The organism is Mycobacterium sp., assembly GCF_965229265.1.
GTDB lineage: Bacteria > Actinomycetota > Actinomycetes > Mycobacteriales > Mycobacteriaceae > Mycobacterium.
Genome location: NZ_CBDDIY010000009.1, coordinates 57182 through 172524, shown reverse-complemented (window position 1 = coordinate 172524; position 115343 = coordinate 57182). Strand labels below are relative to the sequence as shown.

The following is a 115343-nucleotide window of genomic DNA, read 5'->3' as shown; positions in this document are numbered from 1 at the left end:
GGGGCCCAATGCTTGTCGTTTCCAAGATGAAAGGGCATTTATGCATATCCGACGTTCCACATTGAATCGATCGGCGTTGGCTGCGACGAGCGTTCTGGTGACCGCGGGCCTGGTGCTGTCCGGCTGCGGCAGCAAGGCCACCGAAACCGACTCAGCAAAGTCCGAATCGTGCGTGGACACCTCGGGTTCCACCATCAAGGTGGGGTCGCTGAACTCCCTGTCGGGCACCATGGCGATTTCGGAAGTCACCGTGCGTGACTCCATCAAGCTCGCCGTCGACGAGATCAACTCCCAAGGCGGGGTCCTGGGCAAGCAGATCCAGATCGTCGGCGAGGACGGCGCATCCGATCCGGCGGTGTTCGCCCAGAAGGCCGAGAAGCTGATCAAGGACGACTGCGTCGCCGCGGTCTTCGGCGGGTGGACCTCGTCGAGCCGCAAGGCCATGCTGCCGGTCTTCGAGAGCAATAACTCGCTGCTCTACTACCCCGTGCAGTACGAAGGCCTCGAGTCGAGCAAGAACATCTTCTACACCGGCGCCACCACCAACCAGCAGATCGTGCCCGCGCTGGACTACCTCAAGGAAAAGGGCGTCACGTCGTTGTACCTGGTGGGCAGCGACTACGTCTTCCCGCAGACCGCCAACCGCATCATCAAGGCCTACGCCGGCGCCAACGGCATCGAGATCAAGGGTGAGGACTACACCCCGCTGGGCTCGACCGACTTCTCCACCATCGTCAACAAGGTGCGCTCCTCCAACGCGGGCGCGGTGTTCAACACCCTCAACGGCGACTCCAACGTCGCATTCTTCAAGGAGTACACCAACGCGGGCCTGACCCCGCAGAAGATGCCGGTGGTCTCGGTCTCGATCGCCGAGGAAGAGGTCCAGGGCATCGGCGCGCAGAACATCGAGGGTCAGCTCACCGCGTGGAATTACTACCAGACCCTCGACAACCCGGTGAACAAGGCGTTCGTCGCGGCGTTCAAGCAGAAGTACGGCGCCAACCGGGTTACCTCTGACCCGATGGAAGCCGCCTACGTGTCGGTCTACCTGTGGAAGAACACCGTCGAGAAGGCAAAGTCCTTCGAAGTCAAGGCCATTCAGGACAACGCCGGCGGAGTCACCTTCGACGCCCCCGAAGGCCTGGTCACCATCGACGGCGAGAACCACCACATCACCAAGACCGCGCGCATCGGTGAGATCCACCCCGACGGCCTGATCTACACCATCTGGCAGTCCCCCGGCCCGATCACGCCGGATCCCTACCTGAAGTCCTACCCCTGGGCCAAGGGCCTGTCGGGCTAGACCAGGCGAGCGAAGCGACGGGGAATTAACACAGTGGCGAGCGAAGCGACGGGGAATTAACACTGATGGAAGTCCTTGTCGGGCAGCTGGCGACGGGATTGAGCCTCGGCTCGATCCTGTTGCTGGCGGCACTGGGACTGGCGCTGACATTCGGCCAGATGGGCGTCATCAACATGGCGCACGGCGAGTTCATCATGGTCGGCTGCTACACCGCCTTCGTGGTCCAAAAAGTGGTTTCTAGCGCCGGTGTTTCCCTGCTGGTTTCGCTGGTCGTGGGATTCGTGGTCGGCGGGCTGCTCGGTGTGCTGCTGGAAGTGGCACTGATCCAACGGATGTATGACCGGCCACTGGACACGCTGCTGGTGACGTTCGGCGTCGGGCTGATCCTGCAGCAGGCCGCGCGCAGCATCTTCGGGGCGCCCGCGGTCAACGTCACCGCCCCGTCGTGGCTGTCGGGCGGGGTGGAGATCCTCGGCGCGGTGGTGCCCAAGACCCGCATCTTCATCCTGGTGCTGGCTGTGGTCTGCGTCGTCGTACTCGCCGCGGTTCTCAAGCTCAGTCCGATGGGCCGGCGCATCAGGGCCGTCGTGCAGAACCGGGATCTGGCTGAGACCAGCGGCATTTCGAGTCGTAAGACCGATATCACCACGTTCTTCATCGGCTCGGGGCTGGCCAGTGTGGCCGGTGTCGCGTTGACCCTCATCGGGTCCACCAGTTCCACGATCGGACAGAGTTATCTGATCGACGCGTTCCTGGTGGTGGTGGTCGGCGGGCTGGGCCAGATCAAGGGCACGGTCATCGCCGCGTTCGCGCTGGGCCTGCTGAACTCGTTCATCGAGTACAGCACCACCGCGTCGCTGGCCAAGGTCATCGTCTTCGTGATCATCGTGGTCTTCCTTCAGGTGCGTCCACAGGGGTTGTTCACCGTGCGGACAAGGAGTTTGGTATGAGGACCCTGGTGGGTCGCTGGCAGACCTGGGCCGGCTTCGCGCTCGCCGCGGCGGTGCTGTTCGGCGTGGCGCCAGCGCTGCTGTCCAGCTTCCGGCTCGGCCTTCTCGGCCAGTATCTGTGCTACGCGATCGTGGCCGCCGGCATCGGATTGGCCTGGGGCCGTGGCGGAATGCTTACCCTCGGTCAGGGTGTGTTCTTCGGCCTGGGCGCCTACATGATGGGCATGCACCTCAAGATCGCCGACGCCGAGATCCGCAAACAGGCGGTGCCGGACTTCATGCAGATCGCGGGAATCCCTGCGCTGCCGTCATATTGGCAGCCGTTCTCCTCGGCGGCCTTCACCCTGTTCGCCATCATCGTGATTCCGACAGCGATCGCGGCGTTGCTCGGACTCGGGGTCTTCAAGCGCCGGGTCAAAGGTGCGTACTTCGCTATCCTGTCGCAGGCACTGGCCGCCGCGCTGGCGATCCTGCTCGTCGGCCAGGCGACACTCGGTGGCAGCAACGGGCTCAACGGCTTTCGCACCTTCTTCGGATTCAAGCTCTCCGATCCGGTAAACCGTCAGATGCTCTACTTCATCGCCGCCGGGACCCTGCTGGTGGTCGTCGCCGTGGTGCGCCAGTTGATGCAGAGCCGCTACGGCGAGCTTCTCGTCGCGGTGCGCGACGGTGAGGAACGGGTGCGCTTCCTGGGCTATGACCCGGCCACCATCAAGGTCGTGGCCTACACGGTCGCCGCACTGTTCGCCAGCATCGCCGGTGCCCTGTTCGCCCCCATCATCGGCTTCATCACCCCGGCGCAGGTCGGCGTCGTCCCGTCGATCGCATTCCTGATCGGCGTGGCGATCGGCGGACGTACCACGCTGCTCGGGCCGGTACTGGGTGCCATCGGTGTGGCGTGGGCCCAAACCGCGTTCTCCGAGCGCTTCCCGTCCGGTTGGACCTACGCACAGGGCCTGCTGTTCATCGTCGTCGTCGGGTTCTTCCCCGCCGGGCTGGCCGGAATCGGCACCCTGCTGCGGCGTCGCCGACGCGCCACGTCGCGCCCCTCCGACGGCGAACCAGACCCCCGGCCCGAATCGGCGACGGTGGGAGCCGCGACATGACCGAGCTCGCTGAACCGGTCGCCGGCGGCAATGTCGGGATGGGCAGTCAATACCTCGAAGTGCGCGGCCTGACCGTCGACTTCGACGGATTCAAGGCCGTCAACTCCGTAGACCTGACCCTGTTCCAGGGTGACCTGCGTTTCCTCATCGGGCCCAACGGGGCGGGCAAGACCACCGTCATCGACGCAATCACCGGCCTAGTGCCCGCCACCGGATCGATCAGCAAATCCGGGGTGGACCTGCTGGGTAAGAAGGTGCATCAGATCGCCCGGCTCGGGGTCGGACGAACCTTCCAGACCGCCAGCGTGTTCGAGCAGCTGACCGTGTTGCAGAACCTGGACATCGCCGCCGGAGCCGGCAGGTCGTGGTTGACGCTGCTGCGCCGGCGCCGGACGGTGCTGCCGATCATCGAGGAGGCACTCGAGACCATCGGACTGAGCGAGCTGGCCGGCCGCCCGGCCGGGGTGCTGGCACACGGCCAGAAGCAATGGCTGGAGATTGGCATGCTGCTGGTGCAGAACGCCGACGTGCTGCTGCTCGACGAACCGGTCGCCGGGATGAGCGGCGAGGAGCGCGAAGAGACCGGAAACCTGTTGCGGCGCATCGGGTCGTCTCGCACCGTCGTCGTCGTCGAACACGACATGGACTTCATGCGGGCGTTCGCGACATCGGTGACGGTGCTGGCCCGCGGCCAGGTCATCGCCGAGGGGTCGGTCGCCGACGTGCAGGCCAACCCGAAGGTGCAAGAGGTCTATCTGGGCACCGCCGCGGCGGGCACTTCGGACTTGGAGGCTGGCGAATAGTGTTGCAGCTCATCGATGTCCGCACCGGATACGGCCGGTCTCAGGTCATCCACGGAGTCAGCGCCGAGGTGCCCTCCGACGGGGTGGCCGCGGTCATGGGGCACAACGGCGCGGGCAAGACCACCCTGCTGCGCGCGGCGGTCGGCCTGTTGAAGTGCAGCTCGGGCCAGGTGCTGCTACACGGCGAGGACGTGACCCGGCTGCGGCCCAGCGCCCGGGTGGCCCGCGGGCTGGCCTACGTGCCGCAGGGCCAGCAGTCCTTCGGCCAGCTGACCACCGCCGAGAACCTTCAAGTGGTGGCCGACGGGCGCAGAGGAGGCAAGCAGCTCATCGACGAACAGCTCGACCTGTTCCCCGCACTCAAGGAGCTGTTGACCCGCCGCGCCGGGCTGCTCTCCGGTGGCCAGCGCCAGCAGCTGGCCATCGCCAGGGCACTGATCACCACTCCGACGATCCTGATTCTGGACGAACCCACCGAGGGGATCCAGCCCTCGGTGGTCGCCGAGATCGAGGCGGCGATCACCGCGCTGACCCGGCGCGGGGACCTCGGCGTGCTGTTGGTCGAGCAACACATCGGTTTTGCCCTCGAATCGGCGCAGCAGTACTACATCCTGGAATCCGGCCGGGTCACCTCCAGCGGAGCCGGCGGATCGGCCTCGGAGGCCGACGTCCGGGCGGCGATGGCCATCTAGCCGAGTGTGACCTGCGTCACTACGGTGAACAAATCCGGGTTCGCCAGCGTCACCACTTAGGTGACCAACCGTCCACGCTGGGGAACACACGCCTCGGTGAGTCGCCGGTCGGTGCTGCTGGGATTGGGCGCCGTCGGCGCATTCCTCGCCGTCGACCTCGGCGCCCTCGCCTACGCCAACAAGTGGATCGGCCCGGGCATGACGCCCGCGACGTTCCTGGACGGGTTTCGCACCGTCTACGGCCGCCAGCCCGGCTTCCGGAAGAACCACGCCAAAGGCGTTGTCGCCAATGGGTTCTTCGACAGCAACGGGCACGGGCAGGAACTCAGCCGCGCCGCGGTCTTCCGGCCGGGGCGGGTCCCCGTCGTCGGTCGGTTCTCGCTGTCCGGCGGTGACGCGCACATCGCTGACACCGCCGGCGCGGCCCGTGGCCTCGGACTGGCTTTCGGCTTCCCCGACGGCTGGCAGTGGCGGACCGCCATGCTGAACCTGCCGGTATTCCCGGACAATTCGCCACGCGGCTTCTACGACCGGCTGCTGGCATCGAAGGTCGTTCCGGGCACCGGAAAGCCCGACCCCGCCGCGATGAAGGCCTTCCTCACTGCCCACCCCGAGACCGCGGCGGCGATGGCGCTGGTGAAGAAGCAGCCGCCCACGGTCGGTTTCGGTGACAGCACCTTTCGCGGCCTGAACACCTTCTATTTCGTCAATGACGCCGGGGCCCGGTCGGCGGTGCGATGGTCTTTCGTACCGCAGCAGAGCGCGGCCCAGGCGCGTGGCGGCGATGCCAACGGGCTGTTCGACGCACTCATCCGCCAGTTCCGGGACGGGCCGCTGCGCTGGCGCATGCTGGTGACCGTCGCCAACCCCGGCGACCCCGTCGACGACGCCACCCTGCCGTGGCCCGCCGACCGGCGGACCCTCGACGTCGGCGAGCTCACCCTGACGGGCATCGAGACGGAGGAACCCGGCAATGCCCGCGACATCAACTTCGATCCGCTGACGCTGCCCGACGGCATCGAAGCCTCCACGGACCCGTTGCTGTCCGCCCGCTCGGCCGTCTACGCGGCGTCCTACCGGCAGCGCACCGGGGAACCGAAGTCGCCGTCGGCGGTGCAGGTGCCCGAGGTCAGCCAATGAGCGGGGTCGAGCGCTACCCGGTGCGCACCCGGGTGTTGCACTGGCTTACCGCGGCCCTGGTGTTCACCGCGCTGTTCGTCGGTTTCGTGATGGTCAGCTGGTTGGGCAGTTACGCCACCCTGGTCGGGTTTCATATGACACTCGGGTTGCTGATCCTGGTCGTGGTGGTGATCCGGGCGACCAACCGCTTCACCCACCGCACGCCGACATTGCCCACGACCGTCGGCTCCGTCGAGCAGCTGCTGGTGGTCGGCTCCGAACTTGGGCTGTACGCGCTGATGCTGGCCCAGCCGCTGGTCGGGTGGGCGATGGTGTCGGCCGGTGGCCGGCCGGTCGTGGTGTTCGGTTCGCTGCGGCTGCCCCGGATCGCGCCGTTCGACGCCGACCTGTACTTCGTGCTGCGGCAGGCCCACTCGGTGCTGGCCTACCTGCTGGTGCTGGCGATCGCCGCCCACATCGCCGCGGTGCTGCTGCACACCCTGACCCTGCGGGACCGGATGCTGAGCCGGATGACGTTCGGCGCCCGGCGCGGTGCAGCTCCGCCAAATGCCGCACCCCGGCGTGATCCGAACGGCACGATGACTGTCGACTGACTGTCAGCCCGCGTCGAGCAGGCGCCCGCCGCCCGCGGCGGACCCGACCGAAGCCTTCATCCGGCCGAAGAGTTCGACCGCGGACTGAATCGTCTGGTCGGCGAAGACGCCGAACTCGATATCGCCGGTGCGGAAACGACTTTCGGCCACAACTCCGACCAGGCCCGGATCGGAGGACTCGAAGACCAGCGCGCCGGCCCGCGGATCGGTGCTGTTCCACTGCTCAGCCAGCGCCGCCACCCGCTCACGCTGGTCGATCGGGTAGTAGCGCTCGGCGGTGACACTGATCTTCACCGACTTGGCGGCCGGCCCGCATGGTTGCAGATGCACATGCAGCCGCCCGTGGTAGGTGCTGACGAGGAAGAAGAACTCGTCGTCGTGGTGGCCGCGGAAATACTGCACCTGCCGGGTACGCAGGTAACCCTCGATGAGTTCGGTGCCGATCGCGGTGGTCATGACAGTTCAACGCCTCGGGCAAATACCGGGTTCCGGTATCTGCCATGGTGATGCCAAGAATCTGGTGAGAATTGGCTAAGCGGCGACGGTCGACATCCGGCCGGTTCTCGGGCCGAAGCGATCGTGACAGACCATCGGCCGGTTCAGACCAGGCGTGAAAATACCTCGGCGACAACCGAATCCGCGGGAACGTCGACCTGTTCACCCGAGCTCAGATCCTTGACGCCGACGGTGCCGGCCTCGATGTCGCGGTCGCCGGCCACCAGCGCGATGCGTGCCCCCGAGCGATCGGCCGCGCGCATCGCACCCTTGAGTCCGCGATCGCCGTAGGCCAGGTCGACCCGCACGCCGCCGCCACGCAGGCCGGCGGCCACCTTGGCCAGCTCCAGCTTGGCCTGCTCACCCAGCGGTACGCAGAACACCTCGCACCGGGTGGTGCTCCCCGCCGTCTTGCCCTCGGCGCGCAGGGCCAGCATCGTGCGGTCCACGCCGAGGCCGAACCCGATACCCGACAGGTCTTGGCCGCCGAGTTGCGCCATCAGCCCGTCGTAGCGTCCGCCGCCGCCGATGCCCGACTGCGCCCCGAGCCCGTCGTGGACGAACTCGAAGGTCGTCTTGGTGTAGTAGTCCAGGCCGCGCACCATCCGCGGGTTGACGACGTAGGGCACCCCGAGCGCGTCGAGGTGGGCCAGCACCGTCTCGAAATGCTGCTTGGCGACGTCGGAGAGATGGTCGAGCATCACCGGCGCGTCGGCGGTCAGCTCCCGCATGTGCGGACGTTTGTCGTCGAGCACCCGCAACGGGTTGATCTCGGCGCGCCGACGGGTGTCGGGGTCCAGGTCGAGGTTAAACAGGAAGCTCTGCAGCAGCTCCCGGTATTGCGGCCGGCAGGTGTCGTCGCCCAGCGAGGTGATCTCCAGGCGGAAGCCGTCCAGCCCCAGCGAGCGGTAACCGGCGTCGGCGATCGCGATGACTTCGGCGTCCAGCGCCGGGTCGTCCACGCCGATCGCCTCGACCCCGACCTGCTGCAGCTGCCGGTACCGGCCGGCCTGGGGGCGTTCGTAGCGGAAGAACGGTCCGGCGTAACACAGCTTGACCGGAAGGCCGCCGCGGTCCAGCCCGTGCTCGATGACCGCGCGCATCACGCCCGCTGTCCCTTCGGGCCGAAGCGTCACCGAGCGATCGCCGCGGTCGGCGAAGGTGTACATCTCCTTGGACACCACGTCGGTGGACTCCCCCACGCCCCGGGCGAACAGCGAGGTGTCCTCGAAGATGGGCAGCTCGACGTCGCCGTACCCAGCCAGCCGGGCCGTCTTCAGCAGACCATCGCGGACCGCGACGAACTCGGCCGACTCGGGGGGCAGGTAATCGGGGACACCCTTGGGTGCCTGGAATTCGCTCACTTACGTCAGACCTTTGAGGAATGGGTTGGTTCGGCGTTCGAGGCCGATGGTGGTGGATTCACCGTGCCCCGGTAATACCAGGGTGTCGTCGTCGAGTGCCAGCAGCTTGTCGACAATAGAGCCCAGTAGGGCATTGCCGCTTCCGCCGGGCAGGTCGGTGCGACCCACCGACTGTTTGAACAGCGTGTCCCCGGTGAAGGCGAGCCGTTCGGCCTGCTGATCCACCCGGAACACCACCGAGCCGCGGGTGTGGCCGGGGGTGTGGTCGACGGTGACGGTGATGCCGCCGACGTCGATCTTGTCCCCGTCGCGATCCAGCTCGACGACCTGTTTCGGTTCACGGAACAACGCCCCGAGGGCGATCTGGCCGAGCCTCGGCCCGAACCCGCGGATCGGGTCGGCCAGCATGTGCCGGTCCTCGGGATGGATGAACGCCGGGCAACCGAAGGAGTCGGCCACCTTCTGCGCCGACCAGATGTGGTCGATGTGGCCGTGGGTGAGCAGCACCGCCGCCGGCGTCAGCCGGTTCTCGTCGAGAATGCGACGCAGGTTCCCCATCGCGCGCTGGCCCGGGTCGACTACGACGCAGTCGGCCCCAGCATGTGGGGCCAGCACGTAGCAGTTGCACGCCAACATGCCGGCCGGGAACCCGGTGAGCAACACGTGCTCCAGTTTCCCATCCCCTGTTCGCGTGGGTCGCGCCCCCTCGCCTCAGCATTAGCTGGCACACTCGGTGCCGACTCAACCGATCACCCATGGAGGACCACGGCGGTGCCCACCAACGAACAGCGACGTGCGACGGCCAAGCGCAAACTCGAGCGGCAGCTGGAGCGTCGCGCTCAACAGGCGAAACGTCGCCGCGTGCTCGCCGTCGTCGCCGGTGTCGTGGCGGTCGCCGCGGCCGTGGCGGTGGTCGTCACGTTCGTGCTGACCAACAAGGACGACAAGAACAGCGCCAGCGCGTCGTCGTCCACCACCAGCGCGCCGGCCGAATCCGGTGGTCCGACCACCGCGCCGCCGGCAACCGGGGGTCTGCCGGCATTCAAGGCCTCCGCAAATCTGGGCGCGAACTGCCAGTACCCGGCCTCGCCGGAACCGGCCAGCAAGCCGGTGGCGGCGCCCAACAGCGGCAAGGTCCCGACCGACCCGGCGACGGTGAGCGTCAGCATGGCCACCAATCAGGGCAACATCGGCCTGGTGCTGGACAACGCCAAGGCTCCGTGCACGGTCAACAGCTTCGCCAGCCTGGCCCAGAAGGGCTTTTTCAACGACACCCCGTGCCACCGGCTGACCACGTCTCCGTCGCTGTCGGTGCTGCAGTGTGGCGACCCCACCGGCAAGGGCACCGGCGGCCCGGGCTACCAGTTCGCCAATGAATACCCCACCGACCAGTACCCGAAGGATGATCCCGCGCTGCAGCAGCCGCTGACCTACCCGCGCGGCACGCTGGCCATGGCTAACGCCGGTGCCGACACCAACGGCAGCCAGTTCTTCCTGGTGTACAAGGACTCGCAGCTGCCGCCGAACTACACCGCTTTCGGCACCATCGACGCGACCGGTCTGGCGACGCTGGACAAGATCGCCGCTGCGGGTGTCGCCGGCGGCGGACAGGACGGTAAGCCGGCAACCGACGTCCAGATCAAGTCGGTGCTGCTTGACTAGGCGGCGATGACTCAGCCTCCGCCGTACTACCCACCTTCGCCGCCGTACGGGCCGGGGCCGTACCCCTATCCGGCGCCGGCCCAGACCAATGGGCTGGCGATCGCGTCACTGATCTGTGCGTTCCTGTTCGCGCCGCTGGGCATCGTGTTCGGGCACATCTCGCTGTCGCAGATCAAGAAGTCCGGCGAGGAGGGTCGCGGCCTGGCGATCGCCGGTCTGGTGATCAGTTACCTGGTGACGGTCCTGACGATCGTGGCGGTGATCGCCGGCGTGATGTTCTTCTCCTGGATGGCGCGGGAGTTGGAACGGTCCGGCGGCGCCGGGATCCCGGGGCGCACGACGTCGACCGGGCCTGGCAGCACTGAGCTGCCACCGTTCGCGCCCCCGATCGCGCTGGGCGCCAACTGCACCTACCCCGCCACCGCGACTCCGGCCGACAAGCCCAATAAGGCACCGCGGACGGGCAAGGTGCCGACCTCCCCGGCGACGGTTGACGCCACCATGGTGACCAACGCCGGGGTGATCGGCCTACAGCTGAACAACGCCGAAGCCCCCTGCACCGTCAACAGTTTCGTCAGCCTGGCGCAGCAGGGCTACTTCGACGACACCCCATGTCACCGGCTCGCCGACTCACCGTCGCTGTCAATGCTGCAGTGCGGTGATCCGACCGGGACCGGCCGCGGCGGGCCCGGCTACCGGTTCGCTAATGAATACCCGACCAACCAGTTCCGCCCGTTCGACCCGGCGCTCAAACAAGGAGTGCGCTACCCGCGCGGCAGTCTGGCGATGGCCAACTCCGGTCCCGACACCAACGGCAGCCAGTTCTTCATCGTCTACCGCGACTCGATGCTGCCGCCGACCTATACGGTCTTCGGCCAGGTTGACGAGAAAGGCTTGGAGACAGTCGAAGACATCGCCGTGGCCGGTATTGCCGGCGGTTCCGAGGACGGTCAGCCCAAGCGGCCGGTGACGATTCGGTCGGTTCGGCTGGACTGAGTTGTCCACCGGACCCGAGTGTGCGGTGTCATCCGCGACACGCCGGGCGAGGCGGATGACACGGCACACTCGCCGGCGCGGCGCTGGTTCAGCCGGGCAGTCCCTGCTCTTCCGGCGGAAGAGCTGCTGGCCCCCTGATAGCGGGCACCGCAACGGGGAGTTCGGCGCCGGTCGGGCCGGGCGACTGAGTGACGGTGACGCCGGTGGACATCTCCGAACTGGCGAATGGACCGCTGGGTGATTGCGGGTATGCCTCGACCGCGGCGAGCACACCCAATGCGACGAGGGCACCGGCCCCGGCGGTTGCAGATAACATGTGGCGCTTGTTCATAGCCGTTCTCCTTCCAAGAGGGTCTGGCGTCTATAAACAAGAACCATCTGCAGCGCGGATATTCCCCAACCGGTTGTGTTGGTACACAACTAAATTCGTCACGAATGTCAATAACCGCCGGAGTGCCAAGCGACGAAATAATCTGTGGCCCAATGTTGTTGACACCAGTGTTATGTCTATTGAAGCCCGAAGATTGCTCCAGGCTGTCCTCGGTGCGGTCGCGGCCGTCACCCTCCTCGTCACACCTACCGTCTTCTTGGACACACAAGCCGAACGGTCCCGCCCGGTCGCGCAGTGCTATGACGGGGTCATCCCGTGGAACCCGTACCTGCAGAGCTGCAGCTTGCCGTCCACTCAGCCGCGGGTGCGCGGTGCCGCTCCCGGCGCGGGCGCGATCATCGCCTGCCGGCACCACCCTGGCTGCCTGGCCTGGTACGTCAACGGCGGCCCCTGACGCCAAAACCCCACCGGAGCAAGCCGATCATTCGCGCCGGGCTCGCCCCTCGCCCGGCATCTCCCGTTGTCTCGCTCCTCCGCCGGGCTCGTCCCTCGCCCGGCATCGTCGACTCGACGGTCAGGCGGCGGAATCTGATTGCCGCCTTCCTCCTCCGGGCTCGTCCCTCGCCCGGCATCGTCAGGCGGCCGAAGTCACCCGGTAGACGTCGTACACGCCCTCCACATTGCGCACCGCATTGAGCACGTGGCCCAGGTGTTTGGGATCGCCCATCTCAAAGGTGAAGCGGCTGATGGCAACCCGGTCGTTCGACGTCGTCACCGACGCGGACAGGATGTTGACCCGCTCGTCGGCCAGCACCCGGGTGACGTCGGAGAGCAACCGGTGCCGATCAAGCGCCTCCACCTGGATCGCGACCAGGAACACCGAGGTCGGCGAGGGCGCCCAATGCACTTCGATGATCCGCTCCGACTGCTGCTGCAGCGAACCGGCGTTGGTGCAATCAGTGCGATGCACGCTGACCCCGCCCCCGCGAGTGACGAACCCCATGATGTTGTCGCCGGGCACCGGCGTGCAGCACTTGGCCAACTTCGTCAGTGTGCCCGGCGCTCCGGGCACGGCCACTCCGCTGTCGTCGGTGCTGCGCTGCCGCACCGGCATGGTGGCCGGCGTGGAACGTTCGGCCAGTTCGTCTTCGGCGCTGTCGGCGCCGCCGAGCTGAGCCAGGAGCCGCTGCACCACGTGCCGGGGCGAGACATGCCCCTCACCGACAGCGGTGTAGAGCGAGGAGACGTCGGCGTAACGCAGTTCCTGCGCCAGCGCGCCCATCGCCTCGGCGTTGACCAGCTTCTGCAACGGCAGCCCGCCCCGGCGCACCTCGCGGGCGATCGAGTCCTTGCCGGCCTCCAGCGCCTCCTCGCGACGCTCCTTGGCGAACCACTGGCGGATCTTGGCCTTGGCACGCGGGGACACCACGAAGGTCTGCCAGTCGCGTGACGGCCCGGCGTTGGGTGCCTTGGAGGTGAAAACCTCCACCACTTCCCCGTTTTCCAGCTTGCGTTCCAGCGCAACCAGCCGGCCGTTCACCCGCGCGCCGATACAGCGATGACCCACCTCGGTGTGCACCGCGTAAGCGAAGTCCACCGGGGTGGACCCGGCGGGCAGGGTGATCACATCACCCTTCGGGGTGAACACGAAGATCTCTTGCACCGCAAGGTCGTAGCGCAACGATTCCAGGAACTCGCCGGGGTCGGCGGCTTCACGCTGCCAGTCGAGCAGCTGGCGCATCCAGGCCATGTCATCGATCTCGGCGGCCGCTTGCGGATGCGGGAAGCCGTTGCGGCCCTTCACTTCCTTGTAACGCCAATGCGCGGCGATGCCGTATTCGGCGGTCCGGTGCATGTCGCGGGTGCGGATCTGAACCTCCAGAGGCTTACCCTCCGGGCCGACGACGGTGGTGTGTAGCGACTGGTACACCCCGAACCTGGGCTGAGCGATGTAGTCCTTGAACCGGCCGGGCATCGGCTGCCACAGCGAATGCACCACGCCCACAGCCGCATAGCAGTCGCGGATCTCGTCGCATAGGATGCGCACACCGACCAGGTCATGGATGTCGTCGAAGTCACGGCCCTTGACGATCATCTTCTGGTAGATCGACCAATAGTGCTTGGGCCTGCCTTCGACGGTGGCACTGATCTTCATCCCGCTCAGCGCGGCGTTGATCTCGGCGCGCACCTTGGCCAGATAGGTGTCGCGCGACGGCGCCCGGTCGGCGACCAGCCGCACGATCTCCTCGTACCGTTTGGGGTGCAGGATGGCGAACGACAGATCCTCAAGCTCCCACTTGACCGTGGCCATGCCGAGCCGATGGGCCAGCGGCGCAATCACTTCCAGCGTCTCGCGGGCCTTGCGGGCCTGCTTCTCCGGCGGCAGGAAGCGCATCGTGCGCATGTTGTGCAATCGGTCGGCGACCTTGATCACCAGCACCCGCGGATCGCGGGCCATCGCGATGATCATCTTGCGGATGGTCTCGCCCTCGGCGGCGGTGCCCAGCACCACCTTGTCCAGCTTGGTCACGCCGTCGACGAGATGGCCCACCTCCGCCCCGAAGTCGGCGGTCAGGGCCTCCAGCGTGTAGCCGGTGTCCTCGACGGTGTCGTGCAGCAGCGCGGCTACCAGCGTGGTGGTGTCCATGCCGAGTTCGGCCAGGATGTTGGCCACGGCCAGCGGGTGGGTGATGTAGGGATCCCCGGAGCGCCGCAGCTGGTCGGCGTGCTTGGCCTCGGCCACCTCGTAGGCGCGCTGCAACAGCGCGAGGTCGGCCTTGGGGTAGATCTCACGGTGCACCGCAACCAACGGCTCGAGCACCGGGTTCAGGGTGCTGCGCTGTGCGGTCATCCGGCGCGCCAGCCGGGCCCGAACCCGGCGGGAGGCGCTGCTGGTGGTCTTGGGTGTCTCGGCCCGCGCCTCGGCGGGCGCGATCTCGGCGGCGACCGGCACCGGCTGTACGGCCGCGCCGCTGCCCGGTTCCTCCGCCATGGTCACCTCCTAGCCCGTACGGCGAGGATATCGCCTCAGATGGTGTGCAAGCTGCGCACCGCCAGCGGCGCGACCTTCTCGCGTCCGGCCAGCGCCGTCAGTTCGAGCACCACCGCGGCCACCGGGACCTCCGCGCCGGCGTCGGCCAGCAGGTCCCGCGCCGCCGCGACCGTGCCACCGGTGGCCAGCACATCGTCGATGATGACAACGCGCCGACCGGCCAGGTCGATACCCTCGGCGGGGATTTCCAACGTCGCGGTGCCGTACTCGAGGGTGTAGGTCTGGCTGTACACCGGCGGGGGCAGTTTGCCGCCCTTGCGGATGGCCAGGACACCGATCCCGAGCCGGTGGGCCACCGCTCCGCCCAGCAGGAACCCGCGCGCGTCGATGCCGGCCACCAGGTCGGCGCCTTCGGCGATTTCGGCCAGCGCGCCGGTGACGACGGCCAGCCCGTGGCTGTCGGCCAGCACGGGGGTGAGGTCCTTGAACTGGATGCCGGGCTCGGGGAAGTTGGGCACCTCGCGGGTCAATGCCGTGATGACATCGGCGACGAACGTCTGATCTCCCGGTTCGGGCTGCCCCGCTGTCACTGTTCGAACACCCATCTGTCCATGTTCCAGCCGGCGCCCCACCGGGTCGGATTGCCTTCCACGGCATACATCTTCTTCGACGCCATCACCGTGCGCTGCTGACGGTACAGCGGCAGCGTGGGCATGTCGCCCCACAGGATCGGCGAACTGTCGCCGAGCAGCCGGGCCTGCTCCTTGGGATCGGCGGTCACCGCCAACGCGGAAATGATGCCGTCGACCTGCGGGTTGGAGTAGCCGGGCAGGTTGTTGCCGTTACCGGAGAACAACGCGTAGGCATCCAGGGCCGACGAGCCCGTCGAGCCGCTTCCGGTCGCTCCGCCGGTGCTGGCCAGCAGAACGTCGAGCTGGCCGTCGCGCAGCGTCTGCGGGCCGGTGGACTCCGACGTCGCATCGACGACGGTGATGCCCGCGGCCGCGCACGACTTGGTGATCGCGCCGACGGTAGCGGCCAGCCGCGGGTTGGGCGCCTGGTAGCCGATCCGGACCGTCAGCGTTTGACCGCCCAGGGCGTCGCGGGCGGCGTCGGGGTTGGCCGGCCCGAACTGGCCGGCGACCGCGATGCCCTCGATACCGCTGAACGCGTCGTCGCTGGCCGGGTTGAGCCGGGCGTTGGAGATCGGTATCCCGGCGTTCAGCGCGATCAGGTCGCGAGGTGTGCATAACGCCATCGCGCGCCGCGCCGGCGGCGCGGACAGCGGACCCTGCGGTGCGAAGATCAGCTGCTCGATGCCCCCGGAGGGGATCTCCTGGCGGTTGTAGTCGTCGGGGGTGGTCAGGGTTCCCGACGAGCCGGTGGCCACGTCGATCACCTGGAATGTGCCGTTGTTGATGCGGTCCTGGACGTCGACACCGCGCGGCCACACCGTGATCCGCTTGGTGATGGGCTTGGGGCCCCACCAGCGGTCGTTGGCGGTCAGTACCACCGCACCCTCGGGCAGCACCGAGTCGATCTTGTAGGGACCCGAGGACGGGAACCGTTTGAGGTCGACCCCGGGTTTGAGATCCCACATGGTGTTCCAGGCCGCGGCGATACGGTCGATCGCCGCGGGATCCCCGGACTGGATCGAGCGGGTCACGTCCAGCCCCAGCGCGTCGCCGATGACGTGCGACGGCATCAGCGAGGTCGCGGTGAACAGCTGCAGGTAGTCGGTGATGGCCCGGCCCGGCGCGTAGGTCACCCGGGCCTTCTTCTGGCCCGGCTGGCAGTCGACGCCGTCGACGTCGAGGTAACCGGCCCGGCTGGCGGCGGCGAAGGCCGGGAACCGCCCGGACTGAGCGGCCCATGTCAGCACCATGTCGTCACAGGTCACCGGCTTGCCGTCGGAGTACACGGCGTTGTCGGAGATCTGGTAGTCCAGCACCAGCGGGTCGCGACCCACCACCGACACCGAGCCGAAGTCGTGGTCGGCCAGTACCTGCCCGTCCGGTCCGTGGAAGTTGAACCCGGTGAGCACCCGGGCGAAGGCCTGCGGTCCGGCCGAGGCCGATCCGCTGACCGTATTGGTGTTGTAGCTGGTCAACAGGCCGTCCACAGCGTAGTTGATCTGCTCGGCGGGACTGCCCGAGCACGACGCCAACACCATGGGAGCGGCCATACCCAACACAGCCGCCACTGCGACAGCGGCGGCGCGCCGGCGCCTGGCAGTCATGGGTGGCTATTGCCCTCGGGGGCTGCGCTTGCCCGTCGGGCGGCCGGGGCGCGAACTCGACGGACGGACCGGACGGGCGCCTGGCGCGGGTTTGTTGCCCACCGCCGGGGTCCCGCCGATGGCCGCCTCGGCCGGCACCGCATCGGCGGCCTCGTCGAGGTCGGCCGCTCCCCCGGTGACGACGTCACTGGCCGACGCGGCCGGCTTGCGCCGATTGAGCACCCGCCGGGTGTGGGTGCGCACCAGGTCGGTGTGCTCACGGAGCGTGACCAGCAGCGGGGTGGCGAAGAAGATCGACGAGTAGGTACCCACGATCACGCCCACCAGCTGGACCAACGCCAGATCCATCAGCGTGCCCACCCCGAGGAGCCAGACCGCGACCACCATGAGGGCCAGGATCGGCAGCACCGAGATCAGGCTGGTGTTGATCGACCGCATGAAGGTCTGGTTGACGGCCAGGTTGGCTTGTTCGGCGAAGGTGCGCCGGGTGGTGTGTTCGAAGCCGTGGGTGTTCTCCTCGACCTTGTCGAACACGATGACCGTGTCGTACAGCGAGAAACCGAGGATCGTCAGAAGACCGATGACGGTCGCCGGGGTGACCTCGAAACCGACGATCGAATACACCCCCGCGGTGACAACCAGGTCGAACACCAACGTCGTCAGCGCCGAGACGGCCATGTACCGCTCATAGCGCAGTGTGATGTAGATGGCCGCCAGCACCAGGAACACCCCGAGCGCCAACAGCGCTTTCTTGGTGATCTGACCGCCCCAGGTCTCCGACACCGCCGAGTCGCTGATGGTCTGCTTGCTGGGCTGTCCGTCGGAACCCTTGGGTTTGAACGCGTCGAACAGGGCGTCGCGCAGCTGCTCGGTCTGCTGGTTGTCCAGGGCTTCCGAGCGGATCTGGACGGTGGCCGAGCCGCCGCTGCCGACGAGGACGACCGACTCCGGGCTCTTGCCCAGCGTCTTGCTGAAGACGTCCTCGACCTGCTGGGTGGTGACGGTGCCGTTCTGCCCCGCGGTGGGCATGGAGACCTTGGTGCCGCCCTCGAAGTCGATACCGAAGGTGAACCCCTTCAGCACGATGCTGGCGACACAGGCCGCGACGATCAGGCCACTGATCGCGTACCACATCTTGCGCCTGCCGATGACCTCGAAGGCGCCGGTGCCGGTGTAGAGCCGGACGAAGAAGCCGTGCTTGGGCGCAGCGGCCTCCAAGTCGGGCGCCTCGACGGCGCTGGATTCGATGTCGTCTGTGGTGTGCCGGGCCATGCCGTTATCCCCGTCCCGTCGAAGTGGCGGCGGCTCGACGTTCCCGGGCGATCTGTTGCACCGCACCGAGGCCGTTGAACGCCGGTTTCGCCATCGTCGGTGACTTCGACGCCAGGTACACCAGCGGCCAGGTCACCAGGAAGACCACGACGACGTCGAGGATCGTGGTCAGGCCCAGCGTGAACGCGAAGCCCTTCACCTGGCCGACGGCCAGGAAGTACAGCACCGCGGCGGCCAGGAATGTGACCGCGTTGCCGGACAGGATCGTCTTGCGGGCCCGAGCCCAACCGCGCGGGACCGCCGAACGGAACGACCGGCCTTCGCGGATCTCGTCCTTGATGCGTTCGAAGAACACCACGAACGAGTCGGCTGTCGTCCCGATACCGATGATCAGGCCCGCGATGCCGGCCAAGTCAAGGGTGTAGTTGATGTATCTGCCGAGCAGCACCAGGATGCCGAACACCATGGCACCGGAGGCCACCAGTGACAGCGCGGTGAGCAGCCCCAGCACCCGGTAGTAGAGCAGCGAGTAGACCAGCACCAGTCCCAAACCGATGGCGCCCGCGATCAGGCCAGCCCGCAACGACGCCAGGCCCAGTGTGGCCGACACGGTTTCAGCCTCGGAGGACTCGAACGACAGCGGCAGCGAACCGTATTTGAGGACGTTGGCCAGCTGCTTGGCGGTCTCGGCGGTGAACGGCGGGTTGCCACCGCTGATCTGGGTACGACCACCCGGGATCGCCTCCCGGATCTGCGGCGCACTGACCACCTGGGAGTCCAGCGTGAACGCCGTCTGGGTGCCGATGTTGGCGGCGGTGAAGTCCGCCCATGTGGTGGCGGCCTGGTCCTTGAAGGTCACGTCGACGACGTAGGCGCCACTCTGGTTGTCCATGCCGGAGGTCGCGTCCTTGATCTGGTCGCCGCTGATGATCGACTTGTCCAGCACGTAGATGTACTTGTGGTCCTGCGAGCAGGTGACCAGGGGCAGGTTCGGGTCGTCGTTGCCGGCCAGGATGTCGGGCTGGTCGCATTTACCCGCCATGTACTGCACCGCGATCAGCAGCAGATTCTGGTTGGTGCTCTGCCGCAGTTCCTTCTCGAACTTGATCCGCGCGGTGAGGTCCTTGCGCGGGTCCGGCGGGGCGGGCTGTCCGGGTTGGCCGGGCGCGGGAGCCGCGGGCTGCCCCGGGGCCGGGGCTGCGCTCGGCTGACCCGGCGCAGGTTCGGCCGGGCTCGGGGGTGGCGTGGGCGCCGGCTCGGCCGGGTAGGGACGCGGCTGCGGCGCGGGAGCTTCCGGGTTGGCCGGCGGTGGCACTGGCGCGGGCGGGGCGCCCGGTGCGGCACCGGGCGGGGGTGCGCCGGGCGCGGGTGCACCGCCCGGCGGGGCACCGCCACCCTGCTGGGCGTTGAGCTGCTGCTTGATGGCTTCCACCGGGATCGGTTGCCCGATCACGGGGCGGATGAACAGCCGCGCAGTCTGACCGAGGTTGCGTGCCTCGTTGCTGTCGTTGCCGGGCACCGTGATGACGAGGTTGTCGCCGTCGATGACGACCTCGGATCCCGACACGCCCAGGCCGTTGACGCGGGCGCCGATGATCTGCTGCGCCTGGTTGAGCGCCTCACGGGTCGGGCGGGAGCCGTCCGGGGTGCGGGCGGTCAGCGTGACCCGAGTCCCACCCTGCAGGTCGATCCCCAGCTTGGGCGAGGACTGCTTGTCACCGGTGAGGAAAACCAGCAGGTAAACCCCGATAAGCAGGACCAGGAACAGCGTCAGGTAGCGAAAAGGATGCACCGGCGCCGAAGACGATGCCACGTTGTTGTCTCTCCTAGGTTTGTGCCGCGATCCGCTCTGCGGTCCTCTGGGCTCCCGCTAGAGGGTACGGGGCGTCCCTGGCGATCAGTCTTTGGTCAGGCGGTCCGCGTCGGTGTCGGTGATTTCGGTGCCTCCCGACAGCGTCGATGCCTCGGCGTTTTCGACCTCCGGCGCCTCGGGCTCGATGCGGTCCCGGATCGCCAGCTTCATCCAGGTGGTCACCACACCGGGGGCGATCTCCAGGTCGACGGTGTCGTCGGTGATCGCGGTGATGGTGGCCTGCAGGCCCGAGGTGGTGTGGACGCGGTCACCGACCAGCAGCGACTCGTGCAGGTCGATGGTGGCCTGCATGGCCTTGCGCTGTCGTCGGGAGGCGAAGTACATGAAAGCGCCCATGATGACGATCAGGGGCAGGAAGACGAGCAGGTCCATGAGGGAACGATTCTTTCGTGTCGGGTGCGGGGCAAGGCGGCGCGACCGTTAGGTCGCGGGCTTCATAGCTGACCAGTCTGCCATTCACCGCGGCGCACTCTGACCGCACCGCCGGAGGAAGATGGCCGAATGGACCTGATCGACACGCTGCGCAGCACCGGGGCGGTGCGCGAGTTCACCGACGAGCCGGTCGACGACGCGGTGCTGGCACGCGTTCTCGACACCGCCAGATTCGCCCCGAGCGGGGCCAATGCCCAGGCCTGGCGGGTGGTGGTGGTCAAGGACCGCACCGTTCGGGCCCGGTTGCGCGATCTGTACCTGCCCGGCTGGGTCGAGTACCTGACGCTGACCGCGGCCGGGCTGCGTCCGTGGTCCCCGGTCAACGACCGGACCGCCGAGACGGCCGCCCTGGCCGCCGGGACCGAGCAGGCCCGCGACGCCGCGCAGCACGGACTGGCCGCGCACCTCGACGAGGTTCCGGTGCTGCTGGCGTTGTTCGCCGACCTGTCGCAGCTGGCCGCCGTGGACCGCGACCTCGACCGCTATTCGCTGGCCGGCGGCGCGTCGGTCTACCCGTTCGCGTGGAGCATTCTGCTCGCCGCCCGGGCCGAGGGCCTCGGCGGTGTGCTGACGACGATGCTGATCCGGCAGGAGGACGAGGTCAGGCGGTTACTGGGGGCGGACGGACCGCTGGTGCTGGCCGCGGTGATCGCGCTGGGGCACCCGGTGCGGCAGCCGCGGCGGCTGACCCGCCAGGCCGTCGACTCATTCACCACCGTCGACCGCGTCGACGGTGCGCCGTTCTCCGCGTGAGCTACCCCACTATTCAACCGATTACGTCGATTTTTTCGCTCCAAACGACGCAATCAGTTCTCAGCCGTGCTCCCGGACCGGGTTTTCAGTTGCGCCAGGCGCTCACCCGACTAGGCTCTGATCGCCGGCTTCGTGCAGAGCCGCCCTTCGTCTAGGAGAATTTAACGTGAGCACCGTCGAGCAGAGCCGCAAACTCGTCACCGACATCCCCGGCCCCGTGTCGATCGAACTGACCAAGCGCCGCGTGGCCGCGGTGTCGCGCGGAGTCGGCGTGACCATGCCGGTCTACGCGGCGCGCGCCGCCGGCGGGATCATCGAGGACGTCGACGGGAACCGGTTGATCGACCTCGGCTCCGGAATCGCGGTGACGACGATCGGCAACGCCTCGCCGCGGGTGGTCGACGCAGTTCGCGAACAGGTCGCCGACTTCACCCACACCTGCTTCATGGTGACGCCCTATGAGGAGTACATCGCCGTCGCCGAGCACCTCAACCGGCTCACCCCGGGCTCCTACGAGAAGCGCTCCGCACTGTTCAACTCCGGCGCCGAAGCGGTGGAGAACGCGGTGAAGATCGCCCGGTCCTACACCGGCAAGTCCGCGGTGGCCGCGTTCGACCACGCCTACCACGGCCGCACCAACCTGACCATGGCCCTGACCGCCAAGTCGATGCCCTACAAGAGCGGGTTCGGCCCGTTCGCACCGGAGATCTACCGCGCGCCGATGTCCTACCCCTACCGGGACGGCCTGATCGACAAGGAGTGGGGCACCAACGGCGAACTCGCCGCCGAGCGGGCGCTGACGGTGATCGACAAGCAGATCGGGGCGGCCAATCTAGCCGCGATCATCATCGAGCCGATCCAGGGTGAAGGCGGCTTCATCGTCCCGGCGCCCGGCTTCTTGCCGACGCTGCGGGCCTGGTGTACCGACCACAACGTGGTATTCATCGCCGACGAGGTGCAGTCCGGGTTTGCCCGCACCGGCGCGATGTTCGCCTGCGAGGACGAAGGCATCGAGCCCGACCTGATCGTGAGCGCCAAGGGCATCGCCGACGGTCTGCCGTTGGCCGCGGTGACCGGGCGCGCCGAGATCATGGACGCCCCGCATGTCAGCGGCCTGGGCGGCACCTACGGCGGCAACCCGGTCGCGTGCGCGGCGGCGCTGGCCACCATCGAGACCATCGAGCTCGACGGTCTGCTGGAGCGGGCCAAGCAGATCGAAGCGCTGATGAAGGACAAACTCGGCCGGCTCCAGGCCGACGATGACCGCATCGGTGACGTCCGCGGGCGCGGCGCCATGATCGCCGTCGAGCTGGTGAAGTCCGGGACCGGCGAACCGGATGCGGAACTGACCAAGGCGCTGACGAGCAAGGCTCATGCCCAGGGTGTTCTCGTGCTGAGCTGCGGCACCTTCGGCAACGTGCTGCGATTCCTGCCGCCGCTGACGATCAGCGACGAACTGCTTCTCGAAGGGCTTGACGTACTGGCCGGCATCCTCGCCGAAATCTAGGAAGCCGCGATGACAACCGTCAGGAATTTCATCAACGGTGAGCTGGTGGACTCGGTCAGCGGCGCCACCATGCCGCTGGTCGATCCCTCCACCGGCGAAAAGTACGGCACCGCACCGGTATCCAACGAGCAGGACATCGATGCCGCCTACGCGGCCGCCGACCGGGCATTCGCCGACTGGAAGCGCACCACCCCGTCACACCGGCAGAAGGCGCTGCTCGGTTTCGCCGACGACGTCGAAAAGCATGCCGCCGAATTGGTGGCCGCCGAGGGCCGCAACACCGGCAAGCCCAACCACGTGACACTGGCCGAAGAGATCCCGCCGATGGTCGACCAGATCCGGTTCTTCGCCGGAGCCGCGCGCATTCTGGAGGGGAAGTCGGCCGGGGAATACCTGGAGAATCACACCTCTTGGATCCGCCGCGAGCCGGTCGGAGTGATCGGGCAGGTCGCGCCGTGGAATTACCCGATGATGATGGCGATCTGGAAGTTCTGCCCGGCGATCGCCGCGGGTAACACGGTGGTGCTCAAGCCCAGCGACACCACCCCAGTGACCTCGGTGATGCTGGCCGAGATCGCCGCCAAGCACTTCGGCCCCGGCGTGCTCAACGTGGTCTGCGGGGACCGGGTAACCGGGGCGGCCGTCGTCGGACACCCGACCCCGCAGATGGTGTCGATCACCGGATCGGTCGCCGCCGGCCGCGCGGTCGCGGTCAGCGCCGGCGGCCACCTCAAACGCACCCACCTCGAACTGGGCGGCAAGGCACCGGTCATCGTGTTCGACGACGCCGACATCGCCACGGCCGCCGAGGGAATCGCGACGGCCGGCTACTTCAATGCCGGCCAGGACTGCACCGCGGCCACCCGCGTGCTGGCCCGGGCCGGCATCGCCGAGGACCTGACCGCCGCGCTGGCCGAGCAGGCCGCGGGCGCGGCCACCACGTTCGGGCGCGCGGTCGGCGATGAGGACGCCTGGGTGCCGCCGGTCAACAACGCCAACCAGCTCGACCGGGTGCTCGGCTTCCTCTCCGACGTACCGTCACACGCGACGGTGGCCGCCGGCGGAAACCGCCAGGGCGACAAGGGTTTCTACGTCGAGCCGACCGTCATCGGCGGACTGCTCCAAGACGACCGCCAGGTCCAGGAGGAGATCTTCGGCCCGGTGATCACCGTGCAGTCCTTCGCCGACGAGGACGAGGCGATCCGCTGGGCCAACGGCGTCGAATACGGTCTTGCCTCCTCGGTGTGGACCAGGGATGTGTCCCGCGCCATCCGGGTGTCCAATGCGCTGGACTTCGGCTGCGTGTGGATCAACACCCACATCCCGCTGGTCGCCGAGATGCCGCACGGCGGCTTCAAGTCCTCCGGGCACGGCAAGGACCTGTCGATGTACGGGTTCGAGGACTACACCCGCATCAAGCACGTGATGGTCTACACCGGGTAGTTCAGGGGTTGTAGGCGCGCAACAGGGCCCGGGTGCGGGCCCGGCCCTCCGGCGACGGGTCGAACGTCGCGGCGACGTATTCGTCGACCCCCGCGGCGCGCAGTTCGTCGAGCCGGCCGCGGACGGTGTCCTCGTCGCCGATGATCGCGGCATCTTCGGGCCCCGCATAGCCTTCGCGGTCGAGCATCGCGCGGTAGGACGGCAGCTGGCCGTACATGGCGAACTGTTCGGCCGCCTGCTTACGGGCGGCGTCGACGTCGTCGGTGACGCTGACCGGCAACGACGCGGCCACCCGCACCCCGCCGCCGCGCCCGGCGTCGGCGGCTGCCTGCCGCAGCGTTGGCCCGACATGCTCGGCCAGCGTCTTGGGCCCGGTCATCCAGGTGCAGGTGCCCGACGTGCGCCGTCCGGCGAGTTTGAGCAGTTGCGGCCCCAGCGCCGCGATGTAGACGTCGGGCCGCGGCGCACCCGGGATCATCAGCGCGCCACGGGTGGTGACCGTCTCCCCCGCCGCGTTGGCGGGTTCTCCGGCAAGCAGGGGTAGCAGGCCGTCGAGGTATTCGTTGAGCCGGCGCACCGGCTTGTCCCACGGGATGCCCCACATCCCCTCGGTGACCGCCTGGTGCGTCATGCCGAGCCCGAGGGTGAACCGGCCGCCGGATACCAGGCTCAGGGTCAGGACGCGCTGTGCCATCTGCATCGGATGCTGGTTCTGGATGGGCACCACACCACTGGCCACCTCGATGGTGTCGACCTCGCGCAGGGCGATCGCCAGAATCATGAGAAGGTCTGGCTCGTAAGGCAACTGGCTCATCCACACCCGTTGAAAGCCTTCGTCGCGCAGCATCGCGAGGTTGGCGATGGTGGCGTCGATGGGCGATTGGGTGCCCGATCCGCTCAGTTGACCGAACATACTGATCTGCATCCGCGCTCCTCTGCCCGGTCTCCCCACGATGGGAGGGCCGTCGTCCATCATGCCTGGCGATGGACGACCGCCGGTGGATCAGTGCGCGACGGGCGTGCGGCGCGAGCCGCCGAACCGGCTGCGCCAGCTGCGCGGCTGCTCGGGCACCGTCTCCCCCGCGCGGCGACCTCGGCCCGCGACGACGGGTTCGACAGCATCGGAGGACACCACCGGTTCGGACGCCATCGCGGCGGCGGTCATCACCGGGCGCTGCGCGTAGCGAATGTCGCGCTGGCTACGCACCGACAGCCGGCCCAGGGCCATCGCCCCGAAGAAGATGATCAACGCACCGAGCCCACTGAAGAAGGTCAGCTCCAGGGCGACCACACCGGCGACGGTGCCCGACACGGGGGCACCGAAATCCCCGAGTCCCCACGGCGCGGCGAACAGCCGTCCCACGACGAACCACGCGCCCGCGATGACGGAGAGCCACCCGCCGAGCATCGCGGTGGCCCGGTTGCGCGACATCAGCAGGAGCAGGCCGCCCAGCACCGTCACCGCGCCCGGCAGGACCTGCAGCCAGCCCCGACCCGACGTCCAGACCCACGGCTGGTCGGGGTCGTAGGCGAAGTCGAAGTAGGGCCCGACGAACGGGATCAACGCGCCCCACAATCCGAGCAGGACGAGCAGGAAACCACTGGCCGCACCGCGGCTGCGCGGAATCGCCATCCGGCCCGCGCGCCTACCGGGTGCGTTGTCTACGTCTCTCATGACGGCTCCTTGGCTCGAGCGGTGTCCCGCATTGACACCCGGGTACCCGTGCTGGTCGGAGGTCTAACGGAGTGGCCGCCGAGGCCGAGAGCAAGCTCACAGGCTCGTTTCGTAGTCTCGTGCAGTCCCGAGGAATAATGTTAGTTTTACTAACGTAGTTTCCCTTGGGTGCAACGGAGCGCCGTCTTACTTCTTCTTTGAATTGTCTGGAGTTCGTCATGCCGACTGACACTCGCGAAGTCCGATTTGAGCAGCGCATCGCCGATCTGTACGCGACCGATCCACAGTTCAGCGCGGCCGCACCCGACCGCGCCGTCACCGCAGCCGCCGAGAACCCCGCGCTGAGCCTGCCGCAGATCATCAAGACCGTGTTCGACGGTTACGCCGACCGTCCCGCGCTCGGCCAGCGGGCCGTCCGGTTCGTCGAGGATCCGCACACGCGTCGCACCACCGCGGAGTTGCTGCCCGCGTTCGAAACCATCACCTATCGGCAGGTGTGGGATCGAGTCGAGGCCCTGGCCGCCGCGTGGGCCGACCGCACGGTCTCCGCCGGCGACCGGGTGGCGGTCCTCGGCTTCACCAGCGTGGACTACACCACCGTCGACCTGGCGCTGACCCAGCTCGGCGCGGTGTCCGTACCACTGCAGACCAGCGCCGCGGTGAGCGCCTTGCAGCCCATCCTCGCCGAGACGGAACCCACGGTCATTGCGTCGAGCATCGACTATCTCGACGACGCCGTCGAACTGGCCCTGGGTGGTCCCGCGCCGAAACGGTTGGTGGTCTTCGATTTTCGCCCCGAGGTCGACGATCAGCGGGACGCCGTGGCCGCTGCCCGGGACCGGTTGGCCGCCATCGCCATGAGCGTGCACACCCTGAACGACGAAATATCGAGCACAGCAGCTCTTTTCGCGTCCCCCGAGCGTACCGGCGAGGACAATCCGCTGTCGCTGCTGATTTACACCTCCGGCAGCACGGGCGCCCCGAAGGGCGCCATGTACCCCGAGCACAAGGTGGCCGACATCTGGCGTGCAGCGGCCGCGCACTGGGATGAGAGCCATGGCGCCTATCCCGCCATCGTGCTCAGCTTCATGCCGATGAGCCACGTGATGGGCCGCGGATCCCTCTACGGCACGTTGGGTACCGGCGGCACCGTCTATTTCGCCGCGCGCCCCGACCTGTCGACGTTCCTGGAGGACCTGGCGCTGACCCGCCCGACCCAGCTGAATCTGGTGCCGCGGGTGTGGGACATGATCCACCAGGAAGTCCAGAGCGAAATCGATCGCCGCGCCGCCGACGGACCTGCCGCCCAGGCCCGGGTGATCGCCGAGGTGCGCCGCAATCTGCTGGGTGGCCGCTTCGTCAGCGCCATGACCGGCTCGGCGCCGATCGCACCTGAACTCAAGGCCTGGGTCGAGACCTTCCTCGATATGCACCTGGTCGAGGGGTACGGCTCCACCGAGGCGGGCGCAGTGTTCGTCGATGGAACCGTGCGCCGGCCCCCGGTCACCGACTACAAGCTGGTCGACGTGCCCGAGCTCGGTTACTTCAGCACCGACCTGCCACATCCTCGCGGCGAGCTGCTGGTCAAGTCCCAGCAGTTGTTCCCGGGGTACTACAAGCGCCCCGATGTCACCGCCGCGATGTTCGACCCGGACGGCTTCTACCGCACCGGTGACATCGTCGCCGAGACCGGCCCCGACCAGTTGCGCTACGTCGACCGGCGCAACAACGTGTTGAAGCTGTCGCAGGGTGAGTTCGTGACGGTGTCCAAGCTGGAGGCGGCCTTGGGTCGCAGCCCGCTGATCCAGCAGATCTATCTGTACGGCAACAGCGCGCGGCCCTACCTGCTATCCGTCGTCGTGCCGACCGCCGAAGCACGCGCCGATCACGACGCGGCCCAGCTCAAATCCCTCATCAGCGAGTCCCTGCAGGACGTGGCCCGGGCGGCCGGGCTGCAGTCCTACGAGATTCCGCGTGACTTCCTCATCGAGACAACACCTTTCACCGTCGAGAACGGCCTGCTGACCGGTATCCGCAAGCTGGCATGGCCGCGGCTCAAGGAACGCTACGGGCCGGCGCTGGAGCAGCTCTACATCGACCTGGCCGAGGGCCAAGCCGACGAATTGCGCGCGCTGCGCCGCAGCGGGTCCGACGCCCCGACGCTGCCGACCGTCACCCGTGCCGCCGGCGCGTTACTCGGGGCCGCCGCCGCGGACCTGCAGGCGAGTGCCCACTTCACCGATCTGGGCGGAGACTCGCTGTCGGCGCTGACGTTCGCCAACCTGCTGCAGGAGATCTTCGGTGTCGAGGTGCCGGTCGGCGTGATCGTCAGCCCGGCCAACGACCTGCACGCCATCGCCGCCTACATCGATGCCCAGCGCAGCTCGGCGGGGACGCGGCCGACCTTCGCCACCGTGCACGGCGCGGGTGCCACCGAAGTGCACGCCCGGGATCTGACCCTGGACAAGTTCGTCGACGAGGCGACCCTGGCCGCCGCCCCCGGCCTGCCGGGGCCGAGCAGCGAGATCCGCACCGTCCTGCTGACCGGGGCGACGGGGTTCCTGGGCCGCTATCTGGCACTGGAATGGCTGGAACGGATGAGCCTCGTCGACGGCACCGTGATCTGCCTGGTGCGGGCCCGCAACGACCAGGACGCACGGCAGCGCCTCGACGCCACGTTCGACAGTGGCGACCCGAAACTGCTGCAGCACTACCGCGAGCTAGCCGCCGAGCATCTTGTGGTGATCGCCGGCGACAAGGGCGAGCAGAATCTCGGCCTGGACGCGCAGACCTGGCAACGGCTGGCCGACACGGTCGACCTGATCGTCGACCCCGCCGCGCTGGTCAACCACGTGCTGCCCTACCGGGAGCTGTTCGGCCCGAATGCCGTCGGCACCGCCGAGCTGATCCGGATCGCGCTGACCACCAGGCTCAAGCCGTTCCTGTACGTCTCGACGATCGGTGTCGGGGCAGGTATCGCACCCGGCCAGTTCGTCGAGGACGGTGACATCCGCGTCATCAGCCCGACCCGCGCCGTCGATGACTCGTACGCCAACGGCTACGGCAACAGCAAGTGGGCTGGCGAGGTGCTGCTGCGCGAGGCCAACGACCTGTGCGGACTGCCGGTTTCGGTGTTCCGCTGCGACATGATCCTGGCCGACACCACCTACGGCGGTCAGCTCAACCTGCCCGACATGTTCACCCGGATGATGCTGAGCCTGGTGGCAACCGGTATCGCGCCTGCGTCGTTCTACGAGCTCGACGCCGACGGCAACCGCCAGCGCGCCCATTACGACGGGCTGCCAGTCGAATTCATCGCCGACGCCATCTCGACACTGGGCGCCAACGCCGGCGAGGTATTCCAGACCTACCACGTCATGAACCCCCATGACGACGGCATCGGGCTCGACGAGTTCGTCGACTGGCTGATCGATGCCGGCTACCCGATCCAGCGGATCGCCGACTACGGGGCCTGGCTGCAGCGCTTTGAAACCGCGATGCGCGCACTGCCAGACCGGCAGCGCCAATACTCGCTGCTGCCGTTGCTGCACAACTATCAGCGGCCCGACCATCCGATGCACGGGTCGATGGCACCGACCGACCGGTTCCGCGCCGCGGTGCAGGACGCCAAGATCGGCCCCGACAAAGACATTCCACATGTCTCGCCTCAGGTCATCGTTAAGTACGCGACCGATCTGAAGCTGCTGGGTCTGCTGTAGGACCGCGAGATCGACACCAGGGCTGCGATCGACGCCGATCGAGAGCCCTGGTGTCGATCTCGATGCGGCTTCAGAGCGCCGAGATCGCCAGCAGGACGACGGCGACCAACGGGAACGCCCCCTGCGTCAGCGCGGCGCGCGCCTTGTCTCTCGACGAGGCCAGCAGCACGACCGCGGCAGCGAGCATCGAGCCGACCCCGGCGAAGATCAGAGCGACGCCGACAGGCTTGTGCCCCAAGGCAACAGCCGTGATGCCGACAACCGTGACGATGGCCAGGAACAGGTTGTAGAAGCCCTGGTTGTAGGCCAGTAGCTTGGTGGTCTCGGCTTCCTCCGCGGTCGTGCCGAACACCTTGCGGGTGCGCGGCGAGGTCCAGGTCACCGATTCCATGGTGAAGATATAGGCGTGCAGCAGGGCGGCGAGCCCGGCGAAAACCAGTGCAGCAGTGACCATCGGGGCTCCCATCACTCGAACAGGCCGGACTGACCCAGGCCGCTGGCCCGCGGCGGGGCAACCATACCGAGGTGGGTCCAGGCTAGCGGCGTGGCCACGCGCCCGCGCGGAGTTCGCGCGATCATGCCCGCCCGCACCAGGAACGGCTCGCAGACCTCCTCGACGGTGGTGGCTTCCTCCCCCACCGCAACGGCCAGGGTGGACACGCCGACCGGGCCGCCGCCGAAGCTCTTCGTCAGCGCGGACAGCACCGCCCGGTCCAGTCGGTCCAGCCCGAGTTCGTCAACGTCGTAGACTGCCAGCGCCGCCTTGGCGATGTCCCGGGTGATCACGCCATCGGCGCGGACCTCGGCGTAGTCGCGCACGCGCCGCAACAGTCGGTTAGCGATGCGGGGTGTGCCCCGGGATCGGCGGGCGATCTCGGCACCGGCCTCGGCGCCCACCTCGATGCCCAGGATGCCTGCCGAACGAGCCAGCACCCGCTCCAATTCGGCAGGCTCATAGAAGTCCATGTGCGCGGTGAACCCGAACCGGTCGCGCAGCGGTCCGGTCAGCGCGCCGGAGCGGGTAGTGGCACCGACCAGGGTGAACGGTGCGACCTCCAACGGAATCGACGTCGCCCCAGGGCCTTTGCCGACGACGACGTCGACCCGGAAGTCCTCCATGGCCAGATACAGCATCTCCTCGGCGGGCCGGGCAATGCGATGGATCTCGTCGATGAACAGCACATCGTGCTCGACGAGGTTGGACAGCATCGCGGCCAGGTCGCCGGCCCGTTCCAGCGCAGGCCCGGAGGTAACCCGCAGCGACGTGCCCAGTTCGGCGGCGATGATCATCGCCAGCGAAGTCTTGCCCAGCCCGGGCGGCCCGGACAGCAGGATGTGATCCGGTGTGCCGCCGCGGTTCTTGGCGCCCTCCAGCACCAGCTGCAGCTGTTCGCGTACCCGAGGCTGGCCGATGAATTCGCGCAGCGACCGGGGTCGCAGGCTGGCGTCGATATCCCCTTCGCCGACGGTCAGCGCCGGCGAGACATCGCGTTCGAGTTCGTCGTCCGCGTCGTCGCCGTCGAACCGGCTCACTTGGTCTTCCCCAACAGCGACAGCGCGGCCCGCAGCGCGCTGGACGTGGTGGCCTCTGGGTCGGCGGCCAGCACTTTGTCACACGCTTCCTCGGCCTGCTTGACCGCAAAGCCAAGCCCGACAAGCGCTTCCACGACCGGCGCGCGCACGGCGTGTCCGGTAGCCGCCGCCACGCCGGTGCCGCCGGTGACCGGGCCGATCTTGTCGCGCAGTTCCAGCACCAGCCGTTCGGCCCCGCGCTTACCGATGCCGGGAACCCGGGTCAGGGCGGTGACGTCACCGTCGGCCAGCGCCTGCCGCAGCGCTGTCGCGTCGTAAACCGCCAAGGTGGCCAGGGCAATCTTCGGCCCCACCCCCGACACCCCGAGCAGGGTCAGGAACAAGTCGCGCGCCTCGGAATCGACGAACCCGTACAGCGTTTGGGAGTCCTCGCGGACGATCATCGCCGTGATCAGTCGGGCCTCGCTGCCGCGGCGCAGCGTGGCCAGGGTCGACGGAGTGGCCATCACCTTGTAACCGACACCGGCGGCCTCGATCACGACGTGATCGAGGGCGATGTCGAGGACCTCGCCGCGCACCGAGGCGATCATCTCGCCGCCTTCAATCGCGCCACATACGCACGCTTCTGCTCGGCGGCCATCGCCTCGGCCTTGGCCATCCGCGCGATCATCGGAGCCCGCCAGCAGTGACAGATCGCCAGTGCCAGCGCGTCGGCCGCGTCGGCGGGAGTGGGCTTCTGCTGCAGTTGCAGGATCCGGGTGACCATCGCGGTGACCTGAGCCTTGTCCGCCCGGCCGTTCCCGGTGACGGCCGCCTTGACCTCACTGGGGGTGTGGAAGTGCACGTCGATGTCGCGGCGCGCGGCGGCCAGCGCGATCACCCCCGCGGCCTGGGCGGTGCCCATCGCCGTGTTGGCATTCTGGTTGGCAAAGACCCGTTCGATAGCGATCACGTCGGGCAGGTGGGTGTCCATCCAATGGTCGACGGTGTCGCTGATGGTCATCAGCCGGCGCTGCAGTGCCTCGCCGGCCGGGGTGCGCACCACGTCGACGTCCAGCGCGATGACCTGGCGGCCGCCCCGGCTCTCGATCACCGAAAGACCGCAACGCGTCAGCCCTGGGTCGACTCCCATCACCCGCACGGATCGCCTTTCCGAGTACGAACAGCTGTTCGATACCTTAGCGGGCGGCGTGGACAGGTCCGGGAGGACACGCCATGGGTCGACCCCGGCGGCCCGTCGGCTGTCCCCCGGGCGCCACTCGGCGATACTGATGCCGATGAGCTCCGAGGACATCGCCGAACGCCCGGCGCGCCCCGGCCGCCCGCGCAGCGAGCAGTCGCGCACGGCGGTGGTCCGGGCCACCGCGGAGCTGCTGCATGAGATCGGCCTGCGGGCGATGACCACCGAGCAGATCGCCGCCCGCAGCGGGGTCAGCAAGGCGACGATCTACAAGTGGTGGCCCAACAAGTACGGGGTGGCCCTCGACGCGTTCCTCTCCGAGTTGCAGGCCGAGTCGCATGACCCCGACACCGGCTGCGCACGGCGCGATTTCACCATCTGGCTGCGCGGGCTGTGCCACTTCTACGCCGGGCCCAGCGGCCGGATCTTCGCCCAGCTGGTCGGCGAGGCTCAGTTCGATGCCGACGTGGCAGCCGAACTGCGCGACGGGCTGATCCGCTCGCGGCGCGCAGTGATGGAGACGATCTGGGATCGCGGCGTGGCACGCGGGGAACTGCGCGCCGACGTCGACCGGGACGTCGCGATCGACCTGATCATCGGCCCCGCCCTGTACCGGCTGATGGCCAGCCACGACACGCTGGACGACGCCGCGGCCGACGCCATCACCGATGCCGCCATTCGCGGCCTGTCGCCGTGACCGATGTCACCGGCCCGGACGGGACTACCGGACCGCGCCTCGATGCTGCACATTTCGAAACTGTACGTTCAGTTTTCGAAGGAGCACATCATGACAATTCCCCGTTTCCTCACCGCCGGGCTGCTGGCCACCGGGATCGCAGCCGCCGTCGTCAGCGCACCCGTCGCCGCCGCGGCCGATGATCCGCACCTGGTCTGCACGTATCAGAGCCAGGGCAACAGCCAGTGCGAAACACCGGGCAACGCCCAGCTCTCGGCCTCGCCCCAGGACGTCCCCTACCCGACGCTGTATCCGTTCCTGCTCGACGGCGGCCTGCTGTTCCACAATGCGCCCAACCACGGCATGCGCTGATCACGTTCCGGTCTTGAACTCCGTCAGCGTCCCTGACTCGATCTCCGCGGCGATGTCAGCCATCCGCAGGCCGGACTCACGCCAGCCCTTCACGCGTTCGCGCCCGACCTTCACTCCGTCGCGGCTGATCACGATCGTCCAGGGCACGCCGAGCCACTTGGCCAGCAGCCAGAACGGCCACATCAGCATGAACGGCAGCATCACCAACGCGATGAGTCCGTCGATCGTGGCGAAACCCGTCCCCCAGGGCACCGTCCGCCACCACCACCGGCGCACCGACCACGTCACGCCGTCGGGATCGGTCACATCGGCCATCCCCACCTCCATTTCGTTCGATGGCAGCGTACGGTCTTCGTCATGGTCGCGGGCGGCGTGCGTTCAGTGCGCAGTTTCTGCCGGGTCTGCCCGTCGGTGTGCGGGATCGTCGTCGACCTCGACGGCGATCAGGTGGTGGCCGTTCACGGCGACGGCGAGCATCCGTTCTCTGGCGGCTATACGTGTCCGAAAGGCCGCGCGCTGCCGCTGATCCACCACCATCCGGATCGGCTCGAGCACCCGATGCTGGCTGTCGACGGCCGCCTGACCGAGTCGACCTGGGAGGCCTGCCTCGACGACCTCGGCGGCCGGCTGCGCGAGATCATCGCCGAACATGGGCCCGCCGCGGTGGCCATCAACTTCGGCACCGGCATCGGGATGGATGCCGTCGGCTACCGCACCGCCGAGGCGCTGCACCGGGCGATCGGCACACCGGCGAAGTTCAGCCCCCTGACCATCGACGGCACGGCCAAGGCCCTGGTCGCGGAGTTGATGGGCGGCTCGGCGGCGCTGACCGGGCGGCCGGACTACTCAGACGCCAAACTGGTCATGCTGATCGGCAGTAATCCTGTTGTCTCCCATGGCCATACCGTCGGCATGCCCAATCCGCGCGGCGTACTGCGCGATCTGGCCAGACGCGCACAGGTCTGGGTGCTCGACCCCCGTCACACCGAGACGGCCCGGCTGGCCACCCATCACGTCGCGCCGCGGCCGGGCACCGACTACGCGGTGCTGGCGTTCCTGGTGCGCGAAATAATGCGGGACGGCATCCGCACCGACCTGCCAGTACGCGACGTCGCCGAACTGGCCGCGGCGGTCCAGCCTTTCACCACGCAGCACGCCGCGGCGGTCGCCGACATCGAACCGGCCGTTCTCGAGGACCTCCTCGCCGCTGTGCGTCAGGCCGGCCGGATCGCGATCGACACCGGTACCGGCGTCACCATGTCGGCGAGCGCCAATGTGACCCAATGGCTTTCGTGGGCTCTGCTGATCCTGACCGACTCGATGAACCAGCCCGCTGGCATGTGGTTCCACCCCGGCTACGCTTACCAGCTCGAGGGGTTCGAGCTGCCGATCGCACCGCCGGAAGGCAAGTCGAGGCCTGGACCGCGCAGCCGGCCCGAAACCTCGTCATTTCTGCGGGAATGGCCGTGCGGCACACTTGCCGACGAGATCGAGGCGGGCAACATCCGTGCGTTGCTCAATCTCGGCGGCAGCCTGCTGACCGGGTTCCCCGCAACCGACATCTTGCGTCCGGCGCTGGGCAAGCTCGACGTGCTGGCCACCACCGAGATCCTGCCGACCGAGACGACTGCGGCATCGACCCACGTGCTGCCGACCAAGGGCCAGCTCGAGCGGCCCGACGTCACCCTGTGGGATTTCATGAGCACGCGGATCTCCGCCCAGCACACCCCCGCGGTGACCGCTCCCGTCGGTCAGCGCCGCTCGATGTGGTGGGTGCTCGCCGAGATCGGCAAGCGGCTTGGCCATGACGTGGCCGACACCACGCTCAGCGACGAACAGATGCTGGCCACCCTCAACGCCGGCGGCCGCACCGGGTATGACGACCTGATCGCCGCGGGCTGGGCCGAAGCCGAGCGGGAGCTGCCCGCCCCGTGGGTGCAGCGCCACGTCGAGCGGCTGGGCGGCTGGCGGCTGGCGCCGCGCGTCCTCGTCGACCAGCTGCACGGCCTTCGCCACCCGGCCGGCCCGGTGCTGGTGCCGCGGCGCCAGATGCGAAGGCTCAACGCACAATTGGATTACCTCGGCGAGAAGCCCGAGGTGCTGCTGCACCCCGACGACGCGGCGGCCGCCGGGATCGCCGACGGCCAGGCGTTGGTGGTGCGCACCGAGCACGGCCAACTCACCGGCGTGGCGAAACTGGACCCGTCGGTGCGGCGCGGCGTGGTGTCGGTGCCACACGCGCACGCCGGTGCCAACGTCAACCTGCTAACCAGCAAGGACGATCTGGACCCGGCGACCGGGATGACGCGCTACTCCGCTGTGCCGGTCAGCCTGCACCCGGCCTGAGCTCACTCCTCGAGCTGGGCCAGGACCTCGTCGGAGATGTCGGCGTTGGTGTACACGTCCTGCACGTCGTCGCTGTCCTCGAGCGCGTCGACGAGCTTCATGATCTTACGAGCGCCGTCAGCGTCCAGCGGAACCGTCACCGACGCCTGGAAACCGGCCTCGGCGGAGTCGTAGTCGATGCCGGCGTCCTGCAGTGCGGTGCGCACGGCCACCAGATCGGTCGGTTCGGAGATGACCTCGAAGCTCTCGCCAAGATCATTGACCTCCTCGGCACCGGCCTCCAGCACCGCCAGCAGGACGTCGTCCTCGGACAGGCCGTTCTTCTCCAACGTCACCACGCCCTTGCGGGAGAACAGGTAGGACACCGAGCCGGGGTCAGCCATGTTGCCGCCGTTGCGGGTCATCGCGACCCGGACCTCGCCGGCGGCCCGGTTGCGGTTGTCGGTCAGGCACTCGATGAGCACCGCGACGCCGTTGGGCCCGTAACCCTCGTACATGATCGTCTGCCAGTCGGCACCGCCGGCTTCTTCACCGGCGCCACGCTTGCGGGCCCGCTCGATGTTGTCGTTGGGGACCGAGGTCTTCTTGGCCTTCTGGATGGCGTCGTACAGGGTGGGGTTACCACCGGGATCACCACCACCGGTCCGCGCTGCGACCTCGATGTTCTTGATCAGCCGGGCGAATTCCTTGCCGCGGCGCGCGTCCTTGACGGCCTTCTGGTGTTTGGTCGTAGCCCACTTGGAATGGCCGCTCATCGGGTCCTTCTCTGCTTTTCCGTCCTGCCGTAACCCGACGAGTCTACTGGCCCGCGCCCAGCAGCCCCGTCAGCGAGGCCCCCGACGTGCCCTCACGTGTTTGCCGCGGCGAGCGCAGGCCGGTCGAACCGGTCGGCGGGCCGGGCCAGTCCGTAGTGCTCACGCAGCGTCACTCCCTCGTAGCCGTCCCCGATCAGGCCGCGCCGACGCAGGATCGGCAGCACCTGCTCGACGAAGGTCGTCAGGTCACCGGGCAGCGCCGGAGGCATGACATTGAAGCCGTCCGCGGCGCCGTGGGTGAACCACTCCTGCAGGTCGTCGGCCAGCTGTTCGGGGGTTCCGGTGAAGCTGCGGTGCCCGCGCCCACCACCGAGCTTGCCGATCAGCTGCCGGACGCTGAGGTGTTCGCGGCGGGCCAGCTCGGCCACCAGCGTCGCTCGGCTCTTGAACCCCTCGATGTCGTCCTCGGCCGGGACCGGCGGCAGCGGGCCGTCCAGGTCGGCGCCGGACAGGTCCACCCCGAAGAAGCTCGACAGCTGATGCAGCCCGTAGGCGGGCACGATCCGGTCTTCGAAATCCTGTTCGCGGCGGCGGGCCTCGTCCTCGGTGGATCCCAGGAAGGGCACGATGCCCGGCAGGATCAGGATGTCCTCGGCGCGGCGTCCCGCGGCGACGGTCCGCTGTTTGAGGTCGGCATAGAAGTCTTGTCCGTCGGCCAGGGTTCGCTGCGCGGTGAAGACGGCCTCGGCCCAGCGCGCCGCGAAGAGCCGGCCATCCACCGACGAACCCGCCTGGACCAGCACCGGATAACCCTGCGGTGAGCGCGGGATGTTCAGCGGTCCGGCGACGTCGAAGTAGGGCCCGTGGTGGTCGGCCGGGCGGATCCGGTCCGGGTCGGCGAACACCCCGCTGGCCTTGTCGGCTACCCGGGCGTCGTCGGCCCAGCTGTCCCACAGCGCCGTGGCGGCGACCAGGAAATCCTCGGCGCGCTCATAGCGGTCGCGGTGCAACGCCTGGCCGTCGCGGCCGAAATTGCGTGCCGCGTCGTCGCCGGCCGAGGTCACGATGTTCCAGCCGATGCGCCCGTGGCTGATGTGATCAAGCGAGGAGAACCGGCGGGCCAGGTCGAAGGGTTCGGAGTAGCTGGTGGATGCCGTGGCAATCAACCCGATCCGGCTGGTGCTGACGGCCAGCGCCGCCAGCAGCGTGGTCGGCTCGAGGATTCCGACCGGACGGTAGTGCGGGTCGCCGTGCAGATTGACGTTGTCGGCGAAGAAGATCGAGTCGAATCCGGCCTCTTCGGCGATGCGCGCGACCCGGATGTAGTGGTCGACGTCGGTGGTGCCCAGCGGGTCGGATTCCGGCAGTCGCCAGGCCGCCTCGTGGTGGCCGATGTCGTGGATGAAGGCGTTGAGGCGCAGCTGACGAGCCATGGCGGTCACGATAGCGCCGGAGCCATAGCGTCGACGCTGGGCGAGAACCGCTGCCCGCCAACGCGACCGGTACACCCCCTGGTGGGTGACTCACGACGAGAATGGATCACGCTGGACAAAAGTGGCCTGCCGCCTAGGGCGCCGACACCGGCCCGAGGTCGTCGTCGATGTAGTGCTGCAGCACCGGGGTCATCGCCGCCAGCACCTCGTCCTCGCTCATCGAGGCGACGGGCTCGATCTTCCACACGTAGCGCACCAGCGCGAAGCCGAGCAGTTGCGTGGCGATTAGCCCACTGCGCGTGAGCCGCTCGGCGTCGTCCTCATCGAGCGTGGAGCCGCCGATCAGGCTGTGCTCGACGACCGCGCGCAGCTTCTCGCGCGTGGTCGGCTCGTGCGCGGCGGTGAGCACAATGGCCCGCAGGGTGGGTCCGATCTGCTCGTCGGCCCAGGCGTTCATGACGTTCTGCAGCAGCCGACGGGCCAGTTGTTCGCGCGGCACATTCCAGGTCTCCGCGACCGTCTCCAGCCACCGCTGCGGCGGTGCGGTCGCCGCGTCGAGGAGCCCCTCCTTGGAGCCGAAGTAGTGATAGACCAGCGCCGGGTCCACGTCGGCGGCGCGGGCCACTGCCCTGATGGTGGTTCCGGCCGCGCCGTGCTGGGCGAACTCGCCGCGCGCGGCGTCCAGGATTCGGGCGGCCAGCACCCCGCGTTCGTCGCGGGGGCCCGGCGTTGTCGACCTGTTCGCCACGAATCCACCTTCCCGTCGAATGGCACCTTGCGGTGAAGTGAGTTTCATCGTAGCGTGAAACTAGTTTCAACAAGGTGTGAAAAACAAGGAGTGCGACATGGCGTCGACATCGGTCTCGGGCACCGAGCCCGGACAGCGCAGACTCAACGGCCCACAGACCACCGGTCGGCAGTACCGCAACCTGAGCAGCCCCGACCACCGCATCACCAGCGACAACAACGCCGCCGTCCCGATGCGCGACGGCGTGAGACTGCTCGCCGACGTGCACCGCCCCGCCGGCCTTGCCGCCGAGGGGGCGCGCTTCCCCGCGCTGATTGCCGCCTCGCCCTACCCGCGCCAGATCCAGGACCTCGGCGCGCCGGCCGGCTTCATCGAGGCCGGCGCAACGGACTTCTGGGTGCCGCGCGGCTACGTCCACGTCATCGCCAACCTGCGCGGCACCGGCGGATCCGACGGCACCTTCGGGTTCTTCGACGCCCAGGAGCGCCGCGACATGTACGACCTCGTCGAGTGGGTCGCCGCCCAGCCCTGGTGCGACGGCAACGTCGGCATGATCGGCATCAGCTATTTCGCGATGACCCAGCTGGAGGCCGCGGTCGAACGGCCGCCGCACCTGAAGGCCATCTTCCCGGTGGCTGTCACCGCCGACCTCTACGAAGCCGCCGTACACCACGGCTTGTTCAGCGCCTCGTTCGTGACACCGTTCCTGTCGATGTTGGGGCTCACCGCCGCCCGCAGCGACGAGTTCTGGCGCAGCCGGCCGCTGGGCGCGGCGCGCTGGGTGCTCAACACCGCACCCGTGCACCACAAGTTCGCCACGATGAACGGTGAGGCGGCCGTGACGATGATGCACGGCCTGCTGAAGTTGCCGCATGACCCGCATCCATGGGACGAGCTGTGGCTCGACGCAGCGGTCAAACACCCCACCCGCGACGACTGGTGGGACGAGCGCAATCTGCTGCCGCTGCTCGGGAACGTCGACGTCCCGGTCTATCTGGGCTGTGACTGGCAGAACGCGCCGCTACACCTACCGTCCACGTTCACCGCCTTCGCCGCGCTGGCCAACAGCCCGGCCGTGCGGATGGGGATGCTCGGCGAATACGGCCTCACCTGGCCGTGGGAGAGCCTGCACATCGAGGCGCTGGCCTGGTACGACCACTGGCTCAAGGGCCGCGACACCGGGATCCTCGACGGCCCGGCGGTCCGCTACGTCCTGCCCGGAACCGACGAGTGGCGCACCGCCGACTCCTGGCCGCCGGCCGGCGGCCATCGCGAGCTTGCCCTGCGTGCCGACGCGACGCTCGACGCCGACGAAGGCGCCACGGGCACAAGAGAATTCATGGCACTGGGCGCCGGGCTGGGGCGCGCCAAGCCCAGCTCGATCGATCCCCCACCGTCGCTGACATGGACCAGCGACCCACTCTCGGAGGCGCTGGACGTCGTCGGCGACATCGAACTGCGCCTGATCGCCAGCGCTACTGCCGCAGACACCGCATGGATCGTCACGTTGTCCGACGTCGCGCCCGACGGGAGCACCGAGGCAGTAACCGGCGGATGGCTGCGCGCCAGCCTGCGTGAGGTCGACCAGGTGGCCAGCCGGCCCGGCGCGCCGGTGCTGCCCTGCCGCAATCCGGTCGCGGTGCCCGTCGGCGAGCCGGTCGAGTACCGAATTCCGTTGGTGCCCAACGCCCGGCGCTTCGCCGCCGGACATCGGATCGCGCTGACGATCACCAGCGACGATCAGAATCCGGACACACCGGCGATCATGAACTTCCGCCACGCCAGTGTGGGCACCAGCAGCCTCAACACCGTGTCGTCATCGTCGCGGCTGGTACTGCCGGTGCTGACAGGCTAGAGCGCACGCCACCAATTGATCGGCCGGAGCGCCAATTCGGCCGGCTGCGCCGGGCGCCACGCACCCACCGCGGGGCGGGCGGCGCCGTGGTTGCCCAACGCGTGACGAATCCGCCGAACCAACCAGCTGCGTGACATCACACGACCTCCCACCGTCGCACCGCGCGCCGAGAGGTCAAGTATGGCCACGACTCTCGGCGCAGCGGGACAGCCAACATTGACGGGAGTTGAATGTCAATCGACAGTTCTACTCGCCGCTCTTGCGCGGGCCGTCCTTACCGGAAGCGCCCATGTTGACCAGCGGCAGGAACACGTCGTCGACGATCCCTTCGAGCACATCGTCGGGCACGGGCCGCAGTCGCATCATCAGCTCGTAGCGGAACAGCTCGACCGGTACCCGCGCCACCCGCGCACTGATCTGGCCCGGTTTGATTTCGCCGCGCGCAACGGCCCGCTCGATGATGTCGTCGAGAACGGTGACACGACCGCCCTCGACGACGGCAGCGAGTTCGGCCAGGTTGGTGTCGGCATCGCGATAGAACCCGCCGAGTCGACTGAAGACCAAGATGGCCATCCGCAACCGAAGTTCGTTCGCCGCCTTCAGCAGTGCGACGACATCATCGCGTAACGACCCGGTGTTCGGCGTCGGGACAGCATCGGATTTCACGTGGTCCAGCAGGGTCGCCAGCACCAAATCCCTCTTGGTGGGCCACCGGCGATACAACACGGCGCGGCTGGTTCCGGCGCGCGTTGCGACCGCGTCAATGGTGAGGTCGTCGTATCCGGTCTCGGTCAGCTCCGCCCACGCCGCGTCCAGCAGCGCTTTCTCCAGCACCTCGCCGCGGCGGCGTTGCGGCGGCACACCTTCATTAAGAGGCATTGCGTTTCCTAAATATCGGGGCTACGGTCCTTAAGAGACGGTTTGTATCCTAACGGAGGGTTCGATCTCGAAATGCACATTCTGGTTTCTGGAGCCGGCATGGCCGGCCTGAGCACCGGCATCACCCTGGGCGCGGCCGGCCACGACGTCACCATCGTCGAACGGGCGGACCATCTTCGAGTCAATGGATCGCCGATCGACATCCGTGGCGAGGCACTCGCGGTCGCGGACAAGATGGGAGTGCTCGACGCCATCCGCTCCCACCGGGTGGACATGAGTGAGCGAATCCAGTTCGTGGACGCCCGCGGTGAAACGCGCGCCGAGATGCCGGACTCGGAGGTCAACGACTGCCCCGACGACACTGAGATTCCGCGCGAGGATCTCGCCCGGGTTCTGCGCGGCGCCCTCGACCCGGCGACACCGGTGACGTTCGGCGAATCCATCGCCGAACTTCACGACGACGGCGACGGCGTGGATGTGCGATTCGCCTCGGGTCAACGGCAGCGATACGACATCGTGGTCGGGGCCGACGGCATGCACTCGGCCACCCGCGGTCTGGTCTTCGGCCCGGAGAGTCGGTTCATCCGGCATCTCGGCTTCTATGTGGCGCTCGCCGCCCTACCCAACTACGCCCGGCCTGACCGCCGTAATCCGATGTACAACACCCCTGGGCGCATGGCAGGTATCGCAGCGTATCGCGATAAAGCGTTGGCGGTGTTCATATTCCGCTCGCCATGGATCGACTACGACTACCACGACCTGGCCGCCCAGAAGCAGATTCTGGTCGATGCTTTCGCGGGCCACGACGAGTGGAAGATCCCCGACCTACTCGAGGCAGCGGTCGCCGACCCCGAGCTCTACTTCGACTCGGTCAGCCAACTCCACATGCCGAGGTGGCACCAGAACCGCGTCGTGCTGGTCGGGGATTCCGCGTACTGCGCGTCTCCGCTGTCTGGCCGTGGCACCAGCCTGGCCATCACCGGCGCCTGGCTTCTCGCGGAGGCCCTGCGCAATCACCCCGACGATGTTGCCGCGGCGTTCGATCAGTACGAGCGTGAGCAGCTCCCGCACGTCACGTACGCGCAGGGGACCGCGGGACCGGGCGGCGACCTGTTGGTGCCCGCGACTGCGCAGGAGATCGGCGCCCGCAACAGTCGGTTGAACGCGCTGATTCGGTGAGGGATTCACCCAGCCGGGCCTGGCGTTGCCGGCGCTGAGCGGGTCAGGCGGTCCCCGTCACGATGTCGACGAAGAACTTGTGCACCCGCCGGTCACCGGTCATCTCCGGATGAAATGCGGTAGCCAGCACCGAGCCCTGGCGCACCGCGACGATGTGGTCCCCGGCGCGGGCCAGCACCTGCACGTCGGGCCCCACCCGCTCGACCCACGGCGCCCGGATGAAGACGGCATGCGCGGGACCGTCGAGACCTTCGAAGGCGATATCGCCTTCGAAGGAGTCAACCTGACGGCCAAACGCATTGCGGCGCACGGTCATATCGATCCCGCGCAACGGCACTGCCTCGCGGCCGGGAGCACCGGCATCCAGGATCTCGCTGGCCAGCAGGATCATCCCGGCACATGAACCGTAGGCCGGCATCCCGCCCGCCAGGCGGTCACGCAGCGGCTCGAGCAGGTCGAAGGCCCGCAGCAGGTGACTCATCGTCGTGGACTCCCCGCCCGGGATGACCAGCGCGTCGACGGCGTCGAGTTCGCCGAGGCGGCGCACGGTGGAAGCCTCTGCTCCCGCCTCGCGCAGTGCGGCAAGATGCTCGCGGGTGTCGCCCTGCAGGGCGAGCACCCCTACCCGCGCGGTCACTGCGCCGCGGGGTAGCCGCGCTGGTAGCGGGTCAGCCCCTCCTGCATGACCGCCGCCACCATCTCGCCGTAACGGTTGAAGATCCGGCCCTGGGTCAGCGCGCGCCCACCGCACGCCGACGGCGAGGACTGGTCGTAGAGCAGCCACTCGTCGGCGCGGAAGGGCCGCATGAACCACATCGCGTGATCCAGCGAGGCCACCATCAGGTGTTTGCGTTCCTCGGGGTGGTTGACCTGCGCCGAGCCCAGCAGGGTCAAGTCACTCATATAGGCCAGCGCGCAGATGTGCAGCACATGATCGTCGGGCAGCGGATCCCGGTGCTTGAACCACACCTGCTGTTGCGAAGCCTTACCCGGCAGGCGGGCCACCTGATCGCGCGGGACGATGCGGACGTCCCATTCGGCGAACTGGGAAAAACCCGCGTCGTCGAAGACCCCACCCTTGGCGGTGAAACCGGGCAGGTTGTCCGGTGGCGGCGCCGCCGGCATCTCGTCCTGGTGTTCGATGCCGCTCTGGTCGGTCTGGAACGACGCCGACATCGAGAAGATGCTCTCGCCATGCTGGACTGCGTTGACGCGGCGGGTGACGAACGACCCGCCGTCACGCAGCCGCTCGACGATGTAGACGGTGGGTTTGGTCGCGTCCCCGGGGCGCAAGAAATAGCCGTGCAGGGAGTGCACCTGGAATTTCGGGTCCACCGTGCGCACCGCCGACACCAACGACTGGCCGGCGACATGTCCACCGAAGGTGCGCTGCAGGAAGCCGGACTCGGGGCTGAATACCCCACCGCGGTAGATGTTGACCTCGAGCTGTTCCAGGTCGAGGATCTCTTCGATCGCCATTCGTCTCTGTTCGTCGGGGATTTGGGCGCGCTTATCGCCGCTCAGCGGCGATAAGCGCGCCCAAATCGCTCGTTACCAGCCGCGCTGTGCGAGTCGGTGCGGCTCCGCGATCTCCTCAACGTTGATTCCGACCATGGGCTCACCCAGCCCTCGCGACACCCGCGCCAAAACGTCGGGGTCGTCGTAGAAGGTGGTCGCCTTGACGATGGCGGCCGCCCGCAGGGCGGGGTCGCCGGACTTGAAGATCCCGGAGCCGACGAACACACCCTCGGCACCGAGCTGCATCATCATCGCGGCGTCGGCCGGGGTGGCGATGCCGCCCGCGGTGAACAGCGTGACCGGCAGCTTGCCGGCCCGGGCCACCTCGACGACGAGGTCATAGGGGGCCTGCAGTTCCTTGGCGGCGACGTAGAGTTCGTCCTCCGACAACGACGACAGGCGGCGGATCTCAGCGCCGATCGACCGCATGTGGGTGGTGGCGTTGGAGACGTCCCCGGTGCCGGCCTCACCCTTGGAGCGGATCATCGCCGCGCCCTCGGTGATGCGGCGCAGGGCCTCGCCGAGGTTGGTGGCGCCGCAGACGAACGGGACGGTGAACTTCCACTTGTCGATGTGGTGGGTGTAGTCGGCCGGGGTGAGCACCTCGGACTCGTCGATGTAGTCGACACCGAGGCTCTGCAGGATCTGCGCCTCCACGAAGTGCCCGATGCGGGCCTTGGCCATCACCGGGATGGTGACCGCCTCGATGATGCCCTCGATCAGATCGGGGTCGCTCATCCGGGCCACGCCGCCCTGGGCGCGGATGTCGGCGGGGACACGCTCGAGGGCCATGACGGCCACTGCTCCGGCGCCCTCGGCGATCCGGGCTTGCTCGGGAGTGACGACGTCCATGATGACGCCGCCCTTGAGCATTTCGGCCATGCCGCGCTTGACCCGGGCCGTGCCGGTCAGCGCGGAGCTGCCCGAGCCGTTGAGTTCAGAAGCAGAAGCTCCGGTTTCCACTGTCGGTCCCTTCGATTGATACGGATCCAGTCTAAAGGGCGACCTCAAACTGAATATCTCCACCGCCGGGCTGAGGCGAAACGACCGGGGTCGAACGCCGTTCAGCGGATCGGCTGCAACTCCGTCGCAGGCTCGCCGCCACGTCCGTCAGCCAGCAGGTTCGCCTCCGCCAGCAACTCGCCAAGCTGCAGCGGATAGACCGTCTCCCCACCCGCGGCCAGCGATGCGATCGTGGCGGAATCGCACCATCGGTGGCCGTGAATGTACCGCAATTCCAGTTGAGTGCGCCCGACCGTCGTCGGCTCGAAGCGCGTCGTGCGGTGCACGAAGTAGAACTCCTGGCTGGCAATCACGGTGTCGTTGAAGTCGATCACCGAGTCACGCCGCCACACCGGTCCGACCAGTTCGGTGGGGTCCACCCGCAGTCCGGTCTCCTCGGCGATCTCCCGGACGGCGGCGTCCACCAGGCGCTCCCCGGGCAGGGCCTGCCCGCCGACGGTGAACCACCAGCGCGGCGCGACGGCGTGGGTGACCGCAGGGTCGGACCCGCACAGGAGCAGCACCGCGCCCTGGTCGTCGAGCAACAGCACCCGCGCCGAAGTGCGCCGGTCGACGGGTCCGGTCTCGCCGGCCGGCGCCGAGTCCGCGGTGACCACGTCGGTGGCTGCGGTGTCCCACGTCGCCGGCCCGGCGGCTCGTGACGCCCGCTCGGCGATCTCGAAGTAGGTCGGCAGCGGCGCCGTGCCGCCCAGGCGCAGCCAGCGAACCGGACGGCGTTCCCGCAACGCGAGGGTGTCGCGTACGGCGTCGTTGTGGAAGCGCCGGGCCAGCAGCACCCGGGCCTCGGCGTCGGCGAGCTCTGCGACCAACGCCAGCGGCATCGACGTCGGGTCCACCAACGCCAGTGCCGCCGACAAGTCGTTCTCGGCCGCTTCCCGACCCGATCTTGGGGCGCGCTCGGCGGCATCGGCCAGCGCGGCCAGCCGTGGCCCTTCGGGGCGGCCGCGGTAAGTGTCGGCGGCCACCGCACGGGCCACCACCGCGCGCCGGGCCAGCGCCCCGTCCAGGGCCTGCCACGACAGGTCGTAGCGGACGTGCAGCCGGTCCAGGCGGTTCGCGGTCTGATAGGCCCAGACGCCGATCAACACCAAGACCAGGACCAGGACCGCGGTCAGTGACCAGTACAACGGCCCGCTCACTGGGTCGATCCCCGAGTCGCTTCGCTCCTGCCCGCCGGATCCACTCCCCGAGTCGCTTCGCTCCTGCCCGCCGGATCCACTCCCCGAGTCGCTTCGCTCCTGCCCGCCGGATCCACTCCCCGAGTCGCTTCGCTCCTGCCCGCCGAGCCGGCCACCGTGACCTTGACCCCGGCACCGGCCACCGTCTCGTAGACCCGCATGATCTGGTCGGCCACCACCGACCAGTCGTAGCGGCGCACCGCGACCTCGGCGGCCGCGACGTAGCGTTCGCGCAGCACCGCGTCGTCGAGCATCTCGATGAGCGCCTCGGCCATGGCCGCGGAATCATCGACGGGGACCAGCAGGCCCGCCTTGCCGTCGAGCAGGACCCGCCGGAACGCATCGAGGTCACTGGCCACCACCGGGGTGCCGGCGGCCATCGCCTCGACGAGCACGATCCCGAAGCTCTCGCCGCCGGTGTGGGGTGCGCAGTAGACGTCCGCACTGCGCAGCGCGGCCGCCTTCTCCGCGTCGTCGACCTGGCCCAGGAATCTGAGATGGCCAGCCAGCTCGCCGGTCTTCTCGGCCAGTTCCTCCTCGTCGCCGCGGCCGACGACCAGGATCTCGACGTCGCTGAACCGCTCCACCAGCCGGGGCAGCGCGCCCAGCAGCACGGCCATGCCCTTGCGCGGCTCGTCGAAGCGTCCGAGGAACAGCACCGTCTTGCCGGGCCGCGGATAGCCCGGCAGCAGCGGCGCCCCGGCCAGCGACGCCACGTCGACACCATTGGGAATCTCGACCGCGTCGGAACCCAGCGCCTCCATCTGCCAGCGCCGCGCCAGATCGGACACGGCGATCCGGCCGACGATCTTCTCGTGATAGGGCCGCAAGATGCCCTGAAACACGCTCAGCGTCAACGACTTGGTGGTCGAGGTGTGAAAGGTCGCCACGATCGGGCCCTCGGCCGCCTGCAGCGCCAGCATCGACAGACTGGGCGCATTCGGCTCATGCAGGTGCAGCACGTCGAAATCGCCCTGCGCCAGCCACTTCTTGACCTTGCGGTGCGTCGCCGGGCCGAACCGCAACCGGGCCACCGAGCCGTTGTAGGGAATCGGCACGGCCTTACCGCCGGACACGACGTAGTCGGGCAGCTTCACATCGGGAGAGGCCGGAGCAAGCACGCTCACCTCGTGTCCCCGCTCGCGCATCACCTCGGCAAGCTGCAGTACGTGCGACTGCACCCCGCCGGGCACGTCGAACGAGTACGGGCAGACCATGCCGATGCGCATCAGGTGCCGGTCCCCTGGATCCTTGCTCGGCGCTCGTCGGACAGGTCGGCCAGCCACTGTGGTTGCAGCATGTGCCAGTCCTCGGGATGCGCCGCGATATTGGCCCCGAACCGGTCGGCCAGCGCCTGGGTGATCGTGGTGACGTCACCGCTGGAACAGTCCAGCGGCGGGAACAGGTCGATGACGCAGTCCTCGCCCCGGTAGTAGACGTGCGCGGGCATCAGCGCGGCGCCCGTCTCGATCGCCAACTTGGCCGGACCGGCCGGCATCCGGGTCGGCTCGCCCAGGAGATCAACCTGGACACCGGATTTCGTCAGGTCACGCTCGGCCATCAGGCACACCGCACGGTTGGCGCGCAGCCGCTCGGCGAGCACCTCCATCGGTGGGCGTTGGCCGCCGTTGAGTGGAAGCACCTCGAAGCCCAGGCTTTCCCGGTAGTCCAGGAAACGGCGGTACAGCGACTCCGGTTTGAGGCGTTCGGCGACGGTGGTGAACGTGCCGCTGTGGTGGACCAGCCACACACCGGCCATGTCCCAGTTGCCGCTGTGCGGAAGCGCCAGCACCACACCCCGGCCGGCCGCGTAGGCGGCGTCGACATATTCGGCACCGATCACGACCTCATCGAGACGACGGGCGACGGCCTCCAGATCCATCGTCGGCAGCCGGAATGCCTCCCGCCAATACCGCGCGTAGGAGGCCAGCGACGCGCGGACCAACGACTCCGGCACCTCATCGGGCGTCGTGCCGATCACCCGGGAGAGGTTCTTGCGCAGCTGCTCGGGACCACCGCCCTGAGCGGCGTACCACGCGCCGGCGTCGAAGGCGTTGCGCGCCACGAACTCCGGAAGTGCCCGCACCAGCCGCCAACCGGTGGCATAGCCCCAGTCGCTGAGGTGCTCTCCGGCCGGCAGTCGTTTGCGGCCCGCCGTCCACAACTGGCCGGGAGTACTGATCACTGGCCGGCACTCCCCTGGTCGTCACCGGCGGGCGGCGAGCCGGCCGGGCCGATCTTGTCCATGGCGCCCACCGACCGGCGCACGGCGTGCACCCGCTGGCCCACCGTCACCAGGCTGAGCACCGCCAGCAGCCACATGGCAATGGGGAGGAAGACGGGCATCGGGAAAAACGGCAGATCGGAGAACCCGGCACCGACCAGCACGATGATCAGCCGTTCGGGGCGTTCGATGAGCCCGCCGCCGCCTTCCAGGCCGCTGGCCTCGGCGCGGGCCTTGATGTAGGAGATCACCTGCGAGGTGACCAGGCAGATCAGCGTGGCGACCATCAGCGACGAGCTGTGCAATCCGAATGCCGCCCACCACAGCAACCCACAGAAGATTGCGCCGTCGCTGATCCGGTCACAGGTTGCGTCCAGCACCGCGCCGAACCGGGTGCCGCCGCCGCGCTGGCGCGCCATCGCGCCGTCGAGCATGTCGGCGAGCACGAAGAAGAACACCGCGACCGCACCCCACCACAGCACGCCGATGGGGAACAGGGTCAGCGCGGCCAGCACCGAGCCGGCGGTGCCGATGATGGTCACGATGTCGGGGGTCAGCCCGACCCGCAGCGCGGCCTTGGCCAGCGGCGTGCTGAGTTTGGCGTACGCCGCGCGGGTCATCAGGTAGAAGTCGCTCACGGCTGGCCGGCCCACTCGTCGGCCAGCAGCTTGCGGGTGTCGCGCAACAGCTGCGGGATGACCTTGGTCTCCCCGACGATCGTGATGAAGTTGGCGTCACCGGCCCAGCGGGGCACCACATGCATATGCAGGTGCTCGGCCAGCGAACCGCCCGCGGACTTGCCCAGGTTGAGCCCGACGTTGAAGCCGTCCGGGCGCGACACCGACTTGATCACCCGAATGGCCTTCTGCGCGAAGGCCATCAGCTCGCCGCTCTCGGCCTCGGTCAGGTCCTCCAATTCCGAGACCCGCCGGTAGGGCACCACCATCAGATGGCCCGGGTTGTACGGGTAGAGATTCAAGACCGCGTAGACGTGTTCCCCGCGGGCGATCACCAGGCCCTCTTCATCGGGCAGGGTGGGGATGTCGGTGAACGGCTGAGACGGCTCAGACGACTTCTTCTGCGCGGGCACCTCGGCGATGTAGCTCATCCGGTGCGGCGTCCAGAGGCGCTGGAGGTGATCCGGCTCGCCCACGCCCTGATCCACAATCGACCGCTGTTCGTCAGCCACCGTCGACCGTCACCAGTTCGGCTGCAGGGACGGCGTTCTCGCGGTCGGCGATCCACTTCAGGATCGTCGCGACCGCCTGGTGGCGGGGCACACCGTTGATCTGGCTGCGGTCCCCGAACCGGAAACTCACCGCCCCGGCGTCCACGTCGCGATCACCCGCGAGCAGCATGAACGGCACCCGCTGGTTGGTGTGGTTGACGATCTTCTTCGCCATCCGGTCGTCACTGGCGTCGACGTCGGCCCGGACACCGTGCGAACGCAGCTCGGCGGCAACGTCGTTCAGATACGGCACGTGGTCGTCGGAGACCGGAATGCCGACCACCTGCACCGGGGCCAGCCACGCGGGGAACGCACCGGCGTAATGCTCGGTGAGCACCCCGAAGAACCGCTCGATCGAACCGAACAGTGCGCGGTGGATGAGCACCGGCCGCTGCCGGCTGCCGTCAGCGGCGGTGTACTCCAGCTCGAAGCGCTCGGGCATGTTGAAGTCGAGCTGGATGGTGGACATCTGCCAGCTACGGCCCAGCGCATCCTTGACCTGCACCGAGATCTTGGGCCCGTAAAAGGCCGCGCCACCCGGGTCGGGCACCAGATGCAACCCGGAGGCTTCGGCCACCTCGCGCAAGGTCTCGGTGGCCTCGTCCCACACCTCGTCGGAGCCGACGTATTTCTGCGGATCTTTGGTGGACAGCTCCAGGAAGAAGTCGTCCAGACCGTAGTCGGACAACAGGTCCAGCACGAACTGCAGCAGTGAGGTCAGCTCGTCGCGCATCTGCTCGCGGGTGGTGTAGATGTGGGCGTCGTCCTGGGTCATGCCGCGCACCCGGGTCAGACCGTGGATGACGCCGGATTTCTCGTAGCGGTACACCGACCCGAATTCGAAGAGCCGCAAGGGCAATTCACGATACGAACGACCGCGTGACCGATAGATCAGGTGGTGCATCGGGCAGTTCATCGGCTTGAGGTAGTAGTCCTGGCCGGGCTTGCGCAGGGTGCCGTCCTCGTTGAACTCGGCGTCGATCTGCATCGGCGGGAACATGCCGTCGGCGTACCACTCCAGGTGCCCCGAGGTGATGTACAGGTTCTCCTTGGTGATGTGCGGGGTGTTGACGAACTGGTAGCCGGCCCGCTCATGCTTGCGCCGTGAGTAGTCCTCCAACTCCTTGCGGATGATGCCGCCCTTGGGGTGGAAAACCGGCAGACCCGATCCGAGTTCGTCGGGGAAGCTGAACAGGTCCAGTTCGACACCGAGCTTGCGGTGGTCGCGGCGTTGGGCCTCCTCGATCAGCTCGAGATGGCGGTCCAGTGCCTCCTGCGACTCCCACGCGGTGCCGTAGATGCGTTGCAGGCTGGCGTTGTTCTGGTCACCGCGCCAGTAGGCCGCCGAGCTGCGGGTGAGCTTGAACGCCGGAATGTAGCGGGTGGTGGGGATGTGCGGCCCGCGACACAGATCACCCCAAACCCGTTCCCGAGTACGGGGATTGAGGTTGTCGTAGGCGGTCAGCTCGTCGCCACCGACCTCCATGACCTCAGGATCGTCGGACTTGGTCAGATCTCCCGAGACCAGCTCGAGCTTGTAGGGCTCGCTGGCCAGCTCGGCGCGCGCCTGGTCCTTGGACTCGTAGACCCGCCGCGCGAATAGCTGACCATCCTTGACGATCTTCTGCATCCGCTTCTCCAGCTTGGCCAGATCGTCGGGAGTGAACGCCTCGGGAACATCGAAGTCGTAGTAGAAGCCGTCGGTGATGGGCGGCCCGATGCCCAGCTTGGCCTGCGGGAAGAGCTCCTGCACCGCCTGGGCCAGCACGTGGGCGGCCGAATGCCGGATCACGCTGCGACCCTCGTCGGTGTTGGCAGCCACCGGGGTGACCTCGGCGTCGGTGTCGGGGGCCCAGCTCAGATCCCGCAACTTGCCCTCGGCATCGCGCACGACGACGACCGCGTCGGGTTCGCCTCGGCCGGGCAGTCCCGCGTCGCGCACCGCAGCGCCCGCGGTAGTCCCGGCAGCTACCCGGATCAGGGCTGCTGGGGCGGGGTGTGCGGGGGCGCTCATTGCTGGCCTCTTTCGGCTGATGCGGCGGGATCCGACGACGCCTGTCGGCGGTGGATCACCGACCGCACGTGCTCGCGGTCGGTCGCGACCATGCTATCGGGGCGCGAGTCAGGCGCCGAGGCCGATGGGGCTGTCCAGGGCCGGATGCTCCAACCCCAGCAGGCCCGCCGTCCAGCCCACCGCACCCACCAGCCACAGGGTCGCTACCACCGCCGCGGCGGTGAACACCGCGCCCAGCGCCTGCACCCACCAGCCCTGCCTGCGGAACCAGGCCATGACGCTGTCGTAGCGGGCGCGGGTGAACGTCAACGTGCGGTGCGCCCAGTAGAACTCGGTGGCCAGGATCGCCAACCCGAGGAACAGGATCGCCCAGCCCGGACCGGGGTACGGGATCGCGACGATCCCGACCAACAGCACGGTCAGCCCGACGACTCCTACCGCGACCCGGTAGGTGAAGTCGACGACCGGGCGCTCCCGCAGCCGGTCGCGTCGCCGTGCCCAGCCGCGCAGCCAGCTCTTCACGGCTGCCCCTCCTTCAGCAGCACGAACAGTGCTTCCCCGTCGGCCAGCAGGGTGTCGCCGTCGCACAGCCGGATGTCGACGAAGATCTTGCGTCCGTCGGTGCGGATCACCCCGGCATCGACTTGCAGCTGCTTCTCGATCGGCACGATCTTGCGGTAGTTGACGTGCAGGTAGGCGGTGCGCTGATAGGGCCCGCCGGTCAGGATGAACGACGTCTTGCCCAGCACCGAGTCGAAGAGGTGGGCGATGATCCCGCCGTGCACCGCGCCGTTGCGGCCGAGGTGGAAGCGCCGGAACCGGGCCCAGCCCCGCAGTCGCCCGTCCTCGCCGGGGTCGACCTGGTTGGGCACGCTGAGGATGTTGCCGCGCATCGGCAAATCCGAGCGCCGGCCCGACGGCGTCGTCCACTCGTCGGTGTCATAGGGCGCCAGCAGCGCCGAGGCCTGCTGCAGCAGGTCGGCGGCCTGGGTGATCACCTCGTCGGGGGCATCGACGGCGCGCGCGTGATCCTGCAGATCGCGCACCACGTCGATGAAGCGGCCGTAGTCGGGGCCGCCCTTGACCGTCGGGACGGGCGGGTTGAAGCCGCCGCCCGGGTGGACCGCCGCCGCGGTGTCGCTGACCACCGTCATGTCCTCTGCCACCTGATTACCGTATGCCGACACCTGCGAGCCCTTCACTTCGACAATACGTAGGCAGTGGCAAGGTGGACGCGTGGAGCTCAGCGACCTGGCCGGCCGGCCGTTGACCTATACCGAGGTGGGCGCGACGGCAGCCGACCTACCGACCGGCTACCACCACGTGCGGTTGTCCTCGCCGATCGGCAGCGGACGGCCCCGCTTCGAGCGAGCCGCAGCGGCGGTCATGCGTTACGGAATGCTGCGTGGTGCGGGTCTGCGTGTCGTGGCCACCACCGAGGTGGCCGAGGTCGGCACCGAGGTGCTGGGCCGGCTGGGACCGTTTTCCGCGCCGTGCCGGGTGGTCTATGTCGTCGACGAACCCAACCGGCGCGGTTTCGCGTACGGCAGCCTGCCCGGTCACGCCGTCGCGGGCGAGGAGATGTTCGGCGTGCGCTTCAACCCGGTCGACGAATCCGTGCACGCCGAGGTGGTGGCGTTCTCCAAGCCGGCCACGTGGTGGAGTCAGATCGGGGCACCGGTGGCCGCACTGGTCCAGCGGGTGATCACCCAGCGCTACCTGTCGGTGGTATAGCGGCGGACGCCGCTGCTCTCCGGATCGCGACGTCCAGCTGATAGGACAGGATCGCCAGCCCGAACAAACCGATCGCCAGGGTGATGAGGGCGGCGAACCCCACGGTGGCGAAGTTCACCAGAGCGTTGAGGAAGGTGAAGACCAGCGCCGCACTGCGCAGCAACCGCAGCGGCCACAACTGCGCCGTGCGCCGCAGCGCGATCATCGCGGGCAGTGCCATCGCCAGGGTCAGCACAGCACTCACCGTCAAGATGATGGTGCCTGGTGATTTTCCGGCCAGGTGCACCTTGACGTGCTCTTCCTGGTAGAAGCTGCCGCCAAGGGCAATACCGAGGACGCGGAAGAACAGGCCGAATATCGCGCCCGCAACCAAGGACCAGCCCACCCACGGCACCCATTTCGGGCTGCGGAACACATCGGGGATCAGCCGGGGAGCCCACTGCTGCAGGCGGTAGAGCCGGTCGCTGGCCCGCTGCGCCGAAACCAGCAGGGCCTGCACATGATCGGTCTCGTCGCCCGGCGCCCCGCCAGCACGTGCCTGTTCGACGAGCCGCAGCCCGATCTGCCGGCGATGGTCGGGCAGGCCGCGGGCCACTCCGTCGGCCGCGATCGAGGCGGCCGACGCCAGGCACTCGTGCGCGCTCAGCGGTCGGATCACCCGGATCAGACGAGCACCGACCAGGATCAAACAGACAAGGACGTACATGATGTCGGCGGCCGGGCCGTAGAAGTAGTCGTTGTCCTTCGTCACGAACTTGCCGACCTCGTCGAGGAACAGGCCGAAACCGATGCCGCCCATCACCACGGTCAGGAGCCGAGCACCGAACCCCAGTGCCATCCAGCCGGTCAACAGGGCGAGCATCATCAGCGCCCCGCCCCAGAGCGCGTGCGCGATGTGGAGATCACCGCCGCCGATCTGGGGGTAGCCGGTGAGGCGCAGATACAGGCGGGTGAGCAGGATGGTCGCGATCGCGATCATCACGAACGCTTCCGCCGACGTCGGACCTACGGCGTTGCGAGTGATCGGCCCGCGCCTGCCCTGCCGTGCCATGTGATCTCCGATCGTGCCGAGGTCGAGCCACGTCTGGTGGCGCCGTGGCAGTTGCCACGCGGCTCGATGATCACCCGAACTGCGGCAATACGCCGAGCCGCCTCGCCGTCGGCCGGTCGTCTGACCTCACGGCGACCGTGCGATGTTGGGCCGTGCGCGGTGGCGGGTATGGGTTAGCAATGTCGGTCGATGACGAATTCCGCCCCGCAGACACGGCCTCGCGGATCGCCGAGATCGCGCGGCGCCTCTACGAGCGCCGCGGCAGCGAGGGAGGCATCGTCGCCGAACTGGCCGAGTTGGCCGCGGCGGAGTTGCCCGGCGCGGACTATGCCAATGTCACCGTGACCTCGGGACGCTCCGGCGTGGACGTTCCCTCGGCAACGCATCCGTGGGCGGCCCGCATCGACGACATCCAGCGACGCCAGGGCGAGGGTCCTTGCCTGTCGTCGGCGCGACAGACCGCGACGATTCACGTGGAGGACCTCGAACACGACCCCCGCTGGCCGAAGTTCCGGGCCGAGGCGCTGGCGACCACCCCGGTGCGCAGCATCATGGGTTTCCAGCTGATTGTCGGCGGAAAACCGATGGGTGCGCTGAACGTCTTCGCCGAGCGGCCCCGGGCGTTCGACGCCAGGACGGGGCAGCTGGGGTGGTTGTTCGCCACCCACTCGGCGTTGGTGTGGGACGCCGCGCGGCGGGAGTCGCAGTTCCTGGAGGCGCTGGCCAGCCGCGACGTCATCGGGCAGGCCAAAGGCATGATCATGGAGCGCTACACCATCGACGCCGATCAGGCGTTCGAGATGCTGCGGCAGCTCTCGCACGACACCAACGTCGCGCTGGCGGAGCTGGCGGGCAAGCTCGTCGCTGCCGCGCAATCGAATCGGCGCTGACGGGGCCTTAGTCGCTCAGCATCCGCGGCAGTCCGAAGCGCGGCATCACGTCGTTGTCGAATCGGGTCAGCCCGCAAATCCGCTGGCCGGCCAGATCAAGGACCAACAGACCGGCGGCGCGGCGAATCGGGTCGACGCCCGTTCTGATATAGGCCCCGAACGCGGGCTGGCCGTTGGCGCGGGTAGGCACGAGGGTGTACCTGCGGTCGCGGAAAACCTTGGCATAGAACCCCGCGACAGCGTCGAGGCCGTGGTACTCCAGCGGGATCGGGGGCATGGACACCCGCACGTCCGTGGTCAACAGAGCAACCAGGGCGTCAACGTCACCAGTTTGATACGCACGGACAAAGTCCGCGACCAGCGCCTGCTCCGATGCCGAATTCGGTTCTGGCGGAGTGGAATCCCGGCTCAGACCGCCCACAGTCTGGCGGGCCCGTTTCAGCGCGCTGTTCACTGAGGCGACCGTGGCGCCGAGTATCTCGGCCACCTCGCCGGCACGGTAGCCGAGCACATCCCGCAGGATGAGAACCGCGCGCTGGCGCGCCGGAAGTAATTGCAGCGCAGTTACAAAAGCAAGCGAAATGGTCTCCTGCTGCTCGTATGCCGATTCCGGTCCAAGGATAGACGTATCCACGGACTCCAGCAGATGGTCCGGAATGGGCTCGAGCCATACGATTTCGCCGTAGTGTGTCGGTTCGGGCAGCTCAGTCCCAGCGATGCCGACCTCCACAGCCTCTCGTCTCTTCCCCGAGCGCAACGCGCTCAGGCACTGATTGGTGGCTATCCGGTAGAGCCACGTGCGAACCGACGCCCGCTCCTCGAAGCCGTCCAGTGCCCGCCAGGCTGCCAACAAGGTGTTCTGAACCATGTCCTCGGCGTCCTGCAACGAGCCGAGCATCCGATAGCAGTGCACCTCGAGTTCGCGACGATGCGGTTCGGTCAGCGCCCGGAACGCGTCGCTGTCGCCGGCCCGGGCGTGTTCGATCAGATTTCCAGCCATGCCATGTCACCGCTTCACCTCGCACGTGTCGCCGACCCTGCGCGGCGCCCACCTTTATTGACGTTCGGGAGGCGCAAAAATGATCGCGACATCACCGCCCACTTTGGGGCGGACCCGGCATCTAACTCTTCGACAGGTTTGTTCGTTTCACCGAGGAGAAGCTGTGCCCATTGCAGACAAGACGGTGCTCGTGACCGGTGCTAATCGGGGAATCGGTCGGGCCCTGGTGCACGAAGCGCTACGTAGAGGCGCCCGGTGCGTCTACGCCGCCACACGCCGACCGTTCACCGACCCCGACGATCGGATCCGGCCGGTGACGATGGATGTCACCGACCGGGAGCAGATTCGGCGGGCCGTCGAATAAGTCGGCGCGCTGGACATTCTGATCAACAACGCCGGGATCGCCGCCTATGACGATTTGTCGGATCGGACCGTCATCGAACGTCACCTCGCCGTGAATTTCTTCGGCACCTACGACGTCGTCGGGGCTTTCCTGCCGAAGCTACTCATTTCACGCGGGACCATTGTGAACAACTCGTCGCTGAACGCGCTTACGCCACTGCCGCTCATCCCGGCGTATTCCATCTCCAAGGCCGCATCCTTCAATCTCACCCAGTCGTTGCGCGCTCTGCTCGCGCCGAACGGGGTCCGCGTGCAGGCGGTTCTCACCGGTCCCGTCGACACGGACATGACGCGGGGATTCGATATCCCGAAGGCCACAGCGGAATTCGTGGCGGGTGCGATCCTCGACGGAATCGAGAGTGGACACGACGAGATCTTTCCCGATCCTATGTCGCAGTCACTGGCGCAGAAGTGGCGAAGCGGAGCCGCCAAGGCACTCGAAGAGCAGTACGCAGCCCTCACCGGTTCGCGGCTTGGGTAGCGAAGAAGCCATGGAAAGAAAGGAATTCGACATGACGCAACTGCCGGAACTCAAGGTAGCGGTGGTGGGAGCCAGTCGCGGGTTGGGGCGTGGCATCGCCACGGCCTTCGCCGAATCAGGCGCCGAGGTGGTCGCGCTCGCCCGCAACGAAGCAGCGCTGGCCGAGCTGACGAAGAGCCATCCCAACGTCCACACGCGCGTCGCCGATGCCACCGACTCCGCCGCAGCGCGGCGCGTACTGGATGAGCATGAGCCAAATGCCCTGATTCTGGTCGCGGGAGCCACTCCCGTGATGCGTGAGCTGGTGCATCACTCCTGGGAGACGTTCTCGGTCAACTGGGACGCCGATGTGAAGATCGCCTTCACCTGGACGCGGGAAGTTCTTCTGAAGCCGCTGCCGCCAGGCAGCAGGGTCATCATCGTCAGCAGCGGCGCAGCACTGAACGGATCTCCGCTCAGCGGAGGCTATGCCGGATCCAAGGCCACTCAACGATTCATCGCTCAGTACGCCCAAATGGAATCCGAGCGTTCTGATCTGGGCATCACCTTCAGCACCGTCATGCCAAGGATGACCCCAGCCGGCGGCGTCGGACGGACAGGTATTCATGCATACGCGCACCAGGCCAGCCTGACCGAGGATGCGTTCATCCAGCAGCTCGGACCGGTGATCACGCCGGAGATCGCGGGACAGGCGATGATCGACCTGGTGAAGGTCGATCCCGCCGACTCCGCCGCCTGCTACGTGCTGACCGGTGCCGGCCTCGCCCCCTCGGTGGATTCGCGGCACTGACCAGCGACGAGGACATCGACCTGGTTCGAAGTCGCCGGCGGCCGCATCCATCGCGACACGCGCCTGTCGGTCGTGACATCGTTACACCAGATTGGTTGGACTCCAATGGCATTCGCTACACACCTGCGCGGAGTGCAGACCCGACCAGAGCCCGACACGGCACGCGTCCAACACTGGCTGGCCGCCGGATCGGCGGAAAAAACGTCAGGGCACCACGTTGAGATTCGGCAGCGGCGGCAGACCGGGAATCTGCGGCGGCGGCGGCAATCCGGGGATCAGCGGCCGACGTGTCGAGGTGGTCGTGGTGTCCCACTCGGTGGTGGTTGTCGGCGTCGTGGTCGTGGTGGTCGGCGTCGTGGTCGTGGTGGTCGGCGTCGTGGTGGTCGTGGTCGTGGTCGTGGTGGTCGGCGTCGTCGTGGTTGTGGTGGTCGGCGGCGTCGTGGTCGTGGTCTCCACGGTCACGACGGTGGTCAGGGTCTGCGGCGCGGGTGCCTGCTCCGTCACGGTCTGGACCGGAGCGTTCGTCATCGTGACGGTCTCCGCCGGCGGTGGCGCTTGCGGCGGGGAGCTCACCACCGACGAGATCGCGGTGGCCGGAAGGGGTTTGACCGATGGTGTGCTCGGCGTGCTGGTTCCGGTAAGGGTGTAGGCGAAACCCCCGACGGCCACTGCCGCCACGGCGGCCGCCCCGCCGAGCAGCAGCGGCACGCTGCGGGTCAGGCTCGAGCCGCGCTTCTGAAGCGGCTCCCCGCCGAGGATCGACAGGTCCTCGTCCTCGGCGTCGCTGTAGCCGCGGTAGTCGGCGTCGCTGTAGCCGTAGGACTGGTCGTACCCGCCGGCCTCGTCCGGCACTTCGTCCCTGGACCAAGCCAGCGGCGCGGCCATCGTCGCCGACTGCGGACCGAGGTCAGCGATCAGCGGCGCCGGAGCCATGCCGGTCGGCGCGTCGGCAGCCAGTTGCCGGGCCGCGGCCACGCTCGCTCCCAGCGCCGCATCCAGATGCGGGTGCGCGGAGACCGTGACCGGCATCTGCAGATGCCCGGAAAGTTGGTTCACGGCGACCGGTGTCACCGATTCGCCGATCACGGCGACTGCACTGATATCGGCGCCGCCGATCCTGGCGCGCTCCAGCGCGCCGTCCAGCGCTCGCAGGAATTCAGTGCCCTCGCCGGAAAGTTCCGCGATACGGGTCGTCTCCCCGATCTGGCGGTAGTCGGCAGCCGCGTCGGCAAGCGTGACGGAAATGCCGCCGCCACCGAAGTCGCAGACCACGATCACACCGTGGGCGGGAAGGCCGGGATCGCGCTGCAGCGACCGCAAGGCCGCCGAGGCATCGGAGATCAGCAGCGGTGGGCTGGCCGCGGCGGCGAGCGCCGGCAGGCTCCACAGCGCATCGCGCAGCGCGTCACGGCGACCGGGCCCCCAATGCGCCGGAACCGCGACGCCGGCCACCGCGGCAAGTCCGGGGCCGGCGGATTCGGCGAGGTCGGACAGCGCGGCGGCCAGCAGTTGCTCGGCGCGGTAGGCCAATCCGTCGGCGCCGACCAGCGGCACCGGGTCGCCGACCCGCTCAACGAACCCGGTCCACTGCTGCTCGGCGAGCGCCAGCACCGCAGGTCGGACGAGCGGCGCGGACCCGGTGCGCGCGGCGACCAGACTGGTGGCGCCCACGGAGATACCCAGTGGTTGCGTCATCCGGCCATGATCACCACGGTCCGGCGCCGAAGTCACTCAGGCGCGCCGGTCCGGATGGATCCTATGACCTAACTGTGACTGCGCTTGGTGCTCATGCTCTTTGCGCCGTGCTGGTCGAGATAGGCGCAGATCACCTCCACCAGCGCGGCCAGTTCCCGGCCGGCGTCCAGCGGGACGGCCACGATCAGTTGGGAGATCGCCAGCCCGCGCATGGTGGCCCAGATCAGATCGCCGATCGCGGTGGCGTGCGGACTGTCCAGCCCCTCGGCGATGTCGCGACTGAGATCTGCTATCGCCCTTTGTAATTCGATGAGGTGGCGGGTGGCGCGCTTGTCGCGCATGGCCCGGGTGGCGATGAGGATCTCCAGCGAAGCCCGCGAGGTCGGGCTGGAGAACACCTCCCAGGCCGCGTGGACCACCAATTCCACCCGCGTGCGCCGGTTCTGCTCGGCCGACGGCGGCGGCAGGCTGCGCAGCGAGTCCAGCAGCTGGGCGAATCCGCGGTCGACGACGGCCATCAGCAGCCCATCGCGATCACCGAAGTGGTACTGCACTACACCCCAGGTCACCCCGGCCCGCTCGGCGATGTGCTTGGCGCTGGCGGCGGCGAAGCCCTCCTCGACAACGCAGCGCACCGTCTCGTCGAGCACCGCTTCGCGGGTGCGGTCAGCCCGAAGCTGACCGCCGCCGGGCCGGCGCCGGGGTGCGATGTTGGGCGCCATGGTTCACCACATCACGGAGTCAGCGTGCGCCGCCGGCAGGTCCTTGACCGCGAGCAGGCCGGGCGGTGCGGCGCACACGGCGTCGATGGCGTTGACCGCCCGCGCCGCGGTGGAGATGACGCCGCCGTCGTTGTGGTCGACGCCGTCCAGGCCGAGGTGGGTGTTGATCTCCACGCCCGGATTTCCGCGCACCACAACGCGATGCACCCCCATCCGGCCCTCCGGCGGGTAGGGCCAGTGCGGGGCGGCGGCCGGAGTCAGCCGGTTGACGTGCTCCATGGTGATGACCGGTTCGCCGTCGCGGATGCCCTCCACGGCGAACCGGACCGCGGCGACGTGGCCCGGCGCGACGGTCATCATGGTGCAGTCGATCTGCTCGGAGGCCACCCAGCTTTCGTGCCGTTCGCGTACCTCGTCGAGGTGCACCCCGAACGCCTCGGCCAGCGAACGGACCTGACCGCCCCACAGTGAGGACAGCACGCCGGGCGCGAACATGATCGGGGTGTGGTCCGGCGTCGTCCCGAATCCGAAACTGACACCCGTGAATTCGGCGTCGTCGTAGCTGCCGTAGTCGCAGATCTCCGAGACGGTGACCGAGCTGGCCCGCCCGGCCAGGGTCAGCGCGGTGTACACCAGGCTGTCGCCGGAGAACCCGGGGTCGACACCGTTGATGTACAGCGAGGTGCCGCCGTCGCGGCAGGCCTGCTCCAGCGGCTCGCGGATCCAGGCGTCGGCCTGGTGCGGGGCGACCAGCCACACCATCGAGGTGCCCACCACATTGGTGCCGGCGCGCAGGAACCGGCAGATCTCCTCGATCGCCTGCTGGGGACGCATCTCGGCCTGCGAGGTGTAGACCACACAATCGGCGCCCAGTGCCACCAGCGCGTCGATGTCGTCGGTGGCCACCACCCCGGTCGGCGCATCCAGGCCGCACAGCTGCGCGGCGTCCCGGCCGACCTTGTCGGCACCATGGGCATGCAGACCGACCAGCTCGAGGTCGGGCCGTTCGATGATCATCGGGAGGGCGTGCCGTCCCACGTTGCCGGTGGAGAACTGGATGACCCGCTTCACAGCAGATCCGTGATCGTCTTGAGGCCCGCCTCGTAGAGCACGCCGGGCAGCATCCCGCCGTCGATCTCGATGGTGGTGCCGTTGATGAAATCGGCCTCGCCGCTGCACAGGAACACCGCGGCCCGGCCCACCTCGGCGGGCTCACCGGCCCGGTGCAGGGGAACGTCGCGGAAGTATTTCTCCCCCGCCGGGTCGTCCTTGGGCAGCACGAAGGACTTGAAGTTGTCGGTCATCGTGGGGCCCAGCGCCAGGCAGTTGACCCGCGCCTTGGGTCCCCATTCCTGAGCCAGCGACCGGGTCAGATGGTTCAGGCCGGACTTGGCCGCACCGTAGGACACCAGCGTCGGGGAGCCGGCCGGGTGCCCGGCTCCGCTGGAGATGTTGATGATCGACCCCGTGCCGTCCTGCTCGCGCATCTGGCGGAACACCCGGATGGCGAACCACAGCGGGCTGATCAGGTTCATCTGGATCGCGAACGCGTGGAACAGGACGGTGCGTTCGTAGTCGTCGGCCGCCGCGGGAGCGCCCTGGATGCGCGCGACGAGTTCGGGGACGTCCTCGACGTGCGGGGTCGGTACCGTGCCGCCGGCGTTGTTGACCAGGATGTCGATGCGGCCGTAGTCGGCGACCACGCCGGCGACGAACTCGTCGATCGCGTGGGGATCCCCCTGGTCACAGACCCGTTGTGCGGACCGGGCCAGCCAGTCGGGGTTGTCGGCCACCCCGGGGATGGCCGCCAACGCCCCCCTCGAGCAGCCGATGACCGTGGCTCCGGCCCGCAGCAGCTCGTGCGCGATACCGAGTCCGACGCCCCGGCTGGTTCCGGTGACGACGGCGACCTTGCCGTCCAACGGCGATGTACCACCCACTGTGAGCAACCTCATTCCTGTGGCCGATTTTCATTAAGCGCTCAATATGATTACATGCTCAATGTTCTTGAGCAATGACGCGACGAAGGGCGGCGGAATGGGTCTTCGCGGAGAGGCCGCGATCGTCGGCTACACCGAGTTACCGTCGGTCAAGCGACCGGCAGGGCCGCTGGAGTTCACTCTGGAGCAGTGGGCCCGGCTGGCCGCCGCAGCCCTGGCCGACGCGGGCCTGTCGGCCTCCGATGTGGACGGCATCTGCACCAGCCACGTGCAGGAGTCGCAGATCTTCGTGCCCTCCACGGTCATCGAATACCTCGGCATCAAAGCCAATTTCGCCGAAATGGTCGACCTCGGCGGAGCCAGTGCGTCGGCCATGGTCTGGCGTGCCGCCGCAGCGATCGAGCTGGGACTGTGCAACGCGGTGCTGTGCGTCCTGCCTGCGACGCCGCTGACCCCGATGAGCGAGAAGAAACCCCCCGACTTCGGCGACATGCTGTACTTCGGTGCGTCGAGCAACCGGTACGGCTCCCCGCAGGCCGAATTCGAAATCCCCTACGGCAATCTCGGGCAGAACGGCCCGTACGGACAGGTGGCCACCCGCTACGCCGCCACCTACGGCTACGACGAGCGCGCAATGGCCAAGATCAGCGTGGACCAGCGGGTCAACGCCAATCACACGCCGGGAGCGATCTTCCGCGATACCCCGATCACCGTCGAGGACGTGCTCAACAGCCCGGTGATCGCCGCACCGCTGCACATGCTGGAGATCGTGATGCCGGTGATGGGCGGCGCGGCGGTGCTGGTCGCCGGTGCCGATGTGGCCCGCCGCAGCGCGAACCGCCCGGTGTGGATCAAGGGCTTTGGCGAGCGGGTGCCCTACAAGACCCCCACCTACGCCCAGGATCTGCTGCAGACCCCCATGATCAAGGCCGCCGCATCGGCGTTCTCGATGGCCGGTCTGACGCCTGCCGACATGGACATGGTGTCGATCTATGACTGCTACACCATCACCGCGCTGCTGAGCCTGGAAGACGCCGGCTTCTGCCCGAAGGGCAAGGGGCTGCAGTTCGTCGCCGACCATGATCTGACCTTCCGGGGTGATTTCCCGATGAACACCTCCGGCGGCCAGCTGGGGTACGGCCAGGCCGGCTCGGCCGGCGGCATGCACCACATCTGTGACGCCACCCGCCAGATCATGGGGCGCTCGGGGGCCACCCAAGTCGCCGACTGCAATCGGGCGTTCGTCTCCGGCAACGGCGGCATTCTGAGCGAACAGACCACCCTCGTGCTGGAAGGTGACTAGCCATGGGCGAATTCGACAAGCCGATGCCCATCCCGACCCCGACCACCCAACCGTTCTGGGATGGGCTGGCCGAACACAAGATTCGCATCCAGTATTCGCCGTCGCTGGGCAGTTACGTGTTCTATCCCCGGGTGTTGGCGCCGGGCACGTTGGCCGACGATCTGGAGTGGCGCGAGATATCCGGCGCGGCCTCGCTCTACACGTTCACGGTGGCCTACCGAGCGGTGGCGCCGCATTTCGCCGCTGATGTCCCGCAAATGCTGGCCGTCGTGGAGTGGGACGAAGGACCCCGGTTCTCCACCGAGATCGTCAATGCCGATCCGGCTGACCTCACGGTCGGCATGCGGCTGCGGCCGGTGTTTTTCGATTACCCCGAGGCCGGCGTGACGATGCTGCGCTACGAACCGGCCTGAATCAGCCGACTTTGGCGCTGTCGTCGGCGTCCTGGAATGCGTGGACGCTGTCGAATCGAAGGCACACGGTCGTGCCCAGTTGGGACGTGTCGATGGTCAGCTCGTCGGCCAGGGCCCGCATCAGCGGTATGCCGCGGCCGCGGACGCGGCTCTGGGTGGCCGGGCTTGGGTCGCGCCAGCAACCCTGGTCGGCGACGGTAACGGTGAGGGCGGTGCCGGCTCGGACGGCCTCCACATCGATGGTGCCGACGCCCCCGTTCTTCAGGTAGGCGAACTCAGCAGCGTTGGCCAACGCTTCATTGACCGCGAGAACGATGTCGCTGAACCGGATCTCATCGAGATCCCCCTTGGTCCGCAACCAGGCAGCGACATCGTCGCGAATCCGGGCTGCGTTGTAGGCGTCAGCGACGACGTTGTTGCAAATGAAACGGTCACCGTCAGCAGGGGGACTTGGGTAACTCGATGTCGTCATGGCAAATCTCGTATACCCAACTTCCCGTGATTACTCACCTAGTGCGGCGCGCGCCTCATCCAGTGTGGCGTACAGGCCGACGATATCGGCCAAACCGACGAGTTTGAGTGGTCGGCTTGTCGCGGGCCCACTAGCCACGACGCCGAATCCGATCTCCGCGGGAGCCTGATCGCGGGCTGCCACCAGAACCCCCATGCCGGCCGAGGCCAGGAAATCGACATCACTGAGGTCGACGATGATCGCCGCCGGGCTCTTGGTCAGCGAGTTCGCGATGCTCGACTCGAGTTGCGGGGAGGTCAGCATGTCGACCACACCGGCCGCGGCGATGACGACGGTGCGTCCGAACCATTCTTCGTTGATCACGCAACCCGTGTTGGTAGCCGTGGTCGTGCCGGTGATGGCACTGGCTTGTTCGTCCAAGATTCACCTCACTAGCGCACGCCCAGGTGGGCGTTCGGGGTTACGTCATGCCTGCAAGGCTGCCGTCTGAACCTGGCAAGAACTTAGTGTCAGTTCTGCGCCGATTTGCTTTCGGCGCGGAGCCCTCGGCGGAAAATCACCCGGGGGGACCCTTCCAGGCTAACGTACCCCACCCTTAGATGTGGGATCGGCGGTTAGCGCGAGGAACGTGGCATGGTCGTCGGGCCGCAGCGTGGAGACCAGGTCGGGGCGCTCGGGTAGCAGGGACTGGCCTGGGGCCAGCAACATTTCGCACGCGCCGATGCTCGCGCCAGCGGGCGGGGCCGCGCATCGTGTCCGCCATCGTGGTCGCCATCGTGCACCCAAACCGACAAACGGGCGCAAAAGTGCGAGTGCAGCGCGCCATTTCGTCGACTTCGGCAAGGATGCGTTTCCGGACCGCCACCCACCCGGCGCTCCTATGCTGGGCTGATGGCCGACTCCCCGACGACGCTGCCGCCCGGGCCCCCGCTGCCGCCGGCGGTTCAGGCAGCCCTGATGTCGCGCTACTGGCCCCGGTTTGTGGCCGCGTGCCGACGTCGCTACGGGCATGTCTTCACGCTGCGCATCGCTCAGATCGGGACTCTGGTCTATCTCGACGATCCGGCCGACATCAAGACGGTGTTCGCCGGCGACGTCTCCACATACCATGCCGGAGAAGCGAATTCGATGCTGACCGGACTGCTCGGCCCGGCGTCGGTGTTGGTGGTCGACGACCGGGTGCACCGGGATCGGCGGCGGTTGATGCTCGAGCCATTCCACCGCGACGCAGTGGCCCGCCAGAGCGCGACCATGGCCGAGATCGCCGCGGCCAACATCGCGACCTGGCCGGTGGGTGTGGCCTTCCCGGTGGCGCCGAAGATGTCGGAGATCACCCTGGAGGTGATCCTGCGGACGGTCATCGGCGCCAGCGATCCGGCGCGACTGGCGGCGTTGCGCGAGGTGATGCCCCGCTTGCTGAACCTGTCCGGGTTCCAGCTGCTGGCTATCGGGGCGCCCGGGTTGCAGCGGCGACGGCCGTGGCAGGGGGTGCGCCGCCGCATCGACGAAGCCGATGAGCTGCTGTACGCCGAGATCGCCGAGCGCCGCGCCGACCCGGAACTGGGCTCGCGCACCGATGCGTTGGCCATGCTGGTGCGCGCCGCCGACCAGGACGGGCGCACGATGACCGACGCGGAGCTGCGCGACCAGTTGATGACGCTGCTGGTCGCTGGCCATGACACCACCGCCACCGGGTTGGCCTGGGCGCTCGAGCGCCTGACCCGCCATCCCGCGGCGCTGGCCAAGGCCGTGCGCGCCGCGCAGGCCAGCGCCGCCGGCGATCCCGAGGGTGATGAGTATCTGGATGCGGTGGCCAAGGAGACGTTGCGCAGTCGACCGGTGGTCTTCGACGTCGGCCGGCTTCTGACCCGGCCGGTGGAGATCGCCGGGTACCGGCTTCCGGCCGGTGTGATGGTGGTCCCGGGAGTCGGGTTGGTCCATGCCGACGACCGGATCTACCCGCACGCGCAGCGCTTCGACCCCGATCGCATGGTCGGGGCGGCGCTGAGCCCGACGACGTGGCTGCCGTTCGGCGGCGGGGCCCGGCGTTGCCTGGGTGCGACGTTCGCGATGACCGAGATGCGGGTGGTGCTGCGCGAGGTGCTGCGCCGCACCGAGCTGGAGACGACCAGCGCCCGCGGCGAACGCCAGAAGGTCAAACATGTGATCCTCACACCGCGGCGCGGCGGACGGATCCGGGTGCGTGCGATCCACCGGCCGGCCCCGGCGGCCGATGCGGACGCCGTCGCCCGCTGCCCGGTGAATTCAGTTCAGCCACACTGATAGTCGCCGGCGTGGGTGACGGGTCAGGACAATGCGCGCGATAACCCCAGGGCGGCGGTGCGCACCGCCGAGACGTGACGGGCGGGGTCCATCTGGCGCACCGTTCCGGTGACCGAGACCGCGGCGACCACCGACCCGTCCCCGATCAGCACTGGTGCGGCCACACAGCACAGCCCGGGCGCGGACTCCTCGAACTCGTCGGCGACACCGCGTTGCCGGACCACAGCGAGCTGCTGCTGCAGCAGCCGGGGCGCGATCACCGTTCGGGGGGCCCGCCGGCGCAGGCCGGCCTCGAGCACCCGCAGCAGGGTCTGCGGTGGTGAGAACGCCAGCATCGCCTTACCCAGCCCGGTGCAGTAGGCCGGCATCCGCCCGCCGATCCGGGCCGGCAACGCCGGTCCCGCCTCGGCGCGCAGGCGGTGCAGGTAGACCACCTCGGGAACGTCACCGGTGTCGAGCACCGCGAATTGGACCGTCTCGCCGGTGGCCTCGTGCAGGTCGGCCAGATACGGGGCGGCCAGCCCGGGCAGGTCCTCGCGGGGCGGAGCGCTGCGGGTCGCCTGCCAGCGCAGGCGCAAGCGGCCGTCGCTGCGCTCGACGACGTCCCAGCCGATGAGCTCTCCCAGCAGCCGGTGGGCGGTGCCCTTGGGAATGCCGGTGCGCCGACACAGTTCGCTGAGGGTCAGCCCATCGTCGGCGGCACCCAACGCCGCGACGAGGGTGAACGCGCGGCCCAGAACGGAGTTCGGCGGCTCGGTGCGCTCCCCCTGCTCAGCCACCCCGTCCACCTTCCCTGTCGCGAGCCGAAAGCCCAGCATATCGGGCAGGTCAGGGGTCGCGCGTCAGCCCATTGCGGGTTGCCGGTCTGGGCTCAGTGACGGTGCGTCACCGACCACGCCGGCAGTGGGTCGGGGTACGAGACCCACGCGGCGCGACCGGCGGCCATTTCGGCGTCGGTCAGCAGGGCCGACGCCAACAGCGTGTGCACCCTGCTTTTCTCCAGCCGAACGCCGATGAACACAATCTCCTGGCCGGGCTCGATGTCGGTGCTCGACCAGAATTGGGCCGGCTCGATGACCAGATTGGGCCCGGCCTGCGACCAGATGGCCGCCACGTCGGGCCGCGTGGCAATCCAGCAGAAACCCTTGCTGCGCAACAAGCCTCGGACCTGATCCAGCGCGTCGGCCAGCCGCAGGGGGTGAAACGGCCGGTCGGCGCGAAACGTCATGCTGCCGATGCCGTACTCCTCGGTCTCGGGCGTATGCCCGTTGGCGATCTCCTCATCCCAGCCCGGGGCCTGGGCCGCCAGCTCGGGATCGAACAGCCCGGTGTCCAGGACGGTCTCCAGCGCAACGATGCCGTGTGCCGTCCGCTCGATGCGCGCGGTCGGATTGAGCCGACGCACAACGGTTTCCACGGTCGCCACCGCCTGCTCGCTGACCAGGTCGGTCTTGTTGAGCAGAATCACGTCGGCGAACTCGACCTGATCCACCAACAGGTCGGCGATGTTTCGCGCGTCACCGTCGGCCACGGCCAGATCGCGGCGGGCCAGCGCCTCGCCGCGGGCGAGTTCGGGCAGGAACGTCGCCGCGTCGACGATGGTCACCAGGGTGTCCAGCCGGGCCAGGCTGCTCAACGCGAAGCCGTCGTCGAACTCCCAGCCGAAGGTTGCCGCCACCGGCATCGGCTCGGAGATGCCGGTGGACTCGATGACGATCTGGTCGAATCGTCGTTGCCGGGCCAGGTCGCCGACCGCGGCGACGAGGTCTTCGCGCAGGGTGCAGCAGATGCAACCGTTGGTGAGTTCGACGAGTTTCTCCTCGGTGCGGTCCAGGTGGCCCTGGCCCGCGATCAGCGCGGCGTCGATGTTCACCTCGCTCATGTCGTTGACGATCACGGCGACGCGCCGGCCGTCCCGGTTGGCCAGGATGTGGTTGAGCAGCGTGGTTTTTCCGGCACCGAGGAAGCCGGACAGGACGGTGACGGGAACGAGGTCGGTGCGGGAAGCGGGCATGGCGCCTAATGATAATGATTTTCAATAAGAATGCCAGCCTCCGCCCACTCAGCCCGGCGGTGACCCGCCCAGCACCGCCAGCACGTCCGCGGCGGCAGCTTCCCCCGAGCGCACCGCCCCGTCCATGTAGCCCATGGAACGGGTCGCCGTCTCCGCACCGGCCCAGTGGATCGGACCGACCGCGCGGCGCAGCGCGGGACCGAAGTTGGTCCAGGTGTTGGGCGGAAGGAACGCGCCGTAGCATCCGCGAGTCCATTCCTCGTCGGCCCACACCTTGTCGACGTACACCTGCGCGGTGGCGGCCCGCGGACCGAACAGGGTGGCAAAGCAGCCCAGTACCGCCGCTCGCCGACCGGCCTGGTCGAGGCGGCCGAAGGCGCGGGCCTGGTTACCTTCCAGGAAGCCCAGGAGGACGCCAGGTCGCCCCGATGGCGGGGAGTTGTCGAAGACCACTTTCACCGGTCCGCTGATGCTGACGCCCTGCCCGGACAGGCCGTCGGCGCGCCAGAACGGCTCGTCGTAGACGGCCATGCATTTGATCACCGAGCCGTTGGGCATGCGCTGAGTGAGCAGGTCCCGGTCGGCCGGCAGCGCCGGGTCGTAGCCGAGTCGCCCGGCAAGCGCTGGGCTGGTCGCCACGATCACCTGCCGGGCGCGCACGGTGGCAGCGTCGGTGCGCACCTCGACGTCCGCACCGCCCCAGCCGATGGAGCGGACGGGTGTATCGAGGCGGATCACGTCGGCGAGTTCGCTGGCCAGGGCCAGTGCGATGCGCTGGGATCCGCCGACGATCCGGCTCTGCTGGGCACCGCCGCGGGTCGAGATGAGCCGCTGCAGGCCGTGATTGGCGTTGGCGTAGGCAAGAAAGTGCAGCAACGACAGGTCGGCGGCGTCGGCGGCCCACACCGCTTCGCACGCCAAGCCGATGAAGGCCCTGCCGACCCGGGTGCGCACGTTGCGCCGCGTCCAGGAGGCGACGGTCTGGGCGTCCCAGTCCCGGGCCCGCGTGGCCGTCCACGGCGCCGCCGGATCCACCCGGCGCGCCATCGACTCCAGGCGACTCAGGCCCACCTGCAGGTCGACCAGCTCCAGTGGCCCGGCCTTGGGGATGTCGCCGGTGTAACGGCGCACCCGCCCGTTCTGCTCCCAGAGTTTGGCGCCGTCGTCGTGGGTGTCGAAGGTGGTCAGGCCCAGTTCGTCGATCAACGTGATGATCCGGTCCTGGCCGGGGCCGACCCACTGGCCACCCACTTCGACGACGGTGTCGCCGAAGCCGGGGCCCAGGCTGTGGTTCAGGGTGCGGCCGCCGACCCGGTCGCGGGCCTCCAGCACGACGACGTCGACGCCCGCGCGGTGCAGGGTTCGGGCCGCCATCAACCCGGCCAGGCCGGCGCCGATCACCACCACATCGACGGTGTCCCGCATGCGCCCCTCCGTAGCTCGGCCGGTGTTGCCGGCAAGGGTACCCAGCCGGTGGCGGCCTCGGCCGAGAGGTCCGAATTCTGTTCCCGCCGAGTCGAATCCAGCACGCCTGTGTCGGGATCAGAGTGCCGGAAGGATCCTGCGGACGATGGCCACCGCCGAGGCGGCAACTTCGTCGACGAACGTCGCGAAGTCGAATCGGGAGTCGTTGCCCGCCAGATCCGACAGTGCCCTGATCACCAGCCACCCAACACCGAAGGCGTCGGCGACTTGGGCCACGGCCCCACCTTCCATCTCGACGGCGAGTCCGCCGAACTCGCGGTGCAAGCGGTCTCGGGTGGTGGCGCTGTGCAGGAACTGATCACCCGAGAGGACGGTGCCGTAGACGATCCGTGGCGCCTGCCCCGCCCCACCGGCCGGCGTGGACAGCGCGGGCAGCGCGTAGCCGTCGAGCCGCTCGGCCACCCGCGCCAGCAGGGCGGGGTCGGCGCCGAAACCGAAGCGGTCGGTGGGGTTGATGAACGGCACGTGTCCCGCTTGATAGGCCACCAGGCCGTGGTCCTCGATCACCCCGGCATCGTGCTGGATGATCCGGTCGGCGACCACCACGTCACCCACCGCCAACGCCGGATCCACCCCGCCGGCGACACCAGAGAACACGATCGACGAGCAGCCGAAGCGCGCGGCCAGCACCGTGGACACCACCGCGCTGTTGACCTTGCCCATGCCCGAGCCCACCAGGACGACGTCGTGCCCGTCCAAGGTGCCGGCCAGGAATTCGGCGTGGGCGACACGGGTGGACTGCGGGTCACGGATCAGCGCCTGCAGGTGAGCGAGCTCTTGGGGGATGGCGGATATCAGGCCGATGGTCACGCCACAGTGTGCTGGCCCGAACCGCGACCGGACAAGAGTCGAATGGGTTGTGCGACCGGCGGGTTCGATCATTGGGCGGCGCGACCCGCCCGCAACCCTAAACTTGCACCATGCCACTAGGACGGGACTATGCGGGCCAGGACTGCGCGCTGGCGCGGGCGCTGGCGATCCTCGGCGAGCGCTGGACGATGCTGATCGTCCGCGACGCATTCCACGGATTGACCCGCTACGACGAGTTCCTGCGCAGCCTGGGACTGGCGACCAACGTGCTCAGCGCCCGGTTACACACGCTCGTCGAACACGGGATCATGGAGCACACCGGCCCGCGTGGTTCCTACCACCTGACCCAGAAGGGTCGCGACCTGTTCCCGGCACTGGTGACGATGATGGCCTGGGCCGACCGCTACGAGCCGGGGCCAGACGGGCCGGAGGTGTCGATTCGCCACGTCGGCTGCGATCACGACGCGGGTGGGGCCCTTCGGTGTGAGCACTGCGGCGCGCCGATCGAGCTGAGCGATCTGCGGGTCGTGCCGACGCAGGAGACCTTCGGCCCGGACGGCCAACCGCTCACCCTCACCCCGCCGCAGCTGGCGGCCTGGGGAGGCCGTTCCCGGCGTCGCTGACCCGCACCCTGCGCGCGGCGGACCGACGCATTCGCCACTTTACTTGCATGGTGCAAGTATGCTGATGCCCGAGACGCCCACCCACCCGGAGCCGCCATGTCGATCAGCTCGCAACTCGGCCGGGACTGTCGCGCCCGAATCCCGGCCGGCACCATCGCCTATCGCGACGTCGGCACCGGGCCGCCGATCGTGTTCGTCCATGGCGTCGCCGTCAACGGTGATCTGTGGCGCAACGTGGCGCCGCAGCTGGCAGGTCGCTATCGCTGCCTGACTCCCGATCTGCCGTGGGGGTCCCATGCGGTACCGCTGGAGCCCGACGTCGACCTGTCACTGCCCGGGATGGCGCGCATCACCGCCGACTTCATCGCCGCCCTCGACCTCACCGACGTCACGGTCGTCGCCAACGACACCGGCGGGGCTGTGGCCCAAGCCCTCGTCGGCAGGTACCCCGAGCGGATTGCCCGGCTGGTACTGACCTCCTGCGACGCCTTCGAGAAGTTCCCGCCCACACCGCAGAAGTACCTGGAGGTCGCCGCGCGCTCCCGGTTGCTGACCTGGATCGTCGCCTATACCGCGCAGTTCCGGTTCATCCAACGACTGCCCACCGCCTACGGGTATGTCACCTCGCGAGCGATGCCGGCGGAAATCATGGCCTCCTACACCGGCCCGATCCGCCGCAATCCCGGTGTTCGCCGGGACTTTCGGCGCATGCTGGCAGCGGTCGACACCAGGTTCACCTTCGCGGCCGCCGCCCAGCTGCCGAGTTTCGACAAGCCTGCGCTGGTGCTGTGGGCCCAGGACGACAAGATCTTTCCCCGCGAACACGGGCAGCGACTGGCAGACCTGTTGCCGCAAGGCCAATTCGGGCTCATCGCCGACAGCCGCACCTTCATCCCCGAGGAACAACCACAGCGGCTGGTCGCCGCGATCGAGGAGTTCCTTGCCGCGCACCCGATCGGTGCGGGGTAACGGCGTGGCCAGGCCGCCGGTCGGATCGCTGGAATGGGAGCGCAACGGCGGCCCGCCGCTGTCGCTGCCGCAACGCCTTTCGCTGTTGAGCGGCACTGCGGTGGTGTTGCTCGGTGATGCCGGGCCTCGGCTGCGGTGGACGCTGGGTCACCGATGCGGGCACACTCCGCGCCCGCCGCGCAAGATCGACCTCGCACCGTGGGCACCATCACCGACCGAGGCGGTGCGGGCCGCTGAGGCCTATCTGCGCGAGGTGGCCAGCCAGGAGATCATCGATCACAGCTACCGCACGTACTACTTCACCGCGATCCGCTATGAACTGGACGGCAGCCCAGTGCCGCTGGATCGCGAAGCACTCTGCGTCGCAGCGCTTCTGCACGACACCGGACTGTTCGACGCAGAGCGCCGCGGATGCTTCACCGTCGCCGGCGCCCGGCGGGCTCGCCAAATCGGAGCAGACGCGGGATGGGACACCGCTCGCCTCGACGCCGCAGCACTGGCGATCACCACGAACCTGAATCCGTTCGTCCCGGTGCATCGATACGGGCCGGTGGCCCACTACCTGCAGGCCGGCGGGCTCGTCGACGTGCTGGCCCAGCAGTGGCGGGTACATCCGGGCAACCTGGCCGAGATCGTGGACCGCTATCCGCGGGACGGATTCGCCGAGGACACCGCGCGGCTGGTGCGGCGAGAGGCCCGGCGGAATCCGGGATGCCGATTCGCCTGCTTCGGACCGATATTTCCCACCGCGGTTCGCTGGAGCAATTTCGCGACGCCCTGAGGGCGGGCCGCGGCCAACGCGTGGCCGGCAAAACTCCTGAGTGGTCCCGGCTGGGATCGAACCAGCGACCTTCCGCGTGTGAAGCGGACGCTCTTCCACTGAGCCACGGGACCGGTTGGCGGACACACCCTAGGGGTGGCGAACACGCCGAGGAGGAACACTAGCACGACATCCCCGCGGGACCGGAATGCCCTCCTCACCGCGCGTGACCATAGGGATTTGTGTGGTTTCGGTCAGTTCGACTATTGTCGTGGATCGCACCGGGTGACGATCTCAGCCGGAGCACGCGGATGTAGCGCAGTTGGTAGCGCATCACCTTGCCAAGGTGAGGGTCGCGGGTTCGAATCCCGTCATCCGCTCGAAGGTGCAACGGCATCAGACCCAACGGTGGAGTGGCCGAGTGGTGAGGCAACGGCCTGCAAAGCCGTGCACACGGGTTCGATTCCCGTCTCCACCTCCGAGATAGGTCCCGCGCGATTAGCTCAGCGGGAGAGCGCTTCCCTGACACGGAAGAGGTCACTGGTTCAATCCCAGTATCGCGCACCACGCTTACCAGCAAGAATGGCCATGAGGCTCCACCTCGGGACCTCAATGGGACCTGAGCAGCAGCGAGGCCACAGTGACCGCAGCCCCCGAACCCGAGTACGACGTAGCGCTGTCGTTTGCCGGGGAGCAGCGAGATTACGTTCGGGCAGTCGCTTCAGAGCTCGCCAAGCATCGCATCCGGGTGTTCTTCGATGAGCAGAGCGAGGTCGCGCTGTGGGGCAAAGACCTCGGCGAGGAATTGCAGCGCATATATATGAAGGCCTCGAACGTGGTCGTGATGTTCGTGTCAGCCGACTACGCCACCAAATCGTGGCCGATCCACGAGCGTCGCTCCGCGTTGAGCCGAGCGATCAACGAGCGACGCGAATACGTCCTCCCCGCGAGATTCGACGACACCGAGCTGCCCGGTCTGAGCCCGAGCGTGAGCTACCTGCCCTTGACAGGCCGCACGCCCGCGACTCTCGCCGAGAACATCATGCAGAAGCTGGTGGAGTTGGGCGGCAAGGTACCGCCCAAGCAACCCGAGTTCCGTGTCGGTGACGGCGCGGAAAGCGACACGTGCCGCGTCGTCGTCCACAACGAACAGGGGGCACCTGTCGCCGGGGCGTCGGTGCAATTCGTGGCACAGAACGGTACGTCCACGCGGGCACAGACCGACTCCGATGGGATCGCCCAAGTGCCCGCGGCCGTCCGCAGGAACGTCGCGGTGTTCATCGCGCATCCGGAGTACAGAGCTGGCTACTACCGGCAGCATGACAGTGGCGAAGATCTGTCGGTGATATTGCCGCAGAGTCCTGGCGTTCAGAGTTCGATCGGAAACATTCCCGGCTTCGGACCGCGGATATCGCCCATCGGGGATGTTCATGACGCGGAGGGCATTCCGCAGCGTACGTACATGTACATCACTAATGGCTCACTGAACGGGATCGTAAGCAGTCCAGCGTTTTTCACGGTTGGCGAGCCAATGATGTTGGAAGACAGCAACGGTCATCAGGTACGCGCGACATGCGTTGCGTTTGTCGGCAGCAGCACGCTGTGGGAATACGAGTTCTCCAGCTAGGGCTGCCTTATCATCCTTTGGCTTCATCGCCGATCTGGCCGGCCTCACCCGAATGAGCTGGATTGGTGGGGGCCGCTTCTGCCCCCGACCCAATTCCGCCACCGGCGTGGCCGGTCTCGTCCACAGGGGCGCCCGCCAGGTCTGCGCCCGTCCACTCCGTGGCAGGTATCGAATGCAGGTCGGCGCCCGTGGGGTGCGCAGGTGGCGGATTGATGATGGTCGTGGTCTCGGTGTGGAAGTCGTAGTGATTGGTGATCGTGTCGCCGCCGGACCCGTCGTAGAGACCCCAAACAATCAGAGCAAGGTTGATGATCATGGTCAGGAATTCGAGATAAACCAGGATATCCTTGCGGCTTGCAAGCGACCGCACCCGCTTCGCAAAGTCCGGGGCTGTCTCCTGAATGGCATTCCCGAAATCGTCCGGGGTCTGCAACTGATCGGCCTGTTGCAGCAAGATGGAGACGGCCTGAGCCATTTGCCGCTGCAGCTCTTCGTTGGCCGGTAGAACTAATCGTGCCATTTCGGCCATTGTGAGCTTCAACTCGTCATTGACCGGCATTATGGCCCTTGCCATTTCGGCCATCGACGCGCGGAGCTCATCCTGGACCGGCATGATGGCCCGGACCATCCGTACCATCTGTTGTCGGACGCTCTCGGTGATCATCGTTGTGCTGCTCAGCGCCGCAGCCTGCTGCTGGACACTCTCATAAACTGGCGTCACCTTGGTCAGCTCGGCTATCTGCTGCCGAAGCGTCTCGGTAATCGGCGCAACGCTGTTCAGCTCCGCGAGCTGGTGTCGGAGTTGTTCTGTGATCGGCGTGATCTTGCTCAGCTCAGCAACCTGCTGCTGAACACTCTCGTAAACCGGCGTCACCTTGTTCATCTCGGCGATCTGCTTTTGGATGCTTACGTACGCCGGTGTCACCTTGCTCAACTCGGCGACCTGCTGACGAACACTTTCGTAAACCGGCACCACCCTGCTTAATTCAGCAATCTCCTGCTGAATGCTCTTCGTGATAGGCACCAGGTCCTTCGCGATCTGCGCATACGAGGCGACGTTGGCCTCTCGGGCGCTCTGAGCGGCGAGGATCGCTTCGCGCACGGCGGTCAAAGTGGCCTGGTCAAGCTTTTCCTTCACCGTGGCGTACCCCTGTTTCGACTAGGCTCTAGAACGGCCCATCGTATCGGGAACCACCGACGGATCCCGGCAACGCACCAGCCCTTCGCCCCTACTGCGAACCCATCTGATCCATGCGGGCCACGATCGCGTTGAGCGTGACGCGCTTGCCCTCGGCCTTAAGCTGGCGGCCGGCCTCGGCGTAGCGGTCCTCTGCATCGCGCACCATGGCGGGCACGGTGTAGCTGGTGCCCTTGCGCTCGGGCACCGCGATGCACTTGCAGTTGTCGTGCCCCTTCACCGCCGAGGTCGCCGTCTTGTAGATCGCTCCCCTGGTCGCCATGGTCAAGCACCAGTTGCAGGCCCCCGCATAGTTCGTATGCCTGCGGTAACGCACGCCCTCCGCGGCGGCGTTGTGGGCGACGGTCGTCCGCTGGGCATCGACAACTGCACGCTGGACTGTGCCCTGCAGCTGCGCCAGCGCGGTCTGCGTCGACGTCGCGGTGTTCACGGCCCAGCTAATCGACTGGCGGATCCGCTCTGTGGGCATCAGGTCGCCCGGTGGCACCGTGGCGGAGAACGGTTCGTCGGGTGCGAGCAGTTCGTACCAGCCAGCTGTCACGTCGGCCACGGCGGTGGTGTGGCCCGCCACGACGTCGGGCAGGTGCAGCCGAAGGGCGGCGATAGCCGTCATGCGGTCGGCCAGTTCCCAGCCTTCCAGGCCTGCGGCGATCAGCCGCCACAGATTGGCGACGTCGGTCGCGGCGGCATCTTGGAAGCGCTGCATCAACGCGTGCAGTGCCTCGACGGCAGTGTCCAGGGCGGTCATCCGGGCTGCCTATCGAAAAGTCCCAGAGTCGGGCGGAATGAGAGCGCCAATGCCAACCGCGGAACTCTCAGCGGGGGCATGGGTCATCCCCCATGGGGGTGCAGGTAAGCGAGAGTCGTCATGTCGCAGCATCGTTGGCGGCCTCACCCCGTGGCCTCGGTCTCCAGCCGCGGCTGGCGCGTCCAGTCGGCAACTTCTTTGGTGGCGCACCAGTGGCCGCCGTTGGTGACGCTGAAGCAACCCCAGGCGTTCGGTGCGCCTTCGGGTGCGTCGGTGCGGATGGCGACGGTGTCGCCGTCAGGGCTTACGCGGATCTCTCTCATAATTACTTGCCTTTCAATAGGTTTGGGGCTATTGACCCGGTCGCTGTCCGCCAGGACGGTGACAGGAAGGCCGTCCAGTTGGCTAGCAGCCAGCGACCGGGCTAGCAGCGACGGCGGCAGCATCAAGCAGAGGAGCAGTCCACTCAAGCGCCTGCCATCGCCACGACTTACGGGGCGACTGTCTTGTTGACCTTCACCACAGCTGCCGGGTGCGGGAAGCCGAATCCGATACGGGCAGTGACACGGACGGCGGTGCGGTCGCTCGTGAAGAACGCCGAGCTGTCGAGCGCCACCTGCACATCGCGGCGGATGACCACGAACGTGCGGTCCTTGGGGATGCCGTAGACGGTTCCGTCGTTGGGTGCGTCGGGGCTCACCAGTAGCGGCACACCGGCCACGACACGACCACCGGGCACGGTGACATCACGGTGCAGCAGGGGCTCGTTGGAGCCGGTGGCCTTCTTCAGCTTGGCCAGCGTGAGCGCGGTCTGGGGGTGAGTGACGAAGCTGTTCACCTGTGCCCCTACCGACTCCGCGGCGGTGATCGCTTCGAGGAACGCATCGACGTTGCCAAAGGTCGCACCTGCGTACAGCAGGGTCGGCGTGATGCTGCCCAGGCCTGCGGGGCCGTTGACGGTCGTATTGGCGAACCAGGCGGCGTCGACCTTGCGTACCAGGCTTTGCACCAGGCGCGTGCCGATCACGGCACTGGCCTCGGGCGAGGAGTCCTCGATGAGTTCGTTGGACAGCACCGACAGGGCCGCGGCTCGCGCTTCCGCTAACGGAACTGCCCCTGCGGTTGAGGCACTCCTTGCATCGTCGGTTGTTGACGATTCGATGTGCCCGTTGTTTCACGGCGTGCCACACCCCCGCGACCTGCAGCATCAACTGAATCCCGATCAAACAAACCGACTCCAGAAGCGGGTGGACTCCGCAACGGGGACCTGCCAGAGCCCTCAAATGATGTGGAGTGCGTCGAGGAAAGTTGTTGATCGACCCATTCTGGCGAATCTCGACCCTCGATGCACCGCTCGGCCAATGCTTCAACCGCGGACATGCATTGGGCAACATCGTGTCTCGATACCTCACCGATCCCGGGTCGAATGCCGTCTATCTCCCCGAGGAACAACGTCATGCACTCGAACAGCCCACCCTCGACATGCTCGCGCCCTCTTCGCAGTCACCGCCGGCCACGATTCCCGTGCCCGTGACCCACTGGGCGCGATCCTTGACATCCGCGTCCTGCACTACATCAAGATGCACATCCGCGACCGGGACCTAACCATCGATCGCATCGCCCGCGAACATGGGATTCCGGAACGCTACGCCTACCTCATCCTCGCCCGCCAAGGCATCACCCTCGGCGACTGGATCCGCACCCAACGTCTCGAAGGCGCCGCCTACGACCTGACTCGAACCGACACCGCCGCGCCGTCGATCTCCGAAGTGGCGCGCGGAAATGGGGATTCGTCGATCACGCCAATTTCACGCGCGCCTTCCGGCCGCACTTCGACATGAGCCCCACCGAATACCGCAAGTCCGCCAGCAAATCCCACGAGTAGGCATCACGCCAGCCTCCGCACACCCGCATGCCAGCTCAGAAGCACCCGAGAGTCAGGATTGGCCGGCCCCGAACGCTGGCCGGCCAAACCTGCTTATCCTCAGACGTTTTGGAGATTGGTCTACACAGTTGTCACCGAGGTGGGTGCGTAGTTCCAGGTGACCATGCCACCGACGCCGCCAAAGTCGCCGTACTCGAAGTACATCGGCCCCTGCAGGAACGGGGCGATACCCGTGTTTGCGCCGTCTTCAGGCGGGCCAACGCTCGGCGTTTCGCCTCCCTGCGTGACCGTGGTCGAGAACAACAGCGTCTGCCCGTCGGCGGTGTACCACGAAATCACTGTTCCCACCGGAAGAGGCGAACCCACGGCCAACCCCGACAACGTCGACGGCAGCAGGGAAGGCAGAAGCGCTCCACCCAGACCGCCACTGTCGATCAACGCACTTCCCACAACAGGCTGTATCGGGGTTTGCTCACCGCCATAGCTGACCTGGACACTCAAGTTGGTGGCATACCAGCCGGGAACGGAGGTGATCGGCGTTCCGGAGTTGGGGCCGAAGGTCAGCTGGCCTGCACTCATGTCCACCAGGAAGCCTTGGCCGAGGTTTTCCGGCAGCGAGTTGATCGGGCTCACGATCCCACTGGGCTCGACGTAGGGACCGGCACCCAAGATCGCGTGCACCGGAACCGCGGCGGTAGCCCATTCGGATTGCGGCAGAACCTGCCACGTTTGTCCGTTGTCAGTCGACAACTGCACCTCGTCGATGACGCCGATGTCGGTGGGCGCGGTGATGATGCCGTTGCCGAAGTCGACCGAGGTGTTGTAGACGGTGTAGTGCACCTGCTCCCAGGCGCCGAATTGGGTGGTGCCCTCCGCACCGGTGGGAGCGCCGAGGTTGGCAACATTGACCATCGTGATGGGGACGATCAAACCGAAAGAGCCGGTGTCGAATTCGGCCTGCACCGTCGATCCACCCACCGACAAATTGACGGTTGAATAGTTGTTCGACGGGGTGTAGCTCACGGCGATAGTGGCCGAGCCGCCCGCCGCGCCGGCCGCCCCGTGGAAGCCGATCAGACCGGCTGCGCCGCCGGCGCCACCGATGCCTTGGACGCCACCCGCCCCACCGGTACCGCCCACGCCGATCAGCCGGCCGCCGCGACCGCCGACGCCACCGTCGGACAGTTCGCCGCCCTTACCGCCGGCCCCACCGAAACCGAACAGGCCCGCGGCGCCGCCGGCACCACCCATGCCCTGCGGACCGCCGGTTCCCCCGGTGCCGCCGTTGCCGAACCAGAGGCCGCCGTTGCCGCCAATGCCGCCGGTTCCGCCCCAACCGCCGGTGCCACCAGTGCCGCCGAATCCGACCAACATCGCGTTGCCGCCGGCGCCGCCGGCACCCCCGGAGCCGCCCGTCCCACCAGCACCGCCGTTGCCTAACCAGAGGCCGCCGGCGCCACCAGCGCCGCCGGAACCGTTCGCGCCGCCCGTTCCGCCGGCACCGCCGAATCCGATCAGGCCCGCGGCGCCGCCGGCACCGCCAGCGACTCCGGCCGCGGTGCTGGTACCGCCCATACCGCCGCTGCCGAGCAGCCAACCTCCGGCGCCGCCGGCAGTCCCCACGCCCTGGGCGTCGGTAATGCCGTTGGCGCCGTTGCCGATCAATTGCCGCCCCGTCAACGTCAAGGATGTCTCGTTGATCGGGTAAAACACCGCCTGCATCACGTTAGTGAGCTGCAATTCCAGCTGCTGCACACCCGCCGCCAGGGGGTCGACCAGCCCCGGCGTCGCATGGGCCACGGGCACCCTCGCCGCCGCGCCGGCGGCCGTTGCCGTAGGAGCAGCCGTCTCCTCGGTCGCGCTCGTGGCACCGGAAACTGCGGTGGCCTTGATGTTCGAGTTGCCCGTCGCGGTGGTCGTCCTGGCCGACTTCGCTGCGCCCGTGGTGTTTTTCGCGGTCCGCTTGCTCACGCCAGTCGAGTGGGCTCGATGCGTGGCATCCTTCTTCGACGAGGCAACGGAACCGCTTGATGATGACGAGGCGCTTGACGCCGACGAGCCGGACTCAGCGTCTGCGTGGGCGACACCGCTCCCATTGGCCAGCGCAGCGCCCACGCCGAGGGTGATCGCTGCAGCGCCGAGCCACACCGACGGCTGAACGCGGTGCAGCCCCGACCCCTCCGTCGAGTTTCCTGACGCGCCTGCGTCCGTCAAGTGCCTATCGGTCACCACTAGCCCCCCAATTTTTCGTGTGAACCGGCCGCGGTCGGTTTGCTGCGGCGACATCGAAGGGAACCGTATATCAACGTGAATTGGCGCTTTGCAAAGGGTGTTCAACTAGCGTCTCACCGTCAGGGGCCATTGATCGAAGTAGCGGTGCCGGTGTCGCCGCGCTGGTGTGGCGGGAATGTCGTGTATCCCGCCTGGCACAACGGGCGCATCGAATCGTTCAACACTCGTTTGACTTCTCGTTAGCCGCGCCTGCCGTCAACGGCATAGATGCAAGCGCGTGTTCCCAGATGGTCAATACAGACCACCCTTGTTACCTTGCAGTGCAACAGCTTTCATGACTTTCGGCAGATGCTGCCGCATCCGGCCCGCGCCGCGAGACCCCGGACTCGATGGCGTCTCGTAGCGGCGCCCGTGGTCAGTACTGCTAGCCCCGACCGCTTGTCATCGCTTCGTCACGAGTCGCCGGGCAATCCGGCAGTCCGCGTCTCCGAATGCCCAATGACGGTTCGGTCAATTCGATCGGTACCGGCCACCGGCAGTGAGGGCGTTCCAACGATGAATTCACAACAGCGACAATCGGCTACGCAGCACCGCCCCAATCTCCGGCCACGGTTGATCCTGACCACTCGCGCAGTGGCCGCCATCGGCATCGCTGTAGCGGCGGTGGGGCTGACGATCACCGCGCTCGACCCACCGGCCGCCGCTGCCGCCACCGGCTCGCAGTCATGTGTCAACGGCGTGGTCCCACTCAACCCCTACGTGATCAACTGCAATCTGCCGAAGCGCGGTGACCAGATCCTCGGCGCCGCCCCCGACGCAGGGGCAATCATTGCCTGCCGACACAACGTCGCCTGCTAGGCGTGGTGGGTCACCCACCCCGCCGACAAACGAGACTGATAGTTCGAAAAATACCCATACATCGGCCCGGATCGTCGTACCCTGCGGAGTGACTGCCTGCCTCTCACCCAAAGGACCCCGATGACCGCTCCCGCGCAGCTTCCGTTCCGCCAGAGCCACCCGCTGCAGTCCCCCGACGAACTGCGGGCACTGCAGGCGATCGGACCGATCCACAAGGTCCGCACCCCCGTCGGCGACGAGGCCTGGCTGGTCACCGGATACGCCCTGGTACGCGAGTTGATGGACAACGACAATCTCGGCCGCACCCACCGCGACCCGGCCAACGCACCGCGCAGCCGAACCTCGGCGCTGTTCGGCGGCCCGGTGGGCGACTTCGACACCGAGCGCGCCGACCACACTCGCATGCGCCGGCTGCTGCAACCGCACTTCTCTCCCAAACACATGCGCACCCTGCAGCCCAAGATCGAAGGACTCTGCTCCGCGCTGCTCGACGACATGGAACAGCAGGGCCCGCCAGCCGATCTGCTGACCAGCCTGGCCCAGCCACTGCCGATCCTGGTGATCTGCGATCTGCTGGGCGTGCCGTACTCCGATCGCGAGCGGTTCCGGCTCTGGGTCGATGACGCCGCGTTCTCCACCGACGACGAGGTCTCACTGAAGGGCCTGGAACACCTGCTCGGCTACGGCATGGATCTGGTGGCCGCCAAGCGATCCGACCCCGGCGACGACGTGATCTCGCGGCTGTGCGAGGAACCCGGCCTGACCGACTTCGAGGCCGCCACCCTGGCGATGCAGTTGCTCTTCGCCGGACACGAAACCACCCTGATGCAGATCTGGCTGGGATCGCTGCTGTTGCTGACCAATCCCGACCAGTGGCAGACCCTGCTCGACCACCCCGAGCTGATCCCCAAGGCCGTCGAAGAGTTGATCCGGGCGGGCATGACCGGCGGGGTCGGGGTGCCCCGCTACGCCCGCGAGGACATCGACGCCGGCGGGGTCCAGATCAAGGCCGGCGATCTGGTGCTGCTCGACCCCGGCTCGGCCAACCACGATCCCGCGGTCTTCACCGATCCCTACCGGGTCGACCTCGCCCGCGGCGGCGCCGGTCACGTCGCGTTCGGATACGGCCTGCACTACTGCATCGGCGCTGCCCTGGCACGCATGGAACTGAAGATCGTCTTCTCCCAGCTCATCCCCCGGTTCCCCACGATGCAGCTCTGCGGTGACGCCTCGACCATGACCGGCGGCTATCACTCCCTGTCGCACGGACTCGGTGACCTACTGGTGACGTGGTAGCGCGTATCTGAACGCCGCACGTCAACTTCCCACTACCCTGACCGCAGACACGCGAGGGACGAGGGAGGTGACGGCAGTGACACAGGCTCGGGCTCAGGCCACCCGCATGCGGATCCTGTCCGCGGCGGTCACCCTGTTCAGCCAGGACGGCTACGGAGACACCGGCCTGGCCGACATCCAGCAACTCGCCGGGGTCACCAAGGGCGCCTTCTACTACCACTTCGAGTCCAAGGAGGCTGTCGCCGCCGCGGTCATCGAGGAATGCCGCGCCCGGCTGCGCACCGCCTTCCGCGAGGCCGTCGACCCGCCGGCCACACCGGGACTCGCCCCGGTCATCCGGGGTACGTTCGCCGTCGCGCGGCTGATGCAATCCGACGAGACCGTCCGTATCGGCAACCAGTTGTCTCAGGCGCTGGGGCAGGTCAGCGACGCTGGTCCGCGCATCCTGGCCGAGACGACGGTGGCCTTCATCGGCGTGGTGACCAAGGCCGCCACTGCCGGGGACCTGGTCCCCGACCTCGACCCCGAGGACGTCGCTGAGTCGATCTGGGTCAGCGTCCTGGGCTGCCAGTTCCTGTCGGCGGCCATCGGCGACGATCTGGTCACCCGCCTGGCGCGGGCCTGGCGGGTGCTGCTGCACGCGATCGTGCCGGAGGAGTCACTGGCCCACTTCGACGACGTCGTGGAGAGCTGCTCCCGCGACTACCCGCCGACGCTGACCTGATCGGCAGTTTTTCGCCTGAAGTGCGCTTTTCATCGACCGCCGTGTCGTACATTTCTGGTGGTTGAAAACCAGCCGATCGGTCGGTTCCGCGCGCGGGCACCCCGCGCCGATCCTCCGGCCGTCACGAGCGGGTCTCCAGGAGCGGGATGCGTGATCGTGGCCACCCCCTTGGGCCACTAGCCGCCCGCCCCTGGAGACCACTCGTTCACCCTCCGTTAATTTTCCGGCCATTCGTCTTTTACTGCCGATTCACTCAGTGGTCTTGACCCGTGGACTTATCGTCCGCCCGTGGACACCGATCGAGCGATGCAGATCCGGGCTCGCACAGCGGCCGAGGATGCTGAACGTCAGCGCCAATGGGACGTATGCCGCGATTCGCTGGACGTCCTCGGCCCCGAGGTCGCCGCCGAGTGCAGGCGGCGCAGACGCAGACGGGTCCGACTTGAGGGGTTGCTGGCGAAAAAGGGATGGGTGTTCCAGATCTGCACCGAGCAGTTTCCCGGGGCGGCCATCACCTGCATGCACGTGGCCTTCCACCGAAACGGCACGTGGACACTGCTCGGCTGCCGCAACGGCCGCTGCACGCGCCCGGTCGACAAAGCCGCTCCCCTGCACCCGGGTCTGCGACAGGGCTTCGTCTTCGACGCCAAACGGCGGGAAGCCGACGTGGTGTACATGCTGTCGCGCCAGCAGATGCGAGACATCATCTTCGAGCAGATCCGCGATGGCTGAGAAGGCTACCGGCTACCAGCCGATCGGCGGAGGCTGGTCCTCAGACCACAGGCAATTACCGCTCAGCACCACCGTGAACAGCTTGGGCAGCACGGCCAGCATCAACGGCTGACCCGGTTCGCCCTGCGAAACCTCCGGCGGGGCAAGGACTCCCGCAGCCACCACCGCGACCTGCTCGGCGCCACAAACCGCGTCCGGCTCCAGCGGGATGGCAGTCCACGCCCCCGACCTCAAGTTCGGATTGCGAAACCCCTGGCCGTGCAACGTCATCGCGGGCCCGTAGCTCAGCCATCTGCTGTTCGGCGGGAACGGCGTGTCGACCGGCGCCCAGGCCCCCGACCCGCCCGGTCCGGCCTGGCAGACCAGGTAGTCGCGGCCGCTGGGCAGTTGCGTCATGACGGTGTCGAAGTCCGCCGGGCACGGCTCACCGGCCACCGGCGCGGATCGGTCGGCGTGCGCCGGCGCGCCGGCCAGGGCGCTCAGTGCCGCCGCGGCGACCAGCACCACGCCGCTTCGCCGCATCGCAAGCTTCACCCTCACACCATCCTCATCGCCGAACACTACGTCGATGTTAGGCCCGCGGTGACATGACGAACGATGTCAGGACCCGGGACCATCGCCCCTTCCGCGCGACGCGCCAGGCGGGCTGAATCGACTCGTCGACGCCAACCCCGGGAGGTTCTCGGTGCTACCCCAGTATCGGGATGCGGCGGCGCCGCGCGAGCCGGTGCAGGGCGGCCTGCATGACCCGGCACCCGAGCGAAGGGCCCCGCCGTGTCATTCGTGAAACTGCTGCTGTCCTTCGCCCCGTGGATCGCGTTCCTGATCATCGCCAGGGACACCATGGCCAGAGTCGAGATCGGGCTCGGCGCGGCATTGATCCTCTCGGTGGTGATGGCCGGCCTCAAACTGCATCGCGGCATCATCATGTGGGTCGGGCTGGTCTTCTTCACCGCGGCCACCGTGGCGGTGCTCGTGTTCCACAACATCTGGACCGTCCGCCACCTCGGCGTGCTGGCCAACGGCGCGCTGGCGCTGGGCTCCTGGGCCACCCTGGCGCTCGGCAGGCCGTTCACCCTCGAATACGCCCGCGCCCACACCGACCCCTCGAAGTGGAACGACCCCACGTTCATCCGGGTCAACGTCCAGCTCAGCGCGGTGTGGACGTCGGTGTTCACGGTGAACACCGCGATCGCCTGGGCCCTGATGAAGCATGCGCTGCCCGAATGGGCCTGCCACACATTCAGTTACGCGGCGTTGATCGCAGCGGCGGCGTTCACGTCGTGGTATCCCAACCACGTCCGCGCCAGGGCGACGCGCTCCGGAACCGCCTAGCGGCTGTAGAGCTGGTCGATGTTGTCGTGGAAGTTCTCCACGACCGCCTTGCGCTTGAGCTTGAGACTCGGTGTCAAATCACCTGCCTCGACCGTCAATTCACGGTCGATGATGGAAACACGCTTGACCTGTTCCCACCGGTTGAGGTGCTTGTTGAGGGTCTCGACGTACCCCTCGATCATCTCCTTGGTCTTCGGGTCACGGGCGATCTCGTCAAATGACTTGTCCGCCAAACCGTTCCGATCAGCCCATTCCCGGATCGCCTCACCGTCGAGGCTCACCAGAGCCACGCAGTACGGCTTGCCCTCGCCGTAGACGATGATCTCGCTGGCGAACGGACACAGACCCTTGAACATCGCTCCGATGGCCGAGGGCGCGACGTACTTGCCCTGCGAGGTCTTGAACATGTCCTTCTTGCGATCGGTGATCCGCAGGAAGCCCTCGGCGTCGAGCTCGCCGATATCGCCGGTGTGGAACCAGCCGTCGGCGTCGATCGCCTCGGCGGTGGCGTCGGGCAGGTCGTGGTAGCCGCTCATGACGCCCGGGCCCTTGAGCAGGATCTCGCCGTCGTCGGCGATCTTGACGTCGGTATTGGGGAAGGTCCACCCCACCGTGCCGAACCGGTAAGCGTGCGGGCGATTCAGCGACGACGCCGCCGACGTCTCGGTCAGCCCGTATCCTTCCAGCACGATGACGCCGACGGCGTCGAACCACTGGGCCACATCACGGTCCAGCGCGGCCGAACCCGAGATGAAGAAGCGCAGCCGTCCGCCGAACCGGTCGCGGATGGTGGTGAACACCAGCCGGTCGGCAAGCTTGTGCTGCAACGCCAACGCGGGCCCGATCCGGTGCCCGGACTGCTTGGCGCGTGAGACCTGCAGGCCGACCTCGATGGCCCAGTCGAAGAGGCGCTTCTTGATCCCGCCCTCTTCGGCCATCATCTCGGTGATCCGGCCGTGCACCTTCTCGAAGATGCGCGGGACCGCGCCCATGATGGTCGGCCGGATGATCGCCAGGTTCTCGACGATCTTGTCGACCCGGCCGTCGATGACGGTGGGGAATCCGATCACCAGCGGCAGGGCCAGCATCACCTTGCCGAACGAATGCGCCAGCGGCAGCCACAGATAGTTGAGGTCTTTGTCGTTGAGCACGTGCAGCGAATCGATGGCGGCCGCGGTGTAGGTCCACGCCTCGTGATTGAGCCGCACCCCCTTGGGCTTGCCGGTGGTGCCCGAGGTGTAGATGAGCGTCGCCAGCTGATCGGGGTGGATCGCGTCGACCCGCTCGGTCACCGCGGCCGGCGTGTCGGCCAGCAGCTGCTTGCCGAGTTGTTCCAGCTCCTCGAGCGTGATCACCCAGTCGCCGTCGCCGTTGCCGTCGATGATGACGACCTTCTCGACCGCGGGCAGCTCGTCCCGGTGGGCAAGGAGTTTGTCGACCTGGGTCTGATTCTCCGCGACGACGATGCGACTGCCGGAGTTGGCGACGATGAAGGCGACGTCCTCGCCGTTGGTGGTCGGGTACACCGTCGTCGTGGCCGCCCCGGCCGACAAGATGCCGAAGTCGACAACCACCCACTCGTAGCGGGTCGCCGAGGCCAGCGCCACCCGATCCTCGGGGTTGATGCCCAGCGAAATCAGGCCCGCGGCGATCAGTTCGACGCGATCCCCGACCTGTTGCCAGGTGACGCTGGTCCATCCGTCGTGGTCGGGGTAGCGGAACGCTTCCGCAGTGGGGGTAGCCGCGACGCGATCGAGGAACATCCGGGGCACCGACGGGGCCCGGTTGTCAATCCTGCTCATGTCGGGCCGCTCTTGGGACTTGTGCTGGCCTGCCATGCCGCGAGTTTATTGAGCGTCCTGGGCACTCGGAGGCGGAATGAGCAAGCCGGGCCCATACGTTGGGCCCGAACGCGACGCAGACACCGGCCGCGGCTAGTCGAATTCGACGGGCGCCCGGTTCTCGGCGAGGTTGGCAAGCCGCCAGGTGCACTCCCGGTTGCGCGGCCAGATTCCGGCGAGTTGCAGCCGGTTGGGCACAAACCTCATCGGGCCCTCGACGGCAACCTCGGCCATCTCGACCCGGCATCCGCCGTCGATATCATTGAGCCGCAACGTGATTCGCGCCGCACCTGCGGGCCCGAGCCGAGCCAGCAGCACCAACTCCTCCTCGGGTGTGCAGCGCAGCACCACCGTCTCGTCGTCGATGACCGCCGGCCAGACACCGATGGAGTGCAGGATGCGGGTCCCCGGCGCCGGCCAGTCGGTGTCGACGGCCCGCATCCGACTGTTGCCGACGACCCACTGGGAGTAGGTCCAGCCGTCGGCCAGCACCTCCCACACCCGGGCCCGCGGCGCGGCGATGTCACGAGTAACGCTGGTGGGCATGAATCTCCCTGCCTGTCTGGGTCGCTACGACGGGTACCCAGTACAGCCCAGACCACACCCGCCCGAAGGCTCGTCAACCCACGGTTGACGGGTCACGGACGTCAACCTACAGTTGACGATATGGAGCAGCCGACCACCATCGCCTATCCCGTCCGGCTCGACGACCTGATCGGCGTGATCAAGCGGGTGCACCACGAACCGCTCGATCAACTGACCGATGCGGTGCTGGCCGCCGAATCACTCGGTGAACTGTCCGACCATCTGATCGGTCATTTCGTCGACCAAGCCCGCCGCTCGGGAGCCTCCTGGACCGAGATCGGCAAGAGCATGGGCGTCACCAAACAGGCAGCGCAGAAGCGATTCGTGCCCAAGATGGCACAGGTGGACGCCAACGACCTCGACCCCGGCCAGGGGTTCGGCCGGTTCACCCCGCGTGCCCGCGGCGCCGTCGTCGCCGCGCAGAACGCCGCCCACGAGGCGGGCAATGCCGAGATCACCGCCGACCACCTGCTACTGGGCCTGCTCACCGACCCGGGCGCCCTGGCAACCACGGCGCTGGCGGCCCAGCAGGTCAGCGCCGACGCGGTACGGGCCGCGATCTCCCTCCCGGCACCGGTGGACCCGGTGCCCGAGCTGGTGCCCTTCGACACCCAGGCCCGCAAGGTGCTGGAACTGACCTTCCGCGAAGCGTTGCGGCTCGGCCACAACTACATCGGCACCGAACACATCCTGCTGGCCCTGATCGAGGCCGAGGACGATGACGGCACCCTGCACCGGCTCGGCATCGACAAGACCCGTCTCGAAGCCGACATCGCACAAACCCTGGCCACCATCACCGCAGCCCAACAGACCTGACCCGCCCGCTCGGCGACTGTTACCGTGAGCCGATGTCCCAGGCGGTTCGGTGATCGGCCTCGGCCCCAACAGCTTTGACCCGGTGTCGGTCACCGAGGCGACCGACACCGATGTCGGCGAACTGGCCGCGGTGGCCGCCGCCACCTTCCCACTGGCCTGCCCGGCCACCGTGGCACCCGAGGACGTCGCGGCCTTCGTCGCCGCCCAGCTGTCCCGTGACCGTTTCGCCGAGTACCTGAGCGACCCGTCCCGCGTCGTGCTGGCGGCCCGCGCCGGAAACCGCATCCTCGGCTACGCCATCCTGATCGACGGCGTCGGCCACGATCCAGACGTCGCCCGGGCGGTGCGCGTCCGGCCCGCGACGGAGCTCTCGAAGATCTACGTGCTGCCCGACAGCCACGGGTCAGGAGTGGCGGCCGCCCTGATCGACACCGCCGTCCGCCGGGTCACTGCGGCCGGAGCGCTCAGCATGTGGCTGGGGGTCAACCAGAAAAACCAGCGGGCGCAACGGTTCTACCTCAAGAACGGTTTCACCGTCGAGGGCACCAAGACGTTTCGGCTCGGCCGGCACATCGAGGACGACTTCGTGATGGTGCGCCCGCTCTGAGTCCCGGCATTTGCTGGACACCGCACCTGGTTTATCGAAGTCTCGTACTGTGAACTCGTTGGCTGATCGCAGTAGGCCGAGCGCGAGTATGGCTGCCGGCCCACCATGAAGTCAGGGCCTCGGCGAAAGGACGCTTGGTGGTAGTTGGATCAGTCTTCGGCGCCGACGACGAGGTCGGAGCCGACCTGGCCCGGGTTGACTGGTCGGCGACGCCGCTGGGCCCGCCAGCCGACTGGCCGCAGAGTTTGCGCACGACCGTGAGCATCCTGCTCTCCTCGAAGTTCCCGATGTGGATGGCCTGGGGCCCGGAACTGACCTTCTTCTGCAACGCCGCCTACCGGCGCGACACCCTGGGCCGCAAATACCCCTGGGCACTGGGCCGCCCGGCCCGCGAAGTATGGGCCGAGATCTGGGACGACATCGGCCCGCGCATCGAGCGGGTACTGGCGACGGCCGAAGCCACCTGGGACGAGGGACTGCTGCTGTTCCTGGAGCGCTCGGGCTACCCCGAGGAGACCTATCACACCTTCTCCTACAGCCCGCTGCGCGACGACACCGAACACGTGGTCGGCATGCTGTGCGTGGTCAGCGAGGACACCGACCGGGTGATCGGCGAGCGGCGGATGGCCACGCTGCGCGACCTCGGCTCCGACCCGTCGGTGGTGCGTACCGAGCAGGAGATGCTGACGTTCGCCGCCCGCCAGCTCGAACGCAATCCTCGCGATCTGCCGTTCTGCCTGACCTATCTGTTCGAGGCCGACGGTTCCGCGCGGCTGGCCGGACTCAGCGGAATAGCCCCTGGCCATCCCGCCGCACCGCCGACGCTGACCGCCGACGCGGCGCCGCTGTGGCCGCTGGCCGAGCCGGCCCTCGGCGAGTCGGTGCTGGTCAACCTCGACGGCCCGGCCTTCGGCGACCTGCCGACCGGGCAGTGGCAGCAGCCACCACAGCAAGCGCTGGTGAAGCCGTTGCGGGCGCAGGGCACCGCCCCGTCCGGATTCATGGTGGCCGCGCTGAACCGCTTCCGTCCGCTCGACGAGGAGTACCGCGGCTTCATCAAACTCGTCGCGGGCCATATCGCGACGGGGATCTCCAGCGCCCGCAGCTACCGCGCCCAGCAGCGCCCAGCCGAGGAACTCGCCGAACTCGATCGAGCCAAGACGACGTTCTTCTCCAACATCAGCCACGAATTCCGAACGCCCATCACGTTGATCCTGGGCCCGGTGGCCGAGTTACGCGGTCGTTCCACCGGCGTCGACGACGACGCCCGTCGCGAATTGGACGTCGTGCATCGCAACGGGTTACGCCTGGCCAAGCTGGTCAACACCCTGCTGGACTTCTCTCGCATCGAGGCCGGCCGGATGCAGGCCCACTACGAGCCGGTCGACCTGGCCGAGGTGACCGCCGAGCTGGCCAGCGTGTTCCGCTCGGCCATCGAACGCGCCGGGCTGACGCTGGTGGTGGATTGCCCGCCCGGCGGCGAGCCGGTGTACCTCGACCACGACATGTGGGAGAAGGTGGTCCTGAACCTGTTGTCGAACGCGCTGAAGTTCACCTTCGACGGATCGATCACCGTCCGGGTGCGCAACGACGGCAGCCAAGCCGTCGTCAGTGTGACCGACACCGGGATCGGTGTGCCTGCCGCGGAAATGCCCCGACTGTTCGAGCGGTTCCACCGGATCGAGAGCGCCCGCGCCCGCTCCACCGAGGGCAGCGGAATCGGGCTGGCTCTGGTCAAGGAACTCGTCGGCGTCCACGGGGGCACCATCGCCGCCGAGAGCGCCGAAGGCGCCGGCACTACATTCACCGTTCGGCTCCCGCTGGGTGCCGGCCACCTGCCCGCCGACGCGCTCACCGCACCCGGGCCGGTGCGACCCTCCTCCGGTATCGCCGAACCCTATGTGCAGGAAGCACTGCGCTGGCTTCCGGCTGACGGCGGGCGCGCCGACGACGCCGATGACACCCCGGATGGCGCGCTCGGCACGCCGAAGGCGCTCAGTGCCCCAGCCAGGGTGCTGGTCGCCGACGACAACGCCGACATGCGCGAATACCTGGTGCGGCTGCTGCGTGGTGCCGGCTATCAGGTCGACGCGGTGACCGACGGCCGCTACGCACTCGACCGTATCCGCACCGATCTCCCCGATCTGGTGGTCAGCGACGTGATGATGCCGCGACTGGACGGGCTGGCATTGGTCGCGGCGTTGCGGGCCGACCCACACACCGTCGGCGTCCCGGTGTTGCTGCTGTCGGCCCGGGCCGGGCAGGAGGCTTCCATCGAAGGCCTGCACGCCGGTGCCGATGATTATCTGGTCAAGCCGTTCGCTGCCGCCGAACTGCTGGCGCGGGTGCGGGCGAACATCGAACTGGCCCGGCTGCGTAACCATCACACCCGATGGCGCACGGCGCTGGTGGATTCGCTGCAGGAGGCGTTCTTCGTCTGTGACGAGGTCGGCGCCGTGATCGAGGTCAACAACGCGTTCACCGACATCGTCGGCTATGGCCCCGAGGATCTGCCCTACCAGCCCCTGCACCCGTGGTGGCCGGATCCGGACACCGAGCCCGAGGCCCATCGGCAGATCGTCGACGCCTTCGCGGGCATCGCCGACCGCCCGCACGGCAGCTACACGGTGCCGGTCACCCACCGCGACGGCCACCGGCTGTGGATCACCGCCAACATCGCCCACGCCGAGGACCCCGAGACGGGTCGCAGTGTCATGGTCGGAACGTTCCGCGACGTCACCGCCGAGCACTACAACGTGCAACGCCAGAAGGCCCTTGCCACGCTGAATCAGCAACTGGCCCAAGCCGACCGGGTTGACGACGCACTTCGGGCCACAATGGATCAGGTGCGCGGACAGTGGTCGGCCACGCGGGTGCTGGCCGCGATCTTCGCCACCGACAATGGCTCGCTGGAGCCCAGATCGACCGTCCCGGACGTGATCGCCGACGCCGGCGCCGTGCGGTGGGATGACCTGCCGGCCGATACCCGCAGCCGGATCACCGCGCTGGGCGCCAGCGGCGATCTGCTGACCGTCGACACCGGCAATCCCGGGTCGGCGGGCATCGCGCTGCAGCACCCGCGCGGCATCCTCGTCATCTGGATCGACCTGCCCGAGCAACGACCTTTCACCGCCGAAGACCAGACCTTGCTCACCGTGCTCGCCGGGCGCCTCGGGCAAGGGCTGCAGCGCGTTCACCAGCTCGACCAACAGCGCGAAACCGCTCTGACACTGCAGCATTCAATCCTCGGCCCGGCTGACCTGCCGGCCGGGTTCGCGGTGCGCTACCAGCCCGCGTCGCATCCGTTGCAGGTCGGCGGTGACTGGTATGACGTCGTCGCCCTCGACGACGGGCGCATCGCCCTGGTGGTCGGCGACTGCGTCGGCCACGACCTGGCCGCGGCCACCGTCATGGGGCAGCTGCGCAGCGCCTGCCGGGCGCTCCTGCTGGAGCGGGCCAGCCCCGCCGCGACGTTGACCGGCCTGGATCGCTTCGCCAGCCGACTGCCGGGTGCACAGTCCACTACCGCCTTCTGTGCCGTACTGGATCCCGATACCGGTGAGCTGTGGTACTCCAGCGCCGGACACCCACCGCCGATTCTGGTCTGCGCCGATGGCACCACCCAACTGCTCGAGGGCGGTCATTCCATCGCGCTGGGAATCCGCCCGGAACGGGTCCGGCCCCAGGCGCAGGTGACCATACCGGCGCAGGCAACGCTGCTGCTCTACACCGACGGCCTGGTCGAGCGGCGACGCCTCTCGCTCGATGACGGAATCACCCGCGCCGCCAAGCTCATTCGCGACGACGGCGCGATGGACCTGGATCCGCTGGCCGATCAGATCATGTCGGTACTGGCACCGCTCGGCGGATATCAGGACGACGTCGCCCTGCTCCTGTACCGCCACCCGGTTCCCCTGGAGGTCACCATCCCGGCCGACCCACTGCATCTGGCTCCGGCCCGCGCCGCACTGCGGGAATGGTTGACCGCCGCCGGTATCGACCCCGATCAGGCCCAGGACGTGCTCGTCGCCGCCGGTGAGGCCGTCACCAACGCCATCGAACACGGCTACCGCCACACCGCGGGCGGCACCATCACCTTGCACGCGACCTCGGAGGTCGACCTGCTGCACCTGACCATCACCGACACCGGGTCGTGGAAACCCAAGCAGTCCGGTTACACCCACCGCGGTCGTGGAATCCAGATCATGCGCGCGCTCATGGAAGATGTGTCGATCGTTCCGCAAGACACGGGCACCACCGTCAGGCTGTCCACCAGGATCCGCCGATGAGCACGCCACTGACCCTGCGCACCGAGCGCGGAACCGACGGCCGGCTCGTGGTGGCGGCCGCCGGGGAGATCGACGCAAGCAATGTCACCGGGTTCGCCGAGGCGGTCACGGCCGCCACCGCAAGCACCGTCGACACCGTCATCGTCGACCTCACGGGCGTCGAGTACCTGGACAGCGCCGCGATCAACGCCCTTGTGCCCCATGCCGAATCGCTGGAGATCGTCGCCAATCGGATGCTGATGCGGGTGCTTGCGGTCAGCGGCCTGGCCGAGTTGGCCAAGGTTCGCCAGGCGCCGCACTCGAGTTAACCGGGGTTCTACAGTCCGCCGGGGTTGGTCAGCGCCAACAGCCGAGACGTCGCGCGCAGGTACTTCTTGCGGTAGCCGCCGGCCAGCATCTCCTCGGAGAAGATGGTGTCCAGCTTGGCCCCGGAGGCCACCACCGGGACGCCCGCATCGTAGAGGCGGTCGGTCAGCGCCACCAGGCGCAGCGCCACGTTCTGGTCGTCGATCGGGTGCACACCGGTGATGTAGACGCACCGCACCCCCTCGATCAGGGTCAGGTAGCGCGAGGGGTGCATCGTCGCCAGGTGCGCGCACAGCGCGTCGAAGTCGTCGAGGGTGGCGCCCGCCGTCTCGACGGCCCGGCCCGCCACCTGCGCGTCGGACAGCGGTTCGGGTGCCGGCGGCAGGCCGCGGTGCCGGTAATCCGGGCCTTCGATCCGCACGGTGGTGAAAATTCTTGCCAGGGTGTTGATTTCGCGCAGGAAATCCTGTGCGGCGAAGCGGCCCTCGCCCAGCTGCTCGGGCAGGGTGTTGGACGTCGCGGCGATCGACACACCGCGTTCGACGAGTTGGGACAGCAGCCGCGAGATCAGCGTGGTGTTACCCGGATCGTCGAGTTCGAATTCGTCGATGCAGACCAGCACGTAGTCGGCCAGCAGCTCGATGCACTCGACGAACCCGAACACCCCGGCCAGCTGGGTGAGCTCACCAAACGTCGCGAACGCCCGGGGGTGCTCGGCGGAGTCGGGCAACTGCCGGTAGGCCGAGGCCAGCAAGTGAGTCTTGCCGACGCCGAATCCGCCGTCGAGGTAGATGCCGACGCCGGGAAGGGTCTCTCGCTTGCCGAACAGTTTCTTCTTGCCGGCCCGACGACGCCCGGCCTCCTCGCAGAACGCCCGGCACGCGTCGACCGCGGCGGCCTGGGTCGGCTCGGCGGGATCGGGCCGATAGGTGTCGAAGCTGACGTCGGCGAAGGTGGGCGGCGGCACCAGCTGGGAGATCAGCCGTTCCGGGGAGACCGTCGGATGACGGTCGACGAGGTGGCCCACCTGCCCCGGGGCCTGCGTGGTGGGGCGGTCCATGCGGGAACTGTATCGACGTGCTGCAATCGTTGGCATGCCCGACCCACGCCCCGACGACCCGGATGGGACGCACTTCACACTGCTGGGGCGCGGCGAGGGAGCGGGGCCTCTCAGCGACGACCGTCTCAGCGAGCTCTACGCCTACCCCCGCGACCTGGCCCGCTGCTGGGTCCGCGGCAACGCCATCACCAGCCTCGACGGCGGGGCGGCTACCGACGGGACATCGGGCGGGCTGGGTGGTTCCGGAGACCGCCGGCTCTTCCGGGTGCTGCGCGAGCTGGCCGACGTCATCGTCGTCGGTGCCGGCACCGCCCGCGCCGAGAATTACGGGGGCGCCCAGCTGACCGTCGCCCAGCGCGGCGACCGGCAGCGGCGAGGCCAGGCCGAGGTGCCGCCCATCGCCCTGGTCACCCGCTCCGGGCGCCTCGAGCGTGACCTGCCGGTGCTGACCCGTACCGAGGTGCCGCCCCTGGTGCTCACCAGCGACGCCGCCGCGGCCGATGCGCAGTCCTTGCTGGGCGCGGCGGCCGAGGTGATCGCGTGCTCGGGCGCCGATGCGGGCGAGGTCGACCCGGCGGTGGCGCTGGGCGTGCTGGCCGATCGCGGGCTGCGCCGGGTGCTGTGCGAGGGCGGTCCCACCCTGACCGGCACGTTCATCGAGCACGGCCTGCTCGACGAGCTGTGCCTGACCACAGCGCCGATGCTCGTGGGCGGCTCCGCGCCGCGCATCGCCACCGGACAGGGGCACGTGCTGGTCCACCTCGAGCGCCGGCACCTGCTCGCCGACGACGAGGGCTACCTGTACGGGCGCTACGCGCGCGTCGGCTGACCGATAGCGGCGGTCGAGGTCGCTACTGTGGTGGGCATGCGCGATCGTCGGGTCTGGGCCTCCCAGGCCGTAGTCAGCCTCGGCACTGCGGCAATGACGGCTTTGCTGACCGGATGTGCCCCGTGGCTGGCCGCCAACCCGCAATTCGCGAGCGATTCGGCCCACAACCCGACCGGCGCCCCCACCACCGTCAAGGCGGACGGCGGCCCCCCGGCAATCGCGGTGCCCAAGAACGAGTTGCAGTGGAAAGACTGCACCTCGCGGGTGTTCGGTGACGCCGGCGCCCCGCCCGCGCCGGGAGTCATCCTCGAGTGCGCCACCTACGACGCCGACCTCGATCCCATCGCCGGTGCCACCGGAACGGTCAGCATCGGGGTGGTGCGCGCGCGCTCGGTGCAGACCCCGCCCGACGCCGGGCCGCTGGTGTTCACCACCGGCACCGACATCCCGTCGTCGATGCAGCTGCCGGTGTGGCTGTCCCGCTCGGGCGCCGACGTGCTCAAGAGCCACCCGATCGTCTCGGTGGACCGCCGCGGAATCGGCATGTCCAGCCCGGTGGACTGCCGCGACGCGTTCGACCGCCAGGAGATGCGCGACCAGGCGCAGTTCGAGTCCGGCGACGACCCGGTGGCCAACCTGGGCGCGATCACGATGACCGCGACCACCAGCTGCACCGACACCATCGCCCCCGGTGACTCGGCCTATGACAATTCACGCGCCGCCGAAGACCTCGAGCGCCTGCGCAGCACCTGGGACGTGCCGGCGCTGGCGTTGGTCGGCGTGGGCAACGGCGCGCAGATCGCGCTGGCCTACGCCGGGTCGCACCCCGAGAAGGTGGCCCGGCTGGTACTCGACTCCCCCATTCCGGCCGGGGTGAACGCCGAAGCCGCCGCCGAAGAACAGGTCAAGGGCCAGCAGGCCGCCCTCGACGCGTTTGCGACGCAGTGCGTCGCGGTCAACTGCGCGCTCGGCCCCGACCCAAAGGGGGCCATCGACGGGCTGCTGGCCGCCGCGCGCGCCGGCCGCGGCCCCGGCGGGGTGTCGGTGGCGGTCCTGGCCAACGCGATCGTGACCGCACTGGGCTTCCCCAGCGGCGACCGCATCGGCAGCACGGTCAGCCTGGCCAACACCCTGGCCGCTGCGCGCGCCGGCGACACCAACCAGCTCAACAGCCTCATCAACCAGGCCGAGGCGACCCGCGACAGCGACGGCCAGTTCGTCAACTCCTGCAGCGATGCCTTGAACCGCCCGACCCCCGACCGGGTCCGCGAACTCGTCGTGGCCTGGGGCAAGCTCTACCCGCAGTTCGGCACCGTCGGCGCGCTCAACCTGGTGAAGTGCCTGAACTGGCCCAGCGGTGCCGCACCCAAGGAACCCAAGAACCTCAAGGTGAACGTGCTGCTGATGGGCGTGCAGGACGACCCGATCGTCGGCAACCAGGGTGTTCCCGCCTCGGCAGCCACCATCATCAACGCCGGCGCTGCCAGCAAGCGGGTGATGTGGCAGGGCATCGGGCATGGCGCCAGCATCTACTCCGCCTGTGCGCTACCGCCGATGATGGGTTATCTCGACAGCGGCACCATGCCGTCGACCGACACCTACTGCCCCGCCTGACCGGCGGACGCGGCGCACCGGTGTACGGTGCGGACGTGGCGGTAGCTGAATCACTACGGTCCGGCCTGAGGAATGCATTCGGCCCGCGGACCAGCCCCCCGAGCACTTCGGCAATTCTGCGTTCGGCGCTGTGGCCCATCGCGATCATGTCGATCATTCATCGCAGCTACGTGCTGTCGACGAATGGTTACATCACCGACGATTTCGGCCCCGTCTACCGGGCGGTGTCGAACTTCCGCCGCGGCCTGGACATCTACAACGAGCACTTCGACCACGTCGACCCGCACTATCTTTACCCGCCGGGCGGCACGCTGTTGATGGCGCCGTTCGGCTATCTGCCGGTCTTCGCCTCGCACAACTGGTTCGTGTTCTTCAACACGGTGGCGATGATCATCGCGGCCTGCCTGCTGGTGCGGTTGTTCAACCTCGCGCTGACCTCGGTGGCGCTGCCGGCCCTGCTGCTGGCGATGTTCTGCACCGAATCGGTGACCAACACACTGGTGTTCACCAACATCAACGGCTGCATCCTGTTGTGCGAGGTGCTGTTCTTCCGCTGGCTGCTCGACGGCAAGGTCGGTCACCAGTGGTGGGCCGGCGTGGTGATCGGGTTGTCGCTGGTGGTCAAACCGGTACTCGGAGTGTTGCTGCTGCTACCGCTGCTGAACCGGCAGTGGCGAGTTCTGGTGACCGCGGTCGCGGTGCCGCTGCTATTCAACATCGCGGCCTGGCCGCTGGTGGCCGACCCGATGGATTTCGTCAAACGCACACTGCCCTACATCTTCTCGACCCGCGACTATTTCAACAGCTCGGTGCTGGGCAACGGGGTGTACTACGGCCTGCCGATGTGGCTGATCCTCGCGCTGCGGGTGCTGTTCCTGGCGTTGGCGGTGGCCAGCCTGTGGCTGCTGTACCGCTACTACCACCAGCGCGATCCGCTGTTCTGGATGCTGACCTCCTCTGGCGTGCTGTTGATCGCGTCGTGGCTGGTGCTGTCGCTGGCCCAGGGCTACTACTCGATGATGCTGTTCCCGTTCCTGATGACGGTGGTGCTGCCGAACTCGGTGGTGCGCAACTGGCCGGCGTGGCTGGCCACCTACGGGTTCTTGACGATGGACCGCTGGCTGATGTGGCGCTGGCCGACAACCGGACGGTTCCTGGAGTACATGAAGATCACCTACGGCTGGTCCCTGATGCTGGTGGTGGTGTTCTGCGTGCTGTACTTCCGCTACGCCGACGCCAAGGCGCAGGATCGGCTTGCCGACGGCATTGACCCGCCGTGGCTGCACCCCGAGCCGGTTCGACCACCGAGCGGGGTGCGCTAGCGTGGGAGCATGAGTTCGATTCCTGCTCCGAAGCTCGAACTGACCGACGACGAGTGGCGTAAGCGGCTGAGCCCGCAGGAGTACGCCGTGCTCCGCCAGGCCGGCACCGAGCGGCCGTTCACCGGCGAGTACACCGACAGCAAGACCGAAGGCGTCTACGTCTGCCGGGCATGCGGCACCGAATTGTTCCGCAGTACAGAGAAATTCGAGTCGCACTGCGGGTGGCCCTCGTTCTTCGACCCGTCGCACTCCGACGCGGTGATCCTGCGGCCCGACGACTCGCTGGGCACCCACCGGGTGGAGGTGCTGTGCGCGCACTGCCACAGCCACCTCGGCCACGTGTTCAGCGGCGAGGGTTACCCGACGCCGACCGATCAGCGCTACTGCATCAATTCAATCTCGCTGCGCCTGGTGCCCACGGAGGATTAGCGAGCATCGGGATGAGCCCGTCGAGTTCGGTGGGCGGGCTGAAGTAGTAACCCTGCCCGACATCGCAGCCGTATTCGCGAAGCCGCTCCAGCGTGCCGGCGTCTTCAATGCCCTCGGCGACGGTTATCAGGCCCAGTTCGTGGGCGAGGCCGACCACGGCTCGCACCACCACCGCCGCCCGCGGATCGGTGGTGATGGGCGCGACGAATTTGCGATCCAGTTTCACCTGGTCGACCGGCAGCTCGAGGAGATAGGACAGCGCCGAGTAGCCGCTGCCGAAGTCGTCGATGGCGATCCGGATTCCGTTGCGCCGCAATTCGTCCAGCAGCAGTCGCGTTCGATCCATACTGTCCAGGAACAGGTCCTCGGTGATCTCGACGATCACCGAGGACGCGGCCACACCGCGCGCCGCCAGGGCCGCGGCGATCGTGCCGGCCAACCGCATGGTGGCCAGCGACGGCGCCGAGATGTTGACCGCCACCGGAACATCGAACCCGGCCACCTGCCAGACCAGCGCATCATCGAGGGCCTTGTTGACCACCAGGTCGGTGACGGGTCCCATCAGCCCGTGCTGGCGAACCAGGGGCAGGAACTCCTCGGGGCCCAGCAGTCCGCGCCGGGGGTGCGGCCAGCGCACCAGCGCCTCTACCGCGACGACGTCCAACGTCTGCAGGTCGACCTTCGGCTGGTACAGCAGTACCAGATCGCCGTGGTCGACCGCCTGGCGCAGCTCTCCCAGCAGCTGGATCCCCGCACTCCGCTCGCCACCGGCGGTGACAGTGGGATGCCGAGTTGGCGAGCGGTCCGCGAAGGTCTCGGCTGCCATTTCCGCGGTGAACGCATGGACGCCCGCCACGCGCGACCGCTTGGCCGCATCCAGCGCGATACCGGCTCGTTTCAGCAATTCCTCGGCGTCGACCTCGACATCGTCCGCCGCGGCGACGGCAAGCCCGATGCTGGGTCGAACCATGATCTCGCGGTCCTCGAGGACGAATGGCCGGTCGAAGGCCTCGGCCACCCGGTGCGCCACGATAGTCGTGTTATCGACCCTGCCCTCGATAAGAACGGCGAACTCGTCACCGCCCAGGCGGGCCGCCGTGTCGCCGGGTCGCACCGAGCCCAGGACGCGCTCGCCGACGAGCGTGAGCAACGCGTCGCCGACGTGGTGGCCCAGGGTGTCGTTGAACAGTTTGAAACCGTCCAAGTCGAGCTCCATGACCCCAACCGACAGGCCACCGCGTTGGCGCATCTGCATGGCATGACCCACCCGGTCGTAGAAGACAGCGCGGTTGGCCAGACCGGTCAGCGGGTCACGCAGCGCCTGCCGCGCAACGGTGTTGAACAGTCGCCGGTTCTCCCCCACCACCAGCAGCTGGCGGGCCAGGAACGCCAGCACCAGCAGCACTCCGGCGATCGACAGCGGCCCCCGCAGAACGTCGTTCGGCAGCTCGATGAAGGTCACGACCGCCGCCGCCGACGCCACGGGCACAAACGGCACCAACATGGACAACTGGGAGGGCGACTGGGCCACCGCGGTGCCACGATCCGCCCAGTGCCGCCCGGCGACGCCCACCGCGATGAACAACAACAGTCCGGCCAGCCAACCGACCGCGACGGCGCGATGTTCCGAATAGTTCTGTGCAGCAATGAAATAGACGGCAATTTCGTTGGTGATCGCGATGCAGAGGCTGGCCAGCCCGATGAGCCCCACCGTCAGTCGCTGACCCGGTAGGGCAGCCAGATACACCAGCAGCGCAACGGTACACACCACCGCATCGGGCATCGGATACGCCATCGACGCCGCCACCGCGAACTGGTCCGCGCCGTGGACACGCTGGATGTCGTCGAGAACCCCGGTCCAGGCCACGATGACGAACGATCCGGCCACCACCAGTCCGTCCAGCAGCAGCCGGAGCCGCGACAGCGCACCGGTACCAGCCGGCTGCAGCAGCAGCAAAGCGACGCACGCACCGACCGGAAGTAGCAGTCGCGTAAGGTCGATCGCGGACGGAAACGGGATTTCGTATCCGTCCAACGCGCGCCAGGCTCGGGCTCCGACCCCCAGGGCAAACGCACCGAGACCGAACGCCAACGATAGCCACGCGGCCCTGGTGCGGCCGGAAGCCAGCACGGCTGTGCGGGCCATGACCAGAGCCGCCGCCACCGCCGCGACCGTGAGGGTGACCTTGAACGCGGCCACAACAGTGCCGCTCGGCTGATTCGCCAGCGCCACCGCCGCCACGGTCAGCAAACCAGCCGCGGGCACCACCGCCGCAAGGGCCGCCCTGCCACCGCCGAGCTGCACTTGCACAGATCCCCCACGTGTCGCATCACGTCCGACGAAGGAGGCTAGCCTAGCAAACATCTGTTTCGGCTAACTTGAGATTGATGTGACGGCCGTCACACTGAAGGGGCCCTGGTGGACGAGCCACCCTTGACACGATTCAACAACTCCTCCGACGGCAGGGGCAGGCAGTAGTAGAAGCCCTGACCGACGTCGCACCCGAAATCGCGGACCATTGCGGCGGTGGCGGCGTCCTCGACGCCCTCGGCGACGACCGTGAGGCCGAGTTCGTGAGCCAGCTCCACCACGGCGCGGACCACCGCAGCCGCCCGCCGGTCGGCCAGGATCGGCTCAACGAGACCGCGGTCCAGCTTCACCTCGTCGATCGGCAGGTCGCGCAAGTAGGACAGTGCCGAGTAGCCGCTGCCGAAATCATCAATGGCTATCCGAATTCCATTGTCCTGCAATTGCTTCAGCACTGTTCGAGTACTTTCAGTGCCATCGAGGAAGAGGTCCTCGGTGATCTCGACGGTCAGTGCACTCGGGCTCAGCCCGCGACCGGACAGCGCCGAGACAATGGTCGCCGGCAGGTCCATCTTGGCGATCAACGGGGCAAACAGGTTCACCGCGATCGGCATGTCGACCCCTGCGCGATGCCAGCCCAGGACGTCGTCGAGCGCCGTGTTCACCACCAACTCGCTGACGGGTCCCATCAGGCCGTGGCGACGGATGAGGGGCAAGAACTCCTCCGGCGTGAGCACGCCGCCGTCGGACTGCGGCCAGCGCAGCAGCGCCTCCACGCCGATGATCTGTTGGGTACACAGATCGAATTTCGGTTGGTAGACCAACCCCAACACGGAGTCATCGATGGCCTGGCGCAGCTTGCCGAGCCGCTGGATCGCCGTCATGCCTCCCGCGGCGGGGCGGGGCCGGTCGCCGAAAAGATCCCAGTCGGCTGCCCCGGCGCCCAGGTGGGTACCCGGGTGATAGCTCTGCACGCCGCGAACCCGGGACCGCTTGGCCGCATACATCGCGATGTCGGCACGGCGGCGCAATTCATCGGCGGTAAGCCCGGCTTCCCCGAGGTTGGCGACCGCCAGCCCCACGCTGGCGCGCATCAACAGCTCCTGGCCCCGCAGCATGAACGGCTCTTCGAAGGCCTCCACGACCCGGTGGCCCACCAACTCGACGGCGGCGGCACTGCCTTCGACCAGCACCGCGAACTCGTCGCCGCCGAGCCGGGCCACCGTGTCGCCGCCGCGAACACAGCTCAGGAGACGGCGGCCGACGCCGATCAGCAAGTCGTCACCGACCGGGTGCCCGAGGTTGTCGTTGACGAGTTTGAAGTCGTCGACGTCCACCGCGATAACGCCAACCGTCACGCTGTCCTTGTCACGCATGTGCATTGCGCGGTCCATGCGCGTGGTGAACAGGGCGCGGTTAGCCAGCCCGGTCAGCGGATCGTGCAGTGCCTGCTCGGCCGCGGTGGCCAACAGGCGTCGATTCTCGCTCACCGCCAACAGCTGCCGGCCGAACACGGCCACCACCAGCAGGCCCGCGACGATCATGACCGGCCAGGTCTGCAGCAGCGGCACCGGCTGCATCGCGGCGACGATTGCCGCCAGCAGCAGCGGTGTGTAAGGCAGCCAGACCGAGGACCAACCGGGCAGAACAAGTGAATCGCGCTCCCGACGAACATCTTCCAGGCCAGCCGCCCCCGCAACCGTGATGAACAGCAGCCCGGCCGCCCAGCCGAGATCGATCACGTTGCCGCTCGCGTACGCATTCTTGGCGTCCAGGTACGCGAACGCGCTGTCGGACAGGGCGGTACAGGCAAGCCCGGCCGTCAGCAGGATCAGCGGCAACCGGCGGTCACCGGCCTCCCTGACCAACACCACCGCGGCGACCGTCAGGATGACGATGTCGGACAGGGGGTAGGCCAGTGTGACAGCGAATCCGATCCGGCTCGACCCTCCCGACTCGAACAGCGGGCGCAGAATGGTGACCCAACTCGCCAGAAACACCGAGCCGGCCACGATGATGCCGTCGAGCACAAGGCGCCCCCGCGACTGGGCATTGTGCTGGGCCGGGAAGAGCAGCATCGCCACACAGGCACCGACGGGTAGCACGAGGTAGGCGGCGTCGGCCGGCGATGGGGACGGGATCTCACGCAGACGCAGGTCGTAGTACATCCAGATGACCTCGCCGATCGTCCAGCCCACCAGGCCGATCGTCATCGACAGCCACGCCGCCCGCAGCCGGCCGTGCTGCGACCGGGCGGCCAGCCCGGCGAGCAGCGTGGCGACGCTGGTCAGCACAACGAACACGACGTCATCGACAACGACCAGCGTCCGACCGTGCGACCAGCCGCCCAGGATCCACACCGCCAACGCGGTGAAGACAGCGACGGCAAGAGCGCCAACGCGTGCTGTCCTCGACACGGCTCGTCCCCTGCCCGTGGGCCGCCAGGCGATGGTGGCGGATGAGCAAGTCTAGCCGGCCCACGCCCGGATTTAGCGCCTGACCTCGATTTTGGCAACGTCGGGCGAGTCGTGTTTCCCCTGAACTGATCTCTGCTGGAGGAGTTTGAGCAAATTTTCTAGCGACACCGGCGGGCTGAAGAGGTAACCCTGTCCCACCCGGCAACCATGCTCGCGCAGCCAGTCCGCCGTTGCGGCGTCTTCGATGCCCTCGGCGACGGTGTTCAGGCCCAGTTCGGCGGCCAGATTCAACACGGCCCGAACCACCGCCGCGGCCCGCCCGTCATCCAGGATGGGCGCGATGAATTCGCGATCGAGCTTGACTTCGTCGATCGGCAGGTTCCGCAGGTAGGACAACGCGGAGTAGCCGCTGCCGAAGTCATCGATCGCAATCCGAACCCCCTTGTGCCGCAACATAAGCAGCACTGCGCGGGTCCGCTCCATGTCCTCCAGGAACAGGTCCTCGGTGATCTCGACGGTCAGCGCGGACGCGTTCAAACCGCGCTCAGCCAAGGCCCGCTCGATGGTGGCCGGAAGGTCGACATTGGCCATCGACGGGGCGAAGAGGTTCACCGCCACGGGCGTGTCGAAGCCGCCGTCGTGCCACGCCAAGGCGTCGTCGAGCGCCTTGTCCACCACCACATCGGTGAGCGCACCCATCAGTCCGTGCCGGCGCACCAAGGGCAGGAACTCGTCCGGACCCAGCAAACCGCGCTCGGGGTGGGGCCACCGCACCAACGCCTCGACACCCACGATGTCATCGGTTCGAAGATCGAACTTCGGCTGGTAGACCACCATGAGTTCGAACTTCTCGATGGCGTGCCTCAGCTCGCCCAGCAGCCGCACGACCGCCGCCCCGCTAGGGGCATGCGCTGGCGGCTGGCGAAGCCGCTCGGCGTCGCCAGCGTCGGCCAGTTGCATCTCCGCGTTGTAGGTGTGCACGCCACCGCTGCGGGATCGCTTCGCCGAGTACATCGCGACATCGGCCTGCCTGAGCAGCTCCTCACCCGACATCTCCGGTCCGCCGAGCGCGGCGACTGCCAGGCCGACACTTGGCCGGATCAGCAGCTCCTGCCCGCTGATCAGAAACGGCCGATCGAACGCCTCCACCACGCGGTGCGCAACCAACTCGGCGTGACTGACCTCCCCTTCGATCAACACCGCGAACTCGTCACCGCCGAGGCGGGCCACCGTATCCCCGATACGAACACAGCCGGCGATCCGCTCACCCGCGCGCAGCAGCAGTTCGTCGCCGACCGGATGCCCCAAGCTGTCGTTGACGAGCTTGAAGTCGTTGATGTCCATCACGATCAGGGCCACCGCGCCGTCGTGCACCTGCATGGCCCGGCTGAGGCGATCGTTGAACAGCGACCGATTGCCCAGACCTGTCAACGGATCGTGCAGCGCCTGCTGCGCAATGACGCTGACCAGGCGGCGGTTCTCGCTGACGGCCAGGAACTGGCGGACCATGACCGCAACCAACAGCAGCACACCGAGGGGAAAGATCGGGCCGGAAGCCAGCTCGTCGGGCGGCTGGCCCGCGACGACGACCACCGCGATCATCAAGGGCGCGTAGGGCACCCACACCGACGCCCAGCCCGGCAACTCCTCGGTGGCGTCGTCGTCGGGCGCGGCGTTGCGGCCTGCCACCGCAGCCACCGTCAGCAGCAGCAGGCCGGCAACCCAGCCGCTGTCAACGAGATTCCCGCTGAAGTACTCATCTCTGGCCGAGAGGTAGGCATATCCGCTGTCGGCCAACGCCATTGCGACAAGGCCCAGGGTCACCAGTGTGATGGTCAGGCGCTGACCCGGGCCCGCACTCACCATGACCACGCACGCGATCGTCACCAGCACGACATCCCAGACGGGATAGGCCATCAGTAAGGAAAATTCGAACCGGCTCGCCGCACCCGAGTGATAGACCTCGCTCATCACCAAGGCCCACGAGCAGGCGAACAACGATCCCGCCACGATGACCCCGTCCAGCACGATCCGCCAGTCCGAGGACGGGGTAGCGCGGCGGCGGAACAACAGCAACGCCACGCAAGCACCGGCGGGATAGATCAAGAAGAAGGCGTCAGCCAGCGAGGGAAACGGGCGCTCGCCGGCCACGAGTTCGCGATAGGTCCATAAGACCTGCCCGGTGGCGTAGGCGGCCAGGGCAAACGTCAGCGCCGACCAGGCCGCGCGCGCCCGCCCGTGGACCACCCGTGCGGTCCTCCCCGACGCGAAAGCCGCCGCGCTGGAGACGAGGACCAGAACGACGTCGTCGATCGCGGTGAACATCCTGCCGTGCGGCCATCCGCTCAGGATCCACACCGCGAACACGGCGAAGCACGCTGCGGCGGCCACAGCCGCGGTCACAGTCCTGTGCACTGCCACAACCCCCTCCCCCGATGAGCTCGATTCAGCCCGTCAGCCCGGCCCTCGCAACGGTGCATCCTGACCAGTGACGGCCGCCGCGGCGGGCCGGGTGGTCAAGACCTCGAGTAATTCCGGCGCGGGCAGTGGTGGGCTGAAGTAGTAGCCCTGCCCGATGCCGCAGCCATGGTCACGCAGCCAGTCCGCCGTCACGGCGTTCTCGATACCCTCGGCCACCGTCGTCAGGCCCAGCTCGCCGGCGAGGTTCACCACCGCTCGCACCACTGCGGCCGCCCGGCTATCGGCCGGAATGGGAGCGATGAAGTGCCGGTCCAGCTTGATTTCGTCGACGGTCAAGTCTCGCATGTAGGACAAGGCCGAATACCCGCTGCCGAAGTCGTCGATCGCGATTCTGATGCCGCGCTCCTGCAACTGGTTCAACACGGTCCTGGTTCGGTCCATGTTGTCCAGGAACAGATCCTCGGTGATCTCGACGGTCAGCGCGGACGGGCTCAGATTCCGCTGGGCCAACGCCTCGGCGATCTTGACCGGCAGCCGAAGATCCGCCATCGACGGGGCGAAGATGTTGACCGCGATCGGGACGTCGAGGGAGGCGCCGCGCCACGCCACGACATCGTCGAGTGCCCGGCTGACGACCAGATCGGTGATCGAACCCATCAGGCCGTAGCGCCGGACCAGCGGCAGGAACTCGTCGGGGCCGAGCAGACCCCGCACGGGGTGCGGCCAACGCACCAGCGCTTCCACACCGACGATCTCCGCCGTGCGCAAATCGAACTTCGGCTGGTAGACCAGGGTCAGCTCGAATTGGTCGATGGCCTGACGCAGCTCGCCGAGCAGCCGGACCGTTCCCGCCCCGCCAGCACTCGACGGTGCCGGTGTCCGCTCGAACAGGTCGGTGTCGGTCGACTCGGTCAGCAGCATCTCGCGATTGAACGTGTGCACGCCGCCCGTCCGGGACCGTTTGGCCGAATACATCGCGATATCGGCCCGCTTGAGTAGATCCTCCGGGGTCAGGTCGGGCTCGTCGGCCTCGGCGACGGCCAGCCCGACACTGGGCCGGATCAGCACGTCCTGGCCGTCGAGCACAAACGGCTGATCAAACGCCTCCACCACGTGGTGGGCGATCAGCTGCGAATGGTCCACCCTGCCCTCGATGAGGACGGCGAATTCGTCACCGCCGAGTCGCGCCACGATGTCGCCGGGACGCACGGTGCCGACGATCCGTTCGGCGACCAGGCTCAGCAGTTCGTCCCCGACGGGGTGCCCGAGCGTGTCGTTGACCACCTTGAAATCGTCGATGTCCATGACCAGGACACCGACCGACAGGCCGTCGCGTCGGCGCATCTGCATGGCGTGGTTGAGGTGGTCGCGGAAGACGATGCGATTGCCGACCCCGGTCAGCGGATCCCGCAGGGCTTGCTCGGCCACCGTCGCCAGTAGCCGGTGGTTCTGGCTCATCACCAGGAGCTGGCGGGCCAGGAAGCCCGCGAGGAGCAGGACCCCGGCAACGATGATCGGTGCCGCCTTCAGGTCGTCGGCGGACTCCAAGAACATAGCGACCGCCGCCGCCCCGACCGGAACGAAGGGCAGCCATACCGACATCGCCGAAGGGCGTTGGGCCACAACGGATTCGTAGTAGGAGAAGCGGCGGCCTGCAATCGCCGCGGCGATGAACAGGGCGCAGCCCGCCAACCATCCGATGTCGAGGACCGGGATGGAGGTGCTGCGGTGGTGGGTGGAGAGGTAGACAAAGGCGCCGTCGGAGATCGCGATGGCCGTCATGGCCAGCGTCAGCAAGGCGAAGGTCAGGCGTTGACCCGGCCGCGCCCGTGCCAGCACCATCACCGCGACCGTCAGAACGGCGGCGTCCAGGACCGGGTAGGTCATCGACACCGCGACCTTGGCCTCGTCCGGAGTGTGCGAGGGCCAGACCTCATCGAGCACGCCGGCCCAGGCGACGATGGTGAACGACGACGCGACGATCAGGCCGTCCAGTATCAGCAGTGTGCGCGAGGTCGGGCTCAGCGTCGGGGTCAATAGGAATAGGGCCGTGGCAACCGTCACCGGCAGGACGAGATAGGCGGCATCGGCGACCGAGGGAAACGGGCCGATTCCGATGATCTTGTAGTAGCGCCAAATCGCGGCGCCGACGGCGAATGACGTAAGCCCAATGCTCAGCGACACCCAGGCCGCGTGTTCGCGACCGTGGCTGCGCCGCGCGGTCGCCGCCGCGGCGAAACCAGCCGCCGTCGCGAGGACGAGCATCAGGGTGTCGGTGTTGGTGGCGAACGCGAGGGCAGAGGTACCCGACCACCGGCCGAGAAGCCATGCGGAGTAGGCCAAGACGACAGCAAGGACAACGGCGATCGCGGCCAGCTTCGGCGTTGTGCGCAGCCGCGCCATCGGCCCCCCGATCTCTCGACCATCCCTACGCGCAGTCACGCAGAAATCGACGGCACGAGGGATTTTAGCGAACTATTGTCCGTCTCACGCCGCAGTTGGGGTTCGGAGTCGCTACGGGAGCTTGGCGATCAACTCTTCGACACCGACCCGCGGCCCGGTGAAGAACGGGATCTCCTCGCGCACGTGCCTGCGTGCCTCGGTGGCGCGCAGATCACGCATCAGGTCGACGATGCGGTGCAACTCGGGGGCCTCGAAGGCCAGGATCCACTCGTAGTCGCCCAGCGCGAACGCCGGAACGGTGTTGGCGCGCACATCCTTGTAGCCGCGGGCCGCCATACCGTGGTCGGCCAGCATCTTGCGCCGATCCTCATCCGGCAGCAAATACCAGTCCAGCGAACGGACGAAAGGGTAGACGCAGACGTAGTTGCCCGGCTCCTCACCGGCCAGAAAAGCCGGCACGTGGCTCTTGTTGAACTCCGCCGGCCGGTGCAGCGCAACGCTGCTCCACACCGGTTCCACGGAGCGACCCAGCGTCGTGGTGCGACGGAAATCGCTGTAGGTGGCCTGCAGCGACTCGATCCGCTCGGCGTGTGTCCAGATCATGAAGTCGGCGTCGGCACGCAGACCGGCGACGTCGTAGATGCCGCGCACCACGACGCCGCGCTCCTCCTGCTGCTTGAGGAAGGTGGCGGTCTCGTCGACGACAGCGGCGCGGGATTCCTCGTCGTAGCCCAGCGCCCCGGGTTCGGCGGCGAACACCGAGAACATCACGTAGCGGATCGTCGCGTTGAGTTCGTCGTAGTCCAGTCGGGCCATGGCACCCATGGTGCCACGCGAGGGTGCCGCTATGACCGCGTGGTGGCAGCCACCACACGCTGCGCGGCCCTGCCGGCGACGGCCACACACGCCGGCACCCCGATACCGTCGAGATAGTTGCCGGCGATCGCCAGCGTGGGCGGCAGGCCGGCCCGCAGTTCGGCCGCCAGATCGCCGTGCCCCGGGCTGTATTGCGGCATCGCGTCCAGCCAGCGGTGCACCAGCACGTCGAGCGGATCCACGGTGATCCCGAAGACGGTCGTCAAGTCTGCCAACGCCCAGGCGCACAGATCGGCGTCGGAGGTGGCACGAGCCACCTCGTCACCGAACCGGCCGAACGACATGCGCAACAACTCGGCGTTGCCGCGCGCACCCCATTTGCGGGTCGACAGCGTAATCGCCTTGGTGTGCAAGCGTTCTCCACTGGCCACCAGTACCCCCGACTGGGGCGGCAGCGGGGTCCCGCCGGGGACCGCCAGCGCGAGCACCGCCGCCGACGCAACCGGAATGCGCGCCGCGGCCGCGGCCGCGCCCGGCGCAATGTCGGCGACCAACGGGGCCAGCCGCGAGACCGGAACGGCCACGATCACCGCGTCGGCGTGCCACTGGGAGCCGCCGTCGCCGCTCACCGTCCACCCCGGCCCATCGGCGACGATCCGGTCCACCGAGGTCTGCACCCACTGCAGTCGGCTGCGGCGCACGAGTTCGTCGAGCAGCACCTGATAGCCGCCCTCGATGGCGCCGAACACCGGGCCGCGGGTGCTGCCGGGCAACGCCCGGCGGGCTGCCTCGGTCAGGCTGGTGGCTCCCGCATCGAGGGCCGCGGCCACCGTGGGCACCGCCGAGCGGATGCCGATGGTGGCCGCCGACCCGGCGTACACCCCGGACAGCATCGGATCCACCGAGCGCGCCACCACCTGCTCACCGAACCGGTCGGCAACCACCTCGCCGACCGCCGGATCGGAGCCGGCGCGCCACGGCATCGGCCGATGCGGCTCGGCGGCCAGCTGCGCGACCGTCACGTCGTCGACCAGCCCGGCTACCGAGGCCGCCGACGTCGGGATGCCGTTGACGGTCTCGGGCGGAAGCGGATGGATGCGGTCCTGGCTGAAGATCGTTGGCCGCACACCGGTGGTGCTGACCTGGCGGCCGGCCAGGCCGAGTTCGGTCAACAAGGCCGGCACCTCGGGCCGGCGTACCACGAACGCCTCGGCGCCGATGTCCATCACCTGACCGCACAGCCGCTCGGTACGCAGAATGCCGCCGAGCCGGTCGGCTGGATCGAACACGGTGATGACGGCATCTTCACCGGCCAGGGCACGCAGCCGGTAGGCCGCGACCAATCCCGAAATACCGCCGCCGACAACGCAATAGTGGGGTGAGGTCACAACGAGTGCACCAGGCCGACCAGGTCCGTCAGCAGCTCGGGGTCGGTGGCCGGGAGCACACCGTGACCCAGGTTGAAGATGTGACCGGCGGCCCCGGCGTCGACCGCCAGGCGACCGTCGTCGACGACTGCCCGCGCCGCTCGTTCGATCACCGGCCACCCGGCCAGCAACACCACCGGGTCCAGGTTGCCCTGCAGCGCCAGACCAGGGCCGACCCGGGTGGCGGCGTCGGCCAGCGAGGTGCGCCAGTCGACGCCCACCACGGCGGGGGCGCCGTGCCCGGACGCGGCCTGCGCCATCGCGCCGAGCAGCTCGGCCGTGCCGACGCCGAAATGCGTCATCGGCACGCCGTAGTCGGCCAGCGCGGCGAACACCCGCGTGCTGTGCGGAAGCACGTGGGTGCGGTAGTCGGCCAGCGACAGGGTGCCCGCCCAGGAGTCGAACACCTGGATGGCGTCCACGCCGGCGTCGAGCTGAACCTTGAGGAACGCGATCGTCAGGTCGGTCAGCAGGCCCATCAGCGCGTGCCAGGTCGACGGGTCGCCCAGCATCATGGCCTTGGTGCGCTCGTGCAGCTTGCTGGGGCCTCCTTCGACCAGGTAGGACGCCAAGGTGAACGGAGCGCCGGCGAAGCCGATCAGCGGCACCTCGCCAAGCTCGGCGACCAGCAGTCCGACGGCCTCGGAGACCGCGCTGACCCGCTGCAGATCAAGGTTCTTCATGGCGGTCACGTCGGCCGCGGTGCGGATAGGGTTCTCGATGACCGGCCCGACGTCGGGGACGATGTCCAGCGCGATCCCCGCACCGCGCAAGGGGACGACGATGTCGGAGAACAGGATCGCCGCATCCACGCCGTGCCGACGCACCGGCTGCAGGGTGATCTCGCAGACCAGGGCGGGGTCGAAGCAGGCCTGCATCATGGTGTTCTTGGCCCGCAGCTCGCGGTACTCCGGCAGCGAGCGGCCGGCCTGACGCATGAACCACACCGGAACCCGGCTGGGTTTGCGACCCGTGGCGGCGGCCAGGTAAGGCGCCTCGGGCAATTGGCGCTTGCGCTCGGGCTGGGTACTCATCGCGTCCATGCTGCCACGGACGGCCGAGCCAGCAACCGTCCGATGGTAGGAAAATCGGCGCGCCTGCGCTCCTGACCTCGACGATGGGGCTAGCGTCAGCTGAGTGACCACTGCGGAACCGGCACAATTCCGCGAGGCGGTAGCGGCGATGAGCGCCGCCGAGGTACGGCCAGAGATCGAACTCGGTCCGATCCGCCCACCTCAACGCCTCGCGCCGTACAGCTATGCGCTCGGCGCTGAGGTCAAGCACCCGGAAACCGAGATCGTCCCCGAGCGTTCCGAAGGTGATGCGTTCGGCCGGCTGATCCTGCTGCACGACCCCGAGGGCGCCGAGGCCTGGGACGGCACCATGCGTCTGGTCGCCTATATCCAAGCCGACCTGGACTCCAGCGAGGCGGTCGACCCGCTGCTCCCCGAAGTCGCGTGGAGCTGGCTCATCGACGCTCTCGACGCCCGCGCCGAGCACGTGACCGCCCTCGGTGGCACGGTGACCGCCACCACCTCGGTCCGCTACGGCGACATCTCCGGCCCGCCGCGCGCCCATCAGCTCGAGCTGCGGGCATCGTGGACAGCCACCACGATGGCACTCGATGCCCATGTCCAAGCGTTCTGTGAAGTCCTCGAACACGCTGCGGGCCTGCCGCCGGCGGGAGTGACGGATCTGGGTACCCGTTCCCGCGCCTGACATGCCAGAACTCGATGATGACGCCGCGACGACGGCCAGTGATAATCCCGCCGACGACGGCCCCGAGGCGACTCCGCTGCTGTCCCCCGCCGAGGGGGTGCCACCGCTGTCGGTCAGCGCCGACGAGATCGCCGCGGCCGCAGCCAAGCTGGCGTCCGGCACCGGCCCGTTCGCCGTCGACGCCGAGCGGGCGTCGGGATTCCGCTACTCCAATCGTGCCTACCTGATCCAGATTCGACGCGCCGGGGCGGGCACCGTGCTCATCGACCCGGTCAACCACGGCAGCAGCCCGATCGACGTGCTGCGGCCGGTCGCCGAGGTGCTGGCCGAAGACGAGTGGATCCTGCACGCCGCCGACCAGGACCTGCCATGCCTGGCCGAGGTCGGCATGCGACCACCGGCGCTCTACGACACCGAGTTGGCTGGCCGGCTGGCCGGCTTCGAGCGGGTCAACCTCGCCGCCATGGTGCAGCGCCTGCTGGGACTGGGGCTGGCCAAGGGACACGGCGCGGCGGACTGGTCCAAACGCCCGCTTCCCGACGCCTGGCTCAACTACGCCGCCCTGGATGTCGAGGTGCTCATCGAGTTGCGCGCGGCGATCAGCGCTGTGCTGGCCGATCAGGGCAAAACCAAATGGGCCGCAGAGGAATTCGAATACTTCCGCCTGGCCGATGCGACGCCGACCCGACGCGACCGGTGGCGCCGGACCTCAGGCATCCACAAGGTGCGCAGCAAGCAGGCGCTGGCGGCGGTGCGGGAATTGTGGACCGTGCGCGACCAGATCGCCCGCCGCCGCGATATCGCGCCCGGACGCATCCTGCCGGACTCGGCGATCGTCGCCGCGGCGCAGGCCGATCCCAAGACCGCCGAGGACCTGACCAAGCTGCCGATCTTCGGTGGCCACAAACAGCGCCGCAGTGCCCATGTGTGGGTGGCCGCATTGGAGGCGGCGCGCACCTCCCCCGACCCCCCGGACACCGCCGAGCCGCAGAACGGTCCGCCGCCGGCGGTGCGGTGGGCCAAACGCAAACCCGAGGCGGCGGCCCGCCTCGATGCCGCCCGGGCGGCGCTGTCCGAGTTGTCGGCGCGGGTCAACGTGCCGACGGAGAACCTGGTCTCCCCCGAGCTGGTGCGCCGGCTGTGCTGGGACTGGCAGGACAACGGTGACCCCGAGGGCGGCGTCGATGCGTTCTTACGTGACGCCGGCGCCCGGCAATGGCAGCGCTCGCTGGTGGTGCCGGTGCTGGCCGGCGCCCTGACACCGTCGCGCGACGAATCCTGACGCCCGACGCGCCGCTACTTGCGGTCGGCGGCGTCGGTGACCGACTCGTCCAGCGCACCGAGTGCGGCCACCCAGCCGGTGACCTGGCGGGCGATGTTCTGCTCGGTCAGGCCCACACTCTCGAGCACTTCGCCGCGTGCGGCGTGATCCAGGAACTGTTGCGGCACACCGACGTCGCGGCACGGCACGTCGATCTCTACGGCGCGCAGCGCCGCCGACACCGAGGCACCCACGCCGGCGCGGACACCGTTGTCCTCCATGGTGACGACCAGCTTGTGTGAGGCAGCCAGTGGTGCAAGGGCATCGGGGACCGGGATCACCCAGCGCGGGTCGACGACGGTCACGCCGATCCCCTGGTTACGCAACCGCTCGGCAACCTTGAGTGCCATCGACGCGAACGAGCCCACCGCAACCAGCAGGACGTCGGTACCCAGGCCGTCGGCCGGTCGCGCCAACACATCGACACCCGAGATCCGTTCGAGCGCCGGAATATCTTGGCCTACTTCGCCTTTAGGGAACCGGATCGCGGTCGGACCGTCGCTGACCTCCAGCGCCTCACCGAGTTCCTCGCGCAACCGGGCGCCGTCGCGCGGAGCAGCCGCCCGCATGCCGGGCACGATGTTGAGAATCGACAAGTCCCACATGCCGTTGTGGCTGGCGCCGTCGTTGCCGGTGACACCGGCCCGGTCGAGCACCAACGTGACCGGAAGCTTGTGCAGCGCAACGTCCATCATCATCTGGTCGAACGCCCGGTTGAGGAACGTCGAGTAGATCGCCACCACCGGGTGCAAACCACCCATGGCCAGCCCGGCGGCCGAGGTCATCGCGTGCTGCTCGGCGATTCCGACGTCGAACAGCCGGTCCGGGAACCGCTCACCGAAGGCCGACAAACCGGTCGG

At 67.9% G+C, this 115343-nt stretch carries 105 protein-coding genes, 4 tRNA genes and 2 pseudogenes (1 of these 111 cut by a window edge); 49 read left to right on the top strand and 62 right to left on the bottom strand.

What is annotated here, in order from left to right; genetic code table 11:
- The first annotated feature begins 40 nt into the window (after positions 1-40).
- The 7 genes from urtA to ADBZ9K_RS01685 all read left to right on the top strand — a co-directional run bounded on the left by urtA (position 41) and on the right by ADBZ9K_RS01685 (position 6587).
- Positions 41-1303, top strand: coding sequence for an urea ABC transporter substrate-binding protein (urtA, locus tag ADBZ9K_RS01715; RefSeq protein WP_526618075.1), 1263 nt, complete (start codon positions 41-43; stop codon positions 1301-1303).
- Between the two features lie 65 nt (positions 1304-1368).
- Positions 1369-2253 carry an urea ABC transporter permease subunit UrtB gene (gene urtB, locus ADBZ9K_RS01710; RefSeq protein WP_526618074.1) on the top strand — a complete coding sequence of 295 codons (885 nt, stop codon included), beginning with the start codon at positions 1369-1371 and terminating at the stop codon, positions 2251-2253.
- Positions 2250-3359 carry an urea ABC transporter permease subunit UrtC gene (urtC, locus tag ADBZ9K_RS01705; protein ID WP_526618073.1) on the top strand — a complete coding sequence of 370 codons (1110 nt, stop codon included), beginning with the start codon at positions 2250-2252 and terminating at the stop codon, positions 3357-3359. The genes urtB and urtC overlap by 4 nt, the downstream gene beginning before the upstream one ends.
- On the top strand, positions 3356-4162 hold the full coding sequence (gene urtD / locus ADBZ9K_RS01700; RefSeq protein ID WP_526618072.1) for an urea ABC transporter ATP-binding protein UrtD: 807 nt from the start codon (positions 3356-3358) through the stop codon (positions 4160-4162). Before urtC ends, urtD begins: the two co-directional genes overlap by 4 nt.
- A complete protein-coding gene (gene urtE, locus ADBZ9K_RS01695; protein ID WP_526618071.1) occupies positions 4162-4854 on the top strand; it encodes an urea ABC transporter ATP-binding subunit UrtE in 693 nt (230 codons plus the stop codon). The genes urtD and urtE overlap by 1 nt, the downstream gene beginning before the upstream one ends.
- A gap of 60 nt (positions 4855-4914) precedes the next feature.
- Positions 4915-5994 (top strand): catalase family peroxidase, encoded by a 1080-nt coding sequence (locus ADBZ9K_RS01690; protein ID WP_526618069.1) that lies wholly within the window; start codon positions 4915-4917, stop codon positions 5992-5994.
- The gene (locus ADBZ9K_RS01685) at positions 5991-6587 is read left to right on the top strand and encodes a cytochrome b (RefSeq protein WP_526618068.1); all 597 of its coding nucleotides are present in this window, start codon (positions 5991-5993) and stop codon (positions 6585-6587) included. The genes ADBZ9K_RS01690 and ADBZ9K_RS01685 overlap by 4 nt, the downstream gene beginning before the upstream one ends.
- Positions 6588-6590: 3 nt before the next feature.
- On the opposite strand, the gene ADBZ9K_RS01680 is transcribed toward ADBZ9K_RS01685, so the two are convergent.
- The 3 genes from ADBZ9K_RS01680 to ADBZ9K_RS01670 all read right to left on the bottom strand — a co-directional run bounded on the left by ADBZ9K_RS01680 (position 6591) and on the right by ADBZ9K_RS01670 (position 9109).
- Positions 6591-7043 (bottom strand): hypothetical protein, encoded by a 453-nt coding sequence (locus ADBZ9K_RS01680; RefSeq protein WP_526618066.1) that lies wholly within the window; start codon positions 7041-7043, stop codon positions 6591-6593.
- A 143-nt stretch (positions 7044-7186) separates the two neighbouring features.
- Complete coding sequence (hisS, locus tag ADBZ9K_RS01675; protein WP_526618065.1) at positions 7187-8446, bottom strand: histidine--tRNA ligase; 1260 nt, start codon at positions 8444-8446, stop codon at positions 7187-7189.
- Complete coding sequence (locus ADBZ9K_RS01670) at positions 8447-9109, bottom strand: MBL fold metallo-hydrolase (RefSeq protein ID WP_526618064.1); 663 nt, start codon at positions 9107-9109, stop codon at positions 8447-8449.
- 108 nt (positions 9110-9217) lie between these two features.
- On the opposite strand from ADBZ9K_RS01670, the gene ADBZ9K_RS01665 reads away from it, so the two are divergent.
- Positions 9218-10108 (top strand): peptidylprolyl isomerase, encoded by an 891-nt coding sequence (locus ADBZ9K_RS01665; protein ID WP_526618063.1) that lies wholly within the window; start codon positions 9218-9220, stop codon positions 10106-10108.
- A 6-nt stretch (positions 10109-10114) separates the two neighbouring features.
- Positions 10115-11104 carry a peptidylprolyl isomerase gene (locus ADBZ9K_RS01660; RefSeq protein WP_526618062.1) on the top strand — a complete coding sequence of 330 codons (990 nt, stop codon included), beginning with the start codon at positions 10115-10117 and terminating at the stop codon, positions 11102-11104.
- 88 nt (positions 11105-11192) lie between these two features.
- Here ADBZ9K_RS01660 and ADBZ9K_RS01655 read toward each other — a convergent pair whose 3' ends face one another.
- The gene (locus ADBZ9K_RS01655) at positions 11193-11420 is read right to left on the bottom strand and encodes a hypothetical protein (RefSeq protein ID WP_526618061.1); all 228 of its coding nucleotides are present in this window, start codon (positions 11418-11420) and stop codon (positions 11193-11195) included.
- Between the two features lie 271 nt (positions 11421-11691).
- On the opposite strand from ADBZ9K_RS01655, the gene ADBZ9K_RS01650 reads away from it, so the two are divergent.
- Positions 11692-11889 carry a hypothetical protein gene (locus tag ADBZ9K_RS01650; protein WP_526618060.1) on the top strand — a complete coding sequence of 66 codons (198 nt, stop codon included), beginning with the start codon at positions 11692-11694 and terminating at the stop codon, positions 11887-11889.
- Between the two features lie 180 nt (positions 11890-12069).
- On the opposite strand, the gene ADBZ9K_RS01645 is transcribed toward ADBZ9K_RS01650, so the two are convergent.
- From ADBZ9K_RS01645 to yajC, 6 genes are all read right to left on the bottom strand, one after another.
- Complete coding sequence (locus ADBZ9K_RS01645) at positions 12070-14427, bottom strand: RelA/SpoT family protein (protein WP_526618059.1); 2358 nt, start codon at positions 14425-14427, stop codon at positions 12070-12072.
- A 35-nt stretch (positions 14428-14462) separates the two neighbouring features.
- Positions 14463-15032: an adenine phosphoribosyltransferase gene (locus tag ADBZ9K_RS01640; RefSeq protein ID WP_526618057.1), complete on the bottom strand. Its 570-nt coding sequence runs from the start codon at positions 15030-15032 to the stop codon at positions 14463-14465.
- A complete protein-coding gene (locus tag ADBZ9K_RS01635; RefSeq protein WP_526618055.1) occupies positions 15014-16612 on the bottom strand; it encodes an ABC transporter substrate-binding protein in 1599 nt (532 codons plus the stop codon). The genes ADBZ9K_RS01640 and ADBZ9K_RS01635 overlap by 19 nt, the downstream gene beginning before the upstream one ends.
- A 60-nt stretch (positions 16613-16672) precedes the next feature.
- Positions 16673-17938, bottom strand: a complete 1266-nt coding sequence (secF, locus tag ADBZ9K_RS01630; RefSeq protein ID WP_526618054.1) for a protein translocase subunit SecF — start codon at positions 17936-17938, stop codon at positions 16673-16675.
- Positions 17939-17942: 4 nt separating this feature from the next.
- Positions 17943-19751: a protein translocase subunit SecD gene (secD, locus tag ADBZ9K_RS01625; protein ID WP_526618053.1), complete on the bottom strand. Its 1809-nt coding sequence runs from the start codon at positions 19749-19751 to the stop codon at positions 17943-17945.
- 84 nt (positions 19752-19835) lie between these two features.
- Positions 19836-20183, bottom strand: a complete 348-nt coding sequence (gene yajC, locus ADBZ9K_RS01620; protein ID WP_526618052.1) for a preprotein translocase subunit YajC — start codon at positions 20181-20183, stop codon at positions 19836-19838.
- A gap of 129 nt (positions 20184-20312) precedes the next feature.
- Here yajC and ADBZ9K_RS01615 point away from each other — a divergent pair, with 129 nt between their 5' ends.
- The 3 genes from ADBZ9K_RS01615 (at position 20313) to ADBZ9K_RS01605 (ending at position 23946) form a co-directional block, all read left to right on the top strand.
- Positions 20313-20996 carry a nitroreductase family protein gene (locus ADBZ9K_RS01615; RefSeq protein WP_526618050.1) on the top strand — a complete coding sequence of 228 codons (684 nt, stop codon included), beginning with the start codon at positions 20313-20315 and terminating at the stop codon, positions 20994-20996.
- Positions 20997-21162: 166 nt separating this feature from the next.
- Positions 21163-22503: a 4-aminobutyrate--2-oxoglutarate transaminase gene (gene gabT / locus ADBZ9K_RS01610; protein ID WP_526618048.1), complete on the top strand. Its 1341-nt coding sequence runs from the start codon at positions 21163-21165 to the stop codon at positions 22501-22503.
- A 9-nt stretch (positions 22504-22512) separates the two neighbouring features.
- Positions 22513-23946, top strand: coding sequence for a gamma-aminobutyraldehyde dehydrogenase (locus ADBZ9K_RS01605; RefSeq protein ID WP_526618047.1), 1434 nt, complete (start codon positions 22513-22515; stop codon positions 23944-23946).
- Between the two features lies 1 nt (position 23947).
- Here the strand turns inward: ADBZ9K_RS01605 and ADBZ9K_RS01600 are convergent, their stop codons facing one another.
- Together ADBZ9K_RS01600 and ADBZ9K_RS01595 are read right to left on the bottom strand one after the other, a co-directional pair.
- On the bottom strand, positions 23948-24871 hold the full coding sequence (locus tag ADBZ9K_RS01600; RefSeq protein ID WP_526618045.1) for a TIGR03564 family F420-dependent LLM class oxidoreductase: 924 nt from the start codon (positions 24869-24871) through the stop codon (positions 23948-23950).
- A gap of 78 nt (positions 24872-24949) precedes the next feature.
- Entirely contained in the window at positions 24950-25621 is a 672-nt protein-coding gene (locus ADBZ9K_RS01595; RefSeq protein ID WP_526618044.1) for a hypothetical protein, read from the bottom strand.
- A 218-nt stretch (positions 25622-25839) separates the two neighbouring features.
- Between ADBZ9K_RS01595 and car the strand changes: the two genes are divergently transcribed.
- Complete coding sequence (gene car, locus ADBZ9K_RS01590) at positions 25840-29340, top strand: carboxylic acid reductase (protein WP_526618042.1); 3501 nt, start codon at positions 25840-25842, stop codon at positions 29338-29340.
- Between the two features lie 70 nt (positions 29341-29410).
- On the opposite strand, the gene ADBZ9K_RS01585 is transcribed toward car, so the two are convergent.
- The 4 genes from ADBZ9K_RS01585 to ruvC are packed head-to-tail and all read right to left on the bottom strand — an operon-like array spanning position 29411 to position 32014.
- Positions 29411-29794: a DUF1304 domain-containing protein gene (locus ADBZ9K_RS01585; RefSeq protein WP_526618041.1), complete on the bottom strand. Its 384-nt coding sequence runs from the start codon at positions 29792-29794 to the stop codon at positions 29411-29413.
- An 11-nt stretch (positions 29795-29805) separates the two neighbouring features.
- Entirely contained in the window at positions 29806-30873 is a 1068-nt protein-coding gene (gene ruvB, locus ADBZ9K_RS01580; protein WP_526618039.1) for a Holliday junction branch migration DNA helicase RuvB, read from the bottom strand.
- Positions 30870-31463, bottom strand: a complete 594-nt coding sequence (gene ruvA / locus ADBZ9K_RS01575; protein WP_526618038.1) for a Holliday junction branch migration protein RuvA — start codon at positions 31461-31463, stop codon at positions 30870-30872. Before ruvA ends, ruvB begins: the two co-directional genes overlap by 4 nt.
- Positions 31460-32014, bottom strand: coding sequence for a crossover junction endodeoxyribonuclease RuvC (gene ruvC / locus ADBZ9K_RS01570; RefSeq protein WP_526618037.1), 555 nt, complete (start codon positions 32012-32014; stop codon positions 31460-31462). Before ruvC ends, ruvA begins: the two co-directional genes overlap by 4 nt.
- A gap of 136 nt (positions 32015-32150) precedes the next feature.
- Here ruvC and ADBZ9K_RS01565 point away from each other — a divergent pair, with 136 nt between their 5' ends.
- Positions 32151-32750, top strand: a complete 600-nt coding sequence (locus ADBZ9K_RS01565) for a TetR/AcrR family transcriptional regulator (protein WP_526618036.1) — start codon at positions 32151-32153, stop codon at positions 32748-32750.
- Between the two features lie 90 nt (positions 32751-32840).
- Positions 32841-33101 carry a hypothetical protein gene (locus tag ADBZ9K_RS01560; RefSeq protein ID WP_526618035.1) on the top strand — a complete coding sequence of 87 codons (261 nt, stop codon included), beginning with the start codon at positions 32841-32843 and terminating at the stop codon, positions 33099-33101.
- Here ADBZ9K_RS01560 and ADBZ9K_RS01555 read toward each other — a convergent pair whose 3' ends face one another.
- Entirely contained in the window at positions 33102-33416 is a 315-nt protein-coding gene (locus ADBZ9K_RS01555) for a hypothetical protein (RefSeq protein WP_526618034.1), read from the bottom strand.
- Positions 33417-33458: 42 nt separating this feature from the next.
- On the opposite strand from ADBZ9K_RS01555, the gene ADBZ9K_RS01550 reads away from it, so the two are divergent.
- Entirely contained in the window at positions 33459-35447 is a 1989-nt protein-coding gene (locus tag ADBZ9K_RS01550; RefSeq protein WP_526618032.1) for a molybdopterin-containing oxidoreductase family protein, read from the top strand.
- 2 nt (positions 35448-35449) lie between these two features.
- On the opposite strand, the gene ADBZ9K_RS01545 is transcribed toward ADBZ9K_RS01550, so the two are convergent.
- The 3 genes from ADBZ9K_RS01545 to ADBZ9K_RS01535 all read right to left on the bottom strand — a co-directional run bounded on the left by ADBZ9K_RS01545 (position 35450) and on the right by ADBZ9K_RS01535 (position 38383).
- Positions 35450-36202 (bottom strand): YebC/PmpR family DNA-binding transcriptional regulator, encoded by a 753-nt coding sequence (locus tag ADBZ9K_RS01545; protein ID WP_526618030.1) that lies wholly within the window; start codon positions 36200-36202, stop codon positions 35450-35452.
- Between the two features lie 92 nt (positions 36203-36294).
- A complete protein-coding gene (locus ADBZ9K_RS01540; protein WP_526618028.1) occupies positions 36295-37635 on the bottom strand; it encodes an LLM class flavin-dependent oxidoreductase in 1341 nt (446 codons plus the stop codon).
- A 133-nt stretch (positions 37636-37768) separates the two neighbouring features.
- Positions 37769-38383 carry a TetR/AcrR family transcriptional regulator gene (locus ADBZ9K_RS01535; RefSeq protein ID WP_526618026.1) on the bottom strand — a complete coding sequence of 205 codons (615 nt, stop codon included), beginning with the start codon at positions 38381-38383 and terminating at the stop codon, positions 37769-37771.
- Between the two features lie 97 nt (positions 38384-38480).
- Here ADBZ9K_RS01535 and ADBZ9K_RS01530 point away from each other — a divergent pair, with 97 nt between their 5' ends.
- Positions 38481-40238, top strand: coding sequence for a CocE/NonD family hydrolase (locus tag ADBZ9K_RS01530; protein ID WP_526618024.1), 1758 nt, complete (start codon positions 38481-38483; stop codon positions 40236-40238).
- Positions 40239-40484: 246 nt separating this feature from the next.
- Here the strand turns inward: ADBZ9K_RS01530 and ADBZ9K_RS01525 are convergent, their stop codons facing one another.
- Positions 40485-41117, bottom strand: coding sequence for a TetR/AcrR family transcriptional regulator (locus tag ADBZ9K_RS01525; protein ID WP_526618023.1), 633 nt, complete (start codon positions 41115-41117; stop codon positions 40485-40487).
- A gap of 72 nt (positions 41118-41189) precedes the next feature.
- Here ADBZ9K_RS01525 and ADBZ9K_RS01520 point away from each other — a divergent pair, with 72 nt between their 5' ends.
- Positions 41190-42296 carry an FAD-dependent oxidoreductase gene (locus tag ADBZ9K_RS01520; protein WP_526618022.1) on the top strand — a complete coding sequence of 369 codons (1107 nt, stop codon included), beginning with the start codon at positions 41190-41192 and terminating at the stop codon, positions 42294-42296.
- Positions 42297-42339: 43 nt separating this feature from the next.
- On the opposite strand, the gene pdxT is transcribed toward ADBZ9K_RS01520, so the two are convergent.
- From pdxT to ADBZ9K_RS01465, 11 genes and pseudogenes are all read right to left on the bottom strand, one after another.
- Positions 42340-42933 (bottom strand): pyridoxal 5'-phosphate synthase glutaminase subunit PdxT, encoded by a 594-nt coding sequence (pdxT, locus tag ADBZ9K_RS01515; protein ID WP_526618021.1) that lies wholly within the window; start codon positions 42931-42933, stop codon positions 42340-42342.
- A complete protein-coding gene (gene tesB, locus ADBZ9K_RS01510) occupies positions 42930-43775 on the bottom strand; it encodes an acyl-CoA thioesterase II (protein WP_526618019.1) in 846 nt (281 codons plus the stop codon). Before tesB ends, pdxT begins: the two co-directional genes overlap by 4 nt.
- A 72-nt stretch (positions 43776-43847) precedes the next feature.
- The gene (gene pdxS, locus ADBZ9K_RS01505; RefSeq protein ID WP_526618230.1) at positions 43848-44726 is read right to left on the bottom strand and encodes a pyridoxal 5'-phosphate synthase lyase subunit PdxS; all 879 of its coding nucleotides are present in this window, start codon (positions 44724-44726) and stop codon (positions 43848-43850) included.
- Positions 44727-44878: 152 nt separating this feature from the next.
- Complete coding sequence (locus ADBZ9K_RS01500) at positions 44879-45976, bottom strand: NUDIX hydrolase (protein ID WP_526618018.1); 1098 nt, start codon at positions 45974-45976, stop codon at positions 44879-44881.
- Positions 45977-46125: 149 nt separating this feature from the next.
- A pseudogene (locus tag ADBZ9K_RS01495) lies at positions 46126-47244 on the bottom strand (glycosyltransferase family 4 protein); the annotation flags it as partial.
- Positions 47244-48200 carry a phosphatidylinositol mannoside acyltransferase gene (locus tag ADBZ9K_RS01490; protein ID WP_526618017.1) on the bottom strand — a complete coding sequence of 319 codons (957 nt, stop codon included), beginning with the start codon at positions 48198-48200 and terminating at the stop codon, positions 47244-47246. The pseudogene ADBZ9K_RS01495 and the gene ADBZ9K_RS01490, both read right to left, overlap by 1 nt.
- A complete protein-coding gene (pgsA, locus tag ADBZ9K_RS01485) occupies positions 48197-48877 on the bottom strand; it encodes a phosphatidylinositol phosphate synthase (protein WP_526618229.1) in 681 nt (226 codons plus the stop codon). Before pgsA ends, ADBZ9K_RS01490 begins: the two co-directional genes overlap by 4 nt.
- Complete coding sequence (locus ADBZ9K_RS01480) at positions 48874-49428, bottom strand: ATP adenylyltransferase (protein ID WP_526618015.1); 555 nt, start codon at positions 49426-49428, stop codon at positions 48874-48876. The genes pgsA and ADBZ9K_RS01480 overlap by 4 nt, the downstream gene beginning before the upstream one ends.
- On the bottom strand, positions 49421-51481 hold the full coding sequence (thrS, locus tag ADBZ9K_RS01475; RefSeq protein WP_526618014.1) for a threonine--tRNA ligase: 2061 nt from the start codon (positions 51479-51481) through the stop codon (positions 49421-49423). Before thrS ends, ADBZ9K_RS01480 begins: the two co-directional genes overlap by 8 nt.
- Positions 51482-51589: 108 nt before the next feature.
- A complete protein-coding gene (locus ADBZ9K_RS01470) occupies positions 51590-52003 on the bottom strand; it encodes a TIGR02611 family protein (RefSeq protein WP_526618013.1) in 414 nt (137 codons plus the stop codon).
- Positions 52000-52635 carry a PaaI family thioesterase gene (locus ADBZ9K_RS01465; RefSeq protein WP_526618228.1) on the bottom strand — a complete coding sequence of 212 codons (636 nt, stop codon included), beginning with the start codon at positions 52633-52635 and terminating at the stop codon, positions 52000-52002. Before ADBZ9K_RS01465 ends, ADBZ9K_RS01470 begins: the two co-directional genes overlap by 4 nt.
- A gap of 82 nt (positions 52636-52717) precedes the next feature.
- Between ADBZ9K_RS01465 and ADBZ9K_RS01460 the strand changes: the two genes are divergently transcribed.
- Positions 52718-53215 (top strand): DUF1990 domain-containing protein, encoded by a 498-nt coding sequence (locus ADBZ9K_RS01460; RefSeq protein ID WP_526618012.1) that lies wholly within the window; start codon positions 52718-52720, stop codon positions 53213-53215.
- Here the strand turns inward: ADBZ9K_RS01460 and ADBZ9K_RS01455 are convergent.
- A complete protein-coding gene (locus tag ADBZ9K_RS01455; RefSeq protein ID WP_526618011.1) occupies positions 53187-54266 on the bottom strand; it encodes a hypothetical protein in 1080 nt (359 codons plus the stop codon). The two genes, ADBZ9K_RS01460 and ADBZ9K_RS01455, sit on opposite strands and share 29 nt — an antisense overlap.
- 179 nt (positions 54267-54445) lie before the next feature.
- Between ADBZ9K_RS01455 and ADBZ9K_RS01450 the strand changes: the two genes are divergently transcribed.
- Positions 54446-55156, top strand: a complete 711-nt coding sequence (locus ADBZ9K_RS01450; RefSeq protein ID WP_526618010.1) for a GAF and ANTAR domain-containing protein — start codon at positions 54446-54448, stop codon at positions 55154-55156.
- 7 nt (positions 55157-55163) lie between these two features.
- Here ADBZ9K_RS01450 and ADBZ9K_RS01445 read toward each other — a convergent pair whose 3' ends face one another.
- A complete protein-coding gene (locus ADBZ9K_RS01445) occupies positions 55164-56156 on the bottom strand; it encodes an RNA polymerase subunit sigma-70 (RefSeq protein ID WP_526618008.1) in 993 nt (330 codons plus the stop codon).
- 79 nt (positions 56157-56235) lie between these two features.
- Here ADBZ9K_RS01445 and ADBZ9K_RS01440 point away from each other — a divergent pair.
- Positions 56236-57039: pseudogene (locus tag ADBZ9K_RS01440) on the top strand (SDR family NAD(P)-dependent oxidoreductase).
- A gap of 10 nt (positions 57040-57049) precedes the next feature.
- A complete protein-coding gene (locus tag ADBZ9K_RS01435) occupies positions 57050-57829 on the top strand; it encodes an SDR family NAD(P)-dependent oxidoreductase (RefSeq protein WP_526618007.1) in 780 nt (259 codons plus the stop codon).
- 204 nt (positions 57830-58033) lie between these two features.
- On the opposite strand, the gene ADBZ9K_RS01430 is transcribed toward ADBZ9K_RS01435, so the two are convergent.
- From ADBZ9K_RS01430 to ADBZ9K_RS01415, 4 genes are all read right to left on the bottom strand, one after another.
- Positions 58034-59524 (bottom strand): hypothetical protein, encoded by a 1491-nt coding sequence (locus ADBZ9K_RS01430; RefSeq protein ID WP_526618005.1) that lies wholly within the window; start codon positions 59522-59524, stop codon positions 58034-58036.
- Positions 59525-59592: 68 nt separating this feature from the next.
- Positions 59593-60246 (bottom strand): TetR/AcrR family transcriptional regulator, encoded by a 654-nt coding sequence (locus ADBZ9K_RS01425; protein ID WP_526618004.1) that lies wholly within the window; start codon positions 60244-60246, stop codon positions 59593-59595.
- A gap of 3 nt (positions 60247-60249) precedes the next feature.
- Positions 60250-61317, bottom strand: a complete 1068-nt coding sequence (locus ADBZ9K_RS01420) for an NAD(P)H-dependent amine dehydrogenase family protein (protein ID WP_526618002.1) — start codon at positions 61315-61317, stop codon at positions 60250-60252.
- Complete coding sequence (locus tag ADBZ9K_RS01415) at positions 61314-62186, bottom strand: SDR family NAD(P)-dependent oxidoreductase (RefSeq protein WP_526618000.1); 873 nt, start codon at positions 62184-62186, stop codon at positions 61314-61316. The genes ADBZ9K_RS01420 and ADBZ9K_RS01415 overlap by 4 nt, the downstream gene beginning before the upstream one ends.
- 97 nt (positions 62187-62283) lie before the next feature.
- On the opposite strand from ADBZ9K_RS01415, the gene ADBZ9K_RS01410 reads away from it, so the two are divergent.
- Together ADBZ9K_RS01410 and ADBZ9K_RS01405 are read left to right on the top strand one after the other, a co-directional pair.
- Positions 62284-63489 carry a thiolase family protein gene (locus ADBZ9K_RS01410; protein WP_526618227.1) on the top strand — a complete coding sequence of 402 codons (1206 nt, stop codon included), beginning with the start codon at positions 62284-62286 and terminating at the stop codon, positions 63487-63489.
- A gap of 2 nt (positions 63490-63491) precedes the next feature.
- Complete coding sequence (locus ADBZ9K_RS01405) at positions 63492-63902, top strand: Zn-ribbon domain-containing OB-fold protein (RefSeq protein WP_526617999.1); 411 nt, start codon at positions 63492-63494, stop codon at positions 63900-63902.
- Between the two features lies 1 nt (position 63903).
- On the opposite strand, the gene ADBZ9K_RS01400 is transcribed toward ADBZ9K_RS01405, so the two are convergent.
- Together ADBZ9K_RS01400 and ADBZ9K_RS01395 are read right to left on the bottom strand one after the other, a co-directional pair.
- Positions 63904-64374 carry an ATP-binding protein gene (locus tag ADBZ9K_RS01400; protein WP_526617998.1) on the bottom strand — a complete coding sequence of 157 codons (471 nt, stop codon included), beginning with the start codon at positions 64372-64374 and terminating at the stop codon, positions 63904-63906.
- 30 nt (positions 64375-64404) lie between these two features.
- The gene (locus ADBZ9K_RS01395) at positions 64405-64794 is read right to left on the bottom strand and encodes an STAS domain-containing protein (RefSeq protein WP_526617997.1); all 390 of its coding nucleotides are present in this window, start codon (positions 64792-64794) and stop codon (positions 64405-64407) included.
- A 468-nt stretch (positions 64795-65262) separates the two neighbouring features.
- On the opposite strand from ADBZ9K_RS01395, the gene ADBZ9K_RS01390 reads away from it, so the two are divergent.
- Positions 65263-66657, top strand: coding sequence for a cytochrome P450 (locus ADBZ9K_RS01390; RefSeq protein ID WP_526618226.1), 1395 nt, complete (start codon positions 65263-65265; stop codon positions 66655-66657).
- Positions 66658-66680: 23 nt separating this feature from the next.
- Here the strand turns inward: ADBZ9K_RS01390 and ADBZ9K_RS01385 are convergent, their stop codons facing one another.
- The 4 genes from ADBZ9K_RS01385 to ADBZ9K_RS01370 all read right to left on the bottom strand — a co-directional run bounded on the left by ADBZ9K_RS01385 (position 66681) and on the right by ADBZ9K_RS01370 (position 70966).
- On the bottom strand, positions 66681-67436 hold the full coding sequence (locus ADBZ9K_RS01385; protein WP_526617995.1) for an IclR family transcriptional regulator: 756 nt from the start codon (positions 67434-67436) through the stop codon (positions 66681-66683).
- Between the two features lie 92 nt (positions 67437-67528).
- Complete coding sequence (locus tag ADBZ9K_RS01380) at positions 67529-68671, bottom strand: GTP-binding protein (RefSeq protein ID WP_526617994.1); 1143 nt, start codon at positions 68669-68671, stop codon at positions 67529-67531.
- A 48-nt stretch (positions 68672-68719) separates the two neighbouring features.
- The gene (locus tag ADBZ9K_RS01375) at positions 68720-70096 is read right to left on the bottom strand and encodes a flavin monoamine oxidase family protein (RefSeq protein ID WP_526617993.1); all 1377 of its coding nucleotides are present in this window, start codon (positions 70094-70096) and stop codon (positions 68720-68722) included.
- 117 nt (positions 70097-70213) lie between these two features.
- Positions 70214-70966, bottom strand: coding sequence for a 5'-methylthioadenosine/adenosylhomocysteine nucleosidase (locus ADBZ9K_RS01370; RefSeq protein WP_526617992.1), 753 nt, complete (start codon positions 70964-70966; stop codon positions 70214-70216).
- Between the two features lie 110 nt (positions 70967-71076).
- On the opposite strand from ADBZ9K_RS01370, the gene ADBZ9K_RS01365 reads away from it, so the two are divergent.
- The 3 genes from ADBZ9K_RS01365 to ADBZ9K_RS01355 all read left to right on the top strand — a co-directional run bounded on the left by ADBZ9K_RS01365 (position 71077) and on the right by ADBZ9K_RS01355 (position 73339).
- Entirely contained in the window at positions 71077-71589 is a 513-nt protein-coding gene (locus tag ADBZ9K_RS01365) for a winged helix-turn-helix transcriptional regulator (RefSeq protein WP_526617990.1), read from the top strand.
- 96 nt (positions 71590-71685) lie between these two features.
- Positions 71686-72558, top strand: coding sequence for an alpha/beta fold hydrolase (locus ADBZ9K_RS01360; protein ID WP_526617988.1), 873 nt, complete (start codon positions 71686-71688; stop codon positions 72556-72558).
- Complete coding sequence (locus ADBZ9K_RS01355) at positions 72530-73339, top strand: HD domain-containing protein (RefSeq protein WP_526617986.1); 810 nt, start codon at positions 72530-72532, stop codon at positions 73337-73339. Before ADBZ9K_RS01360 ends, ADBZ9K_RS01355 begins: the two co-directional genes overlap by 29 nt.
- Positions 73340-73380: 41 nt before the next feature.
- Here the strand turns inward: ADBZ9K_RS01355 and ADBZ9K_RS01350 are convergent.
- A tRNA-Val gene (locus ADBZ9K_RS01350) sits at positions 73381-73452 on the bottom strand.
- Positions 73453-73625: 173 nt separating this feature from the next.
- Between ADBZ9K_RS01350 and ADBZ9K_RS01345 the strand changes: the two genes are divergently transcribed.
- From ADBZ9K_RS01345 to ADBZ9K_RS01330, 4 genes are all read left to right on the top strand, one after another.
- Positions 73626-73698 (top strand) — tRNA-Gly (locus ADBZ9K_RS01345).
- A 27-nt stretch (positions 73699-73725) separates the two neighbouring features.
- Positions 73726-73796, top strand: a tRNA-Cys gene (locus tag ADBZ9K_RS01340).
- 14 nt (positions 73797-73810) lie between these two features.
- Positions 73811-73885: transfer RNA gene (locus ADBZ9K_RS01335), tRNA-Val, on the top strand.
- Positions 73886-73958: 73 nt separating this feature from the next.
- Positions 73959-74945, top strand: coding sequence for a toll/interleukin-1 receptor domain-containing protein (locus ADBZ9K_RS01330; protein WP_526617984.1), 987 nt, complete (start codon positions 73959-73961; stop codon positions 74943-74945).
- A 10-nt stretch (positions 74946-74955) separates the two neighbouring features.
- Here ADBZ9K_RS01330 and ADBZ9K_RS01325 read toward each other — a convergent pair whose 3' ends face one another.
- The 4 genes from ADBZ9K_RS01325 to ADBZ9K_RS01310 all read right to left on the bottom strand — a co-directional run bounded on the left by ADBZ9K_RS01325 (position 74956) and on the right by ADBZ9K_RS01310 (position 78053).
- Entirely contained in the window at positions 74956-76083 is a 1128-nt protein-coding gene (locus ADBZ9K_RS01325; protein ID WP_526617982.1) for a hypothetical protein, read from the bottom strand.
- A 91-nt stretch (positions 76084-76174) separates the two neighbouring features.
- Positions 76175-76891, bottom strand: a complete 717-nt coding sequence (locus tag ADBZ9K_RS01320) for a VG15 protein (protein WP_526617980.1) — start codon at positions 76889-76891, stop codon at positions 76175-76177.
- 143 nt (positions 76892-77034) lie between these two features.
- The gene (locus ADBZ9K_RS01315) at positions 77035-77214 is read right to left on the bottom strand and encodes a hypothetical protein (protein WP_526617979.1); all 180 of its coding nucleotides are present in this window, start codon (positions 77212-77214) and stop codon (positions 77035-77037) included.
- Between the two features lie 167 nt (positions 77215-77381).
- Positions 77382-78053 (bottom strand): phage major capsid protein, encoded by a 672-nt coding sequence (locus ADBZ9K_RS01310; RefSeq protein WP_526618225.1) that lies wholly within the window; start codon positions 78051-78053, stop codon positions 77382-77384.
- Between the two features lie 418 nt (positions 78054-78471).
- Here ADBZ9K_RS01310 and ADBZ9K_RS01305 point away from each other — a divergent pair, with 418 nt between their 5' ends.
- Positions 78472-78732, top strand: a complete 261-nt coding sequence (locus ADBZ9K_RS01305) for a helix-turn-helix transcriptional regulator (protein WP_526617977.1) — start codon at positions 78472-78474, stop codon at positions 78730-78732.
- Between the two features lie 164 nt (positions 78733-78896).
- Here the strand turns inward: ADBZ9K_RS01305 and ADBZ9K_RS01300 are convergent, their stop codons facing one another.
- Positions 78897-80747 carry a PecA family PE domain-processing aspartic protease gene (locus tag ADBZ9K_RS01300; RefSeq protein ID WP_526617976.1) on the bottom strand — a complete coding sequence of 617 codons (1851 nt, stop codon included), beginning with the start codon at positions 80745-80747 and terminating at the stop codon, positions 78897-78899.
- A gap of 894 nt (positions 80748-81641) precedes the next feature.
- Between ADBZ9K_RS01300 and ADBZ9K_RS01295 the strand changes: the two genes are divergently transcribed.
- From ADBZ9K_RS01295 to ADBZ9K_RS01280, 4 genes are all read left to right on the top strand, one after another.
- Positions 81642-81866 carry a hypothetical protein gene (locus ADBZ9K_RS01295; RefSeq protein ID WP_526617975.1) on the top strand — a complete coding sequence of 75 codons (225 nt, stop codon included), beginning with the start codon at positions 81642-81644 and terminating at the stop codon, positions 81864-81866.
- A gap of 120 nt (positions 81867-81986) precedes the next feature.
- A complete protein-coding gene (locus tag ADBZ9K_RS01290) occupies positions 81987-83162 on the top strand; it encodes a cytochrome P450 (RefSeq protein WP_526617974.1) in 1176 nt (391 codons plus the stop codon).
- A gap of 76 nt (positions 83163-83238) precedes the next feature.
- Entirely contained in the window at positions 83239-83886 is a 648-nt protein-coding gene (locus tag ADBZ9K_RS01285) for a TetR family transcriptional regulator (RefSeq protein ID WP_526617973.1), read from the top strand.
- 288 nt (positions 83887-84174) lie between these two features.
- The gene (locus tag ADBZ9K_RS01280; protein WP_526617972.1) at positions 84175-84618 is read left to right on the top strand and encodes a hypothetical protein; all 444 of its coding nucleotides are present in this window, start codon (positions 84175-84177) and stop codon (positions 84616-84618) included.
- Positions 84619-84630: 12 nt separating this feature from the next.
- Here ADBZ9K_RS01280 and ADBZ9K_RS01275 read toward each other — a convergent pair whose 3' ends face one another.
- Positions 84631-85158: a hypothetical protein gene (locus ADBZ9K_RS01275; protein WP_526617971.1), complete on the bottom strand. Its 528-nt coding sequence runs from the start codon at positions 85156-85158 to the stop codon at positions 84631-84633.
- A gap of 234 nt (positions 85159-85392) precedes the next feature.
- On the opposite strand from ADBZ9K_RS01275, the gene ADBZ9K_RS01270 reads away from it, so the two are divergent.
- A complete protein-coding gene (locus tag ADBZ9K_RS01270; protein WP_526617970.1) occupies positions 85393-85953 on the top strand; it encodes a hypothetical protein in 561 nt (186 codons plus the stop codon).
- On the opposite strand, the gene ADBZ9K_RS01265 is transcribed toward ADBZ9K_RS01270, so the two are convergent.
- Complete coding sequence (locus ADBZ9K_RS01265; RefSeq protein WP_526617969.1) at positions 85950-87791, bottom strand: AMP-dependent synthetase/ligase; 1842 nt, start codon at positions 87789-87791, stop codon at positions 85950-85952. The genes ADBZ9K_RS01270 and ADBZ9K_RS01265 overlap by 4 nt on opposite strands.
- A gap of 96 nt (positions 87792-87887) precedes the next feature.
- Positions 87888-88340, bottom strand: coding sequence for an SRPBCC family protein (locus tag ADBZ9K_RS01260; protein WP_526617968.1), 453 nt, complete (start codon positions 88338-88340; stop codon positions 87888-87890).
- A gap of 120 nt (positions 88341-88460) precedes the next feature.
- On the opposite strand from ADBZ9K_RS01260, the gene ADBZ9K_RS01255 reads away from it, so the two are divergent.
- The 4 genes from ADBZ9K_RS01255 (at position 88461) to ADBZ9K_RS01240 (ending at position 94399) form a co-directional block, all read left to right on the top strand.
- The gene (locus tag ADBZ9K_RS01255) at positions 88461-89195 is read left to right on the top strand and encodes a Clp protease N-terminal domain-containing protein (RefSeq protein ID WP_526617966.1); all 735 of its coding nucleotides are present in this window, start codon (positions 88461-88463) and stop codon (positions 89193-89195) included.
- Between the two features lie 49 nt (positions 89196-89244).
- Entirely contained in the window at positions 89245-89802 is a 558-nt protein-coding gene (locus ADBZ9K_RS01250) for a GNAT family N-acetyltransferase (protein WP_526617965.1), read from the top strand.
- Positions 89803-89939: 137 nt separating this feature from the next.
- Positions 89940-94091, top strand: a complete 4152-nt coding sequence (locus ADBZ9K_RS01245) for a SpoIIE family protein phosphatase (RefSeq protein WP_526617964.1) — start codon at positions 89940-89942, stop codon at positions 94089-94091.
- The gene (locus ADBZ9K_RS01240) at positions 94088-94399 is read left to right on the top strand and encodes an STAS domain-containing protein (RefSeq protein ID WP_526617962.1); all 312 of its coding nucleotides are present in this window, start codon (positions 94088-94090) and stop codon (positions 94397-94399) included. The genes ADBZ9K_RS01245 and ADBZ9K_RS01240 overlap by 4 nt, the downstream gene beginning before the upstream one ends.
- 8 nt (positions 94400-94407) lie before the next feature.
- Here the strand turns inward: ADBZ9K_RS01240 and zapE are convergent, their stop codons facing one another.
- Complete coding sequence (gene zapE, locus ADBZ9K_RS01235; protein ID WP_526617961.1) at positions 94408-95493, bottom strand: cell division protein ZapE; 1086 nt, start codon at positions 95491-95493, stop codon at positions 94408-94410.
- Between zapE and ADBZ9K_RS01230 the strand changes: the two genes are divergently transcribed.
- The 4 genes from ADBZ9K_RS01230 to msrB all read left to right on the top strand — a co-directional run bounded on the left by ADBZ9K_RS01230 (position 95492) and on the right by msrB (position 99651).
- Complete coding sequence (locus tag ADBZ9K_RS01230; protein WP_526617959.1) at positions 95492-96286, top strand: pyrimidine reductase family protein; 795 nt, start codon at positions 95492-95494, stop codon at positions 96284-96286. The genes zapE and ADBZ9K_RS01230 overlap by 2 nt on opposite strands.
- Positions 96287-96379: 93 nt before the next feature.
- Entirely contained in the window at positions 96380-97900 is a 1521-nt protein-coding gene (locus tag ADBZ9K_RS01225) for an alpha/beta fold hydrolase (protein WP_526618224.1), read from the top strand.
- Between the two features lie 20 nt (positions 97901-97920).
- On the top strand, positions 97921-99222 hold the full coding sequence (gene aftC / locus ADBZ9K_RS01220) for an arabinofuranan 3-O-arabinosyltransferase (RefSeq protein ID WP_526617957.1): 1302 nt from the start codon (positions 97921-97923) through the stop codon (positions 99220-99222).
- A gap of 18 nt (positions 99223-99240) precedes the next feature.
- Positions 99241-99651 (top strand): peptide-methionine (R)-S-oxide reductase MsrB, encoded by a 411-nt coding sequence (gene msrB, locus ADBZ9K_RS01215; RefSeq protein WP_526618223.1) that lies wholly within the window; start codon positions 99241-99243, stop codon positions 99649-99651.
- On the opposite strand, the gene ADBZ9K_RS01210 is transcribed toward msrB, so the two are convergent.
- The 7 genes from ADBZ9K_RS01210 to hemE form a co-directional block, all read right to left on the bottom strand.
- Positions 99611-101962, bottom strand: a complete 2352-nt coding sequence (locus ADBZ9K_RS01210; protein ID WP_526617956.1) for a putative bifunctional diguanylate cyclase/phosphodiesterase — start codon at positions 101960-101962, stop codon at positions 99611-99613. The two genes, msrB and ADBZ9K_RS01210, sit on opposite strands and share 41 nt — an antisense overlap.
- A gap of 89 nt (positions 101963-102051) precedes the next feature.
- On the bottom strand, positions 102052-104376 hold the full coding sequence (locus tag ADBZ9K_RS01205) for a putative bifunctional diguanylate cyclase/phosphodiesterase (protein WP_526617954.1): 2325 nt from the start codon (positions 104374-104376) through the stop codon (positions 102052-102054).
- A gap of 72 nt (positions 104377-104448) precedes the next feature.
- Complete coding sequence (locus ADBZ9K_RS01200) at positions 104449-106797, bottom strand: putative bifunctional diguanylate cyclase/phosphodiesterase (protein WP_526617952.1); 2349 nt, start codon at positions 106795-106797, stop codon at positions 104449-104451.
- Between the two features lie 33 nt (positions 106798-106830).
- Complete coding sequence (locus ADBZ9K_RS01195) at positions 106831-109200, bottom strand: putative bifunctional diguanylate cyclase/phosphodiesterase (RefSeq protein ID WP_526617950.1); 2370 nt, start codon at positions 109198-109200, stop codon at positions 106831-106833.
- Positions 109201-109311: 111 nt separating this feature from the next.
- Positions 109312-110016, bottom strand: coding sequence for a hydrogen peroxide-dependent heme synthase (gene hemQ / locus ADBZ9K_RS01190; protein WP_526617949.1), 705 nt, complete (start codon positions 110014-110016; stop codon positions 109312-109314).
- 29 nt (positions 110017-110045) lie between these two features.
- A complete protein-coding gene (locus ADBZ9K_RS01185; RefSeq protein WP_526617947.1) occupies positions 110046-111404 on the bottom strand; it encodes a protoporphyrinogen oxidase in 1359 nt (452 codons plus the stop codon).
- Complete coding sequence (hemE, locus tag ADBZ9K_RS01180) at positions 111401-112477, bottom strand: uroporphyrinogen decarboxylase (RefSeq protein ID WP_526617946.1); 1077 nt, start codon at positions 112475-112477, stop codon at positions 111401-111403. The genes ADBZ9K_RS01185 and hemE overlap by 4 nt, the downstream gene beginning before the upstream one ends.
- Positions 112478-112580: 103 nt before the next feature.
- Between hemE and ADBZ9K_RS01175 the strand changes: the two genes are divergently transcribed.
- Both ADBZ9K_RS01175 and ADBZ9K_RS01170 read left to right on the top strand, forming a co-directional pair.
- Positions 112581-113162, top strand: a complete 582-nt coding sequence (locus tag ADBZ9K_RS01175; RefSeq protein WP_526617944.1) for a DUF3000 family protein — start codon at positions 112581-112583, stop codon at positions 113160-113162.
- Between the two features lies 1 nt (position 113163).
- The gene (locus ADBZ9K_RS01170; protein ID WP_526617943.1) at positions 113164-114444 is read left to right on the top strand and encodes an HRDC domain-containing protein; all 1281 of its coding nucleotides are present in this window, start codon (positions 113164-113166) and stop codon (positions 114442-114444) included.
- Positions 114445-114458: 14 nt separating this feature from the next.
- Here the strand turns inward: ADBZ9K_RS01170 and dxs are convergent, their stop codons facing one another.
- Positions 114459-115343, bottom strand: the 3' end of a protein-coding gene (dxs, locus tag ADBZ9K_RS01165) for a 1-deoxy-D-xylulose-5-phosphate synthase (RefSeq protein ID WP_526617942.1). Its footprint extends 1029 nt past the window's final position; only the last 885 of its 1914 coding nucleotides appear in the window; the start codon falls outside the window, past its right edge; it ends in the stop codon at positions 114459-114461.

Bases quoted from the DNA above. Each gene is read 5' to 3' on its own strand.
- urtA (WP_526618075.1), top strand. From the start codon at position 41: ATGCATATCCGACGTTCCACATTGAATCGATCGGCGTTGGCTGCGACG.
- urtB (WP_526618074.1), top strand. From the start codon at position 1,369: ATGGAAGTCCTTGTCGGGCAGCTGGCGACGGGATTGAGCCTCGGCTCG.
- urtC (WP_526618073.1), top strand. From the start codon at position 2,250: ATGAGGACCCTGGTGGGTCGCTGGCAGACCTGGGCCGGCTTCGCGCTC.
- urtD (WP_526618072.1), top strand. From the start codon at position 3,356: ATGACCGAGCTCGCTGAACCGGTCGCCGGCGGCAATGTCGGGATGGGC.
- ADBZ9K_RS01685 (WP_526618068.1), top strand. From the start codon at position 5,991: ATGAGCGGGGTCGAGCGCTACCCGGTGCGCACCCGGGTGTTGCACTGG.
- ADBZ9K_RS01680 (WP_526618066.1), bottom strand. From the start codon at position 7,043: ATGACCACCGCGATCGGCACCGAACTCATCGAGGGTTACCTGCGTACC.
- ADBZ9K_RS01660 (WP_526618062.1), top strand. From the start codon at position 10,115: ATGACTCAGCCTCCGCCGTACTACCCACCTTCGCCGCCGTACGGGCCG.
- ADBZ9K_RS01655 (WP_526618061.1), bottom strand. From the start codon at position 11,420: ATGTTATCTGCAACCGCCGGGGCCGGTGCCCTCGTCGCATTGGGTGTG.
- ADBZ9K_RS01645 (WP_526618059.1), bottom strand. From the start codon at position 14,427: ATGGCGGAGGAACCGGGCAGCGGCGCGGCCGTACAGCCGGTGCCGGTC.
- ADBZ9K_RS01640 (WP_526618057.1), bottom strand. From the start codon at position 15,032: ATGGGTGTTCGAACAGTGACAGCGGGGCAGCCCGAACCGGGAGATCAG.
- ADBZ9K_RS01635 (WP_526618055.1), bottom strand. From the start codon at position 16,612: ATGGCCGCTCCCATGGTGTTGGCGTCGTGCTCGGGCAGTCCCGCCGAG.
- secF (WP_526618054.1), bottom strand. From the start codon at position 17,938: ATGGCCCGGCACACCACAGACGACATCGAATCCAGCGCCGTCGAGGCG.
- yajC (WP_526618052.1), bottom strand. From the start codon at position 20,183: ATGGACCTGCTCGTCTTCCTGCCCCTGATCGTCATCATGGGCGCTTTC.
- ADBZ9K_RS01615 (WP_526618050.1), top strand. From the start codon at position 20,313: ATGGACCTGATCGACACGCTGCGCAGCACCGGGGCGGTGCGCGAGTTC.
- ADBZ9K_RS01605 (WP_526618047.1), top strand. From the start codon at position 22,513: ATGACAACCGTCAGGAATTTCATCAACGGTGAGCTGGTGGACTCGGTC.
- ADBZ9K_RS01600 (WP_526618045.1), bottom strand. From the start codon at position 24,871: ATGCAGATCAGTATGTTCGGTCAACTGAGCGGATCGGGCACCCAATCG.
- ADBZ9K_RS01595 (WP_526618044.1), bottom strand. From the start codon at position 25,621: ATGAGAGACGTAGACAACGCACCCGGTAGGCGCGCGGGCCGGATGGCG.
- car (WP_526618042.1), top strand. From the start codon at position 25,840: ATGCCGACTGACACTCGCGAAGTCCGATTTGAGCAGCGCATCGCCGAT.
- ADBZ9K_RS01585 (WP_526618041.1), bottom strand. From the start codon at position 29,794: ATGGTCACTGCTGCACTGGTTTTCGCCGGGCTCGCCGCCCTGCTGCAC.
- ruvA (WP_526618038.1), bottom strand. From the start codon at position 31,463: ATGATCGCCTCGGTGCGCGGCGAGGTCCTCGACATCGCCCTCGATCAC.
- ADBZ9K_RS01565 (WP_526618036.1), top strand. From the start codon at position 32,151: ATGAGCTCCGAGGACATCGCCGAACGCCCGGCGCGCCCCGGCCGCCCG.
- ADBZ9K_RS01560 (WP_526618035.1), top strand. From the start codon at position 32,841: ATGACAATTCCCCGTTTCCTCACCGCCGGGCTGCTGGCCACCGGGATC.
- ADBZ9K_RS01555 (WP_526618034.1), bottom strand. From the start codon at position 33,416: ATGGCCGATGTGACCGATCCCGACGGCGTGACGTGGTCGGTGCGCCGG.
- ADBZ9K_RS01550 (WP_526618032.1), top strand. From the start codon at position 33,459: ATGGTCGCGGGCGGCGTGCGTTCAGTGCGCAGTTTCTGCCGGGTCTGC.
- ADBZ9K_RS01545 (WP_526618030.1), bottom strand. From the start codon at position 36,202: ATGAGCGGCCATTCCAAGTGGGCTACGACCAAACACCAGAAGGCCGTC.
- ADBZ9K_RS01540 (WP_526618028.1), bottom strand. From the start codon at position 37,635: ATGGCTCGTCAGCTGCGCCTCAACGCCTTCATCCACGACATCGGCCAC.
- ADBZ9K_RS01530 (WP_526618024.1), top strand. From the start codon at position 38,481: ATGGCGTCGACATCGGTCTCGGGCACCGAGCCCGGACAGCGCAGACTC.
- ADBZ9K_RS01525 (WP_526618023.1), bottom strand. From the start codon at position 41,117: ATGCCTCTTAATGAAGGTGTGCCGCCGCAACGCCGCCGCGGCGAGGTG.
- ADBZ9K_RS01520 (WP_526618022.1), top strand. From the start codon at position 41,190: ATGCACATTCTGGTTTCTGGAGCCGGCATGGCCGGCCTGAGCACCGGC.
- tesB (WP_526618019.1), bottom strand. From the start codon at position 43,775: ATGGCGATCGAAGAGATCCTCGACCTGGAACAGCTCGAGGTCAACATC.
- thrS (WP_526618014.1), bottom strand. From the start codon at position 51,481: ATGAGCGCCCCCGCACACCCCGCCCCAGCAGCCCTGATCCGGGTAGCT.
- ADBZ9K_RS01465 (WP_526618228.1), bottom strand. From the start codon at position 52,635: ATGACGGTGGTCAGCGACACCGCGGCGGCGGTCCACCCGGGCGGCGGC.
- ADBZ9K_RS01455 (WP_526618011.1), bottom strand. From the start codon at position 54,266: ATGGCACGGCAGGGCAGGCGCGGGCCGATCACTCGCAACGCCGTAGGT.
- ADBZ9K_RS01450 (WP_526618010.1), top strand. From the start codon at position 54,446: ATGTCGGTCGATGACGAATTCCGCCCCGCAGACACGGCCTCGCGGATC.
- ADBZ9K_RS01445 (WP_526618008.1), bottom strand. From the start codon at position 56,156: ATGGCTGGAAATCTGATCGAACACGCCCGGGCCGGCGACAGCGACGCG.
- ADBZ9K_RS01435 (WP_526618007.1), top strand. From the start codon at position 57,050: ATGGAAAGAAAGGAATTCGACATGACGCAACTGCCGGAACTCAAGGTA.
- ADBZ9K_RS01430 (WP_526618005.1), bottom strand. From the start codon at position 59,524: ATGACGCAACCACTGGGTATCTCCGTGGGCGCCACCAGTCTGGTCGCC.
- ADBZ9K_RS01425 (WP_526618004.1), bottom strand. From the start codon at position 60,246: ATGGCGCCCAACATCGCACCCCGGCGCCGGCCCGGCGGCGGTCAGCTT.
- ADBZ9K_RS01410 (WP_526618227.1), top strand. From the start codon at position 62,284: ATGGGTCTTCGCGGAGAGGCCGCGATCGTCGGCTACACCGAGTTACCG.
- ADBZ9K_RS01405 (WP_526617999.1), top strand. From the start codon at position 63,492: ATGGGCGAATTCGACAAGCCGATGCCCATCCCGACCCCGACCACCCAA.
- ADBZ9K_RS01400 (WP_526617998.1), bottom strand. From the start codon at position 64,374: ATGACGACATCGAGTTACCCAAGTCCCCCTGCTGACGGTGACCGTTTC.
- ADBZ9K_RS01380 (WP_526617994.1), bottom strand. From the start codon at position 68,671: ATGCCCGCTTCCCGCACCGACCTCGTTCCCGTCACCGTCCTGTCCGGC.
- ADBZ9K_RS01375 (WP_526617993.1), bottom strand. From the start codon at position 70,096: ATGCGGGACACCGTCGATGTGGTGGTGATCGGCGCCGGCCTGGCCGGG.
- ADBZ9K_RS01365 (WP_526617990.1), top strand. From the start codon at position 71,077: ATGCCACTAGGACGGGACTATGCGGGCCAGGACTGCGCGCTGGCGCGG.
- ADBZ9K_RS01360 (WP_526617988.1), top strand. From the start codon at position 71,686: ATGTCGATCAGCTCGCAACTCGGCCGGGACTGTCGCGCCCGAATCCCG.
- ADBZ9K_RS01320 (WP_526617980.1), bottom strand. From the start codon at position 76,891: ATGACCGCCCTGGACACTGCCGTCGAGGCACTGCACGCGTTGATGCAG.
- ADBZ9K_RS01315 (WP_526617979.1), bottom strand. From the start codon at position 77,214: ATGAGAGAGATCCGCGTAAGCCCTGACGGCGACACCGTCGCCATCCGC.
- ADBZ9K_RS01305 (WP_526617977.1), top strand. From the start codon at position 78,472: ATGCACATCCGCGACCGGGACCTAACCATCGATCGCATCGCCCGCGAA.
- ADBZ9K_RS01290 (WP_526617974.1), top strand. From the start codon at position 81,987: ATGACCGCTCCCGCGCAGCTTCCGTTCCGCCAGAGCCACCCGCTGCAG.
- ADBZ9K_RS01265 (WP_526617969.1), bottom strand. From the start codon at position 87,791: ATGGCAGGCCAGCACAAGTCCCAAGAGCGGCCCGACATGAGCAGGATT.
- ADBZ9K_RS01260 (WP_526617968.1), bottom strand. From the start codon at position 88,340: ATGCCCACCAGCGTTACTCGTGACATCGCCGCGCCGCGGGCCCGGGTG.
- ADBZ9K_RS01255 (WP_526617966.1), top strand. From the start codon at position 88,461: ATGGAGCAGCCGACCACCATCGCCTATCCCGTCCGGCTCGACGACCTG.
- ADBZ9K_RS01240 (WP_526617962.1), top strand. From the start codon at position 94,088: ATGAGCACGCCACTGACCCTGCGCACCGAGCGCGGAACCGACGGCCGG.
- ADBZ9K_RS01230 (WP_526617959.1), top strand. From the start codon at position 95,492: ATGCCCGACCCACGCCCCGACGACCCGGATGGGACGCACTTCACACTG.
- zapE (WP_526617961.1), bottom strand. From the start codon at position 95,493: ATGCCAACGATTGCAGCACGTCGATACAGTTCCCGCATGGACCGCCCC.
- ADBZ9K_RS01225 (WP_526618224.1), top strand. From the start codon at position 96,380: ATGACGGCTTTGCTGACCGGATGTGCCCCGTGGCTGGCCGCCAACCCG.
- ADBZ9K_RS01195 (WP_526617950.1), bottom strand. From the start codon at position 109,200: ATGGCGCGGCTGCGCACAACGCCGAAGCTGGCCGCGATCGCCGTTGTC.
- hemQ (WP_526617949.1), bottom strand. From the start codon at position 110,016: ATGGCCCGACTGGACTACGACGAACTCAACGCGACGATCCGCTACGTG.
- hemE (WP_526617946.1), bottom strand. From the start codon at position 112,477: ATGAGTACCCAGCCCGAGCGCAAGCGCCAATTGCCCGAGGCGCCTTAC.
- ADBZ9K_RS01170 (WP_526617943.1), top strand. From the start codon at position 113,164: ATGCCAGAACTCGATGATGACGCCGCGACGACGGCCAGTGATAATCCC.